The sequence below is a fragment of the Burkholderia sp. ABCPW 11 genome (genome assembly GCF_001523445.1).
Lineage (GTDB): Bacteria > Pseudomonadota > Gammaproteobacteria > Burkholderiales > Burkholderiaceae > Burkholderia.
Genome location: NZ_LOVM01000046.1, coordinates 1 through 115343 on the forward strand (window position 1 = coordinate 1; position 115343 = coordinate 115343).

The 115343-nt window shown below is 67.6% G+C and carries 98 protein-coding genes and 4 pseudogenes (1 of these 102 running past the window's edge); 50 read left to right on the forward strand and 52 right to left on the reverse strand.

What is annotated here, in order from left to right:
* The 7 genes and pseudogenes from WS61_RS34935 to WS61_RS18310 form a co-directional block, all read right to left on the reverse strand.
* On the reverse strand, window positions 1–1916 hold a 1916-nt coding region (locus WS61_RS34935; protein WP_257127289.1), incomplete at its 3' end, for an ESPR-type extended signal peptide-containing protein.
* Window positions 1917–2878: 962 nt separating this feature from the next.
* Window positions 2879–3781, reverse strand: a complete 903-nt coding sequence (locus tag WS61_RS18285) for a hypothetical protein (RefSeq protein ID WP_059502140.1) — start codon at window positions 3779–3781, stop codon at window positions 2879–2881.
* A gap of 101 nt (window positions 3782–3882) precedes the next feature.
* The gene (locus WS61_RS18290) at window positions 3883–4101 is read right to left on the reverse strand and encodes a hypothetical protein (protein WP_006480563.1); all 219 of its coding nucleotides are present in this window, start codon (window positions 4099–4101) and stop codon (window positions 3883–3885) included.
* A gap of 236 nt (window positions 4102–4337) precedes the next feature.
* Entirely contained in the window at window positions 4338–4988 is a 651-nt protein-coding gene (locus tag WS61_RS18295) for an NADPH-dependent FMN reductase (protein ID WP_059502143.1), read from the reverse strand.
* 311 nt (window positions 4989–5299) lie between these two features.
* Complete coding sequence (locus WS61_RS18300; protein WP_059502145.1) at window positions 5300–5605, reverse strand: NIPSNAP family protein; 306 nt, start codon at window positions 5603–5605, stop codon at window positions 5300–5302.
* Window positions 5606–5821: 216 nt separating this feature from the next.
* Window positions 5822–7193: pseudogene (locus WS61_RS18305) on the reverse strand (DUF3999 domain-containing protein).
* Window positions 7190–10147 (reverse strand): DUF2339 domain-containing protein, encoded by a 2958-nt coding sequence (locus tag WS61_RS18310; RefSeq protein ID WP_059502147.1) that lies wholly within the window; start codon window positions 10145–10147, stop codon window positions 7190–7192. Before WS61_RS18310 ends, WS61_RS18305 begins: the two are co-directional and overlap by 4 nt.
* A gap of 52 nt (window positions 10148–10199) precedes the next feature.
* Here WS61_RS18310 and WS61_RS18320 point away from each other — a divergent pair.
* The 6 genes and pseudogenes from WS61_RS18320 to WS61_RS18340 all read left to right on the forward strand — a co-directional run bounded on the left by WS61_RS18320 (window position 10200) and on the right by WS61_RS18340 (window position 15903).
* Window positions 10200–11923 (forward strand): annotated as a pseudogene (locus WS61_RS18320) (glycine betaine/L-proline ABC transporter ATP-binding protein).
* Entirely contained in the window at window positions 11916–12812 is an 897-nt protein-coding gene (choW, locus tag WS61_RS18325) for a choline ABC transporter permease subunit (protein WP_059502151.1), read from the forward strand. Before WS61_RS18320 ends, choW begins: the two are co-directional and overlap by 8 nt.
* Window positions 12813–12919: 107 nt before the next feature.
* Complete coding sequence (locus WS61_RS18330) at window positions 12920–13918, forward strand: GlxA family transcriptional regulator (RefSeq protein ID WP_059502153.1); 999 nt, start codon at window positions 12920–12922, stop codon at window positions 13916–13918.
* Between the two features lie 103 nt (window positions 13919–14021).
* Window positions 14022–14969: a choline ABC transporter substrate-binding protein gene (locus tag WS61_RS18335; RefSeq protein ID WP_059502155.1), complete on the forward strand. Its 948-nt coding sequence runs from the start codon at window positions 14022–14024 to the stop codon at window positions 14967–14969.
* A 182-nt stretch (window positions 14970–15151) separates the two neighbouring features.
* Window positions 15152–15280 carry a hypothetical protein gene (locus WS61_RS35700; protein ID WP_257127290.1) on the forward strand — a complete coding sequence of 43 codons (129 nt, stop codon included), beginning with the start codon at window positions 15152–15154 and terminating at the stop codon, window positions 15278–15280.
* Window positions 15277–15903: a trimeric intracellular cation channel family protein gene (locus WS61_RS18340; RefSeq protein WP_059502157.1), complete on the forward strand. Its 627-nt coding sequence runs from the start codon at window positions 15277–15279 to the stop codon at window positions 15901–15903. The genes WS61_RS35700 and WS61_RS18340 overlap by 4 nt, the downstream gene beginning before the upstream one ends.
* Window positions 15904–15910: 7 nt before the next feature.
* Here the strand turns inward: WS61_RS18340 and WS61_RS18345 are convergent, their stop codons facing one another.
* Window positions 15911–16336, reverse strand: coding sequence for a PACE efflux transporter (locus tag WS61_RS18345; protein WP_059502741.1), 426 nt, complete (start codon window positions 16334–16336; stop codon window positions 15911–15913).
* A gap of 138 nt (window positions 16337–16474) precedes the next feature.
* Here WS61_RS18345 and WS61_RS18350 point away from each other — a divergent pair, with 138 nt between their 5' ends.
* Entirely contained in the window at window positions 16475–17419 is a 945-nt protein-coding gene (locus WS61_RS18350; protein ID WP_059502158.1) for a LysR substrate-binding domain-containing protein, read from the forward strand.
* Here the strand turns inward: WS61_RS18350 and WS61_RS18355 are convergent.
* The 3 genes from WS61_RS18355 to WS61_RS18365 form a co-directional block, all read right to left on the reverse strand.
* Window positions 17406–18554, reverse strand: coding sequence for a hypothetical protein (locus WS61_RS18355; protein WP_059502160.1), 1149 nt, complete (start codon window positions 18552–18554; stop codon window positions 17406–17408). The genes WS61_RS18350 and WS61_RS18355 overlap by 14 nt on opposite strands.
* Before the next feature lie 75 nt (window positions 18555–18629).
* A complete protein-coding gene (locus tag WS61_RS18360) occupies window positions 18630–18899 on the reverse strand; it encodes a MoaD/ThiS family protein (RefSeq protein ID WP_059502162.1) in 270 nt (89 codons plus the stop codon).
* A 100-nt stretch (window positions 18900–18999) separates the two neighbouring features.
* On the reverse strand, window positions 19000–19689 hold the full coding sequence (locus WS61_RS18365; RefSeq protein WP_059502164.1) for an aspartyl/asparaginyl beta-hydroxylase domain-containing protein: 690 nt from the start codon (window positions 19687–19689) through the stop codon (window positions 19000–19002).
* Between the two features lie 211 nt (window positions 19690–19900).
* On the opposite strand from WS61_RS18365, the gene WS61_RS18370 reads away from it, so the two are divergent.
* Window positions 19901–20245, forward strand: coding sequence for a DUF4148 domain-containing protein (locus WS61_RS18370; RefSeq protein ID WP_059502166.1), 345 nt, complete (start codon window positions 19901–19903; stop codon window positions 20243–20245).
* A 72-nt stretch (window positions 20246–20317) separates the two neighbouring features.
* On the forward strand, window positions 20318–20593 hold the full coding sequence (locus tag WS61_RS18375; protein ID WP_059502743.1) for a DUF4148 domain-containing protein: 276 nt from the start codon (window positions 20318–20320) through the stop codon (window positions 20591–20593).
* A 252-nt stretch (window positions 20594–20845) separates the two neighbouring features.
* Here the strand turns inward: WS61_RS18375 and denD are convergent, their stop codons facing one another.
* The 8 genes from denD to WS61_RS18415 all read right to left on the reverse strand — a co-directional run bounded on the left by denD (window position 20846) and on the right by WS61_RS18415 (window position 29019).
* The gene (gene denD / locus WS61_RS18380; RefSeq protein ID WP_059502745.1) at window positions 20846–21817 is read right to left on the reverse strand and encodes a D-erythronate dehydrogenase; all 972 of its coding nucleotides are present in this window, start codon (window positions 21815–21817) and stop codon (window positions 20846–20848) included.
* 28 nt (window positions 21818–21845) lie between these two features.
* Entirely contained in the window at window positions 21846–22622 is a 777-nt protein-coding gene (otnI, locus tag WS61_RS18385; protein WP_059502168.1) for a 2-oxo-tetronate isomerase, read from the reverse strand.
* Window positions 22623–22697: 75 nt separating this feature from the next.
* Window positions 22698–24023 carry an MFS transporter gene (locus tag WS61_RS18390; RefSeq protein ID WP_059502172.1) on the reverse strand — a complete coding sequence of 442 codons (1326 nt, stop codon included), beginning with the start codon at window positions 24021–24023 and terminating at the stop codon, window positions 22698–22700.
* A 121-nt stretch (window positions 24024–24144) separates the two neighbouring features.
* Complete coding sequence (locus WS61_RS18395; RefSeq protein WP_059502174.1) at window positions 24145–24783, reverse strand: aldolase; 639 nt, start codon at window positions 24781–24783, stop codon at window positions 24145–24147.
* Window positions 24780–26081 carry a 3-oxo-tetronate kinase gene (otnK, locus tag WS61_RS18400; protein WP_059502176.1) on the reverse strand — a complete coding sequence of 434 codons (1302 nt, stop codon included), beginning with the start codon at window positions 26079–26081 and terminating at the stop codon, window positions 24780–24782. Before otnK ends, WS61_RS18395 begins: the two co-directional genes overlap by 4 nt.
* Before the next feature lie 19 nt (window positions 26082–26100).
* The gene (gene ltnD, locus WS61_RS18405; RefSeq protein ID WP_012339469.1) at window positions 26101–26991 is read right to left on the reverse strand and encodes an L-threonate dehydrogenase; all 891 of its coding nucleotides are present in this window, start codon (window positions 26989–26991) and stop codon (window positions 26101–26103) included.
* A gap of 58 nt (window positions 26992–27049) precedes the next feature.
* On the reverse strand, window positions 27050–27754 hold the full coding sequence (locus WS61_RS18410) for a FadR/GntR family transcriptional regulator (RefSeq protein ID WP_059502178.1): 705 nt from the start codon (window positions 27752–27754) through the stop codon (window positions 27050–27052).
* A 191-nt stretch (window positions 27755–27945) separates the two neighbouring features.
* Window positions 27946–29019 (reverse strand): GlxA family transcriptional regulator, encoded by a 1074-nt coding sequence (locus tag WS61_RS18415; protein ID WP_059502747.1) that lies wholly within the window; start codon window positions 29017–29019, stop codon window positions 27946–27948.
* A 287-nt stretch (window positions 29020–29306) separates the two neighbouring features.
* Here WS61_RS18415 and WS61_RS18420 point away from each other — a divergent pair, with 287 nt between their 5' ends.
* The 7 genes and pseudogenes from WS61_RS18420 to WS61_RS33725 all read left to right on the forward strand — a co-directional run.
* The gene (locus tag WS61_RS18420; RefSeq protein ID WP_059502180.1) at window positions 29307–30692 is read left to right on the forward strand and encodes an L-serine ammonia-lyase; all 1386 of its coding nucleotides are present in this window, start codon (window positions 29307–29309) and stop codon (window positions 30690–30692) included.
* 14 nt (window positions 30693–30706) lie between these two features.
* A complete protein-coding gene (locus WS61_RS18425) occupies window positions 30707–31951 on the forward strand; it encodes a sarcosine oxidase subunit beta family protein (RefSeq protein ID WP_059502182.1) in 1245 nt (414 codons plus the stop codon).
* Between the two features lie 25 nt (window positions 31952–31976).
* Window positions 31977–32291: a sarcosine oxidase subunit delta gene (locus WS61_RS18430; RefSeq protein ID WP_059502184.1), complete on the forward strand. Its 315-nt coding sequence runs from the start codon at window positions 31977–31979 to the stop codon at window positions 32289–32291.
* Complete coding sequence (locus WS61_RS18435) at window positions 32288–35299, forward strand: sarcosine oxidase subunit alpha family protein (protein WP_059502186.1); 3012 nt, start codon at window positions 32288–32290, stop codon at window positions 35297–35299. The genes WS61_RS18430 and WS61_RS18435 overlap by 4 nt, the downstream gene beginning before the upstream one ends.
* Window positions 35289–35921: a sarcosine oxidase subunit gamma gene (locus WS61_RS18440; RefSeq protein WP_059502188.1), complete on the forward strand. Its 633-nt coding sequence runs from the start codon at window positions 35289–35291 to the stop codon at window positions 35919–35921. Before WS61_RS18435 ends, WS61_RS18440 begins: the two co-directional genes overlap by 11 nt.
* Window positions 35918–36358 (forward strand): dihydroneopterin aldolase, encoded by a 441-nt coding sequence (locus tag WS61_RS18445; RefSeq protein WP_059502190.1) that lies wholly within the window; start codon window positions 35918–35920, stop codon window positions 36356–36358. Before WS61_RS18440 ends, WS61_RS18445 begins: the two co-directional genes overlap by 4 nt.
* Before the next feature lie 107 nt (window positions 36359–36465).
* Window positions 36466–36789: pseudogene (locus WS61_RS33725) on the forward strand (helix-turn-helix domain-containing protein); the annotation flags it as partial.
* A gap of 52 nt (window positions 36790–36841) precedes the next feature.
* Here the strand turns inward: WS61_RS33725 and WS61_RS18450 are convergent.
* From WS61_RS18450 to WS61_RS18475, 6 genes are all read right to left on the reverse strand, one after another.
* Window positions 36842–37528: a lytic transglycosylase domain-containing protein gene (locus tag WS61_RS18450; protein ID WP_059502192.1), complete on the reverse strand. Its 687-nt coding sequence runs from the start codon at window positions 37526–37528 to the stop codon at window positions 36842–36844.
* Between the two features lie 159 nt (window positions 37529–37687).
* Window positions 37688–38083 (reverse strand): NAD(+)--rifampin ADP-ribosyltransferase, encoded by a 396-nt coding sequence (gene arr / locus WS61_RS18455; protein WP_059502194.1) that lies wholly within the window; start codon window positions 38081–38083, stop codon window positions 37688–37690.
* Window positions 38084–38116: 33 nt separating this feature from the next.
* Window positions 38117–38884 carry an ABC transporter permease gene (locus tag WS61_RS18460; RefSeq protein ID WP_059502196.1) on the reverse strand — a complete coding sequence of 256 codons (768 nt, stop codon included), beginning with the start codon at window positions 38882–38884 and terminating at the stop codon, window positions 38117–38119.
* Window positions 38881–39828 carry an ABC transporter ATP-binding protein gene (locus WS61_RS18465; RefSeq protein WP_059502198.1) on the reverse strand — a complete coding sequence of 316 codons (948 nt, stop codon included), beginning with the start codon at window positions 39826–39828 and terminating at the stop codon, window positions 38881–38883. The genes WS61_RS18460 and WS61_RS18465 overlap by 4 nt, the downstream gene beginning before the upstream one ends.
* Window positions 39825–41003 (reverse strand): ABC transporter permease, encoded by a 1179-nt coding sequence (locus WS61_RS18470; protein WP_059502200.1) that lies wholly within the window; start codon window positions 41001–41003, stop codon window positions 39825–39827. Before WS61_RS18470 ends, WS61_RS18465 begins: the two co-directional genes overlap by 4 nt.
* Window positions 41000–41923, reverse strand: a complete 924-nt coding sequence (locus WS61_RS18475) for an ABC transporter substrate-binding protein (RefSeq protein WP_059502202.1) — start codon at window positions 41921–41923, stop codon at window positions 41000–41002. Before WS61_RS18475 ends, WS61_RS18470 begins: the two co-directional genes overlap by 4 nt.
* 166 nt (window positions 41924–42089) lie before the next feature.
* Between WS61_RS18475 and WS61_RS18480 the strand changes: the two genes are divergently transcribed.
* Window positions 42090–43019, forward strand: coding sequence for a 2-hydroxyacid dehydrogenase (locus tag WS61_RS18480; protein WP_059502204.1), 930 nt, complete (start codon window positions 42090–42092; stop codon window positions 43017–43019).
* A gap of 21 nt (window positions 43020–43040) precedes the next feature.
* Here the strand turns inward: WS61_RS18480 and WS61_RS18485 are convergent, their stop codons facing one another.
* The 7 genes from WS61_RS18485 to WS61_RS18515 form a co-directional block, all read right to left on the reverse strand.
* The gene (locus WS61_RS18485; protein ID WP_059502206.1) at window positions 43041–43409 is read right to left on the reverse strand and encodes an NUDIX domain-containing protein; all 369 of its coding nucleotides are present in this window, start codon (window positions 43407–43409) and stop codon (window positions 43041–43043) included.
* A gap of 131 nt (window positions 43410–43540) precedes the next feature.
* Window positions 43541–45511 carry a Xaa-Pro dipeptidyl-peptidase gene (locus tag WS61_RS18490; RefSeq protein WP_059502208.1) on the reverse strand — a complete coding sequence of 657 codons (1971 nt, stop codon included), beginning with the start codon at window positions 45509–45511 and terminating at the stop codon, window positions 43541–43543.
* Window positions 45512–46182: 671 nt separating this feature from the next.
* The gene (locus WS61_RS18495) at window positions 46183–47589 is read right to left on the reverse strand and encodes a methyl-accepting chemotaxis protein (RefSeq protein ID WP_059502210.1); all 1407 of its coding nucleotides are present in this window, start codon (window positions 47587–47589) and stop codon (window positions 46183–46185) included.
* 238 nt (window positions 47590–47827) lie between these two features.
* Window positions 47828–48898, reverse strand: a complete 1071-nt coding sequence (locus WS61_RS18500) for a porin (RefSeq protein ID WP_059502212.1) — start codon at window positions 48896–48898, stop codon at window positions 47828–47830.
* 145 nt (window positions 48899–49043) lie between these two features.
* Window positions 49044–49358, reverse strand: coding sequence for a high-potential iron-sulfur protein (locus tag WS61_RS18505; RefSeq protein WP_059502214.1), 315 nt, complete (start codon window positions 49356–49358; stop codon window positions 49044–49046).
* A 96-nt stretch (window positions 49359–49454) separates the two neighbouring features.
* Window positions 49455–50660 carry a c-type cytochrome gene (locus WS61_RS18510; RefSeq protein ID WP_059502215.1) on the reverse strand — a complete coding sequence of 402 codons (1206 nt, stop codon included), beginning with the start codon at window positions 50658–50660 and terminating at the stop codon, window positions 49455–49457.
* A 91-nt stretch (window positions 50661–50751) separates the two neighbouring features.
* A complete protein-coding gene (locus tag WS61_RS18515) occupies window positions 50752–52473 on the reverse strand; it encodes a methanol/ethanol family PQQ-dependent dehydrogenase (protein ID WP_059502749.1) in 1722 nt (573 codons plus the stop codon).
* 432 nt (window positions 52474–52905) lie between these two features.
* Here WS61_RS18515 and WS61_RS18520 point away from each other — a divergent pair, with 432 nt between their 5' ends.
* Window positions 52906–55236: a TonB-dependent receptor gene (locus WS61_RS18520; RefSeq protein WP_059502217.1), complete on the forward strand. Its 2331-nt coding sequence runs from the start codon at window positions 52906–52908 to the stop codon at window positions 55234–55236.
* A 54-nt stretch (window positions 55237–55290) separates the two neighbouring features.
* Here the strand turns inward: WS61_RS18520 and WS61_RS18525 are convergent, their stop codons facing one another.
* Window positions 55291–56307 (reverse strand): alpha/beta fold hydrolase, encoded by a 1017-nt coding sequence (locus tag WS61_RS18525; RefSeq protein WP_059502219.1) that lies wholly within the window; start codon window positions 56305–56307, stop codon window positions 55291–55293.
* A 307-nt stretch (window positions 56308–56614) separates the two neighbouring features.
* On the opposite strand from WS61_RS18525, the gene WS61_RS18530 reads away from it, so the two are divergent.
* The 7 genes from WS61_RS18530 to WS61_RS33745 all read left to right on the forward strand — a co-directional run bounded on the left by WS61_RS18530 (window position 56615) and on the right by WS61_RS33745 (window position 62478).
* Window positions 56615–58645: a sigma-54-dependent Fis family transcriptional regulator gene (locus WS61_RS18530; protein ID WP_059502221.1), complete on the forward strand. Its 2031-nt coding sequence runs from the start codon at window positions 56615–56617 to the stop codon at window positions 58643–58645.
* A 314-nt stretch (window positions 58646–58959) separates the two neighbouring features.
* Window positions 58960–59034 (forward strand): pyrroloquinoline quinone precursor peptide PqqA, encoded by a 75-nt coding sequence (gene pqqA / locus WS61_RS33740; RefSeq protein ID WP_006485436.1) that lies wholly within the window; start codon window positions 58960–58962, stop codon window positions 59032–59034.
* Between the two features lie 61 nt (window positions 59035–59095).
* Window positions 59096–60019, forward strand: a complete 924-nt coding sequence (pqqB, locus tag WS61_RS18535; protein ID WP_059502223.1) for a pyrroloquinoline quinone biosynthesis protein PqqB — start codon at window positions 59096–59098, stop codon at window positions 60017–60019.
* 2 nt (window positions 60020–60021) lie between these two features.
* On the forward strand, window positions 60022–60741 hold the full coding sequence (gene pqqC / locus WS61_RS18540) for a pyrroloquinoline-quinone synthase PqqC (RefSeq protein ID WP_059502225.1): 720 nt from the start codon (window positions 60022–60024) through the stop codon (window positions 60739–60741).
* Entirely contained in the window at window positions 60738–61019 is a 282-nt protein-coding gene (pqqD, locus tag WS61_RS18545) for a pyrroloquinoline quinone biosynthesis peptide chaperone PqqD (protein ID WP_006480620.1), read from the forward strand. The genes pqqC and pqqD overlap by 4 nt, the downstream gene beginning before the upstream one ends.
* Window position 61020: 1 nt before the next feature.
* Window positions 61021–62160: a pyrroloquinoline quinone biosynthesis protein PqqE gene (gene pqqE / locus WS61_RS18550; RefSeq protein WP_059502227.1), complete on the forward strand. Its 1140-nt coding sequence runs from the start codon at window positions 61021–61023 to the stop codon at window positions 62158–62160.
* A 111-nt stretch (window positions 62161–62271) separates the two neighbouring features.
* Window positions 62272–62478, forward strand: a complete 207-nt coding sequence (locus WS61_RS33745; protein ID WP_157692753.1) for an energy transducer TonB — start codon at window positions 62272–62274, stop codon at window positions 62476–62478.
* An 18-nt stretch (window positions 62479–62496) separates the two neighbouring features.
* Here WS61_RS33745 and WS61_RS18555 read toward each other — a convergent pair whose 3' ends face one another.
* Entirely contained in the window at window positions 62497–62835 is a 339-nt protein-coding gene (locus WS61_RS18555) for a helix-turn-helix transcriptional regulator (RefSeq protein WP_059502228.1), read from the reverse strand.
* Window positions 62836–62913: 78 nt separating this feature from the next.
* Between WS61_RS18555 and WS61_RS18560 the strand changes: the two genes are divergently transcribed.
* Together WS61_RS18560 and WS61_RS18565 are read left to right on the forward strand one after the other, a co-directional pair.
* Window positions 62914–63813 (forward strand): hypothetical protein, encoded by a 900-nt coding sequence (locus WS61_RS18560; protein WP_059502230.1) that lies wholly within the window; start codon window positions 62914–62916, stop codon window positions 63811–63813.
* A 207-nt stretch (window positions 63814–64020) separates the two neighbouring features.
* Window positions 64021–64251: a hypothetical protein gene (locus WS61_RS18565; protein ID WP_059502751.1), complete on the forward strand. Its 231-nt coding sequence runs from the start codon at window positions 64021–64023 to the stop codon at window positions 64249–64251.
* Between the two features lie 153 nt (window positions 64252–64404).
* Here the strand turns inward: WS61_RS18565 and WS61_RS18570 are convergent, their stop codons facing one another.
* The 4 genes from WS61_RS18570 to WS61_RS18585 form a co-directional block, all read right to left on the reverse strand.
* Window positions 64405–65280, reverse strand: a complete 876-nt coding sequence (locus WS61_RS18570) for an alpha/beta hydrolase family protein (RefSeq protein ID WP_179949688.1) — start codon at window positions 65278–65280, stop codon at window positions 64405–64407.
* A gap of 108 nt (window positions 65281–65388) precedes the next feature.
* Complete coding sequence (locus WS61_RS18575) at window positions 65389–66129, reverse strand: alpha/beta fold hydrolase (RefSeq protein ID WP_059502234.1); 741 nt, start codon at window positions 66127–66129, stop codon at window positions 65389–65391.
* Window positions 66126–66932 carry a DinB family protein gene (locus WS61_RS18580; protein WP_059502238.1) on the reverse strand — a complete coding sequence of 269 codons (807 nt, stop codon included), beginning with the start codon at window positions 66930–66932 and terminating at the stop codon, window positions 66126–66128. The genes WS61_RS18575 and WS61_RS18580 overlap by 4 nt, the downstream gene beginning before the upstream one ends.
* 75 nt (window positions 66933–67007) lie before the next feature.
* Window positions 67008–67397 (reverse strand): YciI family protein, encoded by a 390-nt coding sequence (locus WS61_RS18585; RefSeq protein ID WP_059502240.1) that lies wholly within the window; start codon window positions 67395–67397, stop codon window positions 67008–67010.
* 220 nt (window positions 67398–67617) lie between these two features.
* Between WS61_RS18585 and WS61_RS18590 the strand changes: the two genes are divergently transcribed.
* Window positions 67618–67848 (forward strand): hypothetical protein, encoded by a 231-nt coding sequence (locus WS61_RS18590; protein ID WP_059502242.1) that lies wholly within the window; start codon window positions 67618–67620, stop codon window positions 67846–67848.
* 42 nt (window positions 67849–67890) lie between these two features.
* Here the strand turns inward: WS61_RS18590 and WS61_RS35240 are convergent, their stop codons facing one another.
* The 3 genes from WS61_RS35240 to WS61_RS18605 all read right to left on the reverse strand — a co-directional run bounded on the left by WS61_RS35240 (window position 67891) and on the right by WS61_RS18605 (window position 70573).
* The gene (locus tag WS61_RS35240) at window positions 67891–68160 is read right to left on the reverse strand and encodes a hypothetical protein (RefSeq protein WP_059502244.1); all 270 of its coding nucleotides are present in this window, start codon (window positions 68158–68160) and stop codon (window positions 67891–67893) included.
* Window positions 68161–68225: 65 nt separating this feature from the next.
* A complete protein-coding gene (locus WS61_RS18600) occupies window positions 68226–69650 on the reverse strand; it encodes an MFS transporter (RefSeq protein WP_059502246.1) in 1425 nt (474 codons plus the stop codon).
* A 161-nt stretch (window positions 69651–69811) separates the two neighbouring features.
* On the reverse strand, window positions 69812–70573 hold the full coding sequence (locus WS61_RS18605; RefSeq protein ID WP_059502249.1) for an ABC transporter permease: 762 nt from the start codon (window positions 70571–70573) through the stop codon (window positions 69812–69814).
* An 89-nt stretch (window positions 70574–70662) separates the two neighbouring features.
* Between WS61_RS18605 and WS61_RS18610 the strand changes: the two genes are divergently transcribed.
* Window positions 70663–71274 carry a zinc ribbon domain-containing protein gene (locus WS61_RS18610; protein WP_059502251.1) on the forward strand — a complete coding sequence of 204 codons (612 nt, stop codon included), beginning with the start codon at window positions 70663–70665 and terminating at the stop codon, window positions 71272–71274.
* A gap of 20 nt (window positions 71275–71294) precedes the next feature.
* Here the strand turns inward: WS61_RS18610 and WS61_RS18615 are convergent, their stop codons facing one another.
* Entirely contained in the window at window positions 71295–72239 is a 945-nt protein-coding gene (locus WS61_RS18615; RefSeq protein WP_027781348.1) for an ABC transporter ATP-binding protein, read from the reverse strand.
* Between the two features lie 422 nt (window positions 72240–72661).
* On the opposite strand from WS61_RS18615, the gene WS61_RS18620 reads away from it, so the two are divergent.
* The 6 genes from WS61_RS18620 (at window position 72662) to WS61_RS18645 (ending at window position 79377) form a co-directional block, all read left to right on the forward strand.
* Window positions 72662–72958: a cupin domain-containing protein gene (locus tag WS61_RS18620; RefSeq protein WP_059502253.1), complete on the forward strand. Its 297-nt coding sequence runs from the start codon at window positions 72662–72664 to the stop codon at window positions 72956–72958.
* Between the two features lie 615 nt (window positions 72959–73573).
* On the forward strand, window positions 73574–75178 hold the full coding sequence (locus WS61_RS18625; protein WP_059502255.1) for a DUF2957 domain-containing protein: 1605 nt from the start codon (window positions 73574–73576) through the stop codon (window positions 75176–75178).
* Window positions 75179–75249: 71 nt separating this feature from the next.
* Complete coding sequence (locus WS61_RS18630) at window positions 75250–76503, forward strand: DUF2957 domain-containing protein (protein ID WP_059502257.1); 1254 nt, start codon at window positions 75250–75252, stop codon at window positions 76501–76503.
* Between the two features lie 73 nt (window positions 76504–76576).
* Complete coding sequence (locus tag WS61_RS18635; RefSeq protein ID WP_034204235.1) at window positions 76577–77401, forward strand: OmpW family protein; 825 nt, start codon at window positions 76577–76579, stop codon at window positions 77399–77401.
* Between the two features lie 121 nt (window positions 77402–77522).
* Window positions 77523–78026, forward strand: a complete 504-nt coding sequence (locus tag WS61_RS18640) for a hypothetical protein (RefSeq protein WP_059502259.1) — start codon at window positions 77523–77525, stop codon at window positions 78024–78026.
* Window positions 78027–78264: 238 nt separating this feature from the next.
* Entirely contained in the window at window positions 78265–79377 is a 1113-nt protein-coding gene (locus WS61_RS18645; protein ID WP_059502261.1) for a hypothetical protein, read from the forward strand.
* A 78-nt stretch (window positions 79378–79455) separates the two neighbouring features.
* Here WS61_RS18645 and betA read toward each other — a convergent pair whose 3' ends face one another.
* The 4 genes from betA to WS61_RS35245 form a co-directional block, all read right to left on the reverse strand.
* Window positions 79456–81156 carry a choline dehydrogenase gene (gene betA, locus WS61_RS18650; protein ID WP_059502263.1) on the reverse strand — a complete coding sequence of 567 codons (1701 nt, stop codon included), beginning with the start codon at window positions 81154–81156 and terminating at the stop codon, window positions 79456–79458.
* Between the two features lie 14 nt (window positions 81157–81170).
* Window positions 81171–82640, reverse strand: coding sequence for a betaine-aldehyde dehydrogenase (gene betB, locus WS61_RS18655; RefSeq protein WP_059502265.1), 1470 nt, complete (start codon window positions 82638–82640; stop codon window positions 81171–81173).
* A gap of 32 nt (window positions 82641–82672) precedes the next feature.
* Window positions 82673–83257, reverse strand: coding sequence for a transcriptional regulator BetI (gene betI, locus WS61_RS18660; protein ID WP_059502267.1), 585 nt, complete (start codon window positions 83255–83257; stop codon window positions 82673–82675).
* A gap of 347 nt (window positions 83258–83604) precedes the next feature.
* Window positions 83605–83922 (reverse strand): hypothetical protein, encoded by a 318-nt coding sequence (locus WS61_RS35245; RefSeq protein ID WP_179949689.1) that lies wholly within the window; start codon window positions 83920–83922, stop codon window positions 83605–83607.
* 55 nt (window positions 83923–83977) lie between these two features.
* On the opposite strand from WS61_RS35245, the gene WS61_RS18665 reads away from it, so the two are divergent.
* The 7 genes from WS61_RS18665 to WS61_RS18695 all read left to right on the forward strand — a co-directional run bounded on the left by WS61_RS18665 (window position 83978) and on the right by WS61_RS18695 (window position 92406).
* On the forward strand, window positions 83978–84880 hold the full coding sequence (locus tag WS61_RS18665) for an alpha/beta fold hydrolase (protein WP_059502269.1): 903 nt from the start codon (window positions 83978–83980) through the stop codon (window positions 84878–84880).
* Between the two features lie 67 nt (window positions 84881–84947).
* Window positions 84948–85517, forward strand: coding sequence for an isoprenylcysteine carboxylmethyltransferase family protein (locus tag WS61_RS18670; protein WP_059502271.1), 570 nt, complete (start codon window positions 84948–84950; stop codon window positions 85515–85517).
* A gap of 17 nt (window positions 85518–85534) precedes the next feature.
* Entirely contained in the window at window positions 85535–86818 is a 1284-nt protein-coding gene (locus WS61_RS18675) for a glycosyltransferase (protein WP_059502273.1), read from the forward strand.
* Window positions 86815–88410 (forward strand): DHA2 family efflux MFS transporter permease subunit, encoded by a 1596-nt coding sequence (locus WS61_RS18680; RefSeq protein WP_059502275.1) that lies wholly within the window; start codon window positions 86815–86817, stop codon window positions 88408–88410. Before WS61_RS18675 ends, WS61_RS18680 begins: the two co-directional genes overlap by 4 nt.
* Window positions 88411–88420: 10 nt before the next feature.
* Entirely contained in the window at window positions 88421–89359 is a 939-nt protein-coding gene (locus WS61_RS18685; protein ID WP_059502277.1) for a glycosyltransferase family 2 protein, read from the forward strand.
* Window positions 89360–89365: 6 nt separating this feature from the next.
* Window positions 89366–91213 (forward strand): efflux transporter outer membrane subunit, encoded by a 1848-nt coding sequence (locus WS61_RS18690; protein WP_059502279.1) that lies wholly within the window; start codon window positions 89366–89368, stop codon window positions 91211–91213.
* Window positions 91213–92406: an efflux RND transporter periplasmic adaptor subunit gene (locus WS61_RS18695; protein ID WP_059502281.1), complete on the forward strand. Its 1194-nt coding sequence runs from the start codon at window positions 91213–91215 to the stop codon at window positions 92404–92406. Before WS61_RS18690 ends, WS61_RS18695 begins: the two co-directional genes overlap by 1 nt.
* Before the next feature lie 116 nt (window positions 92407–92522).
* Here WS61_RS18695 and WS61_RS18700 read toward each other — a convergent pair whose 3' ends face one another.
* The 3 genes from WS61_RS18700 to WS61_RS18710 form a co-directional block, all read right to left on the reverse strand.
* Window positions 92523–95525, reverse strand: a complete 3003-nt coding sequence (locus WS61_RS18700; RefSeq protein WP_059502284.1) for a GLUG motif-containing protein — start codon at window positions 95523–95525, stop codon at window positions 92523–92525.
* 151 nt (window positions 95526–95676) lie between these two features.
* On the reverse strand, window positions 95677–99108 hold the full coding sequence (locus tag WS61_RS18705) for a GLUG motif-containing protein (RefSeq protein WP_059502286.1): 3432 nt from the start codon (window positions 99106–99108) through the stop codon (window positions 95677–95679).
* A gap of 160 nt (window positions 99109–99268) precedes the next feature.
* On the reverse strand, window positions 99269–100837 hold the full coding sequence (locus WS61_RS18710) for a ShlB/FhaC/HecB family hemolysin secretion/activation protein (protein WP_095211786.1): 1569 nt from the start codon (window positions 100835–100837) through the stop codon (window positions 99269–99271).
* 549 nt (window positions 100838–101386) lie between these two features.
* Here WS61_RS18710 and fdhA point away from each other — a divergent pair.
* Window positions 101387–102583, forward strand: a complete 1197-nt coding sequence (gene fdhA / locus WS61_RS18715; protein WP_059502288.1) for a formaldehyde dehydrogenase, glutathione-independent — start codon at window positions 101387–101389, stop codon at window positions 102581–102583.
* 304 nt (window positions 102584–102887) lie between these two features.
* On the opposite strand, the gene WS61_RS18720 is transcribed toward fdhA, so the two are convergent.
* Window positions 102888–103661, reverse strand: coding sequence for a hypothetical protein (locus tag WS61_RS18720; protein ID WP_059502289.1), 774 nt, complete (start codon window positions 103659–103661; stop codon window positions 102888–102890).
* Window positions 103662–103886: 225 nt separating this feature from the next.
* Between WS61_RS18720 and WS61_RS33765 the strand changes: the two are divergent.
* Window positions 103887–104189 (forward strand): annotated as a pseudogene (locus tag WS61_RS33765) (zinc ribbon domain-containing protein); the annotation flags it as partial.
* A gap of 155 nt (window positions 104190–104344) precedes the next feature.
* On the opposite strand, the gene WS61_RS18725 reads toward WS61_RS33765, so the two are convergent.
* Window positions 104345–105766: a PLP-dependent aminotransferase family protein gene (locus WS61_RS18725; protein ID WP_059502290.1), complete on the reverse strand. Its 1422-nt coding sequence runs from the start codon at window positions 105764–105766 to the stop codon at window positions 104345–104347.
* A gap of 267 nt (window positions 105767–106033) precedes the next feature.
* Here WS61_RS18725 and WS61_RS18730 point away from each other — a divergent pair, with 267 nt between their 5' ends.
* The gene (locus WS61_RS18730) at window positions 106034–107446 is read left to right on the forward strand and encodes a discoidin domain-containing protein (RefSeq protein ID WP_059502292.1); all 1413 of its coding nucleotides are present in this window, start codon (window positions 106034–106036) and stop codon (window positions 107444–107446) included.
* A 70-nt stretch (window positions 107447–107516) separates the two neighbouring features.
* Here WS61_RS18730 and WS61_RS18735 read toward each other — a convergent pair whose 3' ends face one another.
* Window positions 107517–108632: a GlxA family transcriptional regulator gene (locus WS61_RS18735; RefSeq protein ID WP_080747627.1), complete on the reverse strand. Its 1116-nt coding sequence runs from the start codon at window positions 108630–108632 to the stop codon at window positions 107517–107519.
* 355 nt (window positions 108633–108987) lie between these two features.
* Between WS61_RS18735 and WS61_RS18740 the strand changes: the two genes are divergently transcribed.
* The 5 genes from WS61_RS18740 to WS61_RS18760 all read left to right on the forward strand — a co-directional run.
* Window positions 108988–110262 carry a serine hydroxymethyltransferase gene (locus WS61_RS18740; RefSeq protein WP_059502295.1) on the forward strand — a complete coding sequence of 425 codons (1275 nt, stop codon included), beginning with the start codon at window positions 108988–108990 and terminating at the stop codon, window positions 110260–110262.
* 38 nt (window positions 110263–110300) lie between these two features.
* Window positions 110301–111272 (forward strand): dipeptidase, encoded by a 972-nt coding sequence (locus tag WS61_RS18745; protein ID WP_034204261.1) that lies wholly within the window; start codon window positions 110301–110303, stop codon window positions 111270–111272.
* 137 nt (window positions 111273–111409) lie between these two features.
* Entirely contained in the window at window positions 111410–111943 is a 534-nt protein-coding gene (locus WS61_RS18750) for a DUF5943 domain-containing protein (RefSeq protein WP_059502297.1), read from the forward strand.
* Window positions 111944–112011: 68 nt separating this feature from the next.
* Window positions 112012–114075, forward strand: coding sequence for an NADH:flavin oxidoreductase (locus WS61_RS18755; RefSeq protein WP_006488987.1), 2064 nt, complete (start codon window positions 112012–112014; stop codon window positions 114073–114075).
* A 3-nt stretch (window positions 114076–114078) separates the two neighbouring features.
* Window positions 114079–115343, forward strand: partial view of a (Fe-S)-binding protein gene (locus WS61_RS18760; RefSeq protein ID WP_059502298.1) — the 5' portion only. The gene runs 661 nt beyond the window's last position; only the first 1265 of its 1926 coding nucleotides appear in the window; it begins with the start codon at window positions 114079–114081; its stop codon lies beyond the right edge, outside the window.

The window sequence follows — 115343 nt, forward strand, 5'->3', positions numbered from 1 at the left end:
ATCGAGCTGTTGGCCGTGGACAGGCCAGTCGAGGTCGAGGTCGAGAGCGACGTGATCGAGCTGTTGGCCGTGGAGAGACCAGTCGAGGTCGAAGTCGAGAGCGAGGTGATGGAGCTGTTGGCCGTGGACAGACCCGTCGAAGTCGAGGTCGAAAGCGACGTGACGGAGCTGTTAGCCGAGCTCAGACCGGTAGACAGCGAGTTGATGCCGCTCGAGGTCGACGTGGACAGGGACGTGATCGAGCTGTTGGCCGACGAGAGGCCCGTCGATGTGGAAGACGAAAGCGACGTGACGGAGCTGTTAGCCGAGCTCAGGCCGGTAGACAGCGAGTTGATGCCGCTCGAGGTCGACGTGGACAGCGACGCGATCGAACTGTTGGCCGACGAGAGGCCCGTCGACGTGGAAGACGAAAGCGACGTGACGGAGCTGTTAGCCGAGCTGAGGCCGGTGGACAGCGAATTGATACCCGTCGAAGTCGAAGTCGACAGCGACGAGATCGAGCTGTTGGCCGACGAGAGACCCGTCGACGCCGAAGTCGACAGGCTGCCGATCGCGCTCGTGGTCGTGCTCATGCCGGTGCTGAGCTGCGCGACGGTGACGGCGTCCTGCGGAGCCGAGCCGTCGGCGACATTCGTGATGCGGCGCAGCGCGCTCGCGCTGCCGACCGACACTTCCGACAGCGGCGCGGCGCTGCCCGTCAGATAGCCCGTTCCGGTCGGCGCAGCCGTCCCGGTGACGCTTCCCGCGCCGAGCGCGACGCTGGACGCATACTTCGCGTTGCTGCCTGCGCCGAGCGCAAGCGCACCGGTACCAGTCGCCGTTGAGCCTGTGCCGAACGTCGTCGCGTTCGTGCCGCTGGCCGTGGAGCCGACGCCGATGACTTGCGCGCCCGTGCCGGTGGCGAGCGTGCCATTGTTGCCGATGGCGATCGAGTTCATGCCGTTGGCGGCAGTTTGGGCGCCGATCGCCGTCGAGTCTTGGCCCGTGGCCGCCGCACTGGTGCCGAGTGCCAGCGAATCGCCGGACCCCGACGGCGACGTCGCGGTTGCGCCGTTCCCGATTGCGATCGTGGTGCCGGAGAAAGCGGTGCCTGCGTTCGCGCTGTTGCCGATCGCGATGCCGCCACCCGTGCCCGTATTCGAACCGGCGGTTGCCGATTGACCCAGGGCGACCGACGAGACGCCGCTTGCCGTCGCGCCATCGCCTTGCGCGATGCCGTACGCACCGTTGACGGTCGCACCACGGCCAACAGCAATACCCGACGTGGCGGTCGACGCGACGGACGACTGCCCGCCGATCGCGATACCGTCCGACGCGGCGGACTGCGCGCCCTTCGTCGCGTTGCTGCCGATGGCGACTGCGCCCGCGCCCGAAGCGATGGTCGAGTTTGCTTGCGACAGCGGCGTCGTTCCGTTGCCGCCCGCGCCGCCGATCGCGACGGAGTTCAGCGCATTTGCAGTCGAGCCGAAGCCGAGTGCGGTCGCACCGGCGCCGCTGGCGGTCGTTTCGAGGCCGGCCGCGACGCCCCAGAGTCCAGCCGACGACTGCATGCCGGTGGCGACGGCGCCGTTGCCGGTCGCCTGCGCGAACGACCCATATACCGTGACGCCCGTCCAGCCGTTGCCGTTGGAGTTACAGCCAGCCACGACCGAGTACGTTCCGGAGCCGTCGCCGGCCTGGTTTTGCGTGCCGCCCGGGTTGACGCGGCCGACCGCGCCGTTGCTTCCCGTGAAGCAGGTTTGCTGTGTGTTGAGCGTATTGGCTTCGGCCAGCCCGGGCAGGCCGATCGCCAGAGCTGCGACGGCGGCGACCACCACGGCCGACTTGTTCGGCTTGCCCCGGGCCGAATCGTTTTCCGATGCCGCGACCCAGGCGCCAAGGGCTTCGTTCCAGATCGAGCGGTATGTGCGGTTCATGTCCTGCTACCTCCAAATGTGCACGCAACACACCGGTCTCTTTCGTTAGAGGATTACTCCGTGCGCTCGCGCGAATCTCAAAAATTGATGGGCGGAGTTTATTGGAGGTGGATTTTAAAGATTGACAAACAGTGATAAATGAGGTGTTTTTAAAGTTAAAGAATGGTTAATGCATCGTGTTTTGATGCGTCTTGTATGAATGAATTTGAAAGATGGTCGAACGTTCGATGTAGGGGACGTAGGCGGCTGCCCCGTCAAAAAATTTACCTTTTAAATCAATGGCTTAATTGGATTTTGTACGGTAGGTCACACACCGGACCGCTCAAAAAGTAAGACAAATGAAATAGCGAACGTTTGCGGGGCGCCGAAGTCTTTCATGTTTGTAATGTAAGTCGATGTGCCGGGATATAATGCTGCAGGCATTTAATTAACTTGTTAATATTTTGGTTTTGACAGGATTTGAGTTTGTATTTTGTAGTTATCTGATAATTGAATTTATCCGACTCGGAGGGAATTGAATTATGCCGATATGCGCATCCCGGCCGGCGCAGTGGCCCGCGCGGCGGGCATTCCGGGCCGCACGGTCGGTGGAAGTTGTAAAAAAGTGCTACGGAGCGCAGAGGCGAAACAATTCGCGTCAATTTATCGGATTTGTCCTATTGACGATTGCATCAAAGTCGGCGTTAAGGCGGAATAGGCGCACATGCCGGAGTCGAGTTGGCGCGCTCGCGGCAGGCGTTTCGCGTGATGGTGACAGGACGTCAGATATCGCGGGTCAGCGTCGGGTCGGCGCCGCCTGAAATGTCAGATCCGGGCGCGGCAATTTGCCGCCCATGCCGTGTGCGTGCTGGCGTGTCGAAGAAAAATAGGGATGGATTGAATGTGTCGGACACGCCACATTCGGTCCCGGGGCGTGGACTGAATCAGGCGCTTGCCGCATGACCGGCGGCAAGCGCCCGACTTTACTTCTTCATGAACCGCAGCGCGAACCGCGCCATCCGCGGCACGAACATCGGGCGCAGCAGGCGCTCGTCGTAACCGGCCATTCGCCGGTCGTTCTCCGCGAGACACAACTCGATCAGTTCGCGCGGATTCAGCGCATCGCCGATGTCGGCGGTGCTCGTTGCCGGGAAGTTCGCGTCGTGCGCGACGCCATCGGCGTCAATGCCGCGCGCAATGCCGATGCGTTCGCGGATCAGGTGCGCCCATACGGCCGCGACACGTACGAAGAACCACGGCCGGCGCCACCACGGCAGGTTGCGCCAGTGCCACGCGAACCAGTTCACGAAGAACAGGATGTGGCGGCCTTCTTCCTGGATCACCGGTTCGAAGGTTTCGACGAGCTCGGGCGGGAAATAGCCGGAGCGCTGCGCGGAACGGAACAGGCCGAACGCGAAGAAGCTGTCGATGCACTCGCTGAAGCCCGTGACCATCCATGCCCATTCGGCATGCTTCGGCGCCGGGTAGGCCGGCTCCGGCGCGAGCGCGATGCCGTACGCCTCGACGAGCTTCGACAGCACGACCTTGTGGCGGGCTTCCTCGCCGCCGTCCATCTCGAGCGCGCGGCGCAGCAGCGGATCGTCGACCGTCGCGGCGTAGGTCGCCACGCGGATCGACGCGCGGCCTTCGGTTTGCACCGCGATGTCCCAGATCGGCAGCGACGTGAGCCGCCTGAGTTCGGCCGGCTGGAGCGCCGGCCAGTCGATCACGGCCGGCTTGTACGGGTTGTGTGTGTCGAGCAGCATCCGACAGAACATCTGCTTGTGCGCATCGGAACCGATTCGGACCGGGCCTTGCCTCTCGAAGGTCCAGTTGCGCATCGCGTGATCTGCGGCTGCATGCTCTTCGTGCAGCGTGTCGGTCATGGCTATTGTTATGCGATTACGGATCGAAAGATTCTTGCACAGCTTCCGTCATCGCGTATTTTCGAGTGGCCATGGGCACGCCGGCCCCGCGCGCGTCGCGGTCACGCGTTCGTGTCGACCCAGAGGCGGCCCCAGCGTGACGCGTAGGCGAGGGCGTGTTCTTCCTCGAAGAAGAAATCGATTGCGTCGAACGACACGGAGCGCGGCGACGGCCCGCCGCTCGCGCGTTCGATCGTCAGGTTGGCGGCGAACAGCCCGTTCGGCAACCGGGCGGCAGCGGGAGCGACTTCGTAGCCCTTGTAGCGGATCGTACGGTTCATGGGGTGGCGCGCAAAAAAGTTCGGACTTTCAGCGTACGAAAACGGGCCGCCTGCGTGAACCAATCTTTCGGCCAATGCAAATTACGCGGGGGGCTGAATCGTTATCGGGGCGGTGCGCGGGAAGAGGGCTTTCGGCAGGGGCGGCGACACGCCCGGCACATCGCCGCGCGTCGGAAGACGCGCCGCGCGACCCCGTCGAATCCTGTCGACCGAAGGCGCGCGGCGGAATGCGGAAGTTACTGGTTGGCGACTTTCAGCACGGGAGCGAGCGCATCGACCGATGCCGCATGCGAGGCCGCACGATGCGACGCGAACGCGAGCGCGAATTCGGCGGCTTGCGCACCGACCGTCTCGAGTTGTGCGACGACCTTCGGATCCGAGCAGCTATCGGCGCTTTCGAAGCGGGTTTCGAGCGTGTTGACGGTGGCGCCGAACGGCGTCGGCCAGCCGCGCAGCGCATGGACGATCGAGCGCAGCGACGTCAGTACGGTGCCGGCCGCCTGCCAGCCGTACGCGGTGACGATCAGGCCGACCGCACGGCCGTCGAGATACGGGCGATCGTCCGCGCGCAGCTCCTCGAGCGTGTCGAGCGCGTTCTTCACGAGACCGGACACGCCGCCGTGATAGCCGGGCGTGGCGATGATGATCGCGTCGGCCTGGCGCACGGCGTCGATCAGCTCGCGCTGCGCGTCGGTCAGCGTTTTATGTTCGGGCGCGTAGTGCGGCAGCGTATGCAGGAACGGGCCGTCGAACAGGCGCGTGCGCGCGCCGGCGGCTTGCGCGCCGCGCAGTGCGAACGACAGCGCGCGTTCGGTGGACGACGCGGCTCGGGTGGTCCCGCCGATGCCGACGACGAACGGGCGGCGGTGTTGATCGAATGCAGTCAAGGGGCGCTCCTCGGGAATGGCTTGCCCGGCTAAGCACAGGCTTAAAACCAGATGGTAACGACCCGGTCGCCACTCTGAAAACGACTTTTCGTTCTATCGATATGCCGCGCGGCGACGGCAAGCGTGTGCGCGGCCCCGCAGATCGATAGCAGAAATGCTTGGTTGGGACGGTGCGCCACGGTCGATAAGATGGGCTCGTCTCCTCCATGATGTCTCTACTGACATGGGTTGGCCCCGCCGCGCGGATGCTGGCGGGGCTTTTTTTCGTCCTCGGCCGGAAAACGGGGCGCGATGCGTAGGGGCGCGGCCCGTTACTCGAACACCGGCCGGAAGAAGCTGCGTTCGTAGCTGACGATGCACCGCGTTTGCTCCGCGTAGCGGAACGCGGCCTGGCAGGCGGGATCGTCCTTCGAGCGTTCGCGGTAGCGCTCGTAGTCGGCGAGGCTCGGGAACGAGAACATCGCGAGCGCGATGTTGCTCGCGCCTTCGGACGGCAGGAAGTAGCCGTGATGCGTGCCGCCGAACTGCTCGACGAGCGGAATCCACATCTTGCCGTAGGTTTCGAATTCGACGAGTTTGTACGGATCGACGACGTAGCGAAGGAAGCAGGTGATCATGGGCACTCGCGGGGGTGACGGAGCGGCGAGTCTGGAGCGCGGGGCGGCACGTGTCAACGGCGAGCGCGCCGGACAGGCCCATCATCACGCGACTTCATCGCACGACGCGTTGCTTGCGCGGGCAACGATCGATGCTTCGATGCGCTTGCCGTGACGTGCACGCGGCATCGGCGCGATCGATATTCGTTCCGTCCGCCAGCCGCGTTACCCCGGGATTTACTCGTCGCGGCTGTGCGTCTCGCCGCCGCCTTTCGCGAGGCGCCATGCGATCGCGCCGAGCACGCCGACCGCGACGATCAGCGCGCCCCACAGCACGTAGCGGCGCCCGGCATCCGCATCGGCGGCTGCCGCCGGCACGACCGCCGACGGCAGCGCCGCGCCGACGCGGGCGGGCCGCACTGCGGGCGGGCCGCACTTCCGGCACCATGCCGACCAGCAGTGCGTCGCGGCTCACGGCCGACGATGCGAGCGACGCGTCGCCGACGCCGAGCGTAAACGGCGGCGTGCCGCGCGCGACGAAGGTCAGCGCGGCCGGATGCCAGCCGAGCGCGACGGCCGGCTGGCCGCCGCCGAGCCCGCCGTTGCGCATGTCGACGACGATTCGCCATGCGCGATCCGTGTTCGCGACGAACTCGAGCGGCGGATTGAGTTGCTCGCCGCCCTTGCCCTGCAGCCGGAACAGCACGGCGGCCGCGACGTCGCGCCACGGCGCCCGCGCATCGGCGCGGCTTTGCAGCGTCGCGCGCGCGACGGTGTTCGGCTGCGGCAGGTCGATGCGCACGCGGTCGACCGGATACGCGCCGTCGGTGTCGAACAGATACTCGCCCGGCGCAGCGCCGGCGCGTATCCGCACGGCGTCGCGCCACTGGCGCGGCACGGACGCCGTGTCGACGCCGCGCGCGTCGCGCGGATGCGTCTCGACGTCGACCGACGCGATCGACGGCGCGCCGTCGGGCCAGTCCAGCCGAAGGTAGCGCGGCGCCGCGCCGTCGAGCGCGATGCGCTCCTGCACCAGCATGTCGTTGCCGCGGCCGACCTTCAGCAACTGCGTGCTGCCGAGCGGCCGCCAGGTGCGCAGGTCGTCGCTGGCTTCGACGGACACACGCCCCTGGTAGCTGTCGTCGCCCACGTGTACGAGCAGCGCGTCGATGCTGCCGTCGGCATGCGACAGGTCGACGAGGTCCGCGCCGTGCCGGGTGCGCGAAGGCGTCGCGATGGCCGCGCGCAGCGCGCCGTCCGGGCCGACCGTCACGCCGGGCGGCGCGTTGCCGTTCTCGGCGCGCGCGGGTGGCAGCGGGAACCAATGCACCGGCGTGCGGGACGGCGGCACGGCGGCCGCAGCCGCGGCGGGTGCGTCGAGCGAGTACGGCACCGGCTCGCCCGCGCCGTTGAAGATGCGCACATCGCCGAGATCGTCGCGCCGGCTCGCCGCATACACGGGCTGAGGCACGGTGAGCTGGTAATACGCGGCGCTGCCGTCGAGGTCGAGCGCGAAGCGCTGCATCGCGCGTCCGGCGTTCGGTGCGCCGTCGGCCGCCGCGAACGACGCGAGCAGGCTCAGCCCGAGCAGGGCGGCGCGTCGTTTCATGGCCGGCCGCCTTGTTGCGCGGCGGCCTTCGGCGGCAGCGGCGAGAAATAGCCGATCAACAGCAGCAGCACGCCGATGCCGATGAACGACACGATGCGCTCGATGCCGGTGACGTGCGACAGGTCGAACAGGAACAGCTTGACGACCGTGAGCGCGAGCAGCGCGGCGCCGACGAACCACAGCGGCCGCAGCCCGCGGCGCGTGGCCCAGATCGTGATGGCGAGCGCGCAGACCGTCCAGTACACGGACACCGACGCCTGCACGAGCGTCGATTCGGCCATCGCGCCGAATGCGTACGGCACGCCGGCCCAGTGATGCAGCGTGCGCAGCATCAGCACGTTGAACCACAGGAACACGGTCGCGATCGCCAGATAGCCGACGACGCGCGGATGCCACGCGATGCCGAGCGCTTTCAGGCGACGCAGCCACGCGGCGAACGCGACGAAGACGAGACCCTGCGCGACGTCGAGCGGATTGAGCAGCGGCAGCCAGAAGAGCGGCGCTGCGTCGCCGTCGCTCACCGTGCTGGCGAGGCTCCACAGCCACAGCAGCGCGGCGAGCGGCGCGGCCCCCCACACCTGATAGGCGCGCGGGAATGCCGCGACGGGCCAGCGCAGGCGCGAGCCCGGGCCCGACACGACCAGGAGTAGCGCGCCGAAGCCGTACGCCCATGCGCTCCAGCTCCATGCGCCTTCCGGGACGAACGCGCGCAGGCGCCAGAACCCTTCGAGCGCCAGCAGCCCGCCCAGGGTCCAGAACGTCAGCGTATGCAGCGGCGCGAGCATGCGTGCTGCAACGGAGGGCGTCACACCCCGCGCGTCGGCGGCGTCGGTCGTGCCGCGCGACTGGCGCCACAGCAGCGCAAATCCCGCGCCGATGGCCACAGGCCACGCGAACGCGCCCATGCCCGACAGCGGCGCTTCGTGCGCATCGAACGCACGCAGCGCGAGCAGCGCCAGCACCGGTGCGAGCGCGAGCGCGGGCCATTCGGCGAGCGGCCACGCGAGCCGGCGGCGCGCGGCGTGCGCGAGCCATGCGGTGCCGGCCGCGAACAGCGCGGTCGTATCGACGACGAAGCGCTCGGCATGCAGGTCGACGTGTCGGCTCGCATGGACGAGGATCTCGTGCAGCCCGCCGCTGACCCACCACAGCAGCCCCCACGCGGCGGCCGCGACGCCGATCTCGGGCATCCATGCATGCCATGCGCGCGCTTCGCCGCGCCCGTGCAGCCACCAGCCGGTGAACAGGCCGGCGAGCGCGATCAGCAGCATCGCGATATACGGGCTGTTGAGCACCGGCAGCGCGGCCGTGTCGGCCGGGCCAAGCAGGCTCGTGAAGAACGCGCCGGCCGCGGCGACCTGCATCAGCAGCCCGAAGCCGAACGGCAGCAGGCGTTTCTGGCGCACGCCGAGCCACACGACGGCTGCGCCTTCGATGGCCCACGCGGCGCTGGTTGTCGGCCCCGAGAACGCGAACGGCACCGCGAGCGTCGCGAAGATGACCGCGAGCGCGAGCATCGATTCGAACAGCAGACCGAGGCGATCGCGGCGCCGCGCGAGCCATGCGGCCACCGCGACGTAGAACGCCGACAGCGCGACCGCGCTCCATGCAAGCCCGAACGGCATGCCTTTCACGAGCGACGCCTGCAGCGCGGTCGCGACGATCGGCGTGCCGAACACGAGCGTGCCGTCCACATAGTGTCGCAGCGCGAGTTCGCGTTTCACCGCATACAGCAGCGCGATGCCGACATACATCAGGAAGAACAGGACGAGGAACGGCTCGGTACTCGCGAACAGCGCGGGGCGATAGGCCGTCACGCCCCACGCGGAGCCGATCGTGAACGTGAACACGAAGCCGAGCAGGTTCAGCGGGCGCCAGGCCTTGAACCACGCGATCGCGAAGATGCCCGCGTTCAGCAGTGCGTAGTAGCCGAACAGCGCGACGTGGTTGCCCTGGCCGGTCGACAGCAGGATCGGTGCGAGGAAGCCGCCCGCACTGCCCATGAACGCGAGCGGCAGCGCGTTCTGCCGCACCGCGAGGAATGCGCTCAGCGCGCAGACCGCGATCATCAACGGGAACGCGGCGCCGACGGGCAGCAACGCATCGAGCCTGGTCGCGGCGAAGATCGTCAGGTACAGGATGCCGACGCCGCCGCCTTGCAGCACGAGGCCGTATGCGGCGCGGCGCGCACGCACGCGCCAGCCGATCGCGAGCAGCGCGGCCGCCGCGAGCGCCGTGCCCGCGAGACGGAATTCGATCGGCAGCATGTCGTTGTCGGCCGCGTACTTGAGCAGGAACGCGACGCCGAAGAACAGCACGACGATCCCGACACGCACGACCGTGTTGCCGCCGAGCAGCCAGTCGCGCGCGGCGCCGAACGCGCGTTCGGCGATGCCGGGTTCGCGCGGCGCGGGCGGTTCGGACGGAGTGGCAGGTGCGCTGGCGGTGGTGTCGGCTTGAACGGACGCAGCCGCGGCGCGTGCCGCGGTGGCCGGTGCGGGCGGTGTAGTGGGCGCCAGCGTCGAAGGGGATGCCGGCGTGCCTACGCGTGCGGCGGCAGGTCGTGGCGCGGGCGGTGTCGGGAAGTGCGTCGGCAGCGGCGCGGAGGCGGCGTCGGCCGCAGCCGTTGGCGCGATGCCACCGGATGTCGCCGTCCCGGCCTTCGCGCCCGCCAGTTGAGCGCGCAGCGCGTCGAGTTCGCGCGTGAGCATGTCGACGGTGGCTTCGAGGCGCGCGACGCGATCGGCGAGCGGTAACGGGGTGGGAGGCGGCGCGGAGCTGGCCCATGCGTCGGGCACGGCGCGCCGGCTCTGCAGCTTGCGTTGCCGCAGCGCGTGCCCGACCCAGAACCCGGCGGCGGCCCCGAGCAGCGCGCCGCTCGCGGCCGGGAAATCCCCGATCAGGGCGGCGATGCCGCCCACGACGAAACCGATTACGGCGAATGCCCAGTTCAACGCCTTGCTCCCTCTCACTATCGTTATCGTCCTTCGATCGGGATCGCACCGGATCGAGGCGGTTTCAGCACGGCCGGCAGGCGAACCGGCATGCGCGCGCCATGCGGCTGGCGCCTTCGTGCGAAAGGCCCGCGGCAACGTCGCGATCGGCGTGTTTGCGGCGAATGTATCACAGCGTGCCTGCCCGGATTTCCGCGGTTGGCGCGGTATCGCGGCGTGCGCCGTTCGGTGTCGCCATACGGCTTTTTGCACGGTCATGCTTTTTATTGACGAATGCGATGCGCGTTTTCGTCTGAGTAGATGCGCGCCGGAACGGACGTCAACTTGTCGGAAAGCGACGCGTGCCGAATGCGGCCTGGCGCAAAATCCCATGTGCCGTTCGCCGCGCTGCTGCGCACAAGTCCGAAGGGCGATGCCCGTCGCAGCAGGCCGAGCGCGTATTGCGCCGCCGCAAAGGGCGGCGCGGCCCGCCGGACGGGGCTGGCGGCCGTGTCGTATTTGCGCAAGCGTTTGTCGTAATTCGTCGGCAGGCCGGGGTTTTTTCTGGCAACTATGTAGGCACGCTATGACAAGCGCGAGTCCCCGTTACACGAGGAGAAGGTTTCGATGGATGCCCCCAAGGTTGTGGTCGAAGGTCTGTGCAAGGTGTTTGGAAGCAATCCGCAGCAGGCGCTCGACATGCTCGCCGCCGGCGCGACGAAGGACGATGTGCTCAAGCGCACCGGTCAGGTCGTCGGCGTGCACAACGTCTCCTTCGATGTGCAGGAAGGCGAAATTTTCGTGCTGATGGGCCTGTCCGGTTCCGGCAAGTCCACGCTGATCCGCCTCGTGAACCGGCTGGTCGATCCGAGCGCCGGCAAGGTGCTGATCGACGGGCTCGACGTCGCGTCGGCGCGCCGCTCGGCGCTGACCGCGCTGCGCCGCAAGGACATGAGCATGGTGTTCCAGTCGTTCGCGCTGATGCCGCATCGCACCGTGGTGTCGAATGCCGCGTTCGGGCTGGAAGTCGCGGGCATGGGCAAGAAGGAGCGCGAGCGCCGTGCGATGGAAGTGCTCGAGCAGGTCGGCCTGGCGCCGTTTTCGCACAAGCTGCCGTCCGAGCTGTCGGGCGGCATGCAGCAGCGCGTCGGCCTTGCCCGCGCGCTGGCCGTGAACCCGTCGCTGATGATCATGGACGAGGCGTTCTCCGCGCTCGATCCGCTCAAGCGCCGCGAAATGCAAGACGTGCTGCTGCAACTGCAGAAGGACCAGCGCCGCACGATCATGTTCGTGTCGCACGATCTGGAGGAGGCGCTGCGCATCGGCAACCGCATCGCGATCATGGAAGGCGGCCGCCTCGTGCAGGTCGGCACGCCGCAGGACATCATCGCGAACCCGGCCGACGATTACGTGCGCGCGTTCTTCGACGGCATCGACACCAGCCGCTACCTCACCGCCGGCGACCTGATGCAGACGGGCGCCGTGCCTACCATGTCGAAGTGCGATGCCGCGAACGTCGCCGCGTCGCTGAACGGCAGCGCCGAATACGCGTTCGTGCTCGATGCGCAACGCAAGATCCGCGGCTTCGTCACGCGCGATGCGATCGGTCAGGACACGCCGTCCGTGCGGCCGATCGAAAGCATCCGGCGCGATGCGTCGCTCGAACACGTCGTCGCGCGCGTGGTCGCGAGCCCGAATGCACTGCCCGTCGTCGACGACGACGGCTGCTACTGCGGCTCGGTCGATCGCGCGCTCATCCTGAAGGCCATCACGCGTTCGCGAGGTTCCCATGTCTGAAATGATTCCGCTCGGTACCTGGGTCGACCAGTCCGTTCACTACCTGCTCGACCACGACGCGAAGACGTTCGACGCGATCGGTCGAGCGATCGAGGGGCTCGCGGCATTCGTCGAGCATGGCCTGCAGGCGATCCCGATGTGGCTGATGATGGCGATCTTCATCGGCGTCGGGCTGTGGCGGGTGGGCTGGCGCTTCGCGCTGTTCACCACCGCGTCGCTGCTGCTGATCTTCGCGACCGGCTTCTGGGATCAGACGGTCATCACGCTCGGCCTCACGCTGTCGTCGACGATCATCAGCCTCGTACTCGGCATCCCGCTCGGCATCTGGGCCGCGAAGAGCAAGTGGGTCGCCGCGATCGTGCGCCCGATCCTCGACCTGATGCAGACGATGCCCGCCTTCGTCTACCTGATTCCGGCCGCGATGCTGTTCGGTCTGGGCCGCGTGCCGGGGATCCTGTCGACGGTGATCTTCGCGATGCCGCCCGCGGTGCGTCTCACGAGCCTCGGCATCCGCCACGTGAACCGCGAGATCGTCGAAGCCGGGCAGGCGTTCGGCTGCACGCCGTGGCAACTGCTGTACAAGGTGCAGTTCCCGAACGCGCTGCCGTCGATCATGCAGGGCGTGAACCAGACGATCATGATGGCGCTGTCGATGGTGATCATCGCGTCGATGGTCGGCGCGGGCGGCCTCGGCAACGACGTGCTCGCGAGTATCCAGCGTCTCGACATCGGCCTCGGCTTCGAAAGCGGTCTGTCGGTCGTGCTGCTCGCGATCATTCTCGACCGCATCACCGAGAGCTTCGGCCGCGCGCCGGGCACCGCGAAAGCGCCGCTGTTCTCGGGCCTCAAGCAGCTCTTTCGCGTGAAGGCCGAGCCCGCGCAGGCCTGATCCCCGGCGGCCGGGCACGCTCCGGCCGCTCACCCTCGTCGAATAACGGCTCCCGCGGCTTGCGCCGCGGGGCTGGCTCCCTGCAACCTCCTCGCCAGGAGACCGATGTGACGTCCGCCGTCGCTGTCGCGCCCGTTGCCTGCGTTTCACCGGTTTCGTCCCTCGCCCATTTCGGCTTCCTGACGCTGCCGAACTTCTCGATGATCGCGTTCTCGAGCGCGGTCGAAGTGCTTCGGATGGCGAACTATGTCGGACGGGCGGAACACTACAAGTGGTCGATCTACTCGCTCGACGGCGCGCCCGCGCATGCCAGCAACGGCATCGCGGTGCGGCCCACGCAGCCGCTCGATTACGACGACCTGCCCGACGTGATGATCGTGTGCGGCGGCATCCGCATCCGCGACATGGTCGACGAACGCGCGCGCGATACGCTCGCGGCGCTTGCCGCACGCGGGCTGCCGCTCGGCGGCATCTGCACCGGCGCCTACGCGCTGATGGCGAGCGGGTTGCTCGACGGCTATCGTTGCACCGTGCACTGGGAGAACCTGTCCGCGCTGCATTCCGAATTTCCGCAGGTCGGGTTCGCCGACGAGTTGTTCGTCGTCGATCGCGACCGGCTGACCTGCACCGGCGGCACCGCGCCGCTCGATCTGATGCTGAACCTCGTCGGCATGCGGTTCGGCCAGCAACTGGCCGCGCAGGTATCCGAGCAGTTCATCCTGGAGCGCATCCGCAGTTCGACCGATACGCAGCCGATTCCGGTCGATGCGCGGGTCGGTTTCTCGCGCGCGGAGCTGATCGAGGTCGTGCGGCTGATGGAGGCGAACATCGAGGAACCGCTGTCGCTCGAGGAGCTCGCACGGCTCGTGCGGCTGTCGCAGCGGCATCTGCAGCGCATGTTCAAGGTGTACCTGAACGTATCGCCGACCCACTATTACCTGACGTTGCGCCTGAAACGCGCACGCGACCTGCTGCGTACGACCGACGCATCGATCGCGCGCGTGACGACGGTCTGCGGCTTTCATTCGCCGTGTCATTTCAGCAAGGCATACCGCGCGCAGTTCGGCCATGCGCCGAGCTACGAGCGCCGGCTGCCGGGGCGCTGAACGGAGCGATCAATCGGTCCGCGACGTCGCCGGGATCGCGGCGCGCGGCGTCAATAAACGATCCCGCATTCGAGCAAACGACATCACTTTGAGGAGAAGCAAGATGAAGCGCCTATTGATCGCAGCGGTGTGCGGGATCGGGATAACCGCGCCGATGTCGGCCGTTTATGCGGCCGATCCGCCCGTTTGCAAGAACGTGCGCTTCGCCGATGTCGGCTGGTCCGACATCGCGGCGACCACGGGCCTCGCGTCGACGATGCTGCAGGGGCTCGGTTACAACCCGACGAAGACGATCGCGTCGGTGCCGATCACGTTCGCGGGGATCAAGAGCAAACAGATCGACGTGTTCCTCGGCTACTGGTCGCCGACGATGGACCCGATCATCCAGCCGTTCACGAAAGCCGGCACGATCAAGGTGCTCGCGACGCCCAATCTGACCGGTGCGAAATACACGCTCGCGGTGCCCGACTACGTGTACCAGGGCGGCCTGAAGTCGTTCGCGGACATCCAGAAGTTCGCGGACAAGCTCAACGGCAAGATCTACGGGATCGAGCCGGGCAACGACGGCAACGCGCTGATCAAGAAGATGATCGACGGCAACCAGTTCGGCCTCGGCAAGTTCAAGCTGGTCGAGTCGAGCGAGGCCGGGATGCTGGTCGAGGTGAACCGCGCGGCTCGCGACAAGCAGTGGATCGTGTTTCTCGGCTGGGAACCGCATCCGATGAACGTGCAGATGAAGATCGACTACCTGAGCGGCGGCGACGACGTGTTCGGCCCGAACTACGGCGAAGCGAAAGTGCTGACGGCCACGCCGCCCGACTACGCGCAGCGCTGCCCGAACGTCGCGAAGTTCGTGTCGAACCTGCAGTTCACGACGTCGATCGAGAACCACGTGATGGTGCCGATCATGAACAAGCAGGATCCGAACAAGGCCGCCGCCGAATGGCTGAAGGCGAATCCGCAATCGCTCGACAAATGGCTGGCCGGCGTGACGACGATCGACGGCAAGCCGGGCCTGCCGGCGGTGAAGGCATACCTCGGCGTGCATTGAGCGCGACGCGTCGGGCTTTGCGGCCGCGGCCCGGAGCCTGACGTGAATGTCGAGCCGGCGCAAGCAGGGCGACCTGCTTGCGCCGGCTTTTTGCTGTGCGCTGAGCGCAGCGTGCTGCGTACTCGCGCCAACGGCCGGCGGGCGATGCGCTAGACTGCTCGATCCCCGCCAAGGAGACGGCAATGACCCGCAACCCCCTCGATGCATCCCGGCGGCTGTACGCAGCCGGCACGCGGCCGAATGGCGCGATCGCTTCGGTCGACGCAGGCTGCAGCCGGACGATCCGGTACGTCGGCCGTTCATTCGCATGAAGCGCATCGAGCAAGTGGTGCTCGCCGCCGATCTCGCGGGCACGGCGGTGTTCGCGATCGAAGGCGCCAATGCGGCAATCGGCGCCGGACTCGATCTGTTCGGGGTGATGGTGCTGTCGCTCGTCGTCGCGCTCGGCGGCGGCGTGATTCGCGACCTGTTGATCGGCGCCCGCCCGCCGAGCGCCGTGAGCGACTGGCGTTATCCGGCGCTCGCGTTCGCCGCGGGACTGTTCGCGTTCGTGTTTCATGCACGGGTCGCGTCGTTCTCGCCGTCGCTGCTGACGACGCTCGATGCGGCCGGCCTCGCATTGTTCGCGGTCGCGGGCGCGGTGAAGGCGCTCGAATTCCGCGTCCACCCGTTCATTGCGACGTTGATGGGCGCCGTGACCGGCTGCGGGGGTGGCGTCGTGCGCGATCTGCTGCTTGCGCGGATACCGGTCGTGCTGGTCACGGATATCTATGCGAGCGCGGCGCTGCTCGGCGCGGTCGTCGTCGTGTCGTGCCGGCGACTCGGTTGCCCGCCCGTCGTCGCGGCCGTGCTCGGCGGCGCCGCGTGCTTTGCGCTGCGGATGGCGGCGGTGCGCTTCGGCTGGCAGTTGCCGAAAATTGCTGCGGAGGCGTAGAGCCTGTTCACGACCCCTTCGTCGCCGCCGGCACGTCGAACACGCGATCGAACGCCCACTGGAACACGAACGCGTAGCAGAAGAAGAACGCGAACAGCCCGATATCGACGACGAACGCATCGAACCACGTGATGTCGAGCCACCACGACACGACCGGCACGAGGATGAAGATCAGCCCGCCTTCGAATCCGATGGCATGCAGGATCCGCCGCCCGAGCGTACGCGTCGGCTGCCGCCGCGACGCTTCCCAGCGTTCGAACAGCGCGTTGAAGATCATGTTCCACAGCATCGCGATCGCCGACATCGTCGCCGACAATGCGCCCGAATAGACGAGGTCCTGCTTGAAGATCGCCGCGATCGCGGGCGAAATGCAGGAAATGGCGATCGCTTCGTAGAGCACCGCCTGCGTGATCCTGCGCGGTAGGCCTTGCACGGGGTTCCTCCGGTTCGACGGCGGCGCCATGCCGCAACGTCCCGCAAGGCTAGCCGCGTTGCGCGCCCGTTTCAATTCACCTAATCTCACCCCGATTGAACCGAATTCAACCCGGCCGCATTCGATCCGCGAGGCTCCGTGTTCTCGAAAATCCCCCTGACCGCTTTGCGTGTATTCGAATCGTCGGCACGGCTCGGCACGTTCAAGGCCGCCGCGGACGAGCTGTCCGTGACGCCGGCTGCCGTGTCGCACCAGATCAAGTCGCTGGAGAGCCGCGTCGGCGTGCTGCTGTTCGAGCGCGGCGCAGGCGGCGTGCGGCTGACGGAAGAAGGCGAGCGACTGTTTCGCGCGAGCCACGAAGCGTTGCTGGCATTGAGCCGCGGGCTCGACGCCGTGCGGCCGGACGCGGCCGACGAGCGCCCGCTCGTGCTGACCACCACGCCGGCCTTTGCGGCGATGTGGCTGATTCCCCGGCTCGGTGCGTTTCGCCGTGTCGATCCGCATCTGCACATCAAGGTCGAAACGGGGAACGCGCTCGTCGATCTCGAACGCGAGGCGCGGATCGATCTCGCGATTCGCGCGACGTCGCGCCAGTTTCCCGCGCTGCACGAGATTGCGTTGATCGACGAGTATTTCGGCGCGTATGCGGCCGTCGGCGTCGATGCGGATTGCACCGACGAGCCGCTCGACCTGATCGAGACCGTGTGGGAGACACCGCTGCCCGTGTCGGTCGACTGGGCGTCGTGGTGTCGTGCGGCGGGACGGCAAGCATGGCTCGAACGCGCGGTGTTCCGCCATTACGACGACGAGCACTACGCATTGCAGGCCGTGCTGCACGGGCAGGGTATCGCGCTGCTCAGCTCGGTGCTGGCCGCCGAGCATGTGGAGCGCGGTGCGTTGATGCCGATCGAGCCCGCGGTGCGGCTCGACGGTGCGCGCTTCGTCGCGCTGTGCCGGCCGGGGCGGGAGCGCGAGCCGCAGGTCAGGCGGTTTCTCGACTGGCTCGAAGCGGAAATCGCACGGACGCGCGATGCGGTGGCGCGGATGGCGCCCGGCGCGTCTCGCGCCGCTAACCGAACCTGACGCAATACACCGGAGGCAAATGCGCCGATACCTGTCGCCAATGGTCGCCGCCATCGACGGACGTCCATAACCCGCCCGTCGTCGACGCCATCGCGAGGCGCGTGCCGGAATCGTCGACCGCGAGCCCATGCCGGTACACGAGGTCGTACGCGGGCGCGGCCGGCAACCCGTTCGACAGGCTCTCGAAACTGCGGCCGCCGTCGCGCGTGCGCGTGACGACGAACCGGCCGTTCACCGGAATCCGGCACGCATCCTTCACGGCCGGCACGAACCACGCGGTATCCGGTTCATGCGGATGCACGGCCACCGCGAAACCGAAGCTCGACGGTTGCGCTTCGATGCGGCGCCAGTGTTCGCCGCCGTCGGTCGAGCGGAAGATCGCGCAGTGATGCTGCGTCCACAGCACGTCGGGATTGGCCGCGCACTGCACGACGCGGTGCGGATCCTGCATGTTCGGCTCGCCGCGTCGCTCGGGCGGCATGTAGTCGGCTTCCATGCCTTCCGCGGTCACACGCCACGTCGCGCCGCCGTCGACGGTCTGCCAGACGCCGCCGCACGAGATGCCGACGGCGACGTGTCGGCTGTCGCGCGGATCGACCATCACCGAATGGATTCCCGGCGCGTCGTACCCGCCGCCGCCCCATTCGGCGCGTTCGGGGCGATCCCACAGCGCGCGATTGAGTACCCATGAATCGCCGTGGTCGTCGGAGCGGAACAGGCCGCCGGGAATCGTGCCGGCCCACAGTACGCCGGGCTCGTCTGGGCCGCCGGTTTCGAGCGACCAGATTTGCTGAAGGGTCCACGGCGGCTGCGGCGACCCCGCGGGCTCGTCGTCGGCGTCGCCGCTGCCCGTGTGCGTGTCGGTACGGGTGGCCGACGCGTCGGCGGGGTGCGGCGGATAAACCGGGGCCGCACATTCCTCCCAGTCGGTGGCGCCCGCGCGCAGCCGGTGGAGCTTCACGCCGAAATGGCCGAGATTGAGCGCCGCATACAGCGTGCCGTCGCGCGGGTCGGCGAGCGCCATGCTGACGGGCTCGCCGATGAAATGCGGTTCGCCGAGCGTCCAGCCGCCGTTACCGTCGGGTTGCAGGACGAACAGGCCCTTGCGGGTGGCGACGAGCAGTCGATCGTTCATATGCGGTGTCTCCGGATGGTCCGCCTTGGCGCGACGGCACTTGGTATGGAGGGATGCGCCCGTGCGTCGGCCCCTTTATCCGCCGGTCAGCGCCTGCACGACATACACGCGGCTGGCGTCGCCGAGCGCATCGGACAGGCGCTGCCGGTCGCGGATCGGCTGGCCGTCGATGAACACCGACAGGTGCTTTCGCAGCGCGCCCTGGTCGTCGACGATGTAGCCGCGCAGCCGCGGTTGCTCGCTGAAAATGGTGTCGAATGCTTCGCCGACCGTGCGCGCGTCGATGTCGCGCTCGGGCGTTTCGACATGCCGCTGGATCGATGCGGCGAAGAAGAGGTGCGCCATGGCGGTAGCTGGCAGGAGCCGCACGAAGGGATGGCTTGTAGTTTAGGCGATCCGGCGGGCGCCGAAAGGGGAAACGGCACTGCCGTGCGCGGCGCGGCTGCTAGACCGGAATCGACCGTCCCCTGATCCGGATCCCGAGCCGCACGACGCCGATCACCGCATTCGACAGCCACGTGAGCCAGCGCGGCATCCCGCGCCGCCGGATATCGAGCAGCAGCACGATCCGCACGGCGTCGCTGTCGTTCCATACCTCGTGCGTGAACGTGTCGTCCCACAGCAGGAAGCGGCCTTCGTCGAGCCGGTATTCGCGGCCGTCGACCTTCAGCACGGCGGCCGGCGTGCCGTCCGCGCGCCTGGGCATCGACAGCACGAGATAGCCGCGCAGGATACCGCGGAACGGCCCGCGATGCGGCGGGATGTGCTTGCCGGGCGCGAGGAACGACAGCGACGCGGACAGCACGTCCGGCGACGTCGCGACGAGCGACGCGACGGTCGGGCAGCGCGACAGGTTGCGCGCAAACGGCTGGCCGTACGCCTGCATGATGAACATGCGCCAGTCGCGCGCGTCGTTGGCCGAGATGTCGTACTGCTCGCGCATGATGTCGTGAAAGCGCGGGATGCGCGGCATGTCGCGTGCTACGTCGAGCGCCTCCGCGCGGATCGCGGGCCACGCGCGCACGAATCGCTCGGCATCCGGGAATGCGGCCGTGTCGAGCACCGCGCCGCTGTCGATATGGCGGTCGTACAGCGTGCGCAGCAGGGCGGCTGCATGGTCGTAAGCGGCGGACATGGTCGATCGATGGGTGGTCCGGATGAAGTGGTGGTCAGTCTGCCCGAAGCACGACGGGCGTTGCGTTACGTCAGGTTACGCCGGCTGACGAACGAATGACAGTTCGATGAAGGTCCGGCAAGGGCGGCCCGGCAGGCCGGGAATAAACATGCCTCCTCCGTCGTCATACGGGTGTAGCACGTCGTCTCGTTGACTTCTGAAGGAGTGGAACATGAACAAGCACTGGCTGTTGGCCGCCACGATGGTGGCGATGTCTGCCACAGGTGTCGCGACGCAAGCGTCCGCACAGGCACTCACGCGCGCCCAGGTCCGGCAGCAATTGATCGACGCCGAAAACGGCGGGTTGCGCTTCGTGACCGACACGTCGTATCCGGACGTGAGCCCGTTGTTCCAGAACCAAGCTGAGCGGATGCCGCAGCGGCAGGCCAGCACGGCGGTCGGCAGCGATCCGGCTATGTCGTCCGAAGCGGGCAAGCCGGCGGCGATGTCGCGGCGTCCGGGCGCCGCCGCATGCGTCGGCCCCGCGAGCTTCTGCACGATCTATTTCGGCAGCTGATCCCACCCGCCTGCATGCGCAGGTCACGCCTGTCCCGTGGTTGATCGTTACGTCCCATTGAAGGAGTTCATGATGAAAACATATATCGCACTACTGACGATGATCGGAGCGCTCGTCGGTCAGTCGGCATTCGCGCAAGCGGCCGCGCCGCTGACGCGTGCGCAGGTTCGCGAGGAGTTGATGCGTCTGGAAGCGGCCGGGTACGACCCGGCGAAGGGCGACGAAGGCGAGTATCCGGCCGACATCCAGGCCGCGGAAGCGAAGCTCGCCGAGCAGGAACGGGCGCGCATGGCGGCGTCGACGACGCGGGTGGCCGAACCCGACATGCCGGCGCAGAGCGGCAACTAGGGGCCGATATGTACCCGTGCTACGAGAGACCGTCGGCATCGCGGCAGAGCGAGGCACGTGCGCTGGGGGGCGCACGGATACGAATCGTATGGCGTGGTGGTGCGATGTTGTCCCTGCGCCGATGCGCGCGTCATGCAGGCGCTCGCGTTCGACGTGACGCGTCCGGACAGGCAGGCGGGCGGGATGCAACGCGCGTCGTGGCGCGTCGGAAAATCGGCCGGGCCGCGGCGGTGCAGCCCGGCCCGGCGCACATCAGTGCCGTTCGTCGGCGATATGGCTGCGGATCACGTCCGCGAACGACGTGTCGCCCTTCAGCCCGAGTGCTTCCGCGCGCGACGTATCCCAGCGACCCGGCCAGCTGCCGACGATCTTCTCGACGCGTTCGTCGGGCGCATGGCGGATCAGCTTGACGACCGCGTCGCCCGCGACTTCGCGCAGCGCCGCGATCATCTCGTCGACAGATACCGACAGCCCCGGCAGGTTGATCACGCGCTTGTTGCCGAGCTTCGCGGCGTCGATCTCGCAACCGGCGACGAGCGCGTCGATCGCGCCGCGCGGCGACAGCAGCCACAGCCGCGTCGAGCCGGGCACCGGGCACACGCTTTCCTCGCCGTTCAGCGGCTCGCGGATGATGCCGCTCGCGAACGACGACGCGGCCGCGTTCGGGCGGCCGGGCCGCACGCTGATGGTCGGCAGCCGCAGCACTCGGCCGTCGACGAAGCCGCGTCGCGCGTAGTCGCACAGCAGCAGTTCCGCGATGGCCTTCTCGGCGCCGTACGACGATTGCGGGTTCAGCGCGGTGTCGTCCTGCACGACGTCGGGCAGCGCGCCGCCGTACACCGCGACGGAGCTCGTGAACACGACGCGCGGCCGGTGGCCGCGCGCGCGGCACACTTCGAGCAACGTGCGCGATGCGTCGAGGTTGATCCGCATGCCGAGATCGAAATCGGCTTCGGCTTGCCCGCTGACGATCGCCGCGAGGTGGAAGATCGCGCCCGTGCGCGTGTCGATCCCGCGTTCGAGCACCGCGCGATCGGCGATGTCGCCGACGATCGACGTCACGCGCGCATCGCCGAAATCGCTGCCCTGGACGACGTCGAGCAGCACCAGCTCGTCGATTGTCTCGACACGGCCGTCGGGGCCGGTCAGTTCGCCGCGCTCGAGCAGCTTGCGCGCGAGACGCTGGCCGAGAAAGCCGGCGCCGCCGGTGATCAGTACTTTCATGTTCTTCATCCTCTGGGGAATACGGGAATCACAGGTACGGCCTGAGCCAGCCGAGGCCTTCGGACGTGCCGGCCTTCGGCCGATATTCGCAGCCGATCCAGCCGTCGTAGCCGAGCGCGTCGATCAGCGCGAACAGGTACGGGTAGTTGAGTTCGCCGACGTCCGGCTCTTGGCGTTCCGGCACGCCCGCGATCTGGATATGGCCGATGCCCGCGAAATCGCGCTGGAGTTTCATCGCGAGATCGCCTTCGACGATCTGGCAGTGATAGCAGTCGAACTGCACCTTCAGGTTCGGCGCGCCGACTTCCGCGCAGATCGCCTGCGCGTCGTCCTGGCGATTCAGGAAATAGCCGGGCATGTCGCGCGGGTTGATCGGCTCGATCAGGATCGTGATGCCGTGCGCGGCCCCCGCCTGCGCCGCATGCCGCAGGTTCGACAGATAGGTGTCGCGATGGCGCGCGCGGTCGGCGCCCGGCGGCACCATGCCGGCCATCACGTGCAGCTTCCTGTTGCCGATCGTGCGTGCATAGTCGAGCGCCTGGTCGATGCCGCGGCGGAACTCGTCCTCGCGGCCCGGCAGCGATGCGATGCCGCGTTCGCCCGCGGCCCAGTCGCCCGGCGGCGCGTTGAACAGCGCCTGTTCGAGGCCGTGCGCGTCGAGACGCGCACGGATGTCCTCGGCGGCGAAGTCGTACGGGAACAGGTACTCGACGGCCTTGAAGCCGTCGCGAGCGGCAGCGGCGAAGCGTTCGAGAAACGCATGCTCGGTGTACATCATCGAGAGGTTGGCGGCGAAGCGTGGCATGACGGAGCGTCCTGTGAATGAATGGCGCGGAGCGCTGTGCGCTCCGCGTCGAATGATGAATCGGCCGGCGGCGTATCAGCGGTTCACGAGTTTCGCGGGCGTGAGCCACACGGCGATCGCGCCGATCACGAGCATCGCGGCCAGCACGTACATGCCGGACGACGTGCTGTGCGTGACATCCTTCAGGTAGCCGATCACGTACGGGCTCGCGAAACCGGCGAGGTTGCCGACCGAGTTGATGATCGCGATCCCGGCCGCGGCCGCGGAGCCTGCGAGGAACGCGGTCGGCAGCGACCAGAACAGCGGGGCGCAGGTCAGCACGCCGCCTGCCGCGAGCGACAGGAACACGATCGACACGGCCGTATTGTGCGAGTACGACGCGGCGACCGCAAACCCGAGCGCGCCCATCAGCGCCGGCACGATCAGGTGCCAGCGGCGTTCGCGGTGCTTGTCCGCGCTGTGGCCGAACAGGTTCATCACGACGATCGCGACGACGAACGGAATCGCCGACAGCAGGCCGATCTGCAGCGTATCGGTGATGCCGGTCGATTTCACGAGCGTCGGCATCCAGAACGTGAGCCCGTACTGGCCGGTGACGAACGCGAAGTAGATCAGCGACATCCACCACATGCGCGGGTCCGAGAACACGGCCTTCAGCGAATGGCCGTGGTTCTGCTGTTCCTGCGGCTGCGCGGCGATTTCGTCTTCGAGCAGCTGCTTCTCGCGCTCGTCGAGCCATTTCGCGCCGCGGATGCCGTTGTCGAGATACAGGATCGTCGCGATGCCGACGAGCACGGCCGGCACGGCTTCGATCATGAACATCCATTGCCAGCCGTGGAAGCCCGAGCCGCCGTGGAAGCGCTCCATGATCCAGCCCGACAGCGGGTTGCCGAAGATGCCCGACACCGGAATCGCGGACATGAACACCGCGATGATCTTCGCGCGGCGATGGGACGGGAACCAGTACGTGAGGTACAGGATCACGCCCGGATAGAAGCCGGCTTCCGCGAGGCCGAGCAGGAAGCGCAGCACGTAGAACTGCGTCGGCGTCTTCACGAACGCGAACAGCGCGGACAGCACGCCCCACGTGATCATGATCCGCGCGATCCAGATGCGCGCGCCGAGGCGGTGCATCAGCAGGTTGCTCGGCAGTTCGAACAGAAAGTAGCCGAGGAAGAAAATCCCCGCGCCGAGCCCGAACACGGTTTCGCTGAACGCGAGATCCTGCGACATCTGCAGCTTGGCAAAGCCGACGTTCACGCGGTCGAGATACGCGACCACGTAGCAGAGCATCAGGAACGGCACGATGCGCCAGAACACTTTCCTGTAGGTGCGGTCGAGTTCGCCCGACTGGGCGGCCGCGGCGGGCGAGCGGCTTGCGGCCGCGTCGAGAGCAGTCATCGTCGTGTCTCCAAGGACGTCGTGTGCCGGCGGCGCGTAGGCTGCCGGTTCGTATGTGTGTGCTGACGGAAGGGCCCGCGCACACAGCGGGCAGGTGAATCGGTATCGGGTGCGCGGTGCGTCACCAGCGCGCGCCGAAGGTCTGGCGCAATTCGTCGAGCGCGGCGTCGGACAGCGGTTCGGGCTTCGGCTGCGTCATCAGCCACAGCCGCGCCGTTTCCTCGAGCTCCTCGAGCGCATACGACGCGTGCGACACCGACGGCCCCCACATCACGGGGCCGAGGCGATCGAGCAGCACGCCGCGCACCTGGTCGGCCAGCGCCGCGACTTCGGCCGCGACGGCCGGGTCGCCGGGGCGGCGGTAACGGATCAGCGGGATGTGGCCGACCTTCATCACGTAGTACGGCGTGATCGGCGGCAGCACGTCGGTGTCGCGCCACACGCCCGCGAGCGTCAATGCGACGAGATGCGTCGAATGCGTGTGGACGACGCCATGCGCGTCTGCGTTGCGCGCGTAGATGCCGCGATGCAGCGCGAGTGTCTTCGACGGCTTGCCGCCCGATACGGGCTGGCCGTCGGCGCCGACCTTCGCGATGTCGTTCGGGTCGAGCCGGCCGAGGCACGCGTCGGTCGGCGTGATCAGCCAGCCGTCCGCGAGACGCGCGCTGATGTTGCCGGCGCTGCCGACCGCATGGCCGCGCGCATACAGGCTCGCGCCGACCACGCAGATCTCTTCGCGCAGTTTCGCTTCGTCGCTCATCGTGCGGCTCCGTCCAGCGCGCGCAGCGCCTTGTCGAAAAAGTCCGTCGCGCCGAAGTTGCCGGATTTCAGCGCGAGGCCGAGCGGCTGCGCGTCGACGGTGGCCGTGGCCGGCACGCCCGGGTCGATCTGCGCGCCGATCTGCAGCGACTTCACGTCGAGCGCCTGCACGACCGCGCCGGACGTCTCGCCGCCCGCGACGACGAACTTGCGCACGCCGAGTTCGCGCAGCCCGCGGGCAATCGCCGCGAGCGTGCTTTCGACGAGATGGCCGGCCGCGTCGACGCCGAGCGCCTGCTGCACGGCCTTCACTTCGTCGGGCGTGGCCGTTGCATAGATCAGCACGGGTTGCGGCAGGTGCGTGCGCGCAAAGGCGAGCGCCTGCTCGACGACGGGCTCGCCGCGCGACGCCGCGAGCGGATCGATGCGGAAGCTCGGCCGCGTCGCGCGCCACGCGGCGACCTGCGCGTTGGTCGCCTTCGACGCGCTGCCGGCGAGCACGGCCGACAGGCCGTCGATGCGCGGCAGCGACGCCGCGTTGTCGCGCTCGGGCAGTTGCTCCGCGCGGCGGAAATTCGCGGGCAGGCCGAGCGCGATGCCCGAGCCGCCGGTAACGAGCGGCAAGCCCGCGCACGCTTCGCCGAGGACGTAGAGGTCGCGGTCCGACAGCGCGTCTGCGATCGCGAAACGCACACCTTCCGCGCGCAACTGGTCGATCCGCGCACGCACGGCGGCCGCGCCGAGCGCGATCGTGTCGTAGCGGATCAGGCCGACCGACGACTTCGTTTGCTGCTGCAGCACGCGTACGAGGTTCGCATCCTTCATCGGCGTGAGCGGATGATGCTCCATCCCCGATTCGTTCAGCAGCACGTCGCCGACGAACAGGTGGCCGCGATAGATCGTGCGGCCGTTCTCGGGGAACGCCGGGCACGCGATCGTGAAGTCGCCGCCGGCCGCATCGAGCAGCGCGTCGGCCACCGGCCCGATGTTGCCCGCGTCGGTCGAATCGAACGTCGAGCAGTACTTGAAGAAGAACTGGCGGCACCCTTGCGCGCGCAACCATTCGTACGCGGCGAGCGATTGCGCGACGGCGTTGGCGGCGGGAATCGTGCGCGATTTCAGCGCGACGACGATCGCGTCGGCGTCGACGATCGTGTCGGCAGCCTCGCCGTCGGCGGGCACGCCGATCGTTTGCACGGTGCGCATGCCGCTCTTGACGAGCATGTTCGCGAGATCGGTCGCGCCGGTGAAATCGTCGGCGATGCAGCCGAGCAGGGGACGGGAAGCGGAAGCGGTCATGGCAGGAACGTCGTTCGAATCAGCGGGCGGGCGGCAGCGTGATGCCGGGGAAAGTCTTGATCACGGCGGAATCGTCCTCGCCGCCGTGGCCGGCGCTCGACGCGCTCATGAACATCTGGTGCGCGGTGGCCGACAGCGGCAGCGGGAATTTGCTGCGGCGCGCGGTATCGAGCACGAGACCGAGATCCTTCACGAAGATGTCGACGGCCGACAGCGGCGTGTAGTCGCCGTTCAGGATGTGCGGCACGCGGTTCTCGAACATCCACGAATTGCCGGCGCTGTGCGTGATCACGTCGTACAGCGCGTCGGCATCGACGCCTTCGCGCAGGCCGAGCGCCATCGCTTCGGCCGCCGCCGCGATATGCACGCCGGCCAGCAATTGATTGATGATCTTCACTTTCGAGCCGATGCCGTGTGCGTCGCCGAGGCGGTACACCTTGCCGGCGATCGCCGCGAGCACGTCCTCGCAGCCCGCATACGCGGCGGCCGGGCCGGACGTCATCATCGTCATCTCGCCGGAGGCCGCGCGCGCGGCGCCGCCCGACACGGGCGCGTCGAGCATCTGCAGGCCGGCCGCTTCGATGCGCGCGCCGAGCGCGACCGCGAATTCAGGCGCGACGGTCGCGCTCGCGATCACGATGCCGCCGGGCTTCATCGCCGCGACCGCACCGTGTTCGCCGAACAGCACCGTTTCCGTCTGCGCGGCATTGACGACGAGCGTGACGACGACGTCGCACTGCGCACCGAGTTCGGCCGGCGTCGCGCACGCGATGCCGCCTTCGGCGGCGAATGCCTGCAGCACGGTGTCGCGCACGTCGCATGCATGGACGCGCAGGCCGGCGCGCAGCAGCGAGCGTGCGACGCCGAGGCCCATCGCGCCGAGGCCGATGACTCCAACATTTCTTGACATGGTCAACCTTGATCGATTCGGGAGAGGTTCCGGACGGCGGCGGCGGGCGCCGCCGGCTTCAGCAGATGCCGGCTTCCGCGAGGCGGCGGGCGGCGTTGTACATGTGCGTGCGCGCCGCGTTGCGGGCGGCCATCGGGTCGCGCGCGCGGATCGCATCGGCGATCGCCGCGTGTTCGTCGCGCACCTGCCGCGAGAAATCGTCGCGCGTCGCTTCGTTGCCCCGCGTGACCTTCACGCCGGCTTCGAGGTACTGGTTCAGGAACTGCAGCGTCTTCAGGAAATACGGGTTGCCGGTGACGGCCGCGATCGTGCGGTGGAACGCGACGTCTTCCGCCACGCCGTCGCGCCCTTCGGCCACTGCTGCATCGATCTTGCGCAGCGCGTCGTCGATGTCGGCCATGTCGTCGTCGGTGTGGTGCAGCGCGGCTTCGGCCGCGACTTCGGCCTCGATCGCGCGGCGCACCGCGAGCAGGTGCGGCAGCGAGCTCGCCTCGACGGCTTCCGCGTAGTCGATGCGCAGCGGCCGGATCGCGCCGTGCTGGTTCACGAACACGCCGCTGCCCTGGCGCGGCTCGACCACGCCTTCGTTCTTCAGCCGCGAGATCGCCTCGCGGATCACGGTGCGGCTCACGCCGAATTCCTGCGCGAGCACGGCTTCGGTCGGCAGCTTGCCGGTGGCCGCGAAACTGCCCACTTCGATCTGCTTGAGCAGTTGCTGCGCGACATGGTCGCTCATCGCGCGGGCCGGAATTTTTTCGAACATGATGCTCAAGTTTGTAGGGTGATGTGGTCATCATACAAATTTGAGCGCGCATCAGCATCCGGGATAACCCTCGTTTTATCGAGGGCAACGTCGGCTAATTTGATTGGAACCGGTTCCAAAAGCGCCGAAACCGATGCGAACGTGTGCGGTTCTGCCATCGGCCAAGGAAGAAGGCGGACGCCCCTGGGCCGTCAGTCGGCGAGGTCCTCGACGGCGTCGGCCGACGCATCGGGCATCGCATCGACTTCGGCCACGTCGCCGCCGCGCTCGCGATACGTCGCCGGCGGCACGCCGAACTGCTTGCGGAATTCGCGCCCGAGGTGCGATGCATCGGCGAATCCGCAACTCGACGCGATATCGGCGACGGTGCGGTCCGAGCTCGTCAGCAGCCAGGCGGCCGTGCGCAGCCGCACCTGTTTCGCGAAGGCCTGCGGGCTCTTGCCGGTCTCGGCCTTGAAGAGCCGCTCGAGCTGCCGCGTCGACAGGTCGAGCTTGCACGCCAGTTCCTCGAGCGGCAGCGCGCGCCCCACGTGCTGTTCCATCAGAAGAATCGCGCGCTTGACCTTCGGATGCGTCGCCGGTTCGAGGCCCGGCGGATGCGGCTGCGGCGCGTTGCCTTTCTGCATCTCGCCGACGAGCAGGATGCGTAGCGCCTTCTGTACGGTGGCGTGATCGAAATGGCGCAGCAGGATCGCGGCGGCGACGTCGATCGACGCGCGGCCGCCCGAACACGTGATCCGGCGCCGGTCGATCACGAACAGCCGGTCAGCGATCAGCAGGTCGGGATCGGCGGACGGAAAGCGCTCGATGAAGTCCCAGTAATGGAACCAGCTCACGCAGGTGCGGTAGCCGTCGAGCACGCCGGCGCGCATCAGCGTGAACACGCCGGTGCAGATGCCGACGACCGTCGCGCCGCCCGTTGCCGCGCGGCGGATGAAGTCGAGCGTTTCAGGGCCGGCCTGCGGCCCCGAATGCAGCAGCCCGCCAACCACCACCACATAGTCGAACGGCTCGGCCGCGTCGAACGTCTCCCACGGCGTGATCTGGATCCCGCAGCTCGCGCGCACCGGTGCGAGCGTCTCGCCGATCACGCTCCATGCGCAGCGCACGGGCTTGCTGTAGTCGCCGTCGTCGGCCGACAGCCGCAGCATGTCGACGAAGCCCGAGAAGGCCGTCAGCGTGAAGTTCGGCAGCAGCACGATGCCGAAGCGGATGCGCCGCGGCGCGGGTTCTGCGAGGGGGGAAGCGGGTACGTCGGGGGTCATCGCGGCCAATCTCGTCACGCCGGTAAGGCGGTCTCACTCGTTTCACTCTGTTTGCGGGCTACGGCTGCCGGAGGGCGGCACGGATGCAGCCAGCGTCGCCGATCGGCCGTGGCCGGACTTGTGGTTTTTCGTCGCGAACCATCGCCAAAACGCACTTTCCGGGCGGCCGGCACGGCGCTTGGCGGCGCTATCCCACGCCGATGCCGTTTTTGTTCTATCGGCCGATTTTACGCCCTGATGTACTGAGGCCCAACGACATTTCACGCATGCAACCCAAAGGAAGCCAGATGAACGTCAGCGCGTTCGACCTGTTCAAGATCGGCATCGGCCCGTCCAGTTCGCATACGGTCGGCCCGATGATCGCCGCGTGCCGCTTCGCGTCGCACGTCGAGGACGCGAACCTGCTCGGCTTCGTGCGCCGCGTGCGGGTCGAGCTGTACGGCTCGCTCGGCGCGACCGGCAAGGGCCACGGCACCGACAAGGCCGTGCTGCTCGGCCTCGAAGGCCACCTGCCCGACACGATCGATCCCGACCTGATCGAGCCGCGGCTCGCCGCGATCCGCGCGGAGAAGTCGCTGACGCTGCTCGGCAAGCAGACGGTCCGCTTCGACGAGAAGGAACATATCGGCTTCTATCGCAAGCTGATGAGCGGCACCGGCATCGTGCATCCGAACGGGATGCGCTTCCAGGCATTCGACGAACACGGCCAGTTGCTCGTCGAGAAAGAGTATTACTCGGTCGGCGGCGGCTTCGTCGTGAATCGCGACGGCGATCGCGTGAACGGTGTGCGCGCGGCGGTCGACGTGCCGTATCCGTTCCGCACCGGCGACGATCTGATGCGCCAGTGCCGCGAACACGGGCTGTCGATCGCCGAGCTGATGCTGCGCAACGAATCCGCGCTGCGTCCGGCCGACGAAGTGCGCGCCGGGCTGATGGCGATCTGGCGCACGATGGCCGCGTGCGTCGAGCGCGGCTGCAAGGTCGAGGGCGACCTGCCGGGCCCGATGCGCGTGAAGCGCCGCGCGGCCGAACTGAACGGCTGCCTGCGCGCGCGTTCGGAAGAGTCGCTGCGCGACCCGCTGTCGATGCTCGACTGGGTCAACCTGTATGCGATGGCCGTGAACGAAGAGAACGCGGCCGGCGGCCGGGTGGTCACCGCGCCCACCAACGGCGCGGCCGGCGTGATCCCCGCGGTGCTGCACTACTACGTGAAGTTCGTGCCGGGCTCGAACGAAGCCGGCATCGTCGAATTCCTGCTGACGGCCGCGGCGATCGGGATCATCTACAAGGAAACCGCGTCGATCTCCGGCGCGGAAGTCGGTTGCCAGGGCGAAGTGGGCGTCGCGTGCTCGATGGCCGCCGCCGCGCTCGCCGCCGTGATGGGCGGCACGCCCGACCAGGTCGAGAACGCGGCCGAGATCGGCATGGAGCACAACCTCGGGATGACCTGCGATCCCGTGGGCGGGCTCGTGCAGATCCCGTGCATCGAGCGCAACGCGATGGGCGCGATCAAGGCGCTGAACGCGTCGCGCATGGCGCTCAAGGGCAACGGCCAGCACTACGTATCGCTCGATTCCGTGATCAAGACGATGCGCGAAACCGGCGCCGACATGAAGACGAAATACAAGGAAACGTCGCGCGGCGGCCTCGCCGTGAACGTCATCGAATGCTAACGAAGGATCCAAACATGAGCCGCTACTCGATATTCAGCCTGTTCCGCAACGGCCTCTCGTATCACGAGAACTGGGAGAAGCAGTGGAAGAGCCCGGAGCCGAAGAAGGAATACGACGTCGTGATCGTCGGCGGCGGCGGCCACGGCCTCGCGACCGCGTACTACCTCGCGAAGGAGCACGGGATCACGAACGTCGCGATCCTGGAGAAGGGCTGGATCGGCGGCGGCAACACCGCGCGCAACACGACGATCGTGCGCTCGAACTACCTCTGGGACGAATCGGCCGCGCTGTACGAGAAGGCGATGAAGCTGTGGGAAGGGCTGTCGCAGGACCTGAACTACAACGTGATGTTCAGCCAGCGCGGCGTGATGAACCTCGCGCACACGCTGCAGGACGTGCGCGACACCGAGCGCCGCGTGAACGCGAACCGGCTGAACGGCGTCGACGCCGAATTCCTGACGCCCGCGCAGATCAAGGAAATCGAGCCGACGATCAACCTGAACAGCCGCTACCCGGTGCTCGGCGCATCGATCCAGCGCCGTGCGGGCGTCGCGCGTCACGACGCGGTGGCCTGGGGCTTCGCACGCGGCGCGGACCGCGCCGGCGTCGACATCATCCAGAACTGCCAGGTGACGGGCATTCGCCGCGAAGGCGGCGCGGTGGTCGGCGTCGACACGGTGAAGGGTTTCATCAAGGCGAAGAAGGTCGCGGTGGTGGCCGCCGGCAACACGACGACGCTCGCCGACATGGCCGGCATCCGCCTGCCGATCGAAAGCCACCCGCTGCAGGCGCTGGTGTCCGAGCCGATCAAGCCGGTGGTGAACTCGGTGATCATGTCGAACGCGGTGCACGCGTACATCAGCCAGTCCGACAAGGGCGACCTCGTGATCGGCGCCGGTATCGACCAGTACACGGGCTTCGGCCAGCGCGGCAGCTTCCACATCATCGAAAGCACGCTGCAGGCGATCGTCGAGATGTTCCCGGTGTTCTCGCGCGTGCGGATGAACCGCCAGTGGGGCGGCATCGTCGACGTGTCGCCGGACGCGTGCCCGATCATCACCAAGACCGACGTGAAGGGCCTCTATTTCAACTGCGGCTGGGGCACCGGCGGCTTCAAGGCGACGCCAGGCTCGGGCTGGGTGTTCGCGCACACGATCGCCCGCGACGAACCGCATCCGCTGAACGCACCGTTCGCGCTCGACCGCTTCTACACGGGCCATCTGATCGACGAGCACGGCGCCGCCGCCGTCGCGCACTAACCCCCGCATTGAAGGAGAAACAAACATGTTGCTGATCGAATGTCCGTGGTGCGGGCCGCGCGCCGAATCCGAATTCACGTGCGGCGGCGAAGCCGACATCGTGCGCCCGGTGGCGAACGAGACCATGACCGACCGCGAATGGGGCGAATACGTGTTCATGCGCGAGAACAAGCGCGGGCTGCACAAGGAGCAATGGCTGCACACGCAGGGTTGCCGCCGCTGGTTCAAGGTCACGCGCGACACGGTGACCTACGATATCAAGGGCTACGAAAAGTTCGGCGGGGCTGCCATCAGTGGCGCGGCCGCCGGCAACGCAAACGAAGAGGGCACGAGCAAATGAGCCAGAAAGACCGCCTCGGCACCGGTGGCCGGATCAATCGCGCGATTCCGTTGACGTTCACGTTCAACGGCCGCACGTACCAGGGCTTCCAGGGCGACACGCTCGCGTCCGCGCTGCTCGCGAACGGCGTGCATTTCGTCGCGCGCAGTTTCAAGTATCACCGTCCGCGCGGGATCGTGACGGCGGACGTGGCGGAACCGAATGCCGTCGTGCAGCTCGAAACCGGCCCGTACACCGTGCCGAACGCACGCGCGACCGAGATCGAGCTGTACCAGGGGCTCGTCGCGACGAGCGTGAACGCCGAGCCGACGCTCGAGAACGACAAGTACGCGATCAACCAGAAGTTCTCGCGCTTCATGCCGGCCGGGTTCTACTACAAGACGTTCATGTGGCCGCGCAAGATGTGGCCGAAGTACGAAGAGAAGATCCGCGAAGCGGCCGGCCTCGGCAAGGCGCCCGAAGTGCTCGACGCCGATCGCTACGACAAGTGCTACGCGCACTGCGACGTGCTCGTGGTCGGCGGTGGCCCGTCGGGCCTCGCCGCCGCGCATGCGGCCGCCACGGCCGGCGCGCGCGTGATCCTCGTCGACGACCAGCGCGAATTCGGCGGCAGCCTGCTGTCGTGCCGCGCGGAGATCGACGCGAAGCCCGCGCTGCAATGGGTCGAGAAGATCGAGGCGGAGCTGCGCAAGCTGCCCGACGTGACGATCCTGTCGCGGAGCACCGCGTTCGGTTATCAGGACCACAACCTCGTGACGGTCACGCAGCGCCTGACCGATCATCTGCCGGTGTCGATGCGCAAGGGCACGCGCGAGCTGCTGTGGAAGATCCGCGCGAAGCGCGTGATCCTCGCGACCGGCGCGCACGAGCGGCCGATCGTATTCGGCAACAACGACCTGCCGGGCGTGATGCTGGCGGGCGCGGTGTCCACCTACGTGCATCGCTTCGGCGTGCTACCGGGCCGTAACGTGGTCGTGTTCACGAACAACGACCGTGCATACCAGACCGCGCTCGACCTGAAGGCATGCGGGGCGAAGGTGACGGTCGTCGATTCGCGCGCGTCGTCGAACGGCGCGCTGCCGGCCGCGGCCAAGCGGCAGGGCGTGACGGTGATGAGCGGCGCGGTCGTCACGGCCGCATCGGGCAAGTGGCGCGTATCGTCGGTCGACGTCGCGTCCTACTCGAACGGCCAGACCGGCGGCAAGCTGCAGACGCTGCCGTGCGACCTCGTCGCGATGTCGGGCGGCTTCAGCCCGGTGCTGCACCTGTTCGCGCAATCGGGCGGCAAGGCGTGCTGGAACGACGAGAAGGCGTGCTTCCTGCCGGGCAAGCCCGTGCAGGCGGAAGCGAGCATCGGTGCGGCGGCCGGCGAATTCGGGCTGGCCCGTGCGCTGCGGCTCGCGGTCGATGCGGGCGTGGAAGCGGCGAAGGCCGCCGGCTTCACCGCCGCGCAGCGCCCGGCCGTACCGCAGGTCGCCGAAGCCGTCGAAGGCGCGCTGCAGCCGTTGTGGCTCGTCGGCAGCCGCGAGGCGGCCGCGCGCGGCCCCAAGCAGTTCGTCGACTTCCAGAACGACGTGGCGGCCGCCGACATCCTGCTCGCCGCGCGCGAAGGCTTCGAGTCGGTCGAGCACGTGAAGCGCTATACGGCGATGGGCTTCGGTACCGACCAGGGCAAGCTCGGCAACATCAACGGGATGGCGATCCTCGCGGGCGCGCTCGGCAAGACGATTCCGGAAACGGGCACGACGACGTTCCGTCCGAACTACACGCCCGTGTCGTTCGGCACGTTCGCGGGCCGCGAGACGGGCGATTTCCTCGACCCGATCCGCAAGACGGCCGTGCACGAATGGCACGTCGAGCACGGCGCGATGTTCGAGGACGTCGGCAACTGGAAGCGGCCGTGGTATTTCCCGAAGAACGGCGAGGATCTCCATGCGGCCGTGAAGCGCGAATGCCTCGCGGTGCGTAATGGCGTCGGCATTCTCGACGCGTCGACGCTCGGCAAGATCGACATCCAGGGCCCGGACGCGGTGAAGCTGCTGAACTGGATGTACACGAACCCGTGGAACAAGCTCGAAATCGGCAAATGCCGCTACGGGTTGATGCTCGACGAAAACGGGATGGTGTTCGACGACGGCGTGACCGTGCGCCTGGCCGACCAGCATTTCATGATGACGACCACCACCGGCGGCGCGGCGCGCGTGCTGACGTGGCTCGAGCGCTGGCTGCAGACCGAATGGCCCGACATGAAGGTGCGGCTCGCGTCCGTCACCGATCACTGGGCGACGTTTGCGGTGGTCGGCCCGAAGAGCCGCAAGGTCGTGCAGAAGGTGTGCCAGGACATCGACTTCGGCAACGAAGCGTTCCCGTTCATGAGCTACCGCAACGGCACCGTTGCCGGCGCGAAGGCGCGCGTGATGCGGATCAGCTTCTCGGGCGAGCTGGCCTACGAAGTGAACGTGCCGGCGAATGCGGGCCGCGCGGTGTGGGAAGCGCTGATGGCGGCCGGCGCCGAGTTCGACATCACGCCGTACGGCACCGAGACGATGCACGTGCTGCGCGCGGAGAAGGGCTACATCATCGTCGGCCAGGATACCGACGGCTCGATCACGCCGTACGACCTCGGGATGGGCGGGCTCGTCGCGAAGTCGAAGGACTTCCTCGGCAAGCGTTCGCTGACGCGCTCGGATACCGCGAAGGAAGGCCGCAAGCAGTTCGTCGGACTGCTGACCGAGGACGAACAATTCGTGCTGCCGGAAGGCGCGCAGATCATCGCGAAGGACACGCAGGTGTCGGCGGTCGATCCGACGCCGATGATCGGCCACGTGACGTCGAGCTACTACAGCCCGATCCTGAAGCGCTCGATCGCGCTCGCGGTGGTGAAGGGCGGCCTGAACAAGATGGGCGAGAGCGTCGTGATTCCGCTGGCCAACGGCAAGCGGATCACCGCGAAGATCTCGAGCCCGGTTTTCTACGATACCGAAGGGGTGCGTCAGCATGTGGAATGAAACGAGAAACCAGACGCAGGTGGCGGGTGCGGGCGGCGTGACGCTTGAATCGCCGTTCGTCGGCGCGGCCGACGTGCTGAAGGCGCACCAGGCGCGCGCGTCGAAGAAGTTCGCGCTGCGCGAGCGGCCGTTCCTCGATCTCGTCAACGTGCGCGGCGAGTTGAGCGACCCGGCATTCGTCGCCGCGTTCGAGCGTGTGGTCGGCTGCCGGCCGCCCGCGGAGCCGAACACGGTGGCGCGCGGCGCCGAGTACGACGTGCTGTGGCTCGGCCCTGACGAATGGCTCGTGCGGTCGAACGGGCCGGTTCAGGCCGGCGTGCTCGAAGCGAAGCTGGCGGAGGCCGTGCAGGGCTCGTATGCGGCGGCCGTCGACGTCGGCAGCGGCTACACGGTCGTCGAGGTCAGCGGCGAACGCGTGCGCGACGTGATCGCGCGCGGCTGCCCGCTCGATCTGCATCCGCGCGTGTTCAAGCCGGGCCAGTGTGCGCAGTCGCACTACTTCAAGTCGCCGATCACGCTGATCCCGACCGGCGACGCGTCGTTCGAGATCGTCGTGCGTCGCAGCTTCGCCGACTATTTCGTGCGCATCATGCTCGACGCCGCGGCGCCGCTCGCATCATGAAGCCGTTCGACGAACCGTTCGTGGCGATCGACGCGCCGCGCCTGCGCGGGCGCGGCTGGAGCGTGTTCGTCGACGAACTGAAGGTGCCCGCGCGCATCGGCATCCATGCGCACGAGCATGAAGCGCCGCAGCCGATCGTGATCGATGCGCGGCTCGGGTATCGCTGCGAGCCGAGCGAGCAGGGCGAGTGGATCGATTACGACGGCTATTGCGCGCGTGTCGCGTCGTTCCTGTCGCACAAGCCGCATACGCGGCTGCTGGAGACGCTCGTCGCCGATCTCGCGGTGCTGTCGTTTCGCGAATGGCCGGCGCTGGAATCGCTGACGCTGTCGGTGCACAAGCCGAAGATCCGGCCGGGGACGAAGCGCGTGGGCGTGTCGCTCGACTGGACGCGCGGCGATTATCTGCGGTGGACGGGGGCGGCGGGGCAGCTTTGATCGGAGGGGGCTGGATCGAGGCACGAGGGAGGTGATCCGGCGACTCCATGGGACGGCGGCGCGAATGCGCCGCCGTACTCGTCTATAGTTCCTGAAATTCCGGAATTATGGCCCGCACCCTACCGCAACCCGTCGCGATACCTGACCCGCTCGCACTGGATCTCGCCGCGCTGGGGGCGCTCGCGCGCACCCGGCGCGCGCAGAACCAGATGCGGATCGACGATGCAGCCGACATGCTCGGCGTTTCCAAGGACGTGCTGTCACGCCTCGAAAACGGACGCGCGGTGAGTCTCGACAAGCTGTTCAAGGTACTCGACGGCTTTGGCCTGAATTTGCTCGTCGTACCGAAACGCGATGTTCAGGTGGCGCGCAACGCAGTGCGCGATCACGCGACGGCGCGCGCCGCTACCCCGGAGTCTCATGAGGGCGCGCGACTGCGCCCGAGATCAACGTTGAATTTTGCCGGTATCGGCCTGCCTGCACTTACTTCGCGTTGCGGTTCGCACCAGGCGCCGGGCCGGCCGGATCGCCGACCGGCACCATGTGCGCCTTCCCGTCGTTCGCGGTACTCGCGCTTTTCGCGTCGTCCTCGGGTTCGAGCACGAACCGGAATGCATCGACCCGCTGCATCACCTTCGCCGCATATGCACTGGATCCGCCGCTGTAGCTCTTCAGCCCGGCCTGCACGTTGCCGCCGGCGGCTTTCACGTAGCCCGACAGAATGCGCGAGCCGGCATCGACGTTCGCATTCGGCTCGGTCAGGTCCTTCACGTCGCGCAGCATGCCGCGGTGCGCGGACGGCACGACCTGCATCAACCCGGTCGCGCCATGCTGGCCGCGCGCCTTTTCCTGGAAGCGCGATTCGATCGAAATGATCGCGTAAACGAGTGCCGGCGGCAGTGAATATTTCGTCGCAGTGACGCTCACGATATCGGCGAGCTTCGCGGCCTTTTCTCTTGCGACGCCGAATTTCTTCGTCAGGTAGGACGTGATGCGGCGGTTTGCTTCGTTAGGCTGATCGTTGGCGTTCGCGAGCGGCGCGGACGCGACAGTCGGCGCCGATGCCGGTACGTCGGGCGCGGAGGCGGACAATGCGGGCGCCTGCTGCGCAGCGGCCTGTTGCGCAATGCCGAGCGAAAGCAAGATCAGCCAGAAGAACCGTCGTCGCATGGTCGAGTGCGGGGAAATGGGAGGCGCATAGTATATCGACCAATCGCGGAAGACGGTCGAGCGCTCGCTCGAATGAAAGCGACGTGTAGGTTTGTGACGTCCACAACGATCGACGCGCCGATCGTTGCGCGGACACGCATCGGGAGTCCGGACGAAACGCTAGTTGATGATCTCGCCGATGCCGGTTTCGATGCGGCTTCTGAGTTGCTGGATGAACTCGGGATCGTAGGGTTCCCAGCTATCGAGTTCGCCGACGATTTTCAACGGCAGTGTGCTTCGATACGATCGCGTCGGATTGCCCGGGAATTTCTTGTCCGTGACGTTCGGGTCGTTTTCGAATTCGCCGGTGGGCTCGACGATGTAGACGCGCGGTCGGCCCTCGCCTTTGGCCATTTCGGCAGCCAGGCCCGCGCCTTTGGGCAGCGCCGTGAAATAAACATGATTCATGACGACGTCGTCCCGATAATTCGATCTGAAGCCCGCCGTCAGCAAATCGCCGATCCGCAAATTCGCTTTCGTGCCATGAAAAAACGGGCCGGCGTCCAGGACTGGCATGGTGGCTCCTTCGAAAAAATTGCGTGACCGATGCTAAGCGTGCCGCGCGCTCGCCACCCGCGCAATCGCGCCGATCGCGTCGCTGACGAGTACCGCGAGCAAGCCGACGATCACGCCGCCTTGCAGCACGAACGCGGTGTTCGACGTCTGCAGGCCCGCGATGATCACGTCGCCGAGCCCGCGCGCGGCGACCGTCGAGCCGATCGTCGCGGTGCCGAGATTGATCACGACCGCAAGGCGGACGCCGTTGACGATCACCGGGAACGCGAGCGGCAGCTCGACGGACACCAGTTGCTGCCAGCCGCTCATGCCCATCCCCCGCGCGGCGTCGACGACGTCGCGCGGCACGTCCTCGAGCCCGGCGATCGTGCTTTCGAAAATCGGCAGGAGCCCGTACAGCACGAGCGCGATCAGCACGGGTTTCAATCCGAAGCCGACTGCCGGCACGGCAAGCGCGAGCACGGCGACCGGCGGGAAGGTCTGGCCGATATCGACGACGCTGCGCGCGACCGGCAGGAAATCCGCGCCGAACCGCCGCGTGACCGCGATGCCGGCCGCGACCGCGACGATCGTGCCGATCAGGCTCGACAGCGCGACCGTGCCGAGATGCGCGAGCGTGAGATCGAGCAGGCTCGCGCGATCGTAGATCACCGGCGCGCCGTTGTCCGCGAACGGCGCGAACAGCCCGTGCAGCCACGCGGGGCGCAACAGCAGCACGAGCAGCAGCGCGAGCGCGGCCGCGCGGGCGACGTACGCGGGAAGCGAAGACCGCCTGGGCTGCACGCTGCCGCGCGTCGTCATGCGGGCTGCCTCGCGTGCGAGCGGATCGCGTCGAGCGTGATGCGGCGGGGGCCGTGTGCGGTGCCGTTGCCCGTATCGTCGACGGGCAGCGCGTCGACACCGCGCCACAATAATTCGGACACCGCATCGCGCAGCGTGCGCGTCGCCGCGATCGGCTCGCCGTCGGCGCGGCCGGCTTCGGCCACTGCATCGATCGGCGTCAGCGCGAGCAGGCGCAGCGGCCGGTCGACGCCCGCGACGAGCTGCTCGACGACACCCGCTGCCGGCTTGCCGAGAATTTCGGCAGGCGGCGCGACCTGCAGCAGCCGGCCGCCGTCCATCACCGCGATCGTGTCGCCGAGCTTCAGCGCTTCCTCGATATCGTGCGTGACGATCACGACCGTGATGCCGAGGCGGCGCTGCAGCGCGAACAAGTCGTCCTGCGCCTTGTTGCGGATGATCGGATCGAGTGCGCCGAACGGTTCGTCCATCAGCAGCATCGCGGGCTCGGCCGCGAGCGCGCGCGCAACGCCGACGCGCTGCTGCTGGCCGCCCGACAGTTCGTGCGGCAGCTTGCCCGCGAATTCGGCCGGCGCAAGATGGAACAGGTCGAGCAGTTCGTTTACGCGCGCGTCGATACGGGCGGCCGGCCAGCCGAGCAGGCGCGGCACGGTCGCGATGTTGCGCGCGACGCTCCAGTGCGGAAACAGCCCGTGCCCCTGGATCGCATAGCCGATGCCGCGGCGCAGTTGCTCGGGCGCGACGGTCGCCGTATCGACGCCGTCGATGCGGATCGTGCCGCTGGTCGGCGCGATCAGCCGGTTGATCATGCGCAAGAGCGTCGACTTGCCGCTGCCCGATGCGCCCACGAGCGCGGTGATCGTGCCGCGCTGTATCGTCAGCGATACGTCGTCGACGGCGACCACGTCGCCGAAGCGTTTGCCGATCCGTTCGATCTCGATCATCCTGCATGCCCCTTCGCGAGCGACGTCGCGGCTTCGAACACGACGGCGGCCGCCAGTGCGAGCGCGATCGTCGGGATCGCGCCGAGCAGCACGAGATCGGCGGCCGATTGCCCGATCCCCTGGAAGATGAACGTGCCGAATCCGCCGCCGCCGATCAGCGCGGCCACCGCGGTCAGGCCGATGTTCTGCACGAGCACGATGCGCACGCCGCTCAGGATCACCGGCAGCGCGAGCACGAGATCGACGCGCAGCAGCCGCTGCGCGCGTGTCATGCCCATCGCGCGCGCCGCTTCGGTCACGTGCGGCGGCACCTGTCCGAGCCCGACCACGACGCTCGATGCGATCGGCAGCAGCGAGTAGAGGAACAGCGCGAGCGCGGCCGGCGCGACGCCGATGCCGCGGATGCCGAGTGCGGCCGCGAGCGGCACGTGCGCGGCGAGCAGGCCGAGCGGCGCCATCATCAGCCCGTACATCGCGATGCTGGGGATCGTCTGCACGATATTGAGCACGGGCATCGCGACGGTGCGCACCGCCGCGATGCGCGCGCATGCGATGCCGAGCGGCACACCCGCGACGAGCGCGGCGGCGACCGAGCCGCCCGCGAGCGACACGTGACGGATCGCTTCGCGCCAGAAATCGTCGCTGCGCACCGCGTATTCGCGCATCACGGAGAGGCCGTCCCACCAGCCGCTCGCGAGTGGCACGGAAACCGCCGCTATCGCGACGGCGAGCGCGGCGAGGCGCCGCCACGGGCCGAACGCGAGGCGTGCGAGCGCGTCGGCGATGAGCACCGCCCACGCGAACAGCAGCAGCCAGACGCCGGCGTCGGGCGACACGCGGGCCAGCATGTCGTCGGGTGCGACGACGTGCGTCGCGGCCGCGCCGACGGCATACGCGAGCGTCGCGAGCCCCGTGCAGCCGGCCGCGAGCCGCCACGCGGGACGGCTCGCGGTCATCGCCCACAGCGCGCCGGCGGTCCATAGCGCGGCGAGCGCGGCGCCCTGCATCGCGGGCAGCGCGGCGAACACCGATAGCCCGGTGCCGGCCGCGATCCGGTTCGGCCGCAGCACCGCGAACGACAGGCCGAACACGGCGACGATCGTCAGTACGCCGATCAGGATGCCGACCTTGTCGAGCGTGACGCGCCGCGCGGACGCCGCCGCGCCCTCCGTCATTTCACGAAACCCTTCGATTTCAGATAGCTTTTCGCGACGCCGGCAGCCGGCTCGCCGTTGAGCTGGATGCGCGCGTTCAGCGATTGCAGCGTCTTCAGGTCCAGGCTCGCGAACACGGGCTTCAAATACTCGGCGATTTGCGGATGCGCTTTCAGCGCGGCTTCGCGGATCACCGGCGCCGGCGCATAGACGGGCTGCACGTGCTTGTCGTCGTCGAGCACCGCGAGGCCGCTCGATGCGATACCGCCGTCGGTGCCGTAGACCATCGCGGCGTTCACGCCGTCGGTCTGGTTCGCGGCGGCCTTGATCGTCGCGGCCGTGTCGCCGCCGGACAGCACGACGAGCTGCTCGGGCTTCAGCTTGAAGCCGTACGCTTTCTCGAACGACGGTAGCGCGGACGCGCTGTTCACGAATTCGGCCGACGCCGCGAGCTTCACCTTGCCGCCGCCGGCCACCCACTTGCCGAAGTCGGAGAAGGTCTTCAGGTGCTGCGACTGCGCGACGGGCGCGAGCAGCGCGACGCCCCACGTGTTGTTCGCGGGCGCCGGCGCGAGCCACACGAGATGGTTCGCCGCGTAGTCGAGCTTCTTCGCGGTGTCGTAGCCCTGGCTCGCGTTCTTCCACAACGGGTCGTCGGCCTTGTTGAAGAAGAACGCGGCGTTGCCCGTGTATTCGGGGTAGATGTCGATCTCGCCGCTCGTGAGCGCCTTGCGCACGATCGGCGTCGTGCCGAGCGCGATCTTTTCGGTGACGGGAATGCCGTGGGCCTTCAGCACCTGTGAAATGAGGTTGCCGAGCAGGTTGCCTTCGGTGTCGATCTTCGACGACACCACGACGGGCGTGTCGGCGTGCGCGCCGGGCGCCGCGATGGCGGCGGCGAATGCGAGGCCCAGAATCCGGGCGGGCAGGGCGAGCTTCATCGGGGCCAATCTCCAGGACGGGGGCGTACGCCGAAAGTTACTTGACTGAGCCGGCTTTGGCAAACCGCGTGCGGCGGCGTGCCCACAGCCGGTGTGGGGATAACCCGCACCCGTCATACGGGCTTGTTACACTGAAATTCGTTCCCGCCTGCGGACATTTGCTGACATGAATCCCGAGCTGCTGGTCCTCATCGCGCTGCGCGCCGACGCGCATCGCGAGATCGCCGCGTCGTTCGACGTGCACTACGCCCCGACGTCCGACGAGCGCGAACGCGCGATCGCCGCACACGGCAGCACGATTCGCGCGGTGCTGACCAACGGCAGCACGGGGTTGACCGCCGCCGAAATCGACCGGCTGCCGCGGCTCACGTTCGTCAGCGCGCTCGGCGCGGGCTACGAGCACATCGACGTCGCGCACGCGAAGGCGCGCGGCATTACCGTGGTCACGGGCGCCGGCACCAACGACGACTGCGTCGCCGATCACGCGTTCGCGCTGCTGCTCGCGGCGGTGCGCAACGTCGTGCAACTCGATGCGAAAACCCGCGCGGGCGTGTGGCGCGACGGGCTGTCGATGCCGCCGAACGTGTCGGGCAAGAAGCTCGGCATCGTCGGGCTCGGCAAGATCGGCGAGAAATGCGCGCGCCGCGCGGCCGGCTTCGACATCGAGATCGGCTATCACAACCGGTCGGAGAAGCCGGGGCCGTACCGTTATTTCGACCGGATCGACGCACTCGCGCAGTGGGCCGATTTCCTGATCGTCGCGACGCCGGGCGGCGCGGGCACGCGGCACCTGATCGATCGCACCGTGCTCGACGCGCTCGGCCCCGGCGGCTTTCTCGTCAACGTGTCGCGCGGCAGCGTTGTCGATACCGCTGCTTTGGCGGATGCGCTGCGCGAACGACGCATCGCGGGGGCGGGGCTCGACGTGTACGAAGGCGAACCGGAGCCGCCGCGTGCGCTGACGGATCTCGACAGCGTCGTGCTGACGCCGCACATGGGCGGCTGGTCGCCCGAGGCGCTCGATCGTTCGGTGCGGCAGTTTCTCGACAACGCGGCGCGGCATTTCGCCGGGCAACCGGTGTTGACGCCGGTGTAAGCGCCGGGCGGCGGCGTCGAGTCAGTCCGCCTGTTTGCAGAATGCCCAGTAGAAATCCGGCAGGTTCGCCGGCTTGTCGGCATCGATATCGATCCAGCCGAACCGTTCGTGCTCGGCGCTCAGCACGATTTCACGGCGCTCGACCTGGCACGCGAAGCACACGATCAGTACGCGCCTGCCCGGCACAACCTCGCACGAACGGCTGCCCACGTAACGGATTGCCGATGCGGCGATTCCGCATTCTTCCTGCACTTCGCGCGCGACGGCGGCTTCGAGCGATTCGCCGGCCTCGGGCCAGCCGCCCGGCAGCTCCCACTCTCCGCGAGGGTTGCGCAGGAACAGGACCGAACGTCCGTCTCGGACGATGGCTTTGGCGCTGATGGGAATCATGTGGGCTCACCGCAGGCATTCGATTTCCGCAGCCTATCGCAGGTGTTTGCTTCGTGCAGCGAATCCCCGCCCGCATCGACGCGCATGCAGGCGGGGGAGGCGGTGCCGTTACGCCGGCAGCCGGCGCACGGCTACGCGCCCGCCGACGGCGACGCGAGCGGCACCGTCACCGACGTGCCGGCCGGATCGAGCGTCAGGCCCGTGCCGGGCGTCGGCCGCAGCGTCGCCTCGTAATCGCTGGAGAGGACGACGAGCCCCAGCCGGTGGCCGGCTTCCAGCTTGTAGTCGCGCGGCATGAACGTCAGCTTCAGGTCGTACGGCATGCCGGGCAGCACGGGTTGCGACACCCACTCGGACAACCGGTTGCGCGGGTCGGTCCACGCACGCGTGACGATCGTCGCCGTGCCGTCCGGCGCGCGGTCGACCAACAGCGCCGTCACGTTCGCGACACCCGTGAAGGTCAGCCTGACGCGCGCGGTCGCGGCGCCGGAGAGGCGCGTCGCGGCCGTCAGCGGGGCCGTCTCGAAGCGGCTGCGGTTTTCGCCCGTCGGCGTGTTCGCCAGCGTGAGCGCGGGAATGCGCGCATCGTCGGTGAAGCGTGCGAGCGGGCCGCCGCTCGGCAGCCGCAGCAGCGTGCCGGTGCCGGCGCCGTCGCCGCCCGCGAAGTACGTGACCGGCGTGGCGTGCCGTGCGGCCCAGTCGGCTTCCTTCAGCAGCGTGCCGTCCGCTTGCGCGATCACCGCGCGCGGATCGCGCTCGACGCCGTTGTCATAGCCGATCAGGTAGCGCGTGAACCACCGGTTCACCTCCGCGGTCCATGCGTCGGCCATCGCCGGCACACGGGTCGGATCGGTGTGTTTCAGGCGATGCAGCCACAGCTGGGTCGGCACGCCCTGGCGTCGCATCGCCAGATACCACGACGTCGACTGGTCGACGCGCACGTTGTCGTCGGTGAGCCCCTGCGCGACGAGCGCCGGTGCGACCGCGAACGCGGTCGGAATGTCGCGCGCGGCCCAGAACGGCGAATAGTCGCCGGTCTTGCGGTCTTCCTGCTGCAGCGCTTCGTCGATCAGGTGCGTGCAGCGCTCCGGATGCGCGTTCGTCAGCAGCGCCTTGATGTACACGTCGACATCCTCGCCCTGGTAGCCTTCCGGCGCGCGCACGAGCCCGCCCGAGCGGTAGTAGCCGTACATGTTCGACAGCCCGGCCACCGGGACGATCGCGTCGAGCCCGCGCGTGCGCAGGCTCGCGACCATCTTCGGCAGCGTGCCGTCGTACGACACGCCGTACATGCCGACGTGGCCCGTCGACCAGTTCGCGACGACCGTCTTGCCGTTCGCGTCCTTCGCGGTCGCGTCGCGGCCGAGCCAGCGGATCACCGACGCCATCGCGACCGATTCGTCGCGCGTCAGGATCGTCGGGCAGCCGTCCGAGCCGGCGGTGCCGAGCGAATCCGCATAGACGATCGTGAAGCCGCGCGGCACGAAGTAGCTTTCGATCCACGAGCGGCCGGCGGCGGCCGCCTCGACCTGCTGCAGCATCCGCGATTGCGGCGCGGCGGCCAGGATGCGGGTGGACGCCGATGCCGCGGCGCCGGCCGCCGCGGCCGGATGCGGCGTGCCGTCGAGTTCGACGTCGACGTCGTGGTCGGGGCTGTCGGCGAGCCCTGCGTAATACGGGCTCGCGAGCACGATGACGGGCGTGCGCGCGCCGTTCGCGGTCTCGGACGGCCGCACGATGCGCACGTGGATGCGGTCGCGCGTGCCGTCGCCGTCGGAGTCGACCGGCGTGTCGACCCACGCGTTCTCCTCGATCGTGCCGCCCGACAGCGACGGCTGCACCTGGCCGTTGCTGATCACCGGCTTGTAGCGCCCGTTGCTCGCGGGATTCGCGTAAGGAACGCCGGACGGCGAAAAGTGCGACGCGAACGATTGCGTATCGGATGTATCGGCCGCGGCGGCGGCCCCCTCCCGTTGGCCCTGCGCGAGCGCTGACACGCCCGCCACGCCGCCGCCGTCGTCGCCGCCGCACGCGGCAAGCGTTGCGGCCGCCACGAGCGCGGGCAGCCATGCGCGCCGCACTCCGGTTCGATGAATGTTCATTGAATCGACCTCGTCTCTTGTGTTTGTCTGGAACCGGCCGGCTCGCGATACGCCCCCTGCGGCCTGGCCGGGTGCTGCGTCGGATGAAGCGGAACTGCACCATCGAACAACGACGGGCGAGACGTACGGGACGCTCGCCCGGTGCCGGCGCGCGTCAGGCGACGCGCAGCCGGCCGGCGTCGAGGCGAGCGCGTCGCCCCGAACGGAGATCGTCAGTGCGGCGGTTCGCCGCGAACGCCGTAAATACAGGAGTGCGAATCGAATATGGGCATGCCCGAGCTTCCTTCAGGTTTCGGATGAAACGGAACGGCACGACGCGATGAGGCGGGAATGTTGCGAACGGCGGTGCTGCAACGACAGGAAAGCGCGACGCGAGCCGGCACGCTGGCCGGATTGCTTTCCGGAAGCTTGCGCAAAAGTTATCTCAGTGAAATGCGCGTGTCAAACTTTTTTAGTTCGAGTCAAACAAAGTTTCGTTGCGCGGCGGCGGGCGGGCCGACTTTCCCGAAGTCCGTCCGTAAACAGGGAAAGGCGGGCTGAAAAAGAGAGAGTGCAATGGCGATTCCGGTCACGGAGGCGGCCGGTCTTTCGCCCGCGCACATGGCGCGGGCGGCGCTCGACGGGCGCCGGCTGGGGTAGGGCTGGCGCAGTAGGCGCGGCCCCGCGCCGATTCAGACGCTGTAGCCGATCCGCAGGACACCCCATGGCCGGCCGCCGACGACGATCGGCGCGGACACGTCCTTCATCAGCACGAACTGGCCGTTGCCCATGTCGCGGCGATAGGTCTGCAACAGGAACGGCTTGTTATGCGAGACGGACATGCGCGCCGTCCGGTCCGTGTAGATCCGGCGGTTCCGGCAATTCGCCGCGTTCCAGGCGGCGTCTGCGCGCTGAGGCAGCGAGAACTTCCGGTTGTGGGTCGGCAGGTAGCACTGGCGGTCGAAGCTCGCGCAATAGACGATGCGTTCGTCCACGTCGAGCACCGGCTCCTGGATGGCGGGCAGCACGCGATCGGTGAACGCGGTGAAGCGTGTCATGAACTGCTGCGGGTCGGTGCCCGGAATCGGTTCGTAGTGCGCATCGAAGAGCGCGTCGAGCGCGATATCGCCGCGGCCGACCGCCTCCTCGAAGAGTTTGCCGATCGCGGCGGCCGTGTGCCGCGCGGTGTCGATCAGCCGCGTGTCGGGCGATTCGATGCCGGTCGCGGCCGTGAGCTCGATCAGCGTCTCGGAGACGGAGAGCAGATTGCCGAGCCGGTCCTTGGCCTGCGAGAAGTTGTCGGCCGAGTTCTCGACGCCGGACGCCATCTCGCCCACCTGCTCGTCGAGACGGTGGCACTGCGTCTCGATCTCGTCCGTCAGCGACGCGATCTGTTCGGCTTCTCCTGCAAGCTCGGTGATCGCGTGGCCGGTCGCATGCACGACCTCGCCGATCGTGCGCGTGCCCTCGCGCACGCGATGCGCGCGGGCGGCGTTGTCGGTGCCTTCCGCGATCAGGTGTTCGGTCTGCTCGGCGAGCCGCGCGAGGGTCGTCTCGATCTGGGCCGTCGCCTGCCCGGTCTTCGCGGACAGGTTCTTGACCTCGGCCGCGACGACCGCGAAGCTGCGTCCCGACTCGCCGGCGCGTGCGGCCTCGATCGCGGCGTTCAGCGCGAGCAGGTGGGTCTGGCGCGCGATGACGGAGATTTCCTCGGACACGGCCCGCACGTGATCGAGCGCGTCGCGCAGCGCGCCCATCTGATCGCCGATCGTGGTGACGCCCTCGAGGAGGCCGTGAATGTCGGCGAGCGATGCCTCGATCGTCTGCTGCGACTGCCGGACCGCATTCGACGCATTGGCGCTGACGTCGCGCACCTGCTGGGCGGCCTCGGCGATCCGGTGGTTGCCGCGCAGCGTGAGCGCGGCCGATTCGCGCAGCGTATGGCACACCTGCGCCTGCCGGGCGACGCGGGCCGCGACTTCCTCGACGTGGCCCGACACGTCGCAGATCTCGATGCCGAGCCTGCCGGCCTGTTCGGCGATGTCGCCGACGAGCGCGCGCGACGAACGGCGGCCGCGGCCGATTCCGAAGAAGTTCACGTTGGTGGGCCTCCTTGAGGGCATGCGCGCCGGTTTCCCGGCGGATGTGGGGCGTGCGTTCCTGACTTGACGGCCCCACGGCCGCGGACTTGAGGTCGGGTAAACATCGAGATCGGCATGCTGGATGGTCGGACCGATGCCGGCCGGGATGCGTTTGCGCCACGTTTCCGTGGCGGCGCCCCCGCGGTGCGGAGCCGGACGGGCGGCGCGCGGCGGCCGCCCGTGCGCAGGCGCTGCGTCAGAACACGTGATGGATGCCTGCGTTGACGCCGACCGTCGTGCCCGGCAACCCGTACAACGCGCCGCCCGTGATGCCGAGGCCCGTATTCATCGCACCGTGGTTGTTGACCACGCCAACCTGCGCATACAGGCCCGTTCGTTTCGACAGGCTGTAGTCGGCGCCGATCGCGGCAAGCAGCGAATGATTGTGCGAATCGTTGCGGTCGGTCGTGTACCACGCACCGGTGTTCAGGTCGAGGGCGGGCGTGATGCGATAGTCGAGGCCGGCGCTGTACACGTTGTTGCTGAACGAGCCGGCGACCTTGTAGCTCGTGAACGACGCCTTGCCGGTCACCGGCCCGAACGTATAGGCGGTGCCAATCGTGCGGCCGACGAACGCGACCGTGCTCGGCACCGGCGTCGGCGACGTGCCGCCGTTGCCATCGTAGAGCGCCGCGTTGAGCATGAAGCCGCCGTTCGTATAGGTGAGGCTGCCGGAATACTGGCGTCCCGCCTGGAAGTCGCCGGCCTTGCCGCCGAAACCGAACATCGCGCTGGCCGTCAGCCCGGCGATCGTGGGGCTCGTGTACGAAATCGCGTTCGGGTTGAACAGGCCCGTGACGAGCACGTTGTCGACATACGGCACCAGCGCGGCGCCGAAGTGCGAGACGTTGCGCGGATCCGATCCGAGTATCGCGAGCACGAACGGCGAGAACTGCAGGCCGACCTTCGTTTCGCCGAAGCCGCCGTCGATTCCGACCCACGCCTGGCGGCCGAAGAAGTTGCCGTTCGAATGGCCGAACGCGCCGTCCGTGACGTTGAAGCCGCTTTCCAGCTTGAATCTCGCGTGCAGCCCGCCGCCGAGATCCTCGGTGCCCGCGATGCCGAAATTGGTCGGCGTCATGCCCGTGTCGGTCAGCGCGAACTGGCGGCCGGCGTTGCCGCCGGTTGCCGAATCGAGCGATCGGTTCGTATAGAGCAATGCGGCGTCGAGATCGCCGTACAGCGTGACGCTGCTCTGCGCGAAACCGTTCGGGCTTGCCGCCGCGCCGAGCAGCGCCGCGCAAATCGTCCATGTCCTGCTCTTCATCGTGTGTCTCCGTTTTTGTGAATGTTCTAATACGTACGACTAATTAAATATTCGATGGCGAAAGCGATGCGAGCCGCCTGCATGCCGTGCCGTCGGGGAACGCACGGCGCCGCGCCGCGGCGCGCCGTCGCGCGCGGGCCCGGCCTCAGGCGAGCTTGGCATAGACGTTGCACCAGCCTTCGGCGGCAACCGTCTTGCCCGCGAACATCGGGCAAGTACCGAAGGATTCGCCCGCGGCGGCCTTGTAGAAGCGGCAGTTCGAACAGGTCTGTCCGGCCTGATACTGCGGGAACTTGCCGGCATCGACGGCCGTGGCCTTTGCGCGGTAGCCGAGCGTCTTCGCTGCGGCGTCGTTCTCGTCGACGGGCGGTGCGGCTGCGAATGCGCCCGTGCCGGCCGCGAGCGCGGCGCACAGGCCGGCGGCCTGTACGAAGAAGGTTCTGCGATGTCGGGAGATCATGATGTATTCCTGAATGAAATGACGAGAAAAGTCCGACCCGCGCGCCGGGCATGCTGCCGGGCACGAAGGTCGACCGAAACGAAAGCGGGCGGGAAGTTATTTGCGCGGGCCGGCGACGAGCGGCGCCTTCGACGCGTTGGCGATATCGGCGGTCAGCTTGGTCTTCGACGCGTCGTAGCCGTTCGAGTACAGCAGGAACGCCATCAGGTCCTCGTATTCCTGGGCAGTCATCTTGCCGGGGCGATCGGCCGGCATGTTGCTCGACATGTACAGGAAGATGCCGCCGACCGTGATGTGCGACTTGCCCTCGGGCGCGAACGATTCCCCGCTCAGCGCGGGTGCGGTATTGCCCTCGAGCTGGTCGCCGTGGCATTTCGCGCATGCATCGGTATAGAGCTTCTTGCCGTGTTGCACCTGCGCCTGGTCGAACGACGGGACGCCACTGCCTTCGCTCGTCGAAACCTTGATGAAGCCGCTTTTTGCCGGCCGCCGAGCGGCCGCGATCGCACCGTCGAGAAACCGCGCGGGCACGGGCGTGGCGGCGGCTTGCGCGATGTCGTCGGGAAGCGTCCAGCCGCGCGTGAGCGACGCGAGACGGCCGTTGCCGCTCATCCGCGACAGCGTGGCGTCGATGCGCCGTTGCAGCGCGTCCTTGCCCGGCCCGAATGCGAACGACAATTGCCAGTCCGAGTACGGCGACGATGTCGCCGCCACCTTGAACCGTTGTCGCGGGTGCGCACGCTCGTAGGCGACGACGCTCGGATACCAGACGATCGCGCGCTGCGCGCGACCCGTGGCGAGCGCGCCGATCGTCTTTTCGCTCGTGTTTTCGAGGTCGAAGCGGGCGTTCGCCTGCTGCGCGGCGATCAGTTGCGACGGGCTGCCGTACGTGGCCGCGATCGTTTCCTTCGCGCCGGTCGGCGCTTGCGCGTCGCGCAGCGACACGCTGACGTAGCCGGAGCGCAGATAGCCTTGCGAGAACGTCATTTTCGATTCCGACGCATCGGCGATCGCCGAACGCGGGAAGCCCGCGATCACGTCGCAGTCGCGTTCGAGCGATTTCGTCAGCTCGCTGGCGGAGATGCCGTCGTCGTCGCCGTTGTCGTCGACGCCGCGTGTGTTGAAGGTCGCAGCGATGCCCGCGGTGCGGAACACCTCGCGCGCAACGGAGCGGTCGAGCGCCGTGGTGGGGCTGCCGGGCAACGTGCAGACGCGCACGCCGGCCGACGCGGCTGCCGGTGTCAGCGCCACGCCCACGGCGAGCAGACTGGCGACGGTAACGGAAGTGAGGCGAGTATTCATGGTCGTGGGTCCGGTTGAAGCGGGTGGGGCGTCGCGCCCGCATCGGGCGCATGCGGGCGCGATTCGGGCGCGATTCGGGCGTGGCGCCGGTTCAGTTGAGCGCGAACACGTAGAGCGTGCCGCCGCGCGGAACGTCCTTCGCGATGTCGGCCATCGGGCCGCCCCAGATCGGGTTTGCGCCGCCGTAGCCGGCGAGCACGGCGACATACTCCTTGCCGTCGACCTCGTACACCGACGGCTGCGAAATGATGCCGCTCGCCAGTTGCGGGCTTTCCCACAGCACCTTGCCGGTCGCCGTATCGAACGCGTACAGGTGGCCGTCGAGCGAGCCGCTGAACGCGAGGCCGCTCGCCGTGGTCGCGACGCCGCCGTTCCATGGCTTCTTCGTCCAGTGACTCCACAGCTTCTTGCCGGTGTTCACGTCGATGGCCGTCAGTTCGCCGTAGCCTTCGCTGCCCGGCTCGGGCTTGATCTCGAAGCCTTCGCCGAGATACGGCAGGCCTTCCATGTAGCTGACCGATTTGCCGGTCAGGCTCATGCACGCATGCAGCGCGGGTACGACCGCGATGTTGCGTTCCTGGTCGTACGAGATCGACCACCAGTTCTTGCCGCCGAGGAAGCTCGGGCACGTTTCGATCGTCGTGCCGGCCTTCGGGAACTTCGATGCGTCCTGGATCGGCTTGCCGTCGGCCGTGTAGCCGGTGACCGACAACGCCTTCACGAACGGCGTCGCGTAGATCAGCTTGCCGGTCGTGCGGTCGATCGCGTGGAAGAAGCCGTTGCGGTCGGCGTGGATGATCGCGTCGTAGTCCTTGCCCTTGTACTTGATGTCCGCGAGGACGGCCGCGTTCACGCCGTCGTAGTCCCACGTGTCGTTGTTCGTGTACTGGTAATGCCACTTCAGGTTGCCGCTCTTCGCATCGAGCGCGAGCAGCGAGTCGGAATACAGGTTGTCGCCGGGGCGCAGCGCCGCGAGCCATGGGCCGGGGTTGCCGACGCCCCAGTACAGCGTGCGCGACGCGGCGTCGTACGTGCCGGTGAGCCACGCTGCGCCGCCGCCATGGCTTTGCATGCCGTCGGGCCAGGTTTCCGCGCCCTTTTCGCCGGCGGCGGGGATCGTGTAGCGTTTCCAGATCTGCGAGCCGTCCTCCGGATTCAGCGCGGCGATGTAGCCGCGAATGCCGTATTCGCCGCCGGACGTGCCGACGACGATCGCGCCGTCGATCGCGAGCGGTGCGAGCGAGAACGCGTAGCCGAGGCCCGGCTCGAACATCTGCTTCTTCCACACGAGATTGCCGCTCTGCGCGTCGAGCGCCGCGATTTCGCCGTTCAGCATCGCGATGTAGACGTTCTTGCCGTACAGCGCGACGCCACGGTTGACGACGTCGCAGCACGCGGTCTTGAACGATGCGGCGCCGAGCTTCGGCTCGTATTTCCACAACTGCTTGCCGGTCTTCGCATCGAACGCGTAGACGTTGTCCTTCGGCGTCGTCACGAACAGGTAGTTGCCGTTGACGATCGGCGTGGCCTCGAAGCCTTGCTTCAGGTCGGCGGGGAATTTGTACGCCCACACCTGCTTGAGATCCTTCGCGTTCGACGTGTCGATCTGCTTGAGCGGCGAATGCGAGCGGCCGTCGTAGGTGCGGTAGTAAGTCAGCCAGCCCGGGTCGCCGTGTGCATCGGTCAGGCGCTGGTAGGTCACGGCAGGGTAGTCCGCGGCCGCTTCGACGAGGCCGGGGTTCAGCGCGACGGCGGCCGCCACTGCTATTCCGATCGTCGCCAGCCGGCTCGCTGAAGCCGAGAGTTTCTTCATGGTTGTCTCCTGGGTCATTGTGGTCGCACCGCGCCGCGAACGATTCGTCGCGCCGGCACGGTTGGGGTTCCGGGCCGAGTGCACTGCCCGTCACGCAAGTCGCATGCCATCGCGGCCGGAAGCCGGTGTGGCGCGGCGCACCGGCGCATCGCAGGCGATGCGTCGCACGACGCAGCGCGCCATCGGCTCGACGAAGGTGTTGCATTCAGGGACACCGTCGCGCGCGAAGTGTTGCCAAACATGACAGGTGGCGCAGTCCGCGGAACAGCGGGCCGTCGGTCGCGCGCATGCCGGTCCGACGCGATGGGCGGGGCAGTGCGCGCCGCTCTTGCTCTGGGCGCTGGCACGGTTCTCGCACGTTGGCTTCGCGACACCCGTCGCCGCGCGGTGCATCGCACGGGGCGGCGCAATGCAAGTGCGGAGACAACGGAAATGATCAGGAGGCCAAAGGCAGCCGGGCGCGACGGCGCGACGCGGCGTGGCCGGCGTGTGCGATGCGTCGGCACGACCCTCGGCGCGCTGGCGCTGTGCGGCCTGCCGCCCGGTGGCGTGCGCGCGCAGCAGCAGGCGGAGGGCGCCGCGGTCGCGCTGCCCGCCTCGACCGCCGTGCTGCCCGCGGTGGCCGTGGTCGGCACGACGCCGCTGCTCGGGATCGGCACGCCGCTGTCGGAGGTGCCGGCGAACGTGCAGACGGTGCGGGCGGCCGAGCTCGACGTGCAGCACCGTGCGACGCTCGCCGATTTCTTCGCCGCGAACCTGCAGAGCGTGACGATCTCGGACGCGCAGGGCAACCCGTACCAGACGGACGTCAACTATCGTGGCTTCGCCGCGTCGCCGCTGCTCGGCACGCCGCAGGGCTTGTCGGTGTTCGTCGACGGCGTGCGCGTGAACGAGCCGTTCGGCGACGTCGTGAACTGGGACATCCTGCCCATGCAGGCGATCGACCGCGTGCAGCTGATTCCGGGCTCCAACCCGGTGTACGGGCGCAATACGCTCGGCGGTGCGCTCGCGATCACGACGAAGAACGGCCGGTCGAACCCGGGCGGCGAAGCGGAGGTGTCGGGCGGCGCGTGGGGCCGCAAGACCGCGGGTATCGAGCAGGGCGGGACGATCGGCCCGAACCTCGATTACTACGCGAGCGCGAACGTCGCGAACGACGGCGGCTGGGCCGACCGCAACGCGAGCCGCGTGAGGCAGGCGTTCGGCAAGCTGCGCTACACCGATGCGGACACCACGCTGTCGATCGCCGCAGGCGGCGCGGACAACACGCTGTCCGGCACCCAGACGATCCCGCGCTCGTTCCTCGGCAACCCGAAGCAGGCGTATACGTATCCGGACCGCAACCGCAACGGCGCCGGCTACCTGACGCTGTCGGGCGACCGCTTTTTCGGCGAGCACGTCGAGTTGAGCGGTAATGCGTACTACCGGCACCTGCGCAACGCCAACACGAGCAGCAACAACAATACGGACTACGGATCGGTGGACGAGGATGGGACGGTCGACACGGTGCAGGGCCGCAACGCGCAATCGACGATCGTCACCGACAGCTACGGCGGCAGCGTGCAGCTCACGCTGCTCGGCAAGCTCGGCGGGATGGAGAATCAACTGGTCGCGGGCGTGTCGGCCGATATCGCGAACTCGAGCTACGTCGCGTCGTCGCAGGACGCGTCTTTCACCGACGCGCGCGCGGCGATCGGCAGCGGCGATTTCGTCCGGCAGACCAGCGCGAAGACGCGCAACGCGAATGTCGGCGCATACCTGAGCGATGCGCTGTCGCTGACGCCGCACTGGACGCTGACGCTGTCGGGCCGCTACGACTGGTCGAAGGCGCGGATCGGCGACGAGAGCGGCGTGCAGCCGCTGCTCGACGGCAACCATGTGTTCTCGCGCTTCAACCCGGCCGTCGGGCTCAACTGGAACCCGGTCGCGGGCTTCACCGCGTATGCGGCCTACAACGAAGGCATGCGTTCGCCGACCGCGATCGAGCTCGCCTGCGCGGACCCGGCCGCACCGTGTTCGCTGCCGAACGACTTCATCGCCGACCCGGCGCTCAAGCCCGTGATCTCGAAGACGTTCGAAGCCGGCGTGCGCGGCCGCATCGGCGCGGCGACGACCTGGAGCGCCGCCGCCTACCGCACGACGCTGACCGACGACATTCAATTCATCAGCAGCCCGGCCAGCGCGCAGGGCTATTTCCGCAACGTCGGCGACACGCGGCGGCAGGGTATCGAGCTCGCCGGCCGCACGCGGCTCGGTCCGCTCGGTGTCGGGCTGTCGTACAGCCATGTCGATGCGACCTACCGATCGTCGTGGACCGAACACAGCCCCGCGAATTCGGCGGCTGACGCGAACGGCAACGTGACGGTCAAGCCGGGCGACCGCGTGCCCGGCATTCCCGCGCATACGGTGAAGCTGCGGCTCGACTATGCGGCGACGCGCGCGTGGGACATCGGCGCGAACGTCACCTGGCGCAGCGACGTGTACGCGCGCGGCGACGAGAACAACGCCGACGCGAACGGCCGGATCGCGGGCTACGTGCTGGTCGATCTCGACATGCGTTACCGGGTCACGAAGCGGGTCGAGGTGTTCGCGAGCGTGACGAACCTGTTCGACAAGCGCTACGCAAGCTTCGGCGCGCTCGGCCAGAATTTCTTCAACGGGCCGAACCACACGTTCGACGGCGCCCATCCGGTGAACGAGCAGTTCGTCGGGCCGGGCGCGCCGCGCGGCGCGTGGGTCGGCGTGCGCTATGCGTGGGATTGAGGGGCGCGCGGCCGCGTGCGTGATCGCGTCACGACGCGAATGGGCGCGGAGTCGTCACGCGAACGGCGCTGTCGCGAACATCGCATGCACGGCGCGTGCGACGCTGCGCGCCAACGCGGGCTCGCTTGCCAGATGCCCGGCCTTCACGCATTCGATCTTCGCGTCGGGAGCGGCGCGCGCGAGCCGCTCGACATTGTCGACCGGGCAAACGGGATCGTCCATCCCGTGCGCGGCGAACAGCGGCACGCGGGCTTGCGCGGCCCGTCGCGCGAGCGCGAGCACGCGGCGCTCGCCGAGCCAGCAATCGTGTTGCAGGTAGTGCGCCTGGATCCGGTATTTGTCGATCAGCCGGCCGACGGTCTGGTCCGAACGGATCGCGCGCACGGGCGAGCGGCGCGTGCGCGCCGATCCGAGGACGGCGTTTTCATACGCGCGCCACGCGAGCGCCACGGCGCGCTGCCCGCCCGCGCCCGCGCCGTGGCGCAGCCGCTGCGCGCAGCGCGACAGCAGGCGATCCGGCCGGCCGCCGCCGGCCGCTGCATGCAGGCGTCGCCATTCGCGCGGCGCCCGCGAACGGGAAGTCGTGAAGAGTCCGCGGACTTCGCGTGGCGACGTCAGGAACAGGCCGCGCAGCACGACGCCCGTCACCCGCTCCGGATGCGTGCCGGCATACGCGAGTGCGAGCGCGGCGCCCCACGATCCGCCGACGACGCCCCAGCGTGCAATGCCGAGCTGCTCGCGCACCGCCTCCAGATCCGCGATCAACTGCGCGGTGTTGTTGTGGCGCGTGCTGCCGCGTGGAGCGGATGCGCCCGCACCGCGCTGGTCGACGAGCACGACGCGCATGCAGGTGAGATCGAACAGCCGCAGGATGCCGGCCTGGCTGCCGCTGCCCGGCCCGCCGTGCAGCACGACGACCGGATGGCCGTGCGCGGTGCCGGCCACGGCGAATGCGATCGATTGCGCGTCGCGGTGCAGGCGGCGGCGCACGGGCGCGGTCGGCGACGCTGGCGTGTCGGACAAGGCCCGCGGCGCGGGCGACGGCGTGGATCGAATCGGGCGACGTGTCATGTCGATAGGGTTCGGGCGGAATGGGAAGAGGCAACCGTCGCTCGGCTGGGCATGGCGACCGGATGGGTTCTGCGATGAAGCCAGAAACGCGCCAGCCGGAAAGCTCCGGATTCGCACGGGTAGCCGCGCGTCGGGAAATCGCGGTATCACGAAGCCTTGGCCGTCGCGCGACGCGACGCCGCCACACCCGGACGATTCATTACATCGTGCTTTCAAATCGTATCCGGGTGCCGGCGTGGCCCGATGCTTGCTTGCAATGACGGCAAAGCATCCGGCAGTTGACCGGAAGGATCCCCCGGAGGAGACAATGCGCGACGACGTAGAGCAGGCGGCCGGGTCACGGGCCGCGCATCCCGCTGGCTGGCCCGCACCATCGATCCAGAAGGCCCATGAGCGCTCGGAGACGTTCGGCCTGCGGGTGTCGGCACGGCCCGACTACGACGTGCTGTCGAACTCGGCGCTGGTGCTCAAGCGCGAGCAGAACCGCGTGCTGTGCGTGCACGCGATGCCGGTGATGGAGACGCTGCACGAGCAGATCGTCAACACGCAGAGCATGATCGTGCTGACCGATGCGGAAGGCCTGATCCTGCATTCGATCGGCGACGACGATTTCCTGCGCCGCGCGGAGAAAGTCGCGCTGCGCCCGGGCGCGAACTGGGCGGAGAACCGGCAGGGCACCAACGCGATCGGCACGGCGCTGGCCGAGCTGTGCCCGATGGTCGTCCACGGCGACCAGCACTTCCTGGCCGCGAACCGCTTCCTGACCTGTTCGAGCGTGCCGATCCTCGATCCGTACGGCGACGCGATCGGGGTGCTCGACGTGACGGGCGATCACCGCAGCTATCACCAGCACACGATGGCGCTTGCGAAGATGTCGGTGCAGATGATCGAGAATCACCTGTTTACGACGACCTTCCAGGAAACGCTGCAGGTGTCGTTCCATGGCCGCCCCGAGTTCCTCGGCACGCTGATGGAGGGGATCGTCGCGTTCACCGCGGACGGCCGCTTCCTGTCGGCCAATCGCAGCGCGCAGTTCCAGCTCGGCATGCCGCTCGCCGCGCTGCGCGCGCACACGCTGTCGTCGCTGTTCGACATCACCAGTGCGCAACTGATCGACCGCATGCGCGCGAGCACCGACCGGCACCTGATGCTGAATCTCGGCAACGGCGCGGTGGTCTGCGCGCGCGTGCACTTTCGCCGCGCGACGCTCGTCGAAGGCAGCCGGCCGACCGACGTCCACGACGCGGGGGCGCCGGCCGCACACTCGAACGCGGTGCCCGCGCCGGCCGCGGGCACGTCGGCCGGCTTGTCGCGGCTCCACTATCTCGACACCGGCGACGCGCAGGTCGCGTGCGTGATCGCGAAGGTGCGCAAGGTGATCGGCAAGGACATCCCGATCCTGATCACCGGCGAGACCGGCACCGGCAAGGAACTGCTCGCGCAGGCGATCCACAACGACTCGCCGCGCCGCGCCGCGCCGTTCGTCGCGGTCAACTGCGCGTCGATTCCGGAGACGCTGATCGAGTCCGAGCTGTTCGGTTACGAGGAGGGCGCGTTCACCGGTGCGCGCCGCAAGGGGGCGATCGGCAAGCTGCTGCAGGCGAACGGCGGCACGCTGTTCCTCGACGAGATCGGCGACATGCCGTATCCGCTGCAGGTGCGGCTGCTGCGCGTGCTGCAGGAGCGCCTCGTGAACCCGCTCGGGTCGACGAAGACGATCGCCGTGGACATCGCGATCATCTGCGCGACCCACCGCGATTTGCGCGAGATGATCGCGCAGAACCGCTTTCGCGAGGATCTGTACTACCGGCTCAACGGCCTCGTGGTGCGCCTGCCGCCGTTGCGCGACCGCACGGATCTCGCGGTCGTCGTGCAGAAAATGCTGCAACGCGAGGCGTTCGCGGGCCCCGGCCGGCCGCCGTTGTCCGTCGCGCCGGACGTGATGGCGCTGTTCGTGCGCTGCACGTGGCCGGGCAATTTCCGCCAGCTCGGCAACCTGCTGCGCACGGCGGCGGCCATGGTCGACGACGACGGCGAAATCCGGCGCGAGCACCTGCCGGACGACTTCTTCGACGACCTGCGGCGCGCCGACGCGCAGGCCGTGCAGATCACGCCCGATGCGCTCGCCGCGGCGGGCGGCGGGGCTCGCATCGCGGACGCGTCGCTGCCCGCCGACGCGCGTCTCCAGGATGTCGCCGCGTCCGCGATCGCCGCCGCGCTCGCGCGTCATGGCGGCAACGTATCCGCCGCGGCGCGCGCGCTCGGCGTCTCGCGCAACACGATCTACCGGAAGATGCCGGCCGCCGACGCGGGGCGCCATCCATCCGACGGCGACTGACGCGCGGCCGTCGCACGGTGCGCGACCTGTCACAGCCGGTGTGTCAAGTTGCAACACCGGTGTTCAACGATTCAACACTTGTGACCACTCGCGGACAGCGTGCCGCCGGGGCGGCGGCACGCATTCGCGGGAATCGTGTCGGCTATTCGTAAGGATTGCGTCCCGATGCCCGGATGACGGCCGTCGAGGGCCGCCGTGCCGCCGAAGTACGGCTTCGGCACGCTCCTTGCTGAACAGGAACCGACCGCTCGATTGCCGCGGTCATTCGATCCATCCAGCAACGCTTCAATCATCAACTCGACAGGAGACACACCATGCAGTGGACGACACCGTCTTACACCGACCTGCGCTTCGGCTTCGAAATCACGATGTACATCGCCAACCGCTGATCGCCGTGCACGCCGCCCGTTTCGCCGTGGTCGGCGCGGGCGGCCTCGGGAATTGACGCCCATGAAGATCAAGATACTCGGCTCGGGAGCCGGCGGCGGCCTGCCGCAATGGAACTGCAATTGCGCGAACTGCCGCCGTGCGCGCAGCGGAAGCGGCCACGTGCTGCCGCGCACGCAGTCGTCGATCGCGGTCAGCGACGACGGCGTCGACTGGGTCCTCGTCAACGCGTCGCCCGACATTCTTTCCCAGTTGCGCGCGGATCCGGACCTACAACCGGCGCGCGCGATCCGCGACAGCGGCGTCGCCGCCGTCGTGCTGTGCGATGCGCAGATCGATCACGTGACGGGCCTGCTGATGCTGCGCGAGCGCTCGACGCCGCTGCCGCTCTACGCGAGCGCGCCGGTGCTCGACGACCTGTCGACCGGCTTGCCGCTCGTGCCGCTGCTCGGCCATTACTGCGGCGTCGCCGCGCACACGATCGTGCCCGGCGAGCCGTTCGCGGTGCCGGCGGCGGGCGGGATCCGTTTCACCGCGATCGCCGTCGACAGCAAGCCGCCGCCTTATTCGCCGCGGCGCGCGGCGGCCGCGCCCGGCGACAACATCGCGCTGTCGATCGAAGACGTCGCGAGCGGGCGGCGCGCGTTCTATGCGCCGGGGCTCGCGTCGGTCACCGACGACGTGCGCGCGGCAATGGACGGCGCCGATCTCGTGCTGGTGGACGGCACGTTCTGGACCGGGACCGAGATGATCGACCTCGGCCTGTCGGGCAAGCACGCGGCCGACATGGGGCATCTCGCGCAGTGCGCGGAAGGCGGGCGGCCCGGCATGATCGACTGGCTCGACCTGCTGCCCGCACGAACGCGCAAGGTGCTCACGCACATCAACAACACGAACCCGATTCTCGATCCGCATTCCGTCGAACACGCGCACCTGCGCGCGCATGGCATCGACGTCGCACACGACGGCATGCAATTCCAGGTCTGACGATGAACGCACCGATCCCCGCTACGGCGTTGCACGCGACGCCCTGGACCGCGACCGAATTCGAGGCGCGCCTGCGTGCGCTCGAATCGCGCTATCACATCCATCATCCGTTCAACCGGCGGCTCAACAGCGGCGCCTGTTCGCCCGCGCAGATCCGCGGCTGGGTCGCGAACCGCTTCTACTACCAGATCTGCATTCCGCTCAAGGATGCAGCGATCCTGTCGAACTGCGCCGATCGCGATACGCGGCGCCGCTGGATCCAGCGGCTGATCGACCACGACGGGCAGGGCGACAACGAGGGCGGCATCGAGGCGTGGGTGCGGCTCGGCGAGGCGTGCGGCCTCACGCGTGCCGAACTGTGGTCGCTCGAACACGTGTTGCCCGGCGTGCGTTTCGCGGTGGATGCGTATGTGAATTTCGCGCGCCATGCGCCGTGGCAGGAAGCCGTGTGCTCGTCGCTGACCGAGATGTTCGCACCGCAGATCCATCTCGACCGGCTCGCGGGCTGGCCGTCGCATTACCCGTGGATCGAGCCGGCCGGGCTGCATTACTTCCGCAGCCGCGTGCCGCTCGCGCAGCGCGACGTCGAGCATGGGCTCGCGGTCACGTTGCAGCATTTCACGACACCGGACGCCCAGCAGCGCGCGCTCGGCATTCTGCAATTCAAGCTCGACATCCTGTGGTCGATGCTCGACGCCGTCGAAAAGGCCTACCCCCAATGAATGCGATCGAAGCCGCCAGCGGCGTGCCGCTGCGCCCCTGCCTCAGGGGCATGTACCGTCTGCAATGGGAGGCGGCCCAGGATGCGTACGTACTTCTCTATCCGGAGGGCATGGTCAAGCTCAATCCGAGTGCCGGCGAGATTCTCGCGCGCTGCGACGGCACGCGCGAACTGGACGACATCATCGGCGAACTCGAGCGCCTGTTCATGCAATCGGATCTCGCGACCGACGTCTACCGTTTTCTCGATCATGCGCGACTGCGCGGCTGGCTGGACTGACATGACGCCCGACACGCCCCGTCCGTCCGCGCCGCTGTGGCTGCTCGCGGAACTCACGTACCGCTGCCCGTTGCACTGCGCGTTCTGCTACAACCCGGTCGATTTCGCGACTCACGGCGCGGAACTCGATACCGACGCATGGCGCACGGTCATCAGTGATGCGCGCGGGCTCGGCGCCGCGCAAATCGGCTTCTCGGGCGGCGAGCCGCTGCAGCGCGGCGACCTCGAGACGCTCGTCGCGTATGCGCGCGGCCTTGGCTTCTATACGAACCTGATCACGTCGGGCATCGGGCTGAACGTCGCGCGCATCGAGCGGCTCAAGGCCGCCGGGCTCGACCACATCCAGTTGTCGCTGCAGGATTCGACGCGCGAGCTGAACGATTTCCTGACCAGCACGCGCACGTTCGAGCTGAAGCGCGACGTGGCGCGGCTGATCAAGGCGCACGGCTACCCGATGGTGCTCAACTGCGTGCTGCATCGCTACAACCTGCCGCACGTGGGGCAGATCATCGAGATGGCGCTCGATCTCGGCGCCGATTACCTGGAACTGGCGAACACGCAGTACTACGGCTGGGCGATGCTCAATCGCGACCAACTGATGCCGACCGTCGAGCAGGTGCGCGAGGCCGAGGAAACGGTCAACCGCTATCGCAAGCTGATCGGCGAGCGCTGCAAGATCCTGTTCGTCGTGCCCGACTATTTCGAGCGCCGCCCGAAGGCCTGCATGAACGGCTGGGGCTCGGTGTTCCTCGGCGTCGCACCGGACGGCACCGCGCTGCCGTGTCATGCCGCGCGGTCGCTGCCGGGGCTCGCGTTGCCGAACGTGCGCGACCGCGCGCTGCGGGAAATCTGGTACGACAGCGATGCGTTCAACGCGTTTCGCGGCGAAGACTGGATGAGAGCGCCGTGCCGCACGTGCGACGAGCGCCATGCGGATCACGGCGGTTGCCGGTGCCAGGCCTACCTGCTGGCCGGCGACCCGAAAGAGGCCGATCCGGTGTGCGCGAAGTCCGCGCATCACGACCGGATCGAACAGGCCGTGCAGTTCGCACGACGTCGTGCGCCGCGCGACGAACAGCCGCTGGTATTTCGCAGCAAGGAGAATTCGCTCGCGCAATGCGGCGCGGCGTGCGACGGCTGACGGGGTACGGCTGGGGACAGTGGCAGGGCGAGCGACACAGCGCGACGCGATGGATATCGGGACGATCGCTACGCAGTCCTCTTCATATCGTTGGCGACGCGCGATTTTCGCGTGCGAGGACGGCTGAACGCCGGACGGAGACCCGATGCGGCAGGCCGGGTGGTCGCCGCGCGTGTCGCGACCGGCAGCGGCTATCCGCGCCTCGATGCCGCGGCGCGCGACACGGGGCTGGCGAGCCGCTGCGCGACGCACGCGAAAAACGGTGCGCCGTCGCCGATGCGGGCGCGCGCACCGATCACGTTCAATCTCGACGAATGACCGGGCACGTCGGCGACATCACCCGTCGTCGGCCTTCGCCTGCAAATCCTTCAGCCCTTGAATCACGACCAGCAGCGCCCGGCCGTGCTCGTCCGAGCCATCCCACGCGTCGACGATCGCGTCGCGCAGCAGGTCGTTGTACCGGCGGCGCGACGGCTCCGTCTCGACACCATAGAAACTGCATAGCTTGTTGAATGGCGCGCTGCGGCGCAGCCGGCGCCCGTTCGACAGCCGAAGGCGCGACACGGTTGGCTGGCTGACCCCGGAAAGTCGCGCGATTTCGCTGGACGAGCGCGTATCTGCCATCAAGCGGCGCAACAGGTCTTGAACGGGAAAATCTTGGTCCGGGGCTTCCATGCGATGCATTATACCTATACAGTTACGGCTGTTGAATGGGCTTGCTGTCGACAGCGAGGCTGTATCCCGAGAAAGTTGATGACACTGAAACACCTCCCACCCACGTTCTGCTGGACCAAGATCGGTACCGAGTCCGGCGAGGAACTGCCGACCGTCGTGCTCCGCAAGGAATGGGAGCGCCGGCTCGGAGGCGGGCGCTTTCTGTGGGGCATCAACCAGCCGCTCGGCAACAGCGCGCAAGTCGCCGCGCATCGCACGGGCTCGCTGCTCGCGCTATTTTCGCCGGTCGCGTCGCGCTCGCGCGCGGGCGAGCGCAAGGACGCGCTGCTGTGGAATGCGTGGGTCGACGCAAGCGGGCAGGTGCGGCCTTTGCCGCCGCACACGTTCATCGCCAGCCGTTCGACGTTGCCGTCGGGCCGGCGCCGCGAGCAGCACTACGCGCTCGTGTGCGCATCGTCCACCGCGGTGACGGTCGGCACGCAGTTGCGCGTGTTTCCCGACCACCTGCGCAGCGTGAGCACCGGCAGGCCGCTGGGCGCCGCGCAGGGAGCGGCCGTGGTCGACTGCATCGGGCGTGCGAAGGAGCAGACGGGCAAGAGCTATCCGCTCGCGCTGTCGGTGGAGCTCGAAGCACCGTATTTCGTGCGGCTCGCGCAGCCGTGCGTGCTGAAGGCGCGCGATCTCGCGGAAGTGAACAAGGCCACGCGCGCGGGCGATTTCGATCGCTTCGTCGAGCTGGTCGCGCGCTTGCGCGGCCGTTCGCCGACGGACGCCGTGCGCGGCGTCACGCGCGATCTGTTCGATGTGCCGCCGATCGAAACGGCGGCCGCGTATGTGGCGCCCACGCACGTCGCGCGCATGCGCAACCGGCCGGCGGTCGAGCATCCGCGCGATCTCACCGGCGATCTGTTCGACCTGTCGCCGGGTGAAGCTGCTGCGTTCGCCGGGCTCGCCCATCCGCGCATCGGGCGCGCGTGACGCCACGCGCGAAATCGTTCGCGCAAGAATTTGTTGCAATCTCGCCGTAGCGGATCGGCGAACGCGGAGCGACAATCGGCACGAAGCGCGCGGTGCCGCGGCCGATACGTCGCCACGCGACGGGGCGTGGTTCACGCCGCCGACATGCGTATCACGCACACTGAGCGTCGGCGTGCTTCACACCGCAATCCTGAGGGAGAAGTGTCGATGTCGACCCACATCTGTTCGCGGGAAGCGCGAGCCGCACAACGCTTCGTCGAAGCGACGCGCAACGTGGATCGGGCGTTTCGCGCGGTGCGCGGCGAAAGCGACGACGACGGCTCGTCGGCCGAATACGCACGCGCGATGTCGCGTCTCGATCGCGCGCTCGACGAGCTGGCGCGTGCACAGGAATTCTTCGATCGCATCGTCGGCGCGAGTGCCGCGCACGACAACTGACGGCTTCGTCGTTTCTCTGGTGTCGCGCGTCGAGCGGCGCGCATTCATCTTCTTGTCGGGCATTCATGCCCGGCATGCCGGTTCGTCATCCCGTTTCGATTTCCGGCGTCGGGCAGGCGTCGGCCGGATCGCCGCCGTAACGGAAGCCGTGCGTCAGCCCGCGCGTGTCATGCCCGGCGCGGCCGGCGCGGCACGAGACGCGTAGCCGCGATGCTGAAACGACGTCGCGAAAAACCGCATCTGATAGCGGATCGCATTCGCCCAGTAATCCCACGTATGGCCGCCCGGCCGCTCCGCATAGTCGTGCGGCACGCCGAGCGCGACGAGCCGTTCGTGCAGCGTGCGGTTCGAGCCGACGAAGGCATCGTCGCGGCCGCAATCGATCGTCAGGTCGAGATGCGCGCGCACGAACGCCCGCGCGCTTTCGACGATCACGTTGCGATTCCAGAACGACGGATGGCGATCGGGATCGCCGAACACGTGGGCGATCCCCGGCTCGTCCGTGCAGCAGCGCGGATCGACCGCGCCGCTGATGCTGCCGACCGCGCCGAACGTGTCGGGCCGGTCGAGCGCGATGCGCAGGGCGCCGAAGCCGCCCATGCTGAGCCCGGTGATCGCGCGCGCGTGCTGGGCCGCGATCGTGCGGAAATGCAGGTCGACATAGGACACGACTTCGTCGCCGACGAAGGTCTCGTAGCGGCTGCCCGAATCGAACGGGCTGTCGATGTACCAGCTTTCGTGTCCGCCGTCGGGCATCACGAGGATCACGCGATAGCGGTCGGCCAGCGCGGCGATGTGCGTGTTCGACGTCCAGTCGGTATGGTCGCCGCCCGAGCCGTGCAGCAGATAGACGACGGGGTAACGTTCGCCGTGGTTGTCGCGCGCGTAGTCGTCGGGCAGCACGATGGTGGCCTTCAGCGTCTCGCTCATCGCGGCGCTCGGGATCGCGACGACCCGCGCATGGAAGGCGAAAGCAGGGCTCGTGACGGCGAGCAGCAGAAGGAGCCAGAAGGTACGTGCCAGGCGCATCGATCCTTGCATATGTCGACCCAGTCCGGCCGGAGGCCGGGAAAACCCTGTTCCGGCGACTCTAGCAACCGCGCCTTTCAACCATATTTCGGCGAATCCTACGGGTTGTCAGGCGGACGGCTTGCATACGATGCGCGCGATGGCGGCGCGCAATGCATCGGGCTGCTCGGCCGCGACCAGGTGCCCGCTGCCGGCGATCGTGTCGAAGCCGGCGCAGCGCGCGAGCGCGTGTTCGGGCACGTGCCAGCCCGCGCGCGAGCGTTCGCCGGCGATCAGCCAGACGGGGTGACGCTCGAACACCTGCGCGAGCGCCGGCAGGTAGCCCGCGGCGCCGGTCGTCTCGATCACCGAGCGGCCCATCGCACGCAGCGTCGATGCCGGCTGATGCGCGAGCCAGCGGCGGGCGTCGTCGAGCTGGCGCGGCGACGGTGCGTCGATCGCGCCGCGCAGCCAGTCGAGCGGAGCCGCACGCAGGCCGTCGAGCATCGCATCGGCTTCGCCCGGCGTCATGCGGCCGACCGATGCCGACCAGAACGCATCGTCGAGCGTGAAATTGCCTTCGACGTTGACGATACGCCGCACCCGTTCGGGGTGTGCCTGCGCGAACAGCATCGCGATCGCGCCGCCGACCGAATGGCCGACGACATCGACCGGCTGCATGCCGAAGTACGTATCGACGGTTTGCCGCACGTGTTCGACCTGCGCGGCAAGCGAGATCGCGTCGGGTGGCATGGCGCGATGCGAGCCGTAGCCGAGCAGGTCGGGGCAGAGATGCGGGCCGTTCCATCCGCGCACGTCGAACGTGCCGATGAAACCGTGAATGAAGACGACGGGGGTGGACGGGATCATGCGGCGTGCATCGAAGGAAGCGGCGGCAATTCGAGTTCGGCGAGCAGTTCGTCGAGTTCGAGCACGTGCGTGCGGTCGTGGTCGAGCAGCTCGCGCACGAGTTCGTCGAGCGACATGCGGCGGATGCCGTCGCGCAGCCCGCAGCGTGCGAGTTGCGACGGTTCCAGCACGGCCGCGGTGGCGCACAGCGCGGCGCGGCCGCGGCCGAACGCTGCGACGGCGACATCGAGCGGCTGCGCGAGATAGTCGCGTTGCGCGGCGAGCGCGGTGCCGTCGACGGATTCGATCATGGGCAACTCGGCCGTACACACGGCGTCGATGCGCGCGGCGAACACCGCATCGAGATCGCGCAGGTGGCATGCGTGTTCGACGAGTGAGAAGCCGGTGCCGGCCGGGCGGCGCACGGCCAGCGCCGCCGGCACATGCGCCGCATAGGCGGCGAGCCGGGCGGGCATGCGAGCCAGCGCGGCGACGACGTCGGCGAACGGCAGCCGGTGCGGGTACGCGCTGAATACCGCGCCATAGCTGAACGGCGCACCGCCGAGCCGCCCGCGCGCCTGCACGACCTCATGGCCGTGGCGGCGCATGACGTCGGCGACCATCGCACCGCAGAACTGGCGGGCCGTCGTGTCGGCTTCGACTTCGGGAAACGTGCGCGCGATCTCGTCCTGGATCGCGCCGATCGCGGCGACGCCGACACGCGACAGCGCCGCGAACTCGAGATAGCGCTCGGGCCGATCGATCAACGCTTCGAGCTGGGCGCCGAGCGCGGTCGAGCGGAAACGGTCGAAACGGGAATGCATGACGAAGCCCTGCCTAGTAACGTGTCAAAACGATACGTTACTAGGCAGGGCTTCGTCAACCGTCACGTTTGACGCTTATGGCTTCTGCAGCCCGGGGGTGAATGCGGGGCTGAAATCCTCGGCCTCGAACAGCGGGCGGATCTCGATATCGGAGTCGCCGGGCATCGGGTTCGGGCAGCGCTTCACCCATTCGACGGCTTCCTCCATCGATTTCACCTGCCACAGCCAGTAGCCGGCGACGAGTTCCTTCGTTTCGGCGAACGGGCCGTCGATGACCGCGCGGCTTTTGCCCGAAAAATGCACGCGCTTGCCGTGGCTGCTCGGGCGCAACCCGTCGGCCGCGAGCAGGATGCCGGCTTTCATCAGTTCCTCGTTGAACCGGCCCATCGCGGCCAGCATGTCGGGGTCGGGCATTTGGCCGGATTCGGAATCGGCGGTGGCTTTGACGATGACCATGACGCGCATTGTCGTATCTCCTCGAACGTGAATAGGGCGCTTGCCGGCGGTGCGACGGCAAAACGATCGGTTACGACAATACGACGCGCGACGGCGACGCGAATCGACATCGCGGGCGAAAATTATTCTGGCGCGATCGAAGCGGTGGGGCGCGCTGCGCGGCCGCTGTCACGGAGCGCATCGGCAAAACTGGTATGCTGGCCCGCATCACGTGTACGTGGAGGGTGCCATGGCTGCCAAGGAAGTCTCGAAGAAGAAGTACCTGAAAATCCTGAACAAACGCCTGCGCGCGGAGCCGGCGGCCCCGGCCGGCGCGTCGTTCGTCTTTTTCCCGCTGGGTGCGAAGGCGAAGCATGCGACGGGCGTCGTGTCCGGCGACGCACGCAGCAAGCGTGAACTGGCCGTGATGGCCGCGGTCCAGCGCAAGGCGGCCAAAGAATTCATCGTCGCCGACGCCTGACCGGCCCCGGCCGCACCGCTGCCGGATGACCGCCGCCGCGGCTCACGCGGCGGCGGCTTCGTAGTGAGCGATCGTGCCGGCGAGCACGTGCGGAACGTCGTGCGCGATCGCCGGGCCGTGCGTCGACGGGACGATGTCGAGATCGAGCGTCCGGATCCGACGCAGCGCGATCGTCGTGTGCGCGAGCCATCGATGCGATCCTCGAGCGGGAGTGAAAGCGGCGGCGCCGTCACGCGATCGTCGCGATATATCGAACCGGCGCGTCGATTCGGTCCAGCAGCGTCGCGCCGGATGCGAAGCGCGTCGATTCATGCAGCCCGCCGGGCGGTACCGAACGCTCGCCTCGCCCGAAACGGCTTGAAAACCGACTGCGGCGATCAGGACGCCTCGTCCGCCGCCGCCGCCGGATACCGGCCGCTGCCGTCCGTCTCGCCGCCTGCCGCCAGTTGCTCCAGCGCGAGCCCCTTCGTCTCGATCCCGAGCGTCCATACGGCGACGGCCGCCGCGACGAAGGACAGCGCACCGAGCGTGAACACGCCGCCCTGGCCGAACACCGGCAACACGACGCCGACCACGTAAGGCCCGATCAGCGAGCCGATCCGGCCGACCGCCGACGCGAAGCCCGAACCCGTCGCGCGTGCGCCGGTGCCGTACAGCTCGGGCGTGTACGTGTACAGCGCCGCCCACATCCCGAACAGGAAGAACTGCATCGCGAGGCCCGTGACGATCAGCAGCGTCGTGCTGCCGCCGTACAGCGCGCTCTGGCCGTACGCGTACGCCATCGCGCCGCCGCCGATCAGCGATGCGATGCAGGTCGGCTTGCGGCCCCAGCGTTCGACGAGCCACGCGGCGCACAGGAAGCCCGGCACGCCGCCGAGCGAAATCAGCACCGTGTAGAACACCGATTTCGTGACTTCGAAGCCGGCCTGCTGCAGCAGCGCGCCGAGCCACGACGTGAGGCCGTAGAAGCCGAGCAGCGCGAAGAACCACAGCAGCCAAACCATCACCGTGCGGCGGCGGTACACGCCGCTCCAGATTTCGCGCAATGCGCCGCGGCCACGGGCGGCGGCCGGCTCCGCAAGCCGCGACGGCGGCGGCAGCGTCGCGACGCCGGCCGAGCGCATCACCTTTGCCTCGATCGACTGCATCACCGTGTCGGCTTCCGCGTGCCGGCCCGCATGTTCGAGCCAGCGCGGCGATTCCGGCACGATACGGCGCACGACGAGCACGAACACGGCCGGAATCGCGAGCAGCGCGAACACGGTGCGCCAGCCGAATTGCGGCAGCACGAAATACGCGACGATGCCGGCCGTGATGAAGCCGAGCGGCCAGAAGCCGTCCATCAGTGCGATCAGGCGGCCGCGCTTCTCGGTCGGCACGAATTCCGACAGCAGCGTCTGCGCGACCGGAAACTCCATGCCCATCCCGATGCCGAGCAGCACGCGGTAGACGATCAGCGCGTCGACGCTCTGCGCGGTCGAGCACAGGTACGACGCGGCGCCCCACAGCACCATGCTCCACTGGAAAACGGGCCGGCGGCCGAAGCGGTCGGCGAGCAGGCCGGCGACGGCCGCGCCGAGCACCATCCCGAAGAAGCTCGCGCTCGCGACGAGGCCGGCGGCCGCGGTCGACAGCCCGAACTCCTTGCGGATCGAGCCGAGCACGAACGTCATCGTGCCGAGGTCGACCGAATCGAAGAAGAACGCAATCGCGATGATGAAGAAGATGCGCTTGTGATAGCCGGAGAACGGCAGGCGTTCGAGCCGGGCGGCGGCGGAGGCGGGAGCGGTGGCGGCGGGCATGGCGTCCTCTGAAATGAAAAAGGGGCCGCGCAGCGCATGCTCCAGGGCCCCGATGCTTCGTATTCAGTAGACGCGACCACAAACCGCCGCATCAGAGGAAAAGCGCCGCCTGCTTGCCCAAATGCGTCATCGGCGGGCGGCGCGTGTGACGCCGGCCGTCGTCAATTCTTCAGTTTGTAGCCGGTGCGGAACATCCACGCGACGATCGCGAGCAGGATCACGAGGAACAGCGTGGTTGCAGCGAGACTGATCCACACGTGCACGTCGGCGATCCCGTAGAACGACCAGCGGAAGCCGCTGATCAGGTAGACGATCGGATTGAACAGCGTGATCACGCGCCACGCGGGCGGCAGCATGTCGACCGAATAGAAGCTGCCGCCGAGGAACGTGAGCGGCGTGATGATCAGCAGCGGCACGAGCTGCAGTTTCTCGAAGCTGTCGGCCCAGATGCCGATCACGAAGCCGAACAGGCTGAAGGTGACGGCCGTCAGCACCAGGAACAGCACCATCCAGAACGGATGCAGGATGTGCAGCGGCACGAACAGGCCGGCCGTGGCGAGGATGATCACGCCGAGCAGGATCGACTTCGACGCGGCCGCGCCGACGTACGCGATCACGATTTCCCAGTACGACACGGGCGCGGACAGGATCTCGTAGATCGTCCCCGTGAAGCGCGGGAAGTAGATGCCGAACGACGCGTTCGAGATGCTCTGCGACAGCAGCGACAGCATCACGAGGCCCGGCACGATGAACGACCCGTAGCCGATGCCGTTCACGTCGCTGATGCGCGAGCCGATCGCCGAGCCGAACACGACGAAATATAGCGACGTCGAGATCACCGGCGCGATGATGCTCTGCATCAGCGTACGGCGCGTGCGGGCCATTTCTGCGCGATAGATCGCGCGGATTCCATGCCAGTTCATCAGTTGCTCCGAGAAACCCCGCCCTTCAGGACGGGGAGGAAAGGATTGCTATTGACAGACAGCTTCTTCCACGGATTAGGAGCACCGACATGATCCTTGTCTACCGCTACCGCGTGAAGTCGCTCAACGGACTGCTTAACAAGCAGAGCCGCGCGGTGAACTACGTCTGGAATTTCTGCAACGACACGCAGAAGCACGCGCTCAAGTGGAGCAAGAAGTGGCCTACAGGATTCGACCTGAACGTGCTGACGACCGGCAGCAGCAAGGAACTCGGTATTCACTCCGGCACGGTCAACGCGACGTGCGAGCAATACGCGAAGTCGCGCAGTCAGCACCGTCGCCCGTTGCGGCGGTTCGATTACATCGCGGTCGGCAACGTGTCGGCCAAAAAACTCGCCAAAACCAGGATGGCGAAGAGCGTCTACGACGCATCCTGGTCGTCCTTCCGAAACAAGCTCCGCTACAAAGCGATCGCGCACGGAGTCACGTTCGAGGAAGTGGACGAAAGCGGTTCGACCCAGTCCTGTTCGTCGTGTGGGTCGAAAGACAGCACGACGCGGCCGAAAGGTATTGCGGGACTGCGAATAAGAGAGTGGGTTTGTGGTGGCTGTGGTGTCTTGCATGATCGAGATACCAACGCTGCTTTGAACATTCTCCGATGCGGACGTGCATCGCCAGGTGTGGGAATCCTCTCCCTTTAGGGAGCGGAGGACGTCAAGCGTCAGGCTCCTTGCACGCCGTTGCGGCGGTTGTCGATCAGGCTGACGAAAATGTCTTCCAGCGAGCTCTGCGTCGTGTGCAGGTCGCGAAAGCCGATGCCGGCCGAGCCGAGCGCATTGATGAGCTTCGCGATGCTCGCGTCGTCGCGCTGCGAATCGTACGTATAGACGAGCGCGGCGCCGTCCTCCGCGCGTTCGAGCCCGAACGGCGCGAGCGCTGGCGGCACGTCCGCGAGCGGCTGCTCGAGCTGCACGGTGAGCTGTTTCTTGCCGAGCTTGCGCATCAGTTCGCGCTTTTCCTCGACGAGCACGAGTTCGCCGCCGAGGATGATGCCGATCCGGTCGGCCATCTCTTCGGCCTCCTCGATGTAGTGCGTGGTCAGCAGGATCGTTACGCCGCTTTCGCGCAGCGAATCGACGAGCTTCCACATGTCGCGGCGCAGCTCGACGTCGACGCCGGCCGTCGGCTCGTCGAGGAACAGGATGCGCGGTTCGTGCGACAGCGCCTTCGCGATCATCACGCGGCGCTTCATGCCGCCCGACAGCGTCATCAGCTTGTTGTCGCGCTTGTCCCACAGCGACAGCGCCTTCAGCGTCTTCTCGATGTATGCGGGATCGGGCGCCTTGCCGAACAGGCCGCGGCTGAACGACACGGTGGCCCAGACGGTTTCGAACGCGTCGGTGGTCAGCTCCTGCGGCACGAGGCCGATCATTTCGCGGGCCGCGCGGTATTGATCGCGGATGTCGTGGCCGCCGACCGTCACGCGGCCTTCGGTCGGCGTCACGATGCCGCAGATCGAGCCGATCAGCGTCGTCTTGCCGGCGCCGTTCGGCCCGAGCAGCGCGAAGATCTCGCCGGGGCGGATGTCGAGGGTCACGTGCTTCAGCGCCTGGAAGCCGGACGCGTAAGTCTTGGAGAGGTCGGAGACGGAAAGGATCGGTTGCATGCTCACGGATGGCACGGCCGCCCGGCGCGACGGCGGGCGCCGCGCGTGCCCGGCGCCGCCGCCGCTGCGAAGCGGCCGGGACCGGGGACGGCATGGCGAACGGGCGTCATGTCGAACGGTATTGTGGTGCGGGATCGCGGGACCGCCATATTAGCAATCGGCAGATCGAAATGCATTTCGGTGGAAAGGCAGGGTCGTGCCGGTGCCGGATTTGCGTGAATGGCGGCGATATCGACTCATGATTCGGTGCTTTATTCGAGCGACGCGAACAATGAGGGCAGTTTTCCGCGAACCGGCTGCGACCGCGCGCCCGCTCGGCGGGCCGGCCGACTGTGCTGCCTGCCGGCCCGCGCGCCGTACCGGGACGGCACGCGTGGCGCTCGCGATAATGCGTTCCTTTCACGGTGATACGGAGCGGGCGCATGTCCTTGATCGATTTCAAATCCGTGGCGGACGCACAGGCTGCTGCATGGAAATCCACGATCGTCGGCGAAGTCGGCCCGGCCCGGATCAAGGTGCTGCGCATGGATGCGCAGCCTTACGAAGCGGAAGTGCACGACTACGACGAGGGACTGCTGGTGCTCGACGGCACGCTGATGCTGGAGGTGGAGGCGGAAACGGTCGCGGTCGGGGCCGGGCAGATGTATCTCGCGCGCGCCGGCACGCGCCACGCGGTGCTGCCCGGCAGCCACGGCACACTCGCGATCATCGACGTCTGAGGTTGCGGCGCAGCATGCGTGCGGGCCGCCGAAGGCTGGCCGGCTTGGCTCGACGCGGATCGGCGGTTGCCGTTCAAACGCGTGTTCCGGGGTCCGGTATTTGTCTGAGCAAATAAAATGAAGGCCGTTTGAAAAACTGTCAAATACCGTGCACCGGCTAGGATCGCGCGGTTTCATTCGTTTGGAACTCTGCATCCATTTACTTGTGGGAAGCGTCCGATCATAGTCTCGACAAACGACGCATCACGATAACGAATCAAGCGTACGTATGGAGACCACACCATGAGACGCCTATCCGTGGGGCCAGCGGGACTGCCGTTTTCCGATATTTCGCTGAATGCAGGCGCGACGCAGCTCGCGCGGCTGCATCGTCACCTCGCCGTGTAGCGGCAAGCCGTAGCGGCAAGCCACTTTCCGTTTCGATCGTTCCGACGGCGCCGTGCCGCATGACGGCGCTGCGGGAGCGCGCTCGTCTGCTGCATGTGCCCGACCGGCATCGCGGCCGCCTTGCGTGCATCGTCATGCGCCGCGCCGTTCGTGCGGCGGCGCGATACCAACCGGCGGGCCATGCAGCCCGGCCGGACGAGACTTGTCGTACCTGAAAAGGAGGGGTTGATGATTTGCATTCCTGAATGGCGGAAGGCGATCCTGTCGTGCGCGGTGCTGGCGCTGCCGTTCGTCGCCGGTTGCGGTGGCGGCGACGATCCGGGGCCGATCAACGTGCCGCAGTGCTCGGGCAGCGCATGCGGGCCGAGCGGCGCGGAAACGACGCCGCCCGTCGTGACGAAGCTGTGTCCCGACGCGCTCGATTACACGACGACATATACGGGCGGCGCCGGCAGCGGCGAGTACGTGAAGGTGAAATTCGATACGACGAAGCTCACCTATCAGATGCAGTTCGTCGAATCGTCGGTGCCGACCTCGGCAGGGCAGATCAACGACACGCGCGCGGGCCTGACGATCAGCGGCGCGTTCCATCATCCGACCAATCTCCCGACGGCCGAGCAGAATCGTTGCGCGTTCGTGCTCGACAGCGGTGCGACGAGCGACGGTGCGTATTCGGTGACGATCAATCGCGCCGATCCGCCGATGCTGTTCGTCGGCAACGGCGTGGTGGGCGGCGGAATTCCGGGCGCGACGATTGCGTTCCAGGGCATCGAGCTCGTGCCGGGTCTCTTCCTCGGCTCGGTGCCGTCGCGCACGTTCGACTTCTATCCGTTCATCGGCTTTACCGACACCGAAACGGATTTCGCGAAGGTGGCCGGCGTGTACAACGAAGTCGGCATTCACCTGCAGCCGACCGGCACCACCTATCAGACCACCACGCCGCAGGGATGGCAGCCGGACGTCGTGAACTGGAACCAGACGCTCAATGCGGACGGCTCGTGCACGATCACGCCAGGCAGCGACTACTCGTGCCAGACGACCGGCTCGCCGTGGACCTTGCGCAAGAATGCGGACGGTACGCCCGACAACGTGTTCGTCAGCCATGCGCAGTCGGGGCAGGCTTATCCTTCGGCAGGCCAGGGACAGCCGCTCGTGATCCTCGTGCCAAGCCAGGCGCACGGCGTGATGATCGTCGGCAAGCTGAACGGTGCGCTGGTGCCGGTCGTGATCCGCGTCGGGTATGCGTATGCCGCGCCGGGCAATCCGCTGGGTTCGGTGGCCGATGCGGAGGTCGGCATCTCGATGCTCGCTCCTGCCAAAGCCGTGGCGCCCAACCTGCTGAAGGGCGGGTTCATCGGTGCGACGAGTGCATCCGCGTGCGGTGTGGTGACCAACAACGGGCCGTCGGGCAGCGCGGCAGGCACGGCGCCGAGCTTCAATCCGTTCGTTCCGCACCCGGACCTGCCGGGCACGTTCAACACGGCTTTCAATTACTTCACGCCTTCCGCCGGCAACTGCAGCGACGGCACCGCCGTGTCGACCATCGCGGCGAACTACACGTCGACGCTGTTCCAGGGCAATACCGCGGCGTTCATCGACCCCCAGACGTCGAGGGCGACCGCGCAGTTCGGGTTGGACTATACGCAGGCGTCGCCCGGCAAGATCGCCGTCACGGCCAACAGCGACTTCAACGCGAAGGGTGCGACCGGCAACGTGGCGATCTTCAGCAAGGGCGACACGGGCTGGCTCGTGACGGCCGGCAACGTCTACGCGATGGTCGTCAACAACAACAAGGTCAACCCGTTCTTCACGGTCGGCGCGTTCGTCCAGTAACCCTGCATTGAACACGTAACACCGGCGGCGCATGCGTCGCCGCCGGCGAATCGAATTTCAAGAGGATTCCTATGAATGTGAAACATTGGATGGCCGCGGCGTCGCTCGCGCCCGTGCTGGCCGCATGCGGCGGCGACGGCGACCCGCCGCCCGCGCCGGTGGTGCGGCTGTGCCCGCAGACGATCGACTACAACACGGTGTTCGTCGGCGGCTCCGGGTCGGGCGAGCTCGTGAAGGTGCAGCTCGACACGACGAAGATGACGTACCGGATGACTTACCTCGCATCGCCGGTGCCGACCGCGACGGGCACCGTGCAACCGACCCGCGACACGGCGCCCGCCAATGTGGTCGACGGCACGCTGGCCGACGAAACGGGGCTGCCGACGGTGAAGCTGAACCAGTGCACGTTCCGGATGCAGAACGCAAGCCTCGACCCGAGCCGGCCCGCGCGGCTGTTCCTCGGCGAAGGCGTGCTGGGCGGCGCGATCCCCGGCGCGACGATCCAGTTCGACGGCGTGATCGGCGTCGGCAAGATCCCGAAGACGACGTTCCCGTACTACCCGTTCATCAGCTTCTCGTCGCTCGAAACCGACCTGACGAAGATCGCCGGCACGTACAACCAGCTCGGCTATCACCAGGTGCCGTCGCAGAACTTCCAGCCGGTGGCGCTCGACCAGAAGGTGACGATCAACGCGGACGGCAGCTATACGGAAACCGACAACTTCGGCAAGAAGAACGGCGGGCAGCCGCTTGCGTCGAGCGCGACCGTGAACCAGCCGTTCACGCTGCGTCCCGATGCACCGGCATTCCAGTCGCTCAACTACCAGCCGCAGATTCCCCCGACGCTCGCCGCACTGGATCCGGCGAAGGCCGGCAAGGGGATCCTGATCGTTGGCAAGCTGCGCAACCAGCTCGTGCCGATCTTCATCCGTACCGGCGCCGCGAACGCGGACCTCACGCAAGGCCCGCCGAGCGCGGACGACGAATCGGGCATCTCGTTCCTGAGCCCGCAGACGGCCATCGCGCAGGGCTCGCAGGACGGCGAGTACACGGGCGTCGACAGCGCGTTCAACTACCGCGCGACCGCACTCGTCGGCGCACAGGCCACGTTGCTCGATCCGTTCAACGCGTCGCAGGCCGCGCTCACGCGCGCGCTGAACCTCGACTACACGCAGAAGGTGCCGGGCGTCGTGACGACCGTGCATGCGGACGCGGCGTCGGGGCCGGCGACCGGCAAGTTCGTGTTCACAGGCGGCGTGTTCGGGTTCCTCGACATGGCCGACACGAGCAACCCGTACTTCACGGTCGGCGCGTTCGTGCAGTGACCGCGTGCGGATGGAGACACGGCGGCGCCGCGCGCGAATGCGCGGCGCCCGGACGGAACGAGGGGGAGACTTCATGAAGAAGCTGATTGTCGCGGGTGTCGTCGCAGGCGTATCGACGCTCGCATCGGCCCAGCAGGCGGGCGACAACGTCGCGACGCTGGGCTGGCTGCACATCATGCCGCAGGATTCGACCAACGGGCTGACGACGAATCTCGCGAACATGCCGATCAACGGACCGTTGCGGCTGCCCGGGTCGTTCACGTCGCCGGGCACGAGCCTGACGGTCAACAACGCCGATACGGTCGGCCTCACGCTCACGCACTTCTTCACCGACCACATCGCGGTGACGTCGGTGCTCGGCGTGCCGCCCGAGTTCACGCTCACCGGGCACGGCGTGATCAGGCCGCCTGGGCCGGCCGGCGCGCTCGGCAACGTCGACATGGACAAGTCGGCGAACCAGCCGGCCGTGAAGAACGCGCGGCAGTGGAGCCCGACGATCATTCTGCAGTACTACTTCAATTCGTCGACGGCGAAGTTTCGCCCGTTCGTCGGAATCGGCGTGGCCTACAGCTGGTTCAGCAACATCGAACTGAACGGCAACTTCGCGAAGGACATCAACGAGAACCTCGGCAGCGTGCTCGCCGCCGGCGCCGGCAAGCCGGGTGCGACGTCGGTGGAGGGCAAGGCGTCGTCGTCGTTCACGCCGGTCTACAACATCGGCGCGAGCTACGCGATCGACAAGCACTGGGGGCTCACGGCGACGCTGACGTACATGCCGCTGAAGACTTACTCGTCGCTCGTGATCAAGGCGGCCGACGGGTCGACGCTCGCGACCACGCGCACGAAGTTGAAGGCCGACCCGTTGATCACGTTCGTCGGGATTTCCTACAAGTTCTGAGCCGACCGGTGTGCATGACGCGTGCCGGCGGCTTCCTGCGACCTTCCGGCCGGCTCGTTCCGGCCGGAAGGTCGCGTTCCTGGCGGCGTGCCGCCATTTGTGAAGAGAGGGGGCAGTTCAAATGAGCATTCGCAAAATCGTATCGCTTGTTGCTGCAGTGGCTTTGACCGCGGTTTCGGCCGCGCCTGCTTTCGCCGTCACCGTTTCGCGTGCGGACGGTCAGCCGATGAATCCGAACGGCGAACCGTTCTCCGCTTCGGGCATCACGAACCTCAGTAAAGGGTCGATCTCCGCGGGCTGTACCGCGACCTTCAACGGCACGATCACGTCAACCGGCATCGTCAACATCACGTCGACGACGTTCACGGGCGGCGCGACGTGCTCGCTGATCAGCGGCAGCGCGAGCAGTACGTCGCCGTGGACGGGCCAGGCCGACAGCACGACGCAACTGTCGATCAACAACGTGAAGGTGAACGTCACGCTGCTCGGCACCTGCGGGCCGAGCAAGGTCGTGACGGCGTGGAGCGATGCGAACTCGTCGCTGACGTTCAACAACGCCGCGCTGACGCCGGACTGTACGGTGGGCGGTACCGTCCTGACGTCGCCGAAGTTCCACGTGCAGTAAGCGTCGCGTAATCGAAGCGGGAACCCGCCGCGCACGAGGGCCGTGCATGCGGTATGGGCGGCGGGTTTTCGCGGCTTTGACGGGTTCGTGCCGTCGCGCGTATCGGCGCGGCGGCCGGTCGACCGCCCGTGTCGCGATCCGACGCGGGTGGAGCGACAGAGCTGGCGTGGCATGCTGCGCCTCCAGATCCCATTGAAACAAGACCAAGCCAATTGGCCAGAACCATCCCGGACGACCCATGCTTACCGATCCAGCAAAGTATGGCGATGCCCGCGGCGCGACGCCCGACCGGCTGCGCACGGCCGCGTGGTTGCAGTACCTGATCGACCATCTCGACGCGGCGGTTTGCGCGGCGACCGCGAGCGATGCCGGCGACAGGACCGTCGTCGCGTCGCCCACGATACGTGTGGGGACTGGCGCGAGCCTGTCCCGGGAAGCCACTGCCGTTCTCCACCGGCTGGCGCCGTGGGTCGCAACGGACGGCGGCGGATGTGCATGCGACCCGGCCGATCCGCTCGGCCCATGCTCGCATGTGCCGTCCGCGCCGCAGCTCGCCGAAGCCGAACATTGCTGCCCCGGCTCGCGCGCCGTATTCGACACCGCGCACGGCGTGATCGAGGCGTGCGCATTCGACGATCCCGACGTCGGCTGGGCCGCGCTCGAACGGATTGCAGATGGCGTCGAATGCGGCGGCGACGCGGGCGCACGCATCGCGAACGAACATGACGGGCAGCGCGAGACGCCGCCTGCGAAGAACCTGAGAGCCACGCTGACCGCCGTCGCGGCAACGCGCACGGCAACGCCGGCCCGTCCCGGCGCCGTCATCGACACGATCGTGCTGCGCGCATGCGGCCCGCGCGACGACGCGGCGCGCATCGACGAGATGGCGGCGTTCGCGATGTTCTCCGCCGAACTCGCGGCCGGCAACGGCGTTTCCGTTCGGGCGTACGGCGGGCAGCACAACCTCGTCGCGCGGGCGATCCGCACGCATCGCGCCGATCTCGCGTCGATGGACGGACTGTTCGCGGCGCTATCCGTATGCAGGCTCGATCAACTGACGGGCGCGGGCAGCTTCTGGGCGTACTACCTGCTGGCAGGCATCGTGATCGCCGTGCCGGACACGATCCGGGAAATCGGCCGTCGTTTCCATGGCGACACCTGGGAAGCATGGCTCGACGACGTGCTCGCGAGGCCGGCGGTCGGCCGCTTCGGAGCGACGGAGGAGGCCGCGTTCGACCGCTTGCGCGACGCGATGAGCCTGACGTCGCGATGGAATCCGATCGTCCGCGCCAAGCGGACGCGACGCGTTTCGGCCACCCGGCCACGCAGCGCAAGCGGGACGACGCAATGAAACGCGGCTCGTGGCGAGAGCGCCGCGAGCCGCGGGGAGGAGGGTATCGCGGCGCCCGCCGCGGGCGCCCCGGATCGATCAGACCGTCTCGGGTTGCCGCACGGCCTTCGCGACATTGCGCGCCGGTGCGCCGTTCGCGACGAAGTACGGCACGTCGACACGTGCGAGCGGCGTGCGGCCGCGGATCTTGTCGGCGATCTTCTCGGCGATCATGATCGTCGGCGCGTTCAGGTTGCCGGTCGTGATGATCGGCATGATCGACGCATCGACGACGCGCAGCCCTTCGAGCCCATGCACGCGGCCTTCTTCATCGACCACCGCCATGTCGTCGTAACCCATCTTGCACGAGCACGACGGATGGAACGCGGTTTCCGCGCGAGCGCGCACGAATGCGTCGAGCTCCTTGTCGGTCTTGCAGTCGGCGCCCGGATTCAGTTCGCGGCCGCGATAGCGATCGAGCGCCGGCTGCCGCATGATCTCGCGCGTCGCGCGAATCGCATCGCGGAACTCGCGCCAGTCGAGCGCTTCGGCCATGTAGTTGAACAGGATGCTCGGATGGTCGTTCGGGTCGCGCGAGCGCAGCTTCACGCGGCCGCGGCTCGGCGAGCGCATCGAGCCGACGTGCGCCTGGAAGCCATGCATCTCGATCGCGTTCGAGCCGTTGTAGTTGATCGCCACCGGCAGGAAGTGATACTGGATGTTCGGCCACAGGTCGTCGTCGCGCGTGCGGATGAAGCCGCCCGCCTCGAAGTGATTGCTCGCGCCGAGGCCCGTGCCGTTCAGCATCCATTCGAGGCCGATCTTCGGCTGGTTCCACCACTTGAGCGCCGGATACAGCGAGACCGGCTCCTTGCACTCGTACTGGATGTACATCTCCAGGTGGTCCTGAAGATTCTGGCCGACGCCGGGCAGATCGAGCACGACGGGAATGTCGAGTTCCTTCAGCCATGCGCCGGGGCCGACGCCCGAACGTTGCAGCAGTTGCGGCGACGCGATCGCGCCGCTGCACACGAGCACTTCGCGTCGGGCGTGCGCGGTCGCGCGCTCGCTGCCGCGCAGATAGGTGACGCCCGACGCGCGCTTGCCGTCGAACAGGATGCGGTCGGCGAGCGCGTGCGTGACGATCTCGAGATTCGGCCGCACCTTCGCCTGATCGAGGTAGCCGCGCGCGGTGCTCGCGCGGCGACCCTTCGGCGTGACGGTGCGGTCCATCGGGCCGAAGCCTTCCTGCTGATACCCGTTCAGGTCGTCGGTGCGCGGATAGCCGGCCTGCACGCCCGCATCGACCATCGCCTCGAACAGCGGGTTCACGCCCGGCTTGCTGGTGGTGACCGACACGGGGCCGCTGCCGCCGTGATAGTCGTTCGGACCGATGTCGCGCGTCTCGGCTTTCTTGAAGTACGGCAGGCAGTCGAGATACGTCCAGTTCTCGAGGCCCTTGTGTGTCGACCAGTTGTCGTAGTCGAGCGCGTTGCCGCGGATGTAGCACATTCCGTTGATCAGCGACGAGCCGCCGAGCCCCTTGCCGCGGCCGCACTCCATCCGGCGGTTGTCCATGTGCGGCTCGGGGTCGGTCTCGTACGCCCAGTTGTAACGGCGGCCCTGCAGCGGATAGGCGAGGGCGGCCGGCATCTGCGTGCGGAAGTCGAAGCGGTAGTCGGGGCCGCCCGCTTCGAGCAGCAGCACCGTGACGTCCGGATCTTCCGTCAGCCGCGTGGCGAGCACGTTGCCCGCGGAACCCGCGCCGCAGATGATGTAGTCGTATTCGCGTGTCGTCATGACGGATCTCCTTCTCAGAACACCGGGTTGTAGCGGCCGAGCTCGACCTGCACCGACTTGATTCGAGTGTAGTGCTCGAGCGTCGTGATGCCGTTCTCGCGCCCGACACCGGATTGCTTGTATCCGCCAACCGGCATTTCGGCCGGCGATTCGCCCCAGGTATTGATCCAGCAAATGCCGGCTTCGAGGCGATGGATCGTGCGGTGCGCGCGCGACAGGTTCTCGGTCACGACGCCGGCCGCGAGGCCGTAGTGCGTGTCGTTCGCGCGGGCGATCACTTCGTCCTCCGATTCGAAATCGAGGATGCTCATCACCGGCCCGAAGATTTCCTCGCGCACGATCTTCATGTCGTCTCGGCATTCGCCGAACACGGTCGGCGCGACGTACTGGCCGCTGCCGAAGTGGCCGTCGGTCAGGCGCGTGCCGCCCGCGAGCAGCTTCGCGCCTTCGGCCTTGCCGCTTTCGATGAAGCCGAGCACCTTGTCGAGTTGCGCGGCCGACACGAGCGGGCCGAAGTTGGTGTCGGCATCGGTCGGCTTGCCGACGCGGATGCGCTTCACGCGTTCGAGCACCTTCTTCGTGAACGCGTCCTTGATCGAGCGGTGCACGAACACGCGCGTCCCGTTGGTGCAGACCTGGCCCGAGCTGAAGAAGTTGGCGGTCACCGCGATGTCGGCCGCGCGGTCGAGGTCCGCATCGTCGAACACGATCAGCGGCGACTTGCCGCCGAGCTCCATCGTCACTTCCTTCAGCGACGACGCGCCGGCCAGCGACATCACCTTCTTGCCGGTTTCGACGCCGCCGGTGAACGACACCTTCGCGATGTCCGGGTGGCCGGTGAGCAGCGCGCCGACCGAGCCGTCGCCCTGCACGACGTTGAACACGCCGGCCGGCACGCCGGCTTCCGTATAGATTTCCGCGAGTTTCAGCGCGGTGAGCGGCGTGACTTCGCTCGGCTTGAACACCATCGCATTGCCGGCCGCGAGCGCGGGTGCGGTCTTCCAGCAGGCGATCTGGATCGGGTAGTTCCACGCGCCGATACCGGCGCACACACCGAGCGGCTCGCGGCGCGTGTACACGAACGACTCGGCGCGCAGCGGCACCTGCAGCCCTTCGATCGCGGTCGCGAGGCCCGCGTAGTACTCGATCACGTCCGCGCCGGTGACGATGTCGACCGCGAGCGTCTCGCCGATCGGCTTGCCGGTGTCGCGCGTCTCGATGGCCGCGAGTTCGTCGTTGCGCTCGCGCAGCAAGTCGACCGCGCGGCGCAGGATGCGCGAGCGCTGCATCGCGGTCATCGCCGCCCATTCCCGCTGGCCTTCCTGCGCGGACGCAACCGCGCGATCGACGTCGGCCGCGCTCGCCTGCTGCACCTGCGCGAGCAGTTCGCCGGTGGCCGGATCGAAGGTGTCGAAAGTCTTGCCGCTCGTGGCGTCGACGTAACCGCCGCCGATGTAGAGGCGCTGCAAACCGTATACGGACATGAGGATCTCCTTGAGGGCGACTGCGTGACGCGTCAGTCGGACGCGAGCAGCAGGTCGATGTAATCGTGGGCGAGCTTCAAAGCGGCTCGGGTGTCGATCGGGCCGCCGGCGAGTGCGCCGCGCAGCCACAGGCCGTCGATCAGCGCGGCGAGGCCGCTGGCGGCCTCGCGCGCTTTGGCGCGCGGCAATGCCTTCGCGAACTCGGCGCACAGGTTCGAATGGAGGCGCCGCGTGTTGACGTGCTGCAGGCGCTTGAGCATCGGGTCGTGCATGCTCTGCGACCAGAACGCGAGCCACGTCTTCATCACGGGCGCGCTGACCTGCGTGTCGTCGAAGTTCGCGGCGACGATTGCGCGCAGCCGCGAACGCGGATCCTTGCGCGCGGCTGCGCGGCGGCGCGTGGTGGCCGACCACAGGTCGCGCAGCACGTGCCGCATCGTCGCTTCGAGCAGGCCGTCCTTGTCGCCGAAGTAATGGCTGACGATGCCCGTCGAGATGTTCGCGCGTTGCGCGACCGATGCGAGCGTCGTGCCGGGCAGGCCCGCTTCGTCGATCGAGCGCAACGTTGCATCGATCAACTGGGCGCGGCGTATCTCCCGCATTCCGACTTTCGGCATCGTGACTCCCTTCGCCCGGACGGGCCGTCCATGGAAGTCGGAATCCTAGCGGTTTTTTATTGAACGATCAATCAACAAAAAATCGGGGGCGAACGGAATGCCGTGTTCCAAACGGGAGGATTCGTCACGTCTGGAGCCCATGTGCAGGTGCGGAAAAACGAGTTGAAAGAAGGTTAATTAAGTTTGAATCTGTTTAAAACGGTTCACGGAAATTCGATGCAATCAGAAGCACCGTTTCCATGTTCGATTTCATTACGAAACGAAAGAATGTCGAAATCTGCAACATCGTTCACGATATGAAATTGTCAAACCGGATCGTGAAGCTGGCCGGCTTTCTAAAATCCGTTTCAATTGACCGATTGAAATCGATCAAACCATTGAATAAAAAAGAGAAATTTGTAATTTTTAGCGTCGGAAAGGGTGGCTCGCAAACGATTGCAGTCACCTCTTCCTGGATTCCTCATACCACGAAAATCGATAAATAAATTTGAATCCGGCGTATTTCCGGTCCGGGTAGAGGGATTTTTGGAATCGCTTGAGTAAGTAATATCGGTCGTATTAGTATGGCGCCGCACCACGAGGAATGAATGGCGCCGCGGGAAATTGCTGCGGTGCGTCGGCAACGAGCGCGTCGAACGACCGCGCGCGGGGGCGGCGTCAGCCATTGCGCACTTGCAGCATGCCGCGACGTCGAGACGCCGCATCCACCGGAGAACGACGATGCCGACCGAAAAACACGTGGTCCCGCTACCGAATGGGCTGAAGGTATACGTCGAGCGGAACGTGTTCGACCCGGCCTTCGACACGGCGATGCTCGTCAACGGCGCGCTCGCGACGACCGCGTCGTTCGGCCAGACGGTCCAGTATCTCGGCGAGCGGATGAACACGATCTGCTTCGACCTGCCGTATGCGGGGCAGTCGCGCCAGCACAATCCAGGCTGCTCCATCCTGACCAAGGACGACGAAGCCGCGATCCTCCAATACCTGGTCGAGCGCTTCGCGCCGGTGTTCCTCGTGTCGGTGTCGTGGGGCGGCGTCGCGTCGCTGTTCGCGCTCGCGCGCGGCTGCCCGAGCGTGCGGCGCGCCGCGATCTGCTCGTTCTCGCCGTTCCTGAACGATGCGATGGTCGACTACGTGACGCGTGCGCGCGACCACATCGCGGCCGGCGAGAACCTGAAGGCCGCGCAGTTGCTGAACGACACCGTCGGCCGCTATCTGCCGCGCATCATGAAGCTGTACAACTACCGGTATCTCACGCGCCTGCCGCGCGACGAGCAGGACCAGGTCGCCTTCCACGTCGACCAGATCCTGTCGTTGCAGCCCGAGCGCTACTTCAGCGAGTTCTCGAACATCGGCTGCGAGCTGCTGTTCCTGAACGGCGAGCGCGACGAATACACGACGCCGGCCGACGTGCGTCAGCTCGGCGCGCACGTGGCGCGCGCCCGGTTCGCGACGGTGCCGGACGCCGGCCATTTCCTCGACATCGAAGGCCGTGCGCAGCGCGAATGCACCCGTGCCGCGCTGCTCGATTTTTTCTGTGGCGACGCGCCCGTCGCGACCGGCATCGCACGTGCCGCCGCGCACGCGTGCGTGCCCGCGCCGATGCCTGCGCTGTCGTCGTGACGTCGTCCGTCGTGCATCGGGCTCGTCCCGCGCATCCGAATTCCCATCCCAACGAGGCAGGCCAGCCGTGAATATCGTTCAGACCATCGCCATCGTCGTTCCGTGGGCCGCGTGGCTCGCGTACTGGATCGCCACGTCGCGGGGCGTCAAGACGACCGTGCGCAAGGAAGCGTCGCGCTCGCGCACGCTGCAGTCGATTCCGCTGATCGTCGGCGGCGCGCTGATCATCCTGCCCGATCCGACGTGGCAGGCGCTCGCGCCCGACTGGCAGCGCTTCGGGCTGCAGGCGCAGTGCGGGCTCGCGGTGCTGGTGGCCGGCCTGCTGTTCTCGGTGTGGGCGCGGCTGCATCTGGGCACGAACTGGAGCGTATCGGTCACGCTGAAGGAAGATCACGAGCTCGTGCGCACGGGGCCGTATGCGCTCGTGCGTCACCCGATCTACACCGGCTGCCTGGTCGCGCTGGTCGGCGCCGCGTTGATCGGCGGCGAATGGCGCGGCGCGATCGGCGTGCTGCTCGTGTTCGCGTCGCTCGCGTACAAGGTGCGCGTCGAGGAGAGCTGGCTGACCGGATATTTCGGGCCGGCCTACGTGCAGTACCGCCGCGAAGTGGCGGCGCTGATCCCCGGCTTTTACTGATCTGCGCGAGGCGCGCGATGGCGAAGATGATCGTGACCGCGATCGGCTCGGCGGGCGACGTGCATCCGATGCTCGGGATCGCGCGCACGCTCGCGGCGCGCGGTCACGAGGTCGTGTTCTGTACGCATGCGCCGTTCGAGGCGGCCGTGCGCCGCTGCGGGTTCGCGTTCGTGCCGGTCGGCACCGCGGCCGACTATGACGCGGCGATGGCGAACCCGGCGCTGTGGGATCCGCGCACGTCGTTCCGCACGCTGTGGCAGGTGATCGCGCCGACGCTGCGCCCGCATTACGACGCACTGCGCGCGCTGACCGATGCCGACACCGTGCTGGTCGGCACGCTGTGGGCATTTTCCGCGCGCTTCATGCAGGAATTGCACGGCACGCCGTACGTGTCGGTGCAGGTGTCGCCGTCGACGCTGCTGTCCGCGCATGCGCCGCCGACCCACCCGCGCCTGACGATTCCCGCACGCTGGCCATTGCCGCTGAAGTCGGCGCTGAAGACGCTGATCGAGCGGCTGGTGCTCGACCGCGTGTGCGGTCCGGCGCTCGACGCGGTGCGCCGCGAGCTCGGGCTCGCGCCCGCGCGGCGCGTGCTCGGCCGCTGGCTGCATTCGACCGACGGCGTGCTGTGCCTGTTTCCCCGCTGGTTCGCGCCGCCGCAGCCCGACTGGCCGTCGAACCATCTGCAAAGCGGTTTTCCGTTGTTCAACGATATCGCGACGCCCGACGACGATGCGGCACTCGATGCGTTTCTCGCGGCGGGCGAGCCCCCGGTCGTGTTCACGGCCGGTTCGACGCGCGTCGATCACGTCGCGTATGCACGCGCAGTGACGGAAGCGCTGCGCGCGACCGGCGCGCGCGGCATCCTGCTGACGCCGGACGAGCGCGCGACGGACGGCGACCGGCTGCTCGTGCGCCGTTTCGTGCCGATGCGCACGCTGCTGCCGCGTTGCCGCGCGCTCGTGCATCACGGCGGGATCGGCACGGCGGCGCTCGCGTGCGAAGCCGGCATCGTACAGGTCGTCACGCCGTTCGCGCACGACCAGTTCGACAACGCGCAACGCGTCGTCGCGAACGGCTGCGGCGTGCGGGTCGACGGCCCGCTCGACGGCGCACGGCTCGGCGCGGGGCTCGCGCGCGCGCTCGAAGAACCCGCGTTCGCGGTACACGCGGAGCGTACGCGCGCGCTGCTCGCAGCCGCGCCGGACGGCTGCGGCGCGGCCGCCGATTTCATCGAACGGTTCGTACCCAGGCGCGGGCGGCTGGCCGTACGGGCCGATGTCGCGGTGGCCGGCGCATGAGCACCGCGTCGCCGCTTCACGACGGACCGGTTGCGCCGTCCGCGTTCGACGTGCCGGCGCCCGTGCCGGCCGCGCAGCCGGTGCGCGGCATCCGCCTCGCACTGCTGACGTTCGCGCTGTCGCTTGCGACCTTCATCGAAGTGCTCGACTCGACCGTGACGAACGTCGCGGTGCCGGCGATCTCCGGCAGTCTCGGCGTATCCAACAGCCAGGGCACGTGGGTGATCAGTTCGTATTCGGTCGCGGCCGCGATCGCGGTGCCGCTGACCGGCTGGCTCGCGCGGCGCGTCGGCGAGCTGCGGCTGTTCGTCGGCGCGGTGCTGTTGTTTACGCTGACGTCGCTGCTGTGCGGGATGGCGCGCGACCTGCACGTGCTCGTGATCTGCCGCGCACTGCAGGGATTGTGTTCGGGGCCGATGGTGCCGCTGTCGCAGACGATCCTGCTGCGCACGTTCCCGCCCGACAAACGCACGATCGCGCTCGCGCTGTGGGCGATGACGGTGCTGCTCGCGCCGATCTTCGGGCCAGTGGTCGGCGGCTGGATCGTCGACAACTTCTCGTGGCCGTGGATCTTCCTGATCAATTTGCCAATCGGGCTGTTCTCGTTCGCGGTGTGCACCGCGATGCTGCGGCCCGACGCGCAGCGCGGCGCGGCCGGCCCGATCGACGTGCCGGGCATCGTGCTGCTCGTGATCGGCGTCGGCTCGCTGCAGGCGATGCTCGATCTCGGCCACGACCGCGGCTGGTTCGATTCGCCGCTGATCGTCACGCTCGCGGTGGTCGCGGCGCTCGCGATCGTATCGCTGCTGATCTGGGAGGCGGGCGAAGCGCATCCCGTCGTCGATCTGAGCCTGTTTCGCGACCGCACTTTCTCGTTCTGCGTGCTGATCATCTCGCTCGGGATGATGAGCTTCTCCGTGGTCGGCGTCGTGTTTCCGCTGTGGATGCAGGCCGTGATGGGCTACAACGCGTTTCATGCGGGGCTCGCGACCGCGTCGCTCGGCGTGCTCGCGCTCGTGTTCTCGATCCTCGTCGGGCTGCATGCGCACCGCTTCGACGCGCGCGTGCTCGCGACGTTCGGCTTCCTCGTCTTCGCGGCCGTGCTCGCATGGGACGCGCATTTCACGCTGAAGATGACGTTCGCGCAGATCGCCGCGCCGGGGCTGATCCAGGGTATCGGCCTGCCGTGCTTCTTCATTCCGCTCACTGCCGCCACGCTGTCGCGCATTCCGGACGACCGGCTCGCCGCCGCATCGAGCCTGTCGAATTTCCTGCGCACGCTGTCGGCTGCATTCGGCACGGCGATGAGCGTGACGCTGTGGGACAACCGCGCGACCTATCACTACGACGTCGTGTCGCAATCGGTCACGCATGCATCGGCGAACACGCAACGCTTCGTGCATGCGTTGAACACGATGGGCGTGGACGGCGTGCGCGAGCTGACGACGCTGCATCAGGTCGTGATGCAGCAGGCGTACATGATGGCGACCAACGACATGTTCTGGATGGCGAGCATGACGTGCCTCGCGCTCGCGGCGATGATGTGGCTGACGCGACCCAGGCGCGGCGCGGCAGCATCGTTCGGGCATTGAGGAACGGACCATGACGACACTCGGCGCACTCGTGATCCTGTATCACCCGAGCGATGCACAGCTCGACGCGCTGCGCGGATGGCGGCACGCGTGCGACGCGCTGCTCGTCGTCGACAACACGCCGCAGCCCGATATGCGGGCCCGCGCGCTGTGCGCGTGCGAAGGTATCGCGTGGCTGCATCACGGCAATCGCGGCGGTATCGCGGGCGCGTACAACGCGGGGCTCGCTGCGCTGTTTCGCGATCGCGTCGACGCGGTCGCGCTGTTCGACCAGGATTCGTCGGTGCCGGCCGCGTATTTCCCGACGATGCGCGAGATCTGCGCGGCGCGCGCGGGGTGTGCGTTCATGGCCGGCCCGCGCATCTTCGACGAGAACGCGCGCAGTTTCCTGCCCGAACTCGCGACGAACGGCATCGGCTTGCGCCGCCTGCGCATCGAAGCGGGCACGCCGATGCAGCGCTGCGCATTCCTGATCTCGTCGGGCTGCGTCGTGTCGCGCGATGCGTTCGCCGTGCTCGGCCGCTTCGACGAGACGCTGTTCATCGATCACGTCGACACCGAATACAGTTTCCGCGCACTGTCGCGCAACGTGCCGCTCTATGTCGTGCCGTCGCTGGTGCTGCCGCACCGGATCGGCGCGAAACGGCGGCATGCGATCGGTCCTTTCCAAATGACGTCGATGAATCACTCGTGGCAACGGCGCTACTACAGCGCACGCAATGCGGTGCAGTTGGGCATGCAGTACGGGCTGCGCTTTCCGGTGGCGCTCGTGCCGAACCTGCTGACCGTGTGGCAGATCGTGCAGATCGCGCTTGTCGAGCGCGACAAGCGCGCGAAGCTAGCGGGCATTCTGTTCGGCGTCGCGGACGGCCTGTTCGGCCGGCTCGGCCCGCTCGAGCGCACGCGGCCGCGTCTGGCCGCGCGGGCGCAGCGCGTTCGGCAGGGGTGAGGCGCGATGCAGCGTATGACGAAACTCGCGGGGATGAAGGGCCGCGCGACGATCGCGGCGGCGGCCGTGCTGCTGGCGTTGGGCGGATGCGTGCCGTCGGGCTTCCTGCCTTCGCTGTCGCTGCGCGCGCCGGCCGACGATGCGCTTGCGCGCACGGCCGGCGCCGGCGCGAACGGCGCGTGGCCGGCGCCCGATTGGGTGAAGCAGTTGCAGGATCCGCAGCTCGACGATCTGGTAGCCGACGCATCGCAGAATAGTCCCGATGTACAGGTCGCGCAGGCGCGGCTGCGGATCGCGCAGGCGCAGCTTCAGCAGTTCGATTCGCTGATGGGGTTGACGGGCACGGCCGGCGCGACGATCAGCCGCGCGCGGATGCCGAAGCCCGGCGATATCGCCGACGTCACGGCCGGCGGCTATCGCGTGCCGGTGCAGATCTTCGGCGATCCGAACGTGTCGCCGTCGTCGATCTTCGTCGGGCTGAACTATCAGCTCGACCTGTGGGGCAAGAACCGCGCGGCGACGAAGAGCCTGCTGTCGCTGCGCGACGCGGCCGGCGTCGAGGCCGAGCAGGTGCGGCTCACGCTCGCCGTCGCGATCGTCACCGTGTATTGCCAGCTGGACCAGGCGTACGCGATGCGCGACCTGTTGCAGCAGAAACTGAAGATCAGCCAGCGCGTGACGGCCGTGCTGCGCGAGCGCACCGCGCGCGGCCTCGACAACGCGTACGACGCGAGCGATGCGTCGATCAAGCGCAGCCGCCTGCTCGAGCAGATCGCGCTGAACGACGAGCAGATCAAGCTCGCGCAACTGCAACTCGGCGTGCTGTCCGGCCGCGGCCCGGAGCGCGGGCTCGCGCTGCAGCGGCCGCGCGTCGGCGCGTTCCCCGGTGGCGCGCTACCGCCAAGGTTGCCGGCCGACCTGCTCGGCCGCCGGCCCGACATCGTCGCCGCGCGGCTGCGGGTCGAAGCCGCGTTCGCGAACGCCGACTCGACGCGCGCGCAGTTCTATCCGGACGTGAATCTCGTGGCGCTCGGCGGCTTGTTCGCGTTGACGCCCGCGTCGCTGTTCTCGCGCGATTCGCTCGCGGGCTCCGTCGGCCCCGCGATCTCGCTGCCGATCTTCGATCGCGGCCGGCTGAAGGCGAAGCTCGGCGCGGACGTCGCGCAGGCCGACGTCGCGATCGGGTTGTACAACAAGACCGTCGACGACGCGCTCGGGCAGGTCGCGCAACTCGTCACGTCGCTGCAGACGTCGCAGACGCTCGTTGCGCAGCAGCAGGACGCGGTCGCGGCCGCGCAGAAGATCGTGCAGATCGCGGCGGATCGGCATCGGCGCGGCGTGCTGATGCAGAAGGACGTCGATGTCGCGGATCTCACGCTGATCGACGAGCGCGCGCAGATGATCGCGTTGCTCGGCAAGCAGCGGACGCTGCGGGTCGGGTTGATCGGCGCGCTGGGCGGCGGGTTCGATGCGGGCGGCGGGGCGTCGGCGCCCGCTTCGGCATCGACGCCGGCCGTTCATCAAGCGCGCGGCGGCGCGGCGAAGCGAGGACCGGCGACGACGGCGGCGACCTTGAGCCGGGCGACCGCGACGGCGGCGCCGCCCGATGCGCGTTCGGCTGCCGGGACCGCGCGGCAGGCTGCCGGATCCGGCAGCACGTCGACCGACGGTGTCGCATCGCGCGATGCGGCGGCCCGTCCATCGAATGCAGCCGCGGCGAGCAACGACCCGGTGCGCCGCGGCGTGCCCGATCCGACTCGTACCGCGTCCGCGAGCCCGGCGGCCAACCAGCCCGGCACGCCGGCCATTCCGCTGTTTCAGCATGACCGCCTGATCGTTACGCAAAGCGACTGATGCATCACGACAACCTTCATACCGCCGCGCCGCCGGCCGCACTCGACGGCGATCCGACTCTCGACGCGCGCCGTGCGACGCGCCGCAAGCGCTTCATGGTGTTCTTCGCGATCGTGCTCGCGGCTGCGCTCGCATGGCTCGCGTTCTGGCTGTTGAGCGAGCGCTACTACGAAGACACCGACGACGCGTATGTCGCGGGCAGCATCGTGCAGGTCGCCGCACAGATTCCGGGCACCGTGACCGACGTGCTGGCCGCCGATACGCAGACGGTGCGCGCCGGGCAGCCACTCGTGCGGCTCGACGATGCCGAGGCGTCGGTCGCGTTCGCGCAGGCGAAGGCGCAACTCGTGCAGGCCGTGCGGCAGGTCGCGAACGCGAAGATCTCGAACACGATGTACGTCGAAGCGGTGAACGCCCGGCGCGCCGACCTGCAGCTCGCGCAACGCGCGCTGGCCGCGCGATCGGGCGCGTCGGTCGAGATCGTCGCGCCCGAGGAACTGGCGCGCGCCCGCGCGGCGGTAGCCGGCGCGCAGGCCAACCTGGCGGCCGCGCAGGCGCAGCTCGATGCGGCGCGTGCGCTCGGCACTCGGCTGCCCGTCGACGAGAGCCCGGCCGTCGTGCAGGCGGCCGCGCAGTTCAAGCTCGCGTACCGGAACCTGAAGCGCGCGACGATCGTCGCGCCGGTCGACGGCACGGTCGGGCAGCGCTCGGTGCAGGTCGGCCAGCAGGTCGGGCCCGGCGTGCCGCTGCTGTCGATCGTGCAGTTGAACCGGTTGTGGATCGACGCGAATTTCAAGGAAGGGCAGATCCGCCACATGCGCATCGGGCAGCCGGTCGAGGTCGTGTCGGATCTCTACGGCTCGCGCGTCGTCTATCGCGGCCGCGTGCAGGGATTTTCGGCGGGCACGGGCAGCGCGTTCTCGATGCTGCCGTCGCAGAATGCCGCCGGCAACTGGATCAAGGTCGTGCAGCGCGTGCCGGTCGTGATCGCGATCGATCCGCGCGATCTCGCCGCGCATCCGCTGCGGGTCGGGCTGTCGATGCGCGCGACGGTCGACACGCACGATCGCAACGGCCACGCACTCGACAGCGAGCCGCCGACGCCGGCGGTCAGCACGCGCGTGCACGACGGCGTGGCGAGCGAGGCCGAGGCAGCCGCTGCGGCGATCATTCGGGAGAATCGGGGAGGGTAGCGGCAGGGTAGCGGCACGGCTCGTCGTGCATCGCCGCCGATGCGGGGGAACGAACGAGCGCGTCGTCGTTCCCCCGCGCGCAGGCGGTCACATTCCCCGCCTGCGCCGGGTCATGGTCAGAAGAACGCGAACTGGCCGCCGATCAGCGGCACCTGCGCCGCGTCGCCGGACGCCGTGTTGCCCTTCATCGACGTCATCGCGAAGCCCGCGAGCCCGCCGTAGCGCTGGCCGTAGCCCGGCGTGTAAGCGATCCGGCTGGTGGTCGACGATGCTTGCGTGGTTCCGAAGTCGATGCCCACGATGCCGCCGAGCGTGGCGTTCAGGCCGCCGCTTACGGTGCCGGACGACGACGATCGGTCGATCGTGCCGCCGTTGAGGCCGACCAGGCCGCCGATCTTCGCGCGTGCGCCGCCGCTGACGCTGCCGCTTGCGTCGGACAGCACGATCGAGCCGCGCGTGTGGTTGCCGACGAGCCCGCCCGCATTGCTGTCGACGCCGGCGGAAACGGCGCCTTGCGCATGCGACGAGGCGACCGTACCGATGTTGCGGCCGATCAGGCCGCCGGCGTCGCTATTGGCGAGAACCGATACCTTGCCGGACGCGTTGCTGTACTCGACGTGGCCGCTGTTCATGCCGACGAGGCCGCCTGCGGTGCCGTTCGCGCCGACGGAAGCGTTGCCGGATGCGCTGGACCTCGACACGCGACCGTTGTTGCGGCCGACGAGCCCGCCCGCCGTCGCATCGTTGCCCGCGACGGTGACCGTACCCGTGGCGTTCGATTTGTCGATCGTACCGGTGGCGGCGTTGATGCCGACGAGGCCGCCTGCCGTGCCGCGCGCACCGCTTGCGACATCGCCGCTCGCGCGCGATGCGGCGATCGTGCCCGCGTTGATGCCGACCAGCGCGCCGACGGTGCTTGCCGCGCCGGCAGCGACGCGGCCGGACGCGCCGGATCCGCGAACCGTGCCGTCATTGCGCCCGACGAGGCCGCCGACGGCCGTGCTGGTGCCCGCGACGTAGACCTGCCCGGCGCTCGTCGAATCGAGAACGTCGCCGGTGTTGATGCCGACAAGGCCGCCGATTCCGTTGGACCCGTTGTCGGGCAGCGTGCCCGCGGCGCCGATGGAGACGCTTGCGTCGGCGCGGCTGCGCGAGATCGTCGCTGTGTCGAGCCGGCTGTCCGGCGACGTGATGTTTTCGCCGACGAGCCCGCCGAGTGCAGTCGTGAAGCGGTCGCCCTGCACGCGGCCCGACACCGACGCGCGATCGATCGTGCCGCTCAGATTCAGGCCGACGAGGCCGCCGGCGACGTTGGTCGGGGAGCCGCCGCTCGTCACCGACACGTTGCGCGCGTGCACGTTCGATAGCGTGCCCTGCACGTTCGCGCCCACCAGCGCACCGACCATCGCGGGGCCTCGGCTGTAGTTCGCCGTGCCGCGTGCCGATACCGAATCGAGCGTCAGGTTCGCGATCGTGCCGACGTTGGACGCGAACAGGCCGACGAGCGGTCCGTTGTTGTAGACCGAGAACCCCGAGATGGTGTTGCCGAGGCCGTCGAACGTGCCGGCGAACGCCGTGTCGCCGCCGATGCTGCGGAACGCGCTGCTGCCCTTGATCGTATTGCCGAGCACGTAGCGGCCTTTCAGGTTCGCATCGACCGCACGCAGTTGTTCGACGTTGTGGATCACGCGATAGGCGTGCCCGTTTGCGCTGAACGACGCATTCGCGCCCGACAGCGTGACGGCTGCATTGTCGTTCAACACATGGCCGTTGCCCGAGTTCAGCGCGAGCGCGGCGTTCGCGCCGGTCAGCGCGAGCGGGCCGTCGATGTCGATACGCTTCGCGGCGTCGACCGCCAGTCCCGCACGGTCGCCGTGCGCATTCAACGCGCGTTGCAGCTTCACGTTGCCGAGCTGCGATGCGAGCGACAGCGTGTGGTCGCTGCTCCAGTCGACCGCGCCGTCGGCCGACAGGTCGCCTGCCGTGCCGGTCAATGCGACGTCGGTCGTGCCGAGGTTGCGCGACAGCGTAGCCGCGCCGATCGTTGCGTTCGCATCGTCGGCGACGCGTGCGTTCGCCGTGTCGATCTTCCACGTGCCCGAGCGGCCGTTCGCACCGCGCGTGTCGACCGTGGCATCGTTGGCAACGCGGACGTTCGTGCCGCGCGTCGCAATTTCGCCGCCGTTGCCGGCCGTGGCGCTCGCGTCGAGCGTGCCGCCGGCCAGCACCGTGCCGCCGTCGAGCGTGATGCGCCCGCCGTGGCTGTTCAGCCCGCGCGCCTCGATGGTGCCGGTGTTGTTGACCACTGCGCCGAGCAGATCGCCCGCGGCGCGGGCGGTCATCAGCACGTCGCCGCCGTCGGCCTTCAGCAGGCCGCCGTTGCTTGCCTGCGCATCGACGGCGCCGCCTTCGACCTGCACGCTGAGCAGGTCGCTGCCGTCGAAGTTGACCTTGAATGCGTTGCCGGCGCCGAGCGCGACGCGGCCCATCTTCGCCTGGATCACGCCGGTGTTGGACACGCGCGCGCCGAGCAGCGCGACGCTGCCGCCGTCGGCCGCGGTGATGTTGCCGGCGTTGGCGACGGTCGCGGCGGACGAGCCGGCGAAGCGATAGTTGCCGGCGAGGAAGTCGGCGTCGGACAGGTTCTGCGTGGACGCGACGAGGCTGCCGACGTTGACCTGCGAGCCGGCGCCGAACATCACGCCGTTCGGGTTGACGAGGAACACCTTGCCGTTGGCGTCGATGCGGCCGTCGATCTGGCTGCCGCGCGAGCCGATCACGCGGTTCAGCGCGATGGACGAACTGCCGGGCTGGTGGAACGACACGCGTTCGCCGCCGGCGACGCCGAAGTCCTGCCAGTTGGTGATGAGCTTGTCGGAATGCTGATTGATGGACATCGTCTTGCCGTCGGCGGACGTGGCGATGTCGGCGTGGCCGGCGACGACGGCCTGACCGGTGGGCAGTGCGTGTGCGGGCAGCGCGACGAGGCCGAGCAGCGACACGGCGCCGGCTGCGACGAGCGTACTGCCGCCGGCTTTACCGCGTCGGCGCGCGGTTTCCCCGACCGCATTCCAGCACGCCTGAGCGTGATTCCACACCAATGCATAGGTCTTGTTCATTGTTATCCTCGATAACGGATGTTGGTAGATTGATCAGTCAACCTTACTGATTCATAAAATGGCGGATTGGTCGTCCGCTTCAGGTGGCAGACGATCATGCTGTCCGCCACCCGTACCGCCGCGGGCGATCAGGCCGCCCGCCTGCGTCGCATCACGGCCAGACGGTGCCGAACTGGTTGCCGACGAGCGGCACGTTCATCGCATCGCCCGACACCGTATTGCCCTGCATCGACGTCTTCGAGAAACCCGCGATGCCGCCATATTGCTGAGCACGGCCGTGCTCCCACGCGACCCGGCTGCTGGTCGACGACGCCTGCACGGTGCCGAGGTTGGTGCCGACGAGACCGCCGAGGGTCGCGAACATGTCCCCGCTCACGGTGCCGGACGACGACGACTGGATGATCCTGCCGCCGCTGCGGCCCACCAGGCCGCCGACATTGGCGCTCTGGCCGCCGGTCGCGTTGCCGCTCGCTTCGGACAACTCGATCGTGCCGCCCGCGCCATAGCCGACGAGGCCGCCGACATAGCTCTTGTCGCCGCTGCTGACGGCGCCCGACGCACGCGAGCCTCGCACCGTGCCGTTGTTGAAGCCGATCAGTCCGCCGACCTGGCTCGCGCCGACGGCCGTGACCGTGCCGCTTGCCGACGACGACTCGACGGTTCCGGTATTCCGGCCGATCAGCCCGCCCGCCTCGCTGTTCGCACCGGCGCGAACCATGCCGGTTGCGCTGACGTTCGCGACGCGGCCGCCGTTGATGGCGACGAAGCCGCCGACGCGGTTGTTCGCTTCGCCGCGCGCCATGCCGTGCGCGGACGACGACGTGATCGTCGAGTTCGCGTCGGTGATGCCGGCGAAACCGCCGATCGTCATGACCTCGATCCCGCTGACGTTGCCGCTTGCGCTCGATCCGTCGATCTTGCCGCCGGACGCGTTGCGGCCGACGAAGCCGCCTGCCAGTGCGTTCGCAAAGACCGTCACGTCGCCGGTCGCGTTCGACGCTTCGATCGCTGCGCGGTTGATCCCGACGAGCCCGCCCGCGACACCGGCCTTGCCGCGTGCCGCCACGTCGCCGTGCGCGTTCGATGCATGGATGCGGCCGCCGTTGGTGCCGACGAGTCCGCCCGCAATACCGTTAGAAGCGCTGACGTCGCCGGATGCGCTGGAGCCGTCGATGAGTCCGTCGTTGGCACCGACGAGGCCGCCTACGATACCGTTCGTCCCGACGCCGACGCTGCCGGATGCGGCGGATGCCGTCACCTGGCCTCTGTTATGGCCGACGAGTCCGCCTGCCTTGCTACCCGTGTCGGCCGAGAGGCGGCCGCTCGCCCGCGATGCGTCGATGGCGCCCGTGTTGACGCCGACCAGTGCGCCGACGGTGCTGTTCGTGCCGGCGGAGATCTGGACGGCCGCGTCCGAGCCGCGCACCGTGCCGTTATTGCGCCCGACGAGACCGCCGATGGCCGGGCTCGCACCCCGGACGTATACGTCGCCCTTGCTCGACGAATCGCGGATGTCGCCGCTGTTGAAGCCGGCGAGCCCGCCGATTCCGCTCATCGCGTTGGTCGGCAGCGCGACAGCGGCATCGATAAAGACGCTCGCGTCGGTATGGCTGCGAGCGATCGTCGCGGCGCCGAGCCGCTTGTCCGGCGACGCGACGTTCTCGCCGACGAGCCCGCCAAGCGCGGTCGTGTAGCGGTCGCCCTGGACGCGCCCCGACACCGACGCGCCATCGATCGTGCCGCTCAGGTTCCGGCCGACGAGGCCACCGGCGACGTTGGCGGGCGAACCGTTGCTCGTCACCGACACGTTGCGCGCGTGCACGTTCGACAGCGTGCCCTGCACGTTGCCGCCCACCAGCGCACCGATCGCGGTGGGGATGCCGCGAGCGCTCGGCATACCGCGAGCCGACACCGAATCGAGCACCAGGTTGGCGATCGTGCCGCTGTTGACCGCGAACAGACCGACGAACGGCCCGCTGTTGTAGACGGACAGCCCGGAAATCGTGTTGCCGAAACCGTCGAACGTGCCGGTGAACGCCGCGTTGCCGCCGATGCTGCGGAACGTGCCCTTGCCCGTGATCGTGTTGCCGAGCACGTAGTGGCCGTTCAGGTCAGCGTCGACTGCGCGCAGTTGGTCGACGTTGCGGATCACGCGATAGGCCTGCCCGTTCGCGCTGTACGACGTGTCCGCGCCCGACAGCGTGACGGCTCCATTGCCGCTCAGCACATGGCCGCTGCCGGAGTTCAGCTCAAGGGCGGTGTTGCGGCCCGTGAGTGCGACCTTGTCGTTGATGTTGATGCGTCGTGCGGCGTTGACGGCGACGCGTGCGTTCGCGCCGCCGGCCGTCAGCGACTTGCCGAGCGTCACGTCGTCGCGCACGGACGTCAGCGTGAGGCCGTGATCGCTGTTCCAGCCGATTGCGCCGTCGGTCGCCAGCGCGCCGTCGGTGCTCGTCAGTTCGACCGACGTCGTGCCGAGGTTGCGCGACAGCGCGGCCGCGCCGATCGTTGCGTTCGCATCGTCGGCGACGCGTGCGTTCGCCGTCTCGATCTTCCACGTGCCCGAGCGGCCGTTCGCACCGCGCGTGTCGACCGTGGCATCGTTGGCAACGCGGACGTTCGTGCCGCGCGTCGCAATTTCGCCGCCGTTGCCGGCCGTGGCGCTCGCGTCGAGCGTGCCGCCGGCCAGCACCGTGCCGCCGTCGAGCGTGATGCGCCCGCCGTGGCTGTTCAGCCCGCGCGCCTCGATGGTGCCGGTGTTGTTGACCACTGCGCCGAGCAGATCGCCCGCGGCGCGGGCGGTCATCAGCACGTCGCCGCCGTCGGCCTTCAGCAGGCCGCCGTTGCTTGCCTGCGCATCGACGGCGCCGCCTTCGACCTGCACGCTGAGCAGGTCGCTGCCGTCGAAGTTGACCTTGAATGCGTTGCCGGCGCCGAGCGCGACGCGGCCCATCTTCGCCTGGATCACGCCGGTGTTGGACACGCGCGCGCCGAGCAGCGCGACGCTGCCGCCGTCGGCCGCGGTGATGTTGCCGGCGTTGGCGACGGTCGCGGCGGACGAGCCGGCGAAGCGATAGTTGCCGGCGAGGAAGTCGGCGTCGGACAGGTTCTGCGTGGACGCGACGAGGCTGCCGACGTTGACCTGCGAGCCGGCGCCGAACATCACGCCGTTCGGGTTGACGAGGAACACCTTGCCGTTGGCGTCGATGCGGCCGTCGATCTGGCTGCCGCGCGAGCCGATCACGCGGTTCAGCGCGATGGACGAACTGCCGGGCTGGTGGAACGACACGCGTTCGCCACCGGCGACGCCGAAGTCCTGCCAGTTGGTGATGAGCTTGTCGGAATGCTGATTGATGGACATCGTCTTGCCGTCGGCGGACGTGGCGATGTCGGCGTGGCCGGCGACGACGGCCTGACCGGTGGGCAGTGCGTGTGCGGGCAGCGCGACGAGGCCGAGCAGCGACACGGCGCCGGCCGCGACGAGCGTACTGCCGCCGGCTTTACCGCGTCGGCGCGCGGTTTCCCCGACCGCGTTCCAGCACGCCTGAGCGTGATTCCACACCAATGCATAGGTCTTGTTCATTGTTATCCTCGATAACGGAGTTGTTGGAGTCGATCAGTGGAACGAACTGACCGGTTGCGAAGCGGATCGATCTTCCGCTTCATGCGGCGGACGGTCATGCTGCCCGCCGCCGGGTTGCCGGCCCGCGGCGCCGCCGGGCCGGCGATCGGCGCCGGGCGACTCAGAAATACTGGGTCGCCTGAAGCCAGACACTTGGCGAGCGCGTGCTCGCGGCCGCGTCGTCGGACCTGCCGAACGGTCGCGACCACGCGACGTTGACCTGCCGGCTCGCGCCGTACCAGCCGACGCCGAGCCCTGCCGACGACAGCTGCAGCGTGTTGCGCTCCCGGTTCCACGGCTGCTTGTTGACCTGTACGCGCCCGGTATCGACGAAGGTGCTGACCTGCCAGCCGGGCGCGGCGAGATAGCGCAGTTCCGCGCTCGCCTGCCAGCCCTGATCGCCGCTGCCCGCGCCGAGCGCGTACCCGCGTACCCCATACGGGCCGCCGAGGCTGAATTTTTCCGTCGAGTCGAGATTGCGCGATGTGAGTTGTGCGCTGAGCTGCACGTAGAGCTGCAAGCGCGCAGTGATGGCCTGAAGCCGTACCGCACTGACGTTCAGCTTCGTGAACCGGCCGTGCGTTTTCGCGAACCGATTCGATCCGAGCGGATCGTTGCCGTTCATCCGGCCGATGCCGAGCGTCACGGACGCGCTGCTGCGTCCGCCGCCGAACCAGTCGTCCTGATTGCTGCCGGTGATGCTGAAAGAACCGATCTGGATGCGCTTCGCGCCATGCACGTCGAATGCGTTGTAGTCGTCGTGCAACTGCTTGTTTTCAAACAGGAACTGCGCGCTGACGTTCGCGCGGCGGCTGCGCAGCAGCGGTTGCGTGACGAACGCGCTTTGCACCGATGCACGGCCGTGATAGTCGAGATCGTCGAAGCTGCCGCCGACCCGGTATCGCATGTCGGAGTGCGCGACGCCGAGCCGCGTCGACGCCGGGCCGACAGGCAACTGGTATGCCACGCGGTAATAGCGCTGGCGCGCGTCGCTGACCAGCCCGCGCAGCGTGAACTGATCGCCGATACGCAGCGGCGCGTTGACGTCGACGCTGCCGGTGGCGCGATAACGGCCGGTGAGCGTGTCGCCATAGTTGTCGAGATCGACGGAGCCGGACGCGAGCGGGCCGGGTTCGACGTCGACGGAGAGATCGGTGGTGCCGGTTTCGGCACCGGGGCGCAGCGTGCCTTTCGCGGCGACGCCTGGCAGATCGTCGAGGAGCAGCAGGCTGCGCTCGAGCGCGTCGCCTTGCACGGCGTCGCCGGGCCGGAGGCCGGCGAGCGGCTGGCGCAGGACGCCGTCCAGCACGCGCGAGCGGTTGTTCAGTTCGACGGTGCCGTAACGGCCTTCGCTCACGTCGATCCGCACGGTGCCGCCGTCGATGTCCTGCTGCGGCAGGTAGGCGCGCGCGAGCACGTAGCCGTGTTCGCGGTAATACGCGGAGATCCGGTCGGCGGCTTGCCGGAGTTCGTCGAAGCTCAGTTCGCGGCCGACGAGATCCGCGAGAAGCGGTTGCAGCCGGTCGGCGCCGAACGCACGATTGCCGCCGATCGCGAATGCCTGCACCCGTACGCGCGGCCCGGCGTCGTCGCCGGGCGGCGGCGGCTTCGTGTCGGGCGGCGGCGGGATGGCGAGATCGGGCGGCGAGTCGGCGGGAAGGGCAGGACGTGTGGCCTCGATGTCACGCATCGATTGCCCGGCACTGGGCGGCAGCGCGTGCGCAATGCCCGGCATCGACAGCACGGCGCCGATGCACCAGACCGGGAGCCCCGCCCATTGAGCCGGGCAACCGGTGCGGGCGGCGCGATGCCGTGGACGAGACGTGCCGTGTAACGGGAGCGGCCGGCCCGAGATCGCCGATGCGGCAGCGGTATCGGAATCGGCGTGGTGTGAGTTGCTGTGGATGGGACGAATTTTCACCCTCGACGGATTGGCGCGCCGATAGCGCGTTGAGCGTCGGGGATACTACGGAGCGTGGCCGCGTTTTGATATTGGATGAGTACTAGGCCAACTGTGTTATCGATTTGTCTTGTCAGATTTTGTCGAAAACGGGGCGCGGCGGGCCGGATCTGTGTGCAGGCGTATCCCGGGGCGCCGATGTCGGCTCGGATCAAACGCATGTCGCGTTTGAGACATCGGCCCCCCTGCCTCCCGGACTACTCTCGAACAGCACGTTGCGCGTGCGCCGCAAGGGCCGGCGCGCCGCTGCGCCATCCAACGAGACATGGAGACAATACGATGAGCAGCAATCGAGGTGTCGTCTATCTTGGGCCGGGCCAGGTCGAAGTCCAGAAAATCGATTATCCGAAGATGGTCGACCCCAGCGGCCGCGCGATCGGCCACGGCGTGATCCTGAAAGTGGTCAGCACGAACATCTGCGGCTCCGACCAGCACATGGTGCGCGGCCGTACGACCGCGCCGGTCGGCCTCGTGCTCGGTCACGAGATCACCGGCGAAGTGATCGAAGTGGGCCCGGACGTCGAGACGCTGAAGATCGGCGATCTCGTGTCGGTGCCGTTCAACGTCGCGTGCGGCCGCTGCGCGATGTGCAAGGACACGCATACGGGCGTATGCCTGAACGTGAACCCGTCGCGGGCCGGCGGCGCGTACGGCTACGTCGACATGGGCGGCTGGATCGGCGGCCAGGCCGAATACGTGCTCGTGCCGTATGCCGATTTCAACCTGCTGAAATTCCCGGATCGCGACCAGGCGATGGCGAAGATCCGCGATCTGACCTGCCTGTCCGACATTCTGCCGACCGGTTATCACGGCGCGGTGAGCGCGGGCGTGAAGCCCGGTTCGACGGTCTACATCGCGGGCGCGGGCCCGGTCGGGATGGCGGCGGCCGCGTCGGCGCGCCTGCTCGGCGCGGCCGTGACGATCGTCGGCGACATGAACGCGGAGCGCCTCGCGCACGCACGGGCGATGGGCTTCGAGACGGTCGACCTGTCGAAGGACGCGTCGCTCGGCGAGCAGATCGAACAGATCCTCGGCGTGCCGGAGATCGACTGCGCGGTCGATTGCGTCGGCTTCGAGGCGCACGGCCACGGCTCGTCGGGCCATTCGGAGGAAGCGCCCGCGACGGTGCTGAACTCGCTGATGGAAATCACGCGCCCGGCCGGCGCGATCGGCATCCCGGGCCTGTACGTGACGGACGATCCGGGCGCGAAGGACAAGGCCGCACAGCACGGCAGCCTGAGCATCCGCTTCGGCCTCGGCTGGGCGAAGTCGCATTCGTTCTTCACGGGCCAGACGCCGGTGCTGAAGTACAACCGCAACCTGATGCAGGCGATCCTGTTCGACCGGCTGCCGATCGCGAAGATCGTCAACGTCGAAGTGATTTCGCTCGACCAGGCGCCGGAAGGCTACAAGAAGTTCGACGGCGGCGCGCCGCGCAAATTCGTCATCGACCCGCACGGGTTACTGGCGGCGTGATGCGCTAGCGTTCGACACGCGCGACACGAAGCGGGCGGTGCCGGAAACGGGCCGCCCGTTTTCGTTGCGGGAGCGAAGGCGGGGGAGGCAATGCGGCGAGCGGACGCGCCCCAGATGGCGGCCAGGGTCACGAGCTGCAGTGCATTCATCGACGGACTCCGGTGGACCGAGCGGCCGGCGTGCGATATGCGCCGGCGCGGGCGAATGCCCCATTGAACGTCATGCGTCCGTCGCGACACAAACGAGGTTTTGTGACGGGCGGTTTAGAAAGTTGAATCGACGGGCGCGCGAGCCTGGAGCGCGCTCAGTGGCCGCGATAGAGCTTCGCGATTTCGGCGTTGCTGGCCGCGGCGCGGCGGGTCCGCCCGGTGTGCAGGCTGACGCGGCGGATCGCGCGCGTGCGATGGGCGACGTCGCGGCCGCCTTTCCAGTCGGCCACGCGGACTGCGCCGGTGCGCATGCGGTCGGGCGCGCGCAACGACGGCGCGGCTTGCGCAACCGCCATCCTGCGCGCGGGTTTGCTGGCGAGCGGGGCGGCCGGTTGCGGATTGGCCGGTGGCGGATCGACTGCCACCCGTGTTTCATCGGTCGAATGAAACGGGTAGACGGGTGCCGGCACGACCGGTATCAATGGCTCGTTCGACGCTTGAAGTACGGCTTCGGTCGCGACGGCGGCCGGCGCGGCGGATCCGCGACAAGCGGGATCGGCCTTGCAGGTCTGGTCGATCGTCACGTAGCCGCCGACCAGCAGCACGAGCGTGAGAATGCTCAGGATCGGCGCGCTCGATGCGCGCGGCCGCTGGGAAGCCGCGTTGCGCAGCGCGCGGGCGACGCGCGACGACCATGTATGGAACGACCGCGGCGCATGCGCGGCACGCGCGTCGGCCGGCGTGCGGCGAATCGGTTCGAACGGCCAGTTCCACTGACCGCAAACGGGGCAATGCTCGAGCGCGCGGAACGCCACGAAACCGCATTCGCGGCAGCGGCAGCACGTCGCGTGCAGCGATTCGGCGCGCGCGTTCAGCACGGCACGCCAAGCATCGCGCGCACGGACGCTTCGGTTGGGCAGGACGCGCATGTCAGCGACCGACGGACGCTATCGTCGGGCTACACATAGGCGGTCGTTCGCATGCGATGTTCATCATTTGCTCCGAGAGACCCCGCCACTGATGGCGGGAAGGAAAGGCGTGCGGTTGACAGGCAGGTTCTTCCACGGGTTAGGATCACCTGCATGATTCTTGTCTACCGCTACCGGGTGAAGTCGCTCAACGGACTGCTCAACAAGCAGAGCCGTGCGGCGAACAGAACCAGGATGGCGAAGAGCGTCTACGACGCGTCCTGGTCGTCGTTCCGAAGCAAGCTCCGCTACAAAGCGATCGCGCACGGAGCCATGTTCGAGAAAGTCGACGAAAGCGGTTCTACCCAGTCCTGTTCGGCGTGCGGGTCGAAAGACAGCACGGCGCGGCCGAAAGGTATCGCGGGACTGAGAATAAGAGAGTGGACCTGCAGTGACTGTGGTGTCGAGCATGATCGAGATACCAACGCTGCGCTGAACATTCTCCGATGCGGACGTGCATCGCCAGGTGTGGGAATCCTCTCCTTTTAGGGAGAGGAGGACGTCAAGTGATTCTCCATAACATCGGACGCGTGGAACCCTTTCGTTCGCGGCTGCCTGCCGCTTCATTTTTGGTCGTTCGCGCGTGAAACGCAAGGCGCATGTCGCGCGTCGCGTGGCGCACGTTTCGTGCCGCCCGTCTCATGCTAGCTGCCGTGCCGCTGCCGGGACGCGAGCGTGCCCAGTGTCTCCAGCGCACGCTCGACGGCCGGTGTCCACGGACGCCCGTAGTTGAGCCGCAGATAGCGGCGGAAGCCGCCGGTGGCGGAAAAGATCGGCCCGGGCGCGATGCTGACGCCGCTTTCCATCGCGTCGTCGAACAGGTGCATCGCGTCCAGGTGCGGCGGCAGTTCGATCCACAGAAAATACCCGCCGCGCGGTGCGAACACTTCGGTGTCGGCCGGAAAATACGCGCGCACGGCCGAGAGCATCTGCGCCTGGTGCGCGGCGAGATTGCGTCGCAGCTTGCGCAGGAAACGGTCGTATGCGCCGTCGCGCAGGTAGCTCGAAATCGCCATCTGCGCCGGTACGTCGGCGGCCGGCGCGCTCGCGCTCTTGGCCTGGCGGATCTGCCGCACGAAGCGGCCGGCTGCGACCCAGCCGATCCGGAATCCCGGCGCGAGACATTTCGAGAACGACCCGCAATGCAGGACGAGCCCGCTGTCGTCATACAGTTTCGCGGGCCGCGTGGGGGCCGTGCCGAACTGCAGTTCGCCATACACGTCGTCCTCGATCAGCGGCACGCCGCGCGACGCGAGCAGGTCGATCAGCGCGCGCTTGCGCTCGTCGGTCAGCGTCGCGCCGGTCGGGTTGTGGAACGACGTCATGAACCAGCACGCGCGCACCGGATGCGTGTCGAGCGCCTCGGCGAGCGCGTCGAGGTCGAGGCCGGTGCGCGGGTCGACCGGAATCTCGATGGCCTTCAGGTGCAGGCGCTGGACGGCTTGCAGCACCGCGTGGAAGGCCGGCCGTTCGATCGCGACGATGTCGCCCGGGCGCGTCAGCGCCTGCAGGCTGAGCGTCAGCGCTTCGGTCGCCCCCGTCGTGATGACGATTTCCTCCAGCGGCAACGACCCGCCCGCGCTCAGATAGCGCAACGCGATCTGGCGGCGCAGCGCTTCGTTACCGGGCGGCAGGCCCGCGAGCAGTTTCGTGCGGTCCATGTTGCGGGCGGCCGACGCCACGTAACGCCACAGGCTGCTCATCGGGAACAGCGAATAGCTCGCGAATGCCGAGCCGAGCGGCACGATGTCGTCGCACTTGAGCGAATCGAGCAGGCGGAACAGCGCATCGTCGTCGCCGGTTTGCGCGGCGCCCGGCTTGCGCGGCGGATCGCGGGCGAACCGCACGTGCTTGTCCGAGAGGTTCGCAACGAAATAACCGGAGCGCGCCCGCGCGACGATTAGACCCTCGCTTTCGAGCGCGTAATACGCGCGAAACACGGTGGACGGGCTGACGCGATACGCGCGGCATGCCGCGCGCACGGTGGGAATGCGCGCGCCGGGCGCCAGGTCGCCGCGCCGGATCGCGTCGGCAATCGTCTGCGCCAGCACCGCATAACGCTTCATGCGTGTCCTCCCGGCGTTGGACCCAGATGACAAAGAGTAGTACGGCAGCCGTCACGTGCAAGCGCACCCTAAATCGCTGATCCGTATGTTTTAAGCGCGCTCTGATCCTTTTCTTTCGTCTGACCAGAAGGCACACTGCCGCAAGTTTTGTTCCCGATGTCCGACCGATACGGAATTCACGCTGCCCGACGGCGGATCCGTGACGCCCGCGCGTGCCGCGCGGGTCCTCGTCAGCGGCGTCCTTACCCTTACCCGGAAGCATCCAGCGTGAAATTGAAGACCCTCGTCACGGGCCTCGTGGCCGGCATCGCCCTCAATCTGGTCAGCGGCGTGGCCGCCGCAGCCTGCGTCAACAACCCCGCCGCCCAGCCGAACGCGACGTTTCCCGCCGCGCTGACCGGCAAGCTCGTCTATCACAGCTACGTGAAGTACGGCGACGGCACGAGCCAGCTGTTCCTGTACGATTTTTCGGCCCATACGCTGACGCAACTCAGCAAGAGCGCGTGGGGCATCACCGATCCGATGAACGGCGTGTTCAGCCCCGACGGCAAATGGCTCGCGTTCATGGGCATCCGCAACGGCGCATGGAACGTGTTCATGCTGCAGCTCGGCGCCGGCACGCCGCCCGTCAACATGACGAACAGCACGGGCGCCACCCGTAACGAAGACCCGAAGTTCAGCGCGGACGGCAAGACGCTCGTGTTCAAGCAGAACGGCGACGTCAAGCAGGCGACGCTGTCGTACACGAGCGCGGGCCCGGTATTCACGTCGGTCGTGAGCCTGACGAATGCGCCGGCGGGCGCCGAATACTCGATGCCGTTCCTCGCGCCGGACGCGAGCGCCGTGTATTACGCGACGGGCACCGGCTCGAACATGGGGCTGATGAAGCGCACGATCGCGACCGGGGCGACCGCCGTGTTCGATCGTCCGGCCGGGTTGCAGACGTACTACCCGATCGTGCGTGCGGACGGCATGGTGTACTACGCCCGCTGGAAGGACAGCGGCGGAGCCGACCAGATCTATGCGAAGACGGCCGACCCGGCGTCGACGCCGAGTGCGCTGGCGCTCAACGACTGCATGAGCAACAACTCGGACCCGGCACCTGTCAGTGGTACGAATTACCTGTTTTTCTCGTCGACGACGGCGGGCGGCTATCAGCTCTACGTCGGCGACGTGACGACCGGCCAGCGCTGGAGCCTGTCGCAGTTCGGCGTGAATGCGGACGCGACGAAGGCCAAGCTCGGGGCGAACTACTACGGCGGCCCGTCCGCCAAGCAGTTGACGCTGCTGTCGCAAGGGCGTCCGGCCGCCGCATCGGCGAGCTACAACGCGTCGCTGACGGCCGACAAGGCGTTCGACGGCAACACGACGAGCACGCGCTGGGATTCGCCGGAGGGGACGGGCGTCGATCCGCAATGGCTCTCTGTCGATCTCGGTGCGACGAAAACGATCAGCAGCATCGACCTGTACTGGGATGCGGGCGCGCTCGTCTACCAGATCCAGACGTCGAACGACAACGCGAACTGGACGACGATCTACTCGACGAGCAACGGCGTGTCGTACGGGCACGTGACGTTGCCGAACCTGAACGGGCAGGGGCGTTACGTGCGGATGCTCGGCACGAAGCGGGCGACGCAGTGGGGGTACTCGCTCGATGAAATGCAGGTGTGGGGATCGTAAGCGCAAACGCAAACGCAAACGGAAAAGCGGCCTTCGAGGCCGCTTTTTTTGGCTTCAGATAGTCCGCGCTTCACGCATGCAGCAGATGCGTCGGAAACGCCGGCCCGGCCGCCGCCGCGCCCTGCGCGAGCGGCGCAACCTGTTTGCGGCGCTCGCGGGTCGGCGCGACGCCGAACGCGTCGCGATAGCTCTTGCTGAAGTGGCATGCCGACTGGAAGCCGCACGCCATCGTGATGTGCATGATCGACATGTCGGTCTGCAGCAGCAGCTCGCGCGCGCGGCGCAGCCGCAGCGTCAGGTAGTAGTGCGTCGGCGTCATCCCGAGATGCTCGCGGAACAGGCGCTGCAACTGCCGTTGCGACATGTTCGCGAGCCGCGCGAGTTCCTCGCGCGACAGCGGCTCCTCGATGTTGTTCTCCATCAGCGAGATCACTTCGAACAGCGACTTGTTCGCCGAGCCGAGGCGAGCGACGAGCGGCATGCGCTGCTGCGCGCTCGTGTCGCGCACGTGTTCGACGATGAACTGCTCGGCGATCTGCGTGACGCGCGCGGTGCCGACGCGCGCGGCGATCAGGTTCAGCATCATGTCGAGCGGCGCGACGCCGCCCGTGCACGTGATGCGATCGCGGTCGATCACGAACAGTTCCTTCAGGAAGCGCGTGTCCGGAAACTCTTCCTTCAGCGCCGACATGTTCTCCCAGTGGATCGCGCACGCATAGCCCGCGAGCAGCCCCGACTTCGCGAGTGCATAGGTGCCCGTGCACAGGCTGCCGAGCGGCAGCCCCGAGCGCGCGAAGCGGCGCAGCGTCGACAGATGGGCAGGCGTGGTCGCGCGCTGCACGTCGACGCCGCCGCACACGAACACGATGTCGGGCTGCCCCACGCATTCGGCCGGCCCCGTGTCGACCGTGAGGCCGTTGCTCGCCGTGACCGGGCCGCCGTCCGGACTGATCACCGACCAGCGGTAGAGCGGCTGGCCGCTCAGATAGTTCGCCATCCGAAGCACCTCGATCGCATTGGTGAACGCGATCATCGTGAAGTTCGGTAAAGGCATGAACGCGAAGTGGGACAGCGACGCTGTGCGGTCGGGCGACATGGGGAGCGTTCCTTGAATCTCTAATAGCTTTTGGCCCGGGGCACGGATCGGGCTGCGATATTGTGTGAGCGAGTGCAACAAGCGTGCCATACGGCTAAACCCTAGCTCCATACGTTGTCTGGGCATCGGGCGGTTGCTGCGCTGCACCGTATCCGGGAGACGCCGCACTCGAACGTGCGGCAAACGCACTGCCGGTGTGCGTGTCCATAGGTGAACCGCCCACACCGTTTCGGGCGGTCGACCCGAAAAGTACGACCGGTCACTTGTATAAAACGGACGCGCATGGCGGAAAAGGCAAAGAACGCGTCTAAATTCATCAATCCGCCGAAAATCCGAACGACAAGAATAGAGCCGTCGGCAGCCTTGCACTGGACGCGCGGGAATCCCAGGCACGGCGGCCCTTGAGCTTCGGTTGCAGCCCTTTATTCTTCGTCACGGACGCACTATGTCGAATACCCAGCCTTTCTTCTCGCAGCCCCTTGCCGAGCGCGACGCGCCGGTGCGCAGCGCCATCCTGAAGGAACTCGAGCGTCAGCAGTCGCAGGTCGAGCTGATCGCGTCGGAAAACATCGTGTCGCGCGCCGTGCTCGAGGCGCAGGGCTCGGTATTGACCAACAAGTATGCGGAAGGCTATCCCGGCAAGCGCTACTACGGCGGCTGCGAATTCGCCGATGAAGTCGAGGCGCTCGCGATCGACCGCGTGAAGCAGATCTTCAACGCCGGCTATGCGAACGTGCAGCCGCACTCGGGCGCGCAGGCGAACGGTTCGGTGATGCTCGCGCTGGCCAAGCCGGGCGACACCGTGCTCGGCATGTCGCTCGACGCGGGCGGCCATCTGACGCACGGCGCAAAGCCGGCGCTGTCGGGCAAGTGGTTCAACGCCGTCCAGTACGGCGTGAATCGCGACACGCTGCGCATCGATTACGACCAGGTCGAGGCGCTCGCCCACGAGCACAAGCCGAGCCTCATCATCGCCGGCTTCTCGGCGTACCCGCGCGCGCTCGACTTCGCGCGCTTTCGCGCGATCGCCGACAGCGTCGGCGCGAAGCTGATGGTCGACATGGCGCACATCGCGGGCGTGATCGCCGCCGGCCGCCACGCGAACCCGGTCGAGCACGCGCACGTCGTCACGTCGACCACGCACAAGACGCTGCGCGGCCCGCGCGGCGGCTTCGTGCTGACCAACGACGAGGAGATCGCGAAGAAGATCAACTCGGCCGTGTTCCCCGGCCTGCAGGGCGGCCCGCTGATGCACGTGATCGCCGGCAAGGCGGTAGCGTTCGGCGAAGTGCTGCATGCGGACTTCAAGACCTACATCGACAACGTGCTCGCGAACGCACAGGCGCTCGGCGAAGTGCTGAAGGCCGGCGGCGTCGATCTCGTCACGGGCGGCACCGACAATCACCTGCTGCTGGTCGACCTGCGCCCGAAGGGCCTGAAGGGCGCGCCGGTCGAGCAGGCGCTGGAACGCGCGGGCATCACCTGCAACAAGAACGGCATCCCGTTCGACACCGAGAAGCCGACCGTCACGTCGGGCATCCGTCTCGGCACGCCGGCGGGCACGACGCGCGGCTTCGGCGTCGCGGAGTTCCGCGAGATCGGCCGCCTGATCCTCGAAGTGTTCGACGCGTTGCGCGCGAATCCGGAAGGCGATCCGGCGACCGAACAGCGCGTGCGCCGCGAGATCTTCGCGCTCTGCGAGCGCTTCCCGATCTACTGATCGACCCCACCAGAACAGTCACACGAGCGAGAGCAGATATGAGCACGCTGCATCAGGACAGCATCATCATCGACGGACTGAACATCTCGAAGTTCGAGAAGCCGGTGTTCGAGGACATGCGAAAGGGCGGCATCACGGCCGCGAACTGCACGGTGTCGGTGTGGGAGAACTTCGCCAAGACCGTCGACAACATCGGCGTGATGAAGAAGAAGATCCGCGACAACGGCGAGCTGCTGACGCTCGTGCGCACGACGGACGACATCTTCCGCGCGAAGAAGGAAGGCAAGACCGGGATCATCCTCGGCTTCCAGAACGCGCATGCGTTCGAGGACAACCTTGGCTACATCGAGGCGTTCGCCGACATGGGCGTGCGCGTCGTGCAGCTTTGCTACAACACGCAGAACCTGGTCGGCACCGGCTGCTACGAGCGCGACGGCGGGCTGTCGGACTTCGGCCGCGAAGTGATCACCGAGATGAACCGCGTCGGCATCATGGTCGACCTGTCGCATGTGGGCGGCAACACGTCGTCGGAAGCGATCGCATTCTCGAAGAAGCCGGTGTGCTATTCGCACTGCCTGCCGTCGGGCCTGAAGGAGCATCCGCGCAACAAGAGCGACGCGCAGCTGAAGGAGATCGCCGATGCGGGCGGCTTCGTCGGCGTGACGATGTTCGCGCCGTTCCTGAAGCGCGGGATCGAAGCGAACATCGACGACTACATCGAGGCGATCGACTACGTCGTGAACCTGATCGGCGAGGATGCGGTGGGCATCGGCACGGACTTCACGCAGGACTATGCGAAGGAGTTCTTCGACATGCTCACGCACGACAAGGGCCGCTATCGCCAGCTGACGAACTTCGGCAAGGTGATCAACCCGGAAGGTATCCGCACGATCGGCGAATTCCCGAACCTGACCGCCGCGATGGAGCGTCACGGCTGGAAGGAATCGCGGATCCGCAAGATCATGGGCGAGAACTGGGTGCGCGTGTTCAAGGACGTGTGGGGCGCGTAAGCGCCACGTCCGCCGAACCGCCCCCGCGTTTCAACATAAAAAAATCGGGACGTGCCCGCGCTTGCCGCGCGGGCACGCGGACGATGTCGCGCCTGCGCACTGAGCCGCGCGGCCAATTTCCTCACGGAGTCACCACGATGCAACCGCAACTGCCGATCAACGTCGATCCCGATACCGGCGTCTGGACCACCGACGCGCTGCCGATGCTGTACGTGCCGCGCCACTTCTTCACGAACAATCACGTCGCCGTCGAGGAAGCGCTCGGCGTCGAAGCGTATGCCGAGATCCTCTACAAGGCCGGCTACAAGTCCGCGTACCACTGGTGCGACAAGGAAGCGAAGCAGCACGGCCTGACCGGCATGGCCGTGTTCGAGCACTACCTGAAGCGCCTGTCGCAACGCGGCTGGGGCCTGTTCTCGATCATCGAGGCCGATCCGGCCAGCGCCCGCGCGAAGATCGAACTGCGCCACTCGTCGTTCGTGCTCCAGCAGCCGGGCAAGGAAGGAAAGCTCTGCTACATGTTCGCGGGCTGGTTCGCGGGCGCGATGGACTGGGTCAACGATACGACGCCGGAAGGCAAGAACGCGCCGCGCGCGCAATCGAAGGAAGTGCAGTGTGCGGCCGAGCATCACGACCACTGCGTCTTCGAAGTGTCGCCGATCGCGCACTGATGCATTGATTCACTGAAACATATAAACACCCGCAACACGAGACATTCGAACGCCAGAGGTCGCCTGCGATGCGTTATCCCCACCTGTTCAAACCCATGCAGCTGAACCAGCTGACGCTGCGCAACCGGATCGTCAGCACCGCGCACGCGGAGGTGTATGCCGAGCCGGGCGGCCTGCCGGGCGACCGCTATATCCGCTACTACGAAGAAAAGGCGAAGGGTGGCGTCGGCCTGGCCATCTGCGGCGGCTCGAGCCCGGTCTCGATCGACAGCCCGCAAGGCTGGTGGAAATCGGTGAACCTGTCGACCGACAAGATCATCGATCCGCTCACGCGCCTGGCCGACACGATGCACAAGCACGGCGCGAAGATCATGATCCAGGCGACGCACATGGGCCGCCGCTCGTCGTTCCACGGCGAGCACTGGCCGCACCTGATGTCGCCGTCGGGCGTGCGCGAGCCCGTGCACCGCGGCAACGCGAAGATCATCGAGATCGAGGAAATCCGCCGCATCATCGGCGATTTCGCGGCGGCCGCGAAGCGCGTGAAGGCGGCCGGCATGGACGGCATCGAAATCTCCGCCGCGCACCAGCACCTGATCGACCAGTTCTGGAGCAAGCGTTCGAACCATCGCACCGACGAATGGGGCGGCAGCCTCGAAAACCGCCTGCGCTTCGGCATCGAAGTGCTGACGGCCGTGCGCGAGGCGGTCGGCAAGGACTTCTGCGTCGGCCTGCGCATGTGCGGCGACGAATTCCACGAGGACGGCCTCGATCACGAGGCGCTGAAGGAAATCGCGCAGGCGATGTCGGAGACGGGCCTGATCGACTACCTGAGCGTGGTCGGATCGGGCGGCGACACGCACAACACGATCGCGAACTGCATGCCGCCGATGGCGTTGCCGCCGGAGCCGTTCGTGCATCTCGCGGCCGGCATCAAGTCGGTCGTGAAGATTCCGGTGATGCACGCGCAGAGCATCCGCGATGCGGGCCAGGCCGAGCGCCTGCTCGCGAACGGCATGATCGACCTGGTCGGCATGACGCGCGCGCAGATCGCCGATCCGCACATGGTGATCAAGATCCGCGACGGCCGCGAGGACGAAATCAAGCAGTGCGTCGGCGCGAACTACTGTATCGACCGCCAGTACAACGGCCTCGACGTGCTGTGCATCCAGAACGCGGCGACGTCGCGCGAAGCGACGATGCCGCACATCATCGAGAAGTCGCGCGGCCCGAAGCGCAAGGTCGTGGTGGTCGGCGCCGGCCCCGCGGGGCTCGAGGCTGCTCGCGTCGCGAAGCTGCGCGGCCACGACGTCGTGTTGTTCGAGAAGAACGCGGAAGTGGGCGGCCAGGTGATGATCGCCGCGAAGGCGCCGCAGCGCGAGCAGATGTCGGGGATCATCCGCTGGTTCGACATGGAAACGAAGCGTCTGGGCGTCGACCGGCGTCTCGGCGTGGCCGCCGACGAGAAGATGATCATGGCCGAGAAGCCGGACATCGTCGTGCTCGCGACGGGCGGCTCGAGCTTCACGTGGCAGGTGCCGGCGTGGGGCGTGGCCGAAGGCCTCGCCGTCAGCTCGTGGGACATCCTGACCGGCAAGGTCGAGCCAAAGCAGAACGTGCTGCTGTTCGACGGCGTGAGCACGCATGCGGGCGCGGGCGTGGCCGACTTCATGGCGAGCCGCGGCTCGAAGGTCGAGGTCGTCACGCCGGACGTGAAGGTGGCCGACGACTGCGGCGGCACGACGTTCCCGATCTTCTATCGCCGGCTGTACGCATTCGGCGTGATCCCGACGCCGAACACGATGCTCGATCGCGTCTATGAAGAGAACGGCAAGATGATCGCCGTGCTGCGCAACGAATACACGGAAGAGCTGGAAGAGCGCGCGGTCGATCAGGTGGTGATCGAAAACGGTTCGTCGCCGAACGACGAACTGTACTGGAAGCTCAAGCCGGAATCGGTGAACCGCGGCCAGATCGATCCGCACACGCTGTTCGCGGCCGAGCCGCAGCCGTGCCTGTCGGAAGAACTCGGCAACGGCCGTTTCCTGCTGTTCCGTGTCGGCGACTGCATTTCGATGCACAACGTCCACGGGGCCATCTACGACTCGCTGCGTCTCGTGAAGGATTTCTAAAAGATGAACCCGTCCTTCCTCATTACCGCCCTGTTGTGGCTGTCGGTGGCGGGGCTCGCGTTCGCGGTCGCGAAGCGCTCGTCTTACTGGCGTCTGGGCCGCGCCACGGCGCCGGGCTCGTTCGGCGTCGCGAACCTGTTCGCGATTCCGAAGCGTTATTTCGTCGACCTGCACCACGTGGTCGCCCGCGATCCGTACATCGCGAAGACCCACGTCGCGACCGCCGGCGGCGCGATCGGCGCGCTCGCGCTGGTGTTCGTCAACTACGGCCTTGCGATCTACTCGCCGTGGCTCGACAAGCTGATCTTCCTCGCGGCGCTCGCGATGCTGGTCGGCGCGGTGTTCGTGTGGCGTCGACGCGCGGCGAAGGACGTGCCGGCGCGCCTGTCGCGCGGCCCGTGGAATACGCTGCCCTGGCTGCTCGGTTCGTTCGCGCTCGGGCTCGTGCTGTTCATGCTGGTGCCGACCGGTGCGATGTCGGGGGCGTTCGCGGTGCTCTGCGCGCTGCTGATCGGCATCGGCGCGTTCACGATGACGATCGGCGCCGCGAAGGGCGGCCCGATGAAGCATGCGATCGCCGGCCTGCTGCACCTCGCGTTCCACCCGCGCCAGGAGCGTTTCGCCGCGACGCGCGAATCGTTCACCGGCAACGGCACGGCCACGCCGCCGACCGCGCTGAAGCTGCCGGACATCGAGCATCAGGAGTACGGCGTCGCGAAGCCGGTCGAGTTCCGCTGGAACCAGTTGCTGAGCTTCGACGCCTGCGTGCAGTGCGGCAAGTGCGAAGCCGCGTGCCCCGCGTTCGCGTCGGGCCAGCCGCTGAATCCGAAGAAGCTGATCCAGGATCTCGTGGTCGGGATGGCCGGCGGCACCGATGCGGCGTACGCGGGCAGCCCGTCGCCGGGCATCCCGGTCGGCCAGCATCGCGGCGAGCCGAACGGCCCGATCGTGTCGGGCCTGATCGAGGAGCAGACGCTGTGGTCGTGCACGACCTGCCGCGCTTGCGTGCAGGAGTGCCCGATGCTGATCGAGCACGTCGACGCGATCGTCGACATGCGCCGCAACCGCACGCTCGTGCACGGCACGGTACCGGGCAAGGGCCAGGAAGTGCTCGCGAACCTGCGCGAGACGGGCACGATGGGCGGCTACGACACGGCCGCACGTTACGACTGGTCGGTGGACCTGAGCGCACCCGTCGCGCAACCCGGCAAGCCGGTCGACGTGCTGTTCGTCGCGGGCGAAGGCGCGTTCGACATGCGCTATCAGCG

What these genes read in the sequence shown, in the direction of transcription:
- WS61_RS18285 (WP_059502140.1), bottom strand. Translation starts at nt 3,781, where the DNA reads ATGACCGACACGCTGCACGAAGAGCATGCAGCCGCAGATCACGCGATG.
- WS61_RS18290 (WP_006480563.1), bottom strand. Translation starts at nt 4,101, where the DNA reads ATGAACCGTACGATCCGCTACAAGGGCTACGAAGTCGCTCCCGCTGCC.
- WS61_RS18300 (WP_059502145.1), bottom strand. Translation starts at nt 5,605, where the DNA reads ATGATCACCTGCTTCCTTCGCTACGTCGTCGATCCGTACAAACTCGTC.
- choW (WP_059502151.1), top strand. Translation starts at nt 11,916, where the DNA reads ATGTCTGAAATGATTCCGCTCGGTACCTGGGTCGACCAGTCCGTTCAC.
- WS61_RS18335 (WP_059502155.1), top strand. Translation starts at nt 14,022, where the DNA reads ATGAAGCGCCTATTGATCGCAGCGGTGTGCGGGATCGGGATAACCGCG.
- WS61_RS35700 (WP_257127290.1), top strand. Translation starts at nt 15,152, where the DNA reads ATGACCCGCAACCCCCTCGATGCATCCCGGCGGCTGTACGCAGCCGGC.
- WS61_RS18340 (WP_059502157.1), top strand. Translation starts at nt 15,277, where the DNA reads ATGAAGCGCATCGAGCAAGTGGTGCTCGCCGCCGATCTCGCGGGCACG.
- WS61_RS18355 (WP_059502160.1), bottom strand. Translation starts at nt 18,554, where the DNA reads ATGAACGATCGACTGCTCGTCGCCACCCGCAAGGGCCTGTTCGTCCTG.
- WS61_RS18360 (WP_059502162.1), bottom strand. Translation starts at nt 18,899, where the DNA reads ATGGCGCACCTCTTCTTCGCCGCATCGATCCAGCGGCATGTCGAAACG.
- WS61_RS18365 (WP_059502164.1), bottom strand. Translation starts at nt 19,689, where the DNA reads ATGTCCGCCGCTTACGACCATGCAGCCGCCCTGCTGCGCACGCTGTAC.
- WS61_RS18370 (WP_059502166.1), top strand. Translation starts at nt 19,901, where the DNA reads ATGAACAAGCACTGGCTGTTGGCCGCCACGATGGTGGCGATGTCTGCC.
- WS61_RS18375 (WP_059502743.1), top strand. Translation starts at nt 20,318, where the DNA reads ATGAAAACATATATCGCACTACTGACGATGATCGGAGCGCTCGTCGGT.
- denD (WP_059502745.1), bottom strand. Translation starts at nt 21,817, where the DNA reads ATGAAAGTACTGATCACCGGCGGCGCCGGCTTTCTCGGCCAGCGTCTC.
- otnI (WP_059502168.1), bottom strand. Translation starts at nt 22,622, where the DNA reads ATGCCACGCTTCGCCGCCAACCTCTCGATGATGTACACCGAGCATGCG.
- WS61_RS18390 (WP_059502172.1), bottom strand. Translation starts at nt 24,023, where the DNA reads ATGACTGCTCTCGACGCGGCCGCAAGCCGCTCGCCCGCCGCGGCCGCC.
- WS61_RS18395 (WP_059502174.1), bottom strand. Translation starts at nt 24,783, where the DNA reads ATGAGCGACGAAGCGAAACTGCGCGAAGAGATCTGCGTGGTCGGCGCG.
- otnK (WP_059502176.1), bottom strand. Translation starts at nt 26,081, where the DNA reads ATGACCGCTTCCGCTTCCCGTCCCCTGCTCGGCTGCATCGCCGACGAT.
- ltnD (WP_012339469.1), bottom strand. Translation starts at nt 26,991, where the DNA reads ATGTCAAGAAATGTTGGAGTCATCGGCCTCGGCGCGATGGGCCTCGGC.
- WS61_RS18410 (WP_059502178.1), bottom strand. Translation starts at nt 27,754, where the DNA reads ATGTTCGAAAAAATTCCGGCCCGCGCGATGAGCGACCATGTCGCGCAG.
- WS61_RS18415 (WP_059502747.1), bottom strand. Translation starts at nt 29,019, where the DNA reads ATGACCCCCGACGTACCCGCTTCCCCCCTCGCAGAACCCGCGCCGCGG.
- WS61_RS18420 (WP_059502180.1), top strand. Translation starts at nt 29,307, where the DNA reads ATGAACGTCAGCGCGTTCGACCTGTTCAAGATCGGCATCGGCCCGTCC.
- WS61_RS18425 (WP_059502182.1), top strand. Translation starts at nt 30,707, where the DNA reads ATGAGCCGCTACTCGATATTCAGCCTGTTCCGCAACGGCCTCTCGTAT.
- WS61_RS18430 (WP_059502184.1), top strand. Translation starts at nt 31,977, where the DNA reads ATGTTGCTGATCGAATGTCCGTGGTGCGGGCCGCGCGCCGAATCCGAA.
- WS61_RS18435 (WP_059502186.1), top strand. Translation starts at nt 32,288, where the DNA reads ATGAGCCAGAAAGACCGCCTCGGCACCGGTGGCCGGATCAATCGCGCG.
- WS61_RS18440 (WP_059502188.1), top strand. Translation starts at nt 35,289, where the DNA reads ATGTGGAATGAAACGAGAAACCAGACGCAGGTGGCGGGTGCGGGCGGC.
- WS61_RS18445 (WP_059502190.1), top strand. Translation starts at nt 35,918, where the DNA reads ATGAAGCCGTTCGACGAACCGTTCGTGGCGATCGACGCGCCGCGCCTG.
- WS61_RS18450 (WP_059502192.1), bottom strand. Translation starts at nt 37,528, where the DNA reads ATGCGACGACGGTTCTTCTGGCTGATCTTGCTTTCGCTCGGCATTGCG.
- arr (WP_059502194.1), bottom strand. Translation starts at nt 38,083, where the DNA reads ATGCCAGTCCTGGACGCCGGCCCGTTTTTTCATGGCACGAAAGCGAAT.
- WS61_RS18460 (WP_059502196.1), bottom strand. Translation starts at nt 38,884, where the DNA reads ATGACGACGCGCGGCAGCGTGCAGCCCAGGCGGTCTTCGCTTCCCGCG.
- WS61_RS18465 (WP_059502198.1), bottom strand. Translation starts at nt 39,828, where the DNA reads ATGATCGAGATCGAACGGATCGGCAAACGCTTCGGCGACGTGGTCGCC.
- WS61_RS18470 (WP_059502200.1), bottom strand. Translation starts at nt 41,003, where the DNA reads ATGACGGAGGGCGCGGCGGCGTCCGCGCGGCGCGTCACGCTCGACAAG.
- WS61_RS18475 (WP_059502202.1), bottom strand. Translation starts at nt 41,923, where the DNA reads ATGAAGCTCGCCCTGCCCGCCCGGATTCTGGGCCTCGCATTCGCCGCC.
- WS61_RS18480 (WP_059502204.1), top strand. Translation starts at nt 42,090, where the DNA reads ATGAATCCCGAGCTGCTGGTCCTCATCGCGCTGCGCGCCGACGCGCAT.
- WS61_RS18485 (WP_059502206.1), bottom strand. Translation starts at nt 43,409, where the DNA reads ATGATTCCCATCAGCGCCAAAGCCATCGTCCGAGACGGACGTTCGGTC.
- WS61_RS18490 (WP_059502208.1), bottom strand. Translation starts at nt 45,511, where the DNA reads ATGAACATTCATCGAACCGGAGTGCGGCGCGCATGGCTGCCCGCGCTC.
- WS61_RS18500 (WP_059502212.1), bottom strand. Translation starts at nt 48,898, where the DNA reads ATGAAGAGCAGGACATGGACGATTTGCGCGGCGCTGCTCGGCGCGGCG.
- WS61_RS18505 (WP_059502214.1), bottom strand. Translation starts at nt 49,358, where the DNA reads ATGATCTCCCGACATCGCAGAACCTTCTTCGTACAGGCCGCCGGCCTG.
- WS61_RS18510 (WP_059502215.1), bottom strand. Translation starts at nt 50,660, where the DNA reads ATGAATACTCGCCTCACTTCCGTTACCGTCGCCAGTCTGCTCGCCGTG.
- WS61_RS18515 (WP_059502749.1), bottom strand. Translation starts at nt 52,473, where the DNA reads ATGAAGAAACTCTCGGCTTCAGCGAGCCGGCTGGCGACGATCGGAATA.
- WS61_RS18520 (WP_059502217.1), top strand. Translation starts at nt 52,906, where the DNA reads ATGATCAGGAGGCCAAAGGCAGCCGGGCGCGACGGCGCGACGCGGCGT.
- WS61_RS18525 (WP_059502219.1), bottom strand. Translation starts at nt 56,307, where the DNA reads ATGACACGTCGCCCGATTCGATCCACGCCGTCGCCCGCGCCGCGGGCC.
- WS61_RS18530 (WP_059502221.1), top strand. Translation starts at nt 56,615, where the DNA reads ATGCGCGACGACGTAGAGCAGGCGGCCGGGTCACGGGCCGCGCATCCC.
- pqqB (WP_059502223.1), top strand. Translation starts at nt 59,096, where the DNA reads ATGAAGATCAAGATACTCGGCTCGGGAGCCGGCGGCGGCCTGCCGCAA.
- pqqC (WP_059502225.1), top strand. Translation starts at nt 60,022, where the DNA reads ATGAACGCACCGATCCCCGCTACGGCGTTGCACGCGACGCCCTGGACC.
- pqqD (WP_006480620.1), top strand. Translation starts at nt 60,738, where the DNA reads ATGAATGCGATCGAAGCCGCCAGCGGCGTGCCGCTGCGCCCCTGCCTC.
- pqqE (WP_059502227.1), top strand. Translation starts at nt 61,021, where the DNA reads ATGACGCCCGACACGCCCCGTCCGTCCGCGCCGCTGTGGCTGCTCGCG.
- WS61_RS18555 (WP_059502228.1), bottom strand. Translation starts at nt 62,835, where the DNA reads ATGGAAGCCCCGGACCAAGATTTTCCCGTTCAAGACCTGTTGCGCCGC.
- WS61_RS18560 (WP_059502230.1), top strand. Translation starts at nt 62,914, where the DNA reads ATGACACTGAAACACCTCCCACCCACGTTCTGCTGGACCAAGATCGGT.
- WS61_RS18565 (WP_059502751.1), top strand. Translation starts at nt 64,021, where the DNA reads ATGTCGACCCACATCTGTTCGCGGGAAGCGCGAGCCGCACAACGCTTC.
- WS61_RS18570 (WP_179949688.1), bottom strand. Translation starts at nt 65,280, where the DNA reads ATGCGCCTGGCACGTACCTTCTGGCTCCTTCTGCTGCTCGCCGTCACG.
- WS61_RS18575 (WP_059502234.1), bottom strand. Translation starts at nt 66,129, where the DNA reads ATGATCCCGTCCACCCCCGTCGTCTTCATTCACGGTTTCATCGGCACG.
- WS61_RS18580 (WP_059502238.1), bottom strand. Translation starts at nt 66,932, where the DNA reads ATGCATTCCCGTTTCGACCGTTTCCGCTCGACCGCGCTCGGCGCCCAG.
- WS61_RS18585 (WP_059502240.1), bottom strand. Translation starts at nt 67,397, where the DNA reads ATGCGCGTCATGGTCATCGTCAAAGCCACCGCCGATTCCGAATCCGGC.
- WS61_RS18590 (WP_059502242.1), top strand. Translation starts at nt 67,618, where the DNA reads ATGGCTGCCAAGGAAGTCTCGAAGAAGAAGTACCTGAAAATCCTGAAC.
- WS61_RS35240 (WP_059502244.1), bottom strand. Translation starts at nt 68,160, where the DNA reads ATGAATCGACGCGCTTCGCATCCGGCGCGACGCTGCTGGACCGAATCG.
- WS61_RS18600 (WP_059502246.1), bottom strand. Translation starts at nt 69,650, where the DNA reads ATGCCCGCCGCCACCGCTCCCGCCTCCGCCGCCGCCCGGCTCGAACGC.
- WS61_RS18605 (WP_059502249.1), bottom strand. Translation starts at nt 70,573, where the DNA reads ATGAACTGGCATGGAATCCGCGCGATCTATCGCGCAGAAATGGCCCGC.
- WS61_RS18610 (WP_059502251.1), top strand. Translation starts at nt 70,663, where the DNA reads ATGATCCTTGTCTACCGCTACCGCGTGAAGTCGCTCAACGGACTGCTT.
- WS61_RS18615 (WP_027781348.1), bottom strand. Translation starts at nt 72,239, where the DNA reads ATGCAACCGATCCTTTCCGTCTCCGACCTCTCCAAGACTTACGCGTCC.
- WS61_RS18620 (WP_059502253.1), top strand. Translation starts at nt 72,662, where the DNA reads ATGTCCTTGATCGATTTCAAATCCGTGGCGGACGCACAGGCTGCTGCA.
- WS61_RS18625 (WP_059502255.1), top strand. Translation starts at nt 73,574, where the DNA reads ATGATTTGCATTCCTGAATGGCGGAAGGCGATCCTGTCGTGCGCGGTG.
- WS61_RS18630 (WP_059502257.1), top strand. Translation starts at nt 75,250, where the DNA reads ATGAATGTGAAACATTGGATGGCCGCGGCGTCGCTCGCGCCCGTGCTG.
- WS61_RS18635 (WP_034204235.1), top strand. Translation starts at nt 76,577, where the DNA reads ATGAAGAAGCTGATTGTCGCGGGTGTCGTCGCAGGCGTATCGACGCTC.
- WS61_RS18640 (WP_059502259.1), top strand. Translation starts at nt 77,523, where the DNA reads ATGAGCATTCGCAAAATCGTATCGCTTGTTGCTGCAGTGGCTTTGACC.
- WS61_RS18645 (WP_059502261.1), top strand. Translation starts at nt 78,265, where the DNA reads ATGCTTACCGATCCAGCAAAGTATGGCGATGCCCGCGGCGCGACGCCC.
- betA (WP_059502263.1), bottom strand. Translation starts at nt 81,156, where the DNA reads ATGACGACACGCGAATACGACTACATCATCTGCGGCGCGGGTTCCGCG.
- betB (WP_059502265.1), bottom strand. Translation starts at nt 82,640, where the DNA reads ATGTCCGTATACGGTTTGCAGCGCCTCTACATCGGCGGCGGTTACGTC.
- betI (WP_059502267.1), bottom strand. Translation starts at nt 83,257, where the DNA reads ATGCCGAAAGTCGGAATGCGGGAGATACGCCGCGCCCAGTTGATCGAT.
- WS61_RS35245 (WP_179949689.1), bottom strand. Translation starts at nt 83,922, where the DNA reads ATGGCTGACGCCGCCCCCGCGCGCGGTCGTTCGACGCGCTCGTTGCCG.
- WS61_RS18665 (WP_059502269.1), top strand. Translation starts at nt 83,978, where the DNA reads ATGCCGACCGAAAAACACGTGGTCCCGCTACCGAATGGGCTGAAGGTA.
- WS61_RS18675 (WP_059502273.1), top strand. Translation starts at nt 85,535, where the DNA reads ATGGCGAAGATGATCGTGACCGCGATCGGCTCGGCGGGCGACGTGCAT.
- WS61_RS18680 (WP_059502275.1), top strand. Translation starts at nt 86,815, where the DNA reads ATGAGCACCGCGTCGCCGCTTCACGACGGACCGGTTGCGCCGTCCGCG.
- WS61_RS18685 (WP_059502277.1), top strand. Translation starts at nt 88,421, where the DNA reads ATGACGACACTCGGCGCACTCGTGATCCTGTATCACCCGAGCGATGCA.
- WS61_RS18690 (WP_059502279.1), top strand. Translation starts at nt 89,366, where the DNA reads ATGCAGCGTATGACGAAACTCGCGGGGATGAAGGGCCGCGCGACGATC.
- WS61_RS18695 (WP_059502281.1), top strand. Translation starts at nt 91,213, where the DNA reads ATGCATCACGACAACCTTCATACCGCCGCGCCGCCGGCCGCACTCGAC.
- WS61_RS18700 (WP_059502284.1), bottom strand. Translation starts at nt 95,525, where the DNA reads ATGAACAAGACCTATGCATTGGTGTGGAATCACGCTCAGGCGTGCTGG.
- WS61_RS18705 (WP_059502286.1), bottom strand. Translation starts at nt 99,108, where the DNA reads ATGAACAAGACCTATGCATTGGTGTGGAATCACGCTCAGGCGTGCTGG.
- WS61_RS18710 (WP_095211786.1), bottom strand. Translation starts at nt 100,837, where the DNA reads ATGCGTGACATCGAGGCCACACGTCCTGCCCTTCCCGCCGACTCGCCG.
- fdhA (WP_059502288.1), top strand. Translation starts at nt 101,387, where the DNA reads ATGAGCAGCAATCGAGGTGTCGTCTATCTTGGGCCGGGCCAGGTCGAA.
- WS61_RS18720 (WP_059502289.1), bottom strand. Translation starts at nt 103,661, where the DNA reads ATGCGCGTCCTGCCCAACCGAAGCGTCCGTGCGCGCGATGCTTGGCGT.
- WS61_RS18725 (WP_059502290.1), bottom strand. Translation starts at nt 105,766, where the DNA reads ATGAAGCGTTATGCGGTGCTGGCGCAGACGATTGCCGACGCGATCCGG.
- WS61_RS18735 (WP_080747627.1), bottom strand. Translation starts at nt 108,632, where the DNA reads ATGGCACGCTTGTTGCACTCGCTCACACAATATCGCAGCCCGATCCGT.
- WS61_RS18740 (WP_059502295.1), top strand. Translation starts at nt 108,988, where the DNA reads ATGTCGAATACCCAGCCTTTCTTCTCGCAGCCCCTTGCCGAGCGCGAC.
- WS61_RS18745 (WP_034204261.1), top strand. Translation starts at nt 110,301, where the DNA reads ATGAGCACGCTGCATCAGGACAGCATCATCATCGACGGACTGAACATC.
- WS61_RS18750 (WP_059502297.1), top strand. Translation starts at nt 111,410, where the DNA reads ATGCAACCGCAACTGCCGATCAACGTCGATCCCGATACCGGCGTCTGG.
- WS61_RS18755 (WP_006488987.1), top strand. Translation starts at nt 112,012, where the DNA reads ATGCGTTATCCCCACCTGTTCAAACCCATGCAGCTGAACCAGCTGACG.